Source organism: Bacillus sp. DX3.1 (assembly GCF_030292155.1).
Classification (GTDB): domain Bacteria; phylum Bacillota; class Bacilli; order Bacillales; family Bacillaceae_G; genus Bacillus_A.
Genome location: NZ_CP128153.1, coordinates 148,647 through 260,000 on the forward strand (window position 1 = coordinate 148,647; position 111,354 = coordinate 260,000).

The 111,354-nt window shown below is 37.2% G+C and carries 99 protein-coding genes, 9 tRNA genes, 3 rRNA genes and 7 pseudogenes (2 of these 118 running past the window's edge); 85 read left to right on the forward strand and 33 right to left on the reverse strand.

Going from position 1 to position 111,354, the window contains the following annotated elements; genetic code table 11:
* Positions 1–1,048, forward strand: partial view of an iron-sulfur carrier protein/transcriptional regulator SalA gene (gene salA / locus QRE67_RS00855; protein ID WP_286123134.1) — the 3' portion only. Its footprint begins 20 nt before the window's first position; only the last 1,048 of its 1,068 coding nucleotides appear in the window; the start codon falls outside the window, past its left edge; it ends in the stop codon at positions 1,046–1,048.
* A 179-nt stretch (positions 1,049–1,227) separates the two neighbouring features.
* On the opposite strand, the gene gerD is transcribed toward salA, so the two are convergent.
* Positions 1,228–1,845, reverse strand: a complete 618-nt coding sequence (gene gerD, locus QRE67_RS00860) for a spore germination lipoprotein GerD (protein WP_286123135.1) — start codon at positions 1,843–1,845, stop codon at positions 1,228–1,230.
* Positions 1,846–1,983: 138 nt separating this feature from the next.
* On the opposite strand from gerD, the gene QRE67_RS00865 reads away from it, so the two are divergent.
* Complete coding sequence (locus tag QRE67_RS00865; RefSeq protein WP_286123136.1) at positions 1,984–2,598, forward strand: KinB-signaling pathway activation protein; 615 nt, start codon at positions 1,984–1,986, stop codon at positions 2,596–2,598.
* Positions 2,599–2,787: 189 nt separating this feature from the next.
* Here the strand turns inward: QRE67_RS00865 and pdaB are convergent, their stop codons facing one another.
* Positions 2,788–3,552: a polysaccharide deacetylase family sporulation protein PdaB gene (pdaB, locus tag QRE67_RS00870; RefSeq protein ID WP_286123137.1), complete on the reverse strand. Its 765-nt coding sequence runs from the start codon at positions 3,550–3,552 to the stop codon at positions 2,788–2,790.
* Between the two features lie 309 nt (positions 3,553–3,861).
* On the opposite strand from pdaB, the gene QRE67_RS00875 reads away from it, so the two are divergent.
* From QRE67_RS00875 to QRE67_RS00975, 22 genes and pseudogenes are all read left to right on the forward strand, one after another.
* Positions 3,862–4,080, forward strand: a complete 219-nt coding sequence (locus QRE67_RS00875) for a hypothetical protein (RefSeq protein ID WP_286123138.1) — start codon at positions 3,862–3,864, stop codon at positions 4,078–4,080.
* A gap of 224 nt (positions 4,081–4,304) precedes the next feature.
* Positions 4,305–5,856, forward strand: a 16S ribosomal RNA gene (locus QRE67_RS00880).
* A gap of 142 nt (positions 5,857–5,998) precedes the next feature.
* A 23S ribosomal RNA gene (locus tag QRE67_RS00885) occupies positions 5,999–8,920 on the forward strand.
* Positions 8,921–8,971: 51 nt separating this feature from the next.
* Positions 8,972–9,087 (forward strand): 5S ribosomal RNA (gene rrf / locus QRE67_RS00890).
* Together the 16S, 23S and 5S rRNA genes with 9 tRNA genes alongside form the textbook arrangement of a ribosomal RNA operon.
* 9 nt (positions 9,088–9,096) lie before the next feature.
* A tRNA-Asn gene (locus tag QRE67_RS00895) sits at positions 9,097–9,171 on the forward strand.
* Positions 9,172–9,175: 4 nt separating this feature from the next.
* Positions 9,176–9,248: transfer RNA gene (locus QRE67_RS00900), tRNA-Thr, on the forward strand.
* 23 nt (positions 9,249–9,271) lie between these two features.
* Positions 9,272–9,346: transfer RNA gene (locus QRE67_RS00905), tRNA-Glu, on the forward strand.
* Between the two features lie 5 nt (positions 9,347–9,351).
* Positions 9,352–9,427: transfer RNA gene (locus tag QRE67_RS00910), tRNA-Val, on the forward strand.
* Positions 9,428–9,449: 22 nt separating this feature from the next.
* Positions 9,450–9,533 (forward strand) — tRNA-Tyr (locus QRE67_RS00915).
* A gap of 65 nt (positions 9,534–9,598) precedes the next feature.
* A tRNA-Gln gene (locus QRE67_RS00920) sits at positions 9,599–9,673 on the forward strand.
* A 5-nt stretch (positions 9,674–9,678) separates the two neighbouring features.
* Positions 9,679–9,754, forward strand: a tRNA-Lys gene (locus QRE67_RS00925).
* Between the two features lie 5 nt (positions 9,755–9,759).
* A tRNA-Gly gene (locus QRE67_RS00930) sits at positions 9,760–9,831 on the forward strand.
* 9 nt (positions 9,832–9,840) lie between these two features.
* Positions 9,841–9,913: transfer RNA gene (locus QRE67_RS00935), tRNA-Ala, on the forward strand.
* Positions 9,914–10,066: 153 nt separating this feature from the next.
* Positions 10,067–10,335 (forward strand): annotated as a pseudogene (locus tag QRE67_RS00940) (glycerate kinase); the annotation flags it as partial.
* Between the two features lie 348 nt (positions 10,336–10,683).
* On the forward strand, positions 10,684–11,577 hold the full coding sequence (rocF, locus tag QRE67_RS00945; protein WP_286123139.1) for an arginase: 894 nt from the start codon (positions 10,684–10,686) through the stop codon (positions 11,575–11,577).
* Positions 11,578–11,982: 405 nt separating this feature from the next.
* Positions 11,983–12,804, forward strand: a complete 822-nt coding sequence (gene cdaA, locus QRE67_RS00950; RefSeq protein WP_286123140.1) for a diadenylate cyclase CdaA — start codon at positions 11,983–11,985, stop codon at positions 12,802–12,804.
* Positions 12,797–14,224 carry a CdaR family protein gene (locus QRE67_RS00955; RefSeq protein ID WP_286123141.1) on the forward strand — a complete coding sequence of 476 codons (1,428 nt, stop codon included), beginning with the start codon at positions 12,797–12,799 and terminating at the stop codon, positions 14,222–14,224. Before cdaA ends, QRE67_RS00955 begins: the two co-directional genes overlap by 8 nt.
* Positions 14,217–15,563: a phosphoglucosamine mutase gene (gene glmM / locus QRE67_RS00960; protein WP_286123142.1), complete on the forward strand. Its 1,347-nt coding sequence runs from the start codon at positions 14,217–14,219 to the stop codon at positions 15,561–15,563. Before QRE67_RS00955 ends, glmM begins: the two co-directional genes overlap by 8 nt.
* Positions 15,564–15,848: 285 nt before the next feature.
* A pseudogene (locus tag QRE67_RS28795) lies at positions 15,849–16,028 on the forward strand (hypothetical protein).
* 12 nt (positions 16,029–16,040) lie between these two features.
* Positions 16,041–17,843: a glutamine--fructose-6-phosphate transaminase (isomerizing) gene (gene glmS, locus QRE67_RS00965; RefSeq protein WP_286123143.1), complete on the forward strand. Its 1,803-nt coding sequence runs from the start codon at positions 16,041–16,043 to the stop codon at positions 17,841–17,843.
* Positions 17,844–17,955: 112 nt separating this feature from the next.
* The gene (locus QRE67_RS00970) at positions 17,956–18,633 is read left to right on the forward strand and encodes a TnsA endonuclease N-terminal domain-containing protein (protein ID WP_286123144.1); all 678 of its coding nucleotides are present in this window, start codon (positions 17,956–17,958) and stop codon (positions 18,631–18,633) included.
* A gap of 21 nt (positions 18,634–18,654) precedes the next feature.
* On the forward strand, positions 18,655–20,670 hold the full coding sequence (locus QRE67_RS00975) for a S9 family peptidase (RefSeq protein ID WP_286123145.1): 2,016 nt from the start codon (positions 18,655–18,657) through the stop codon (positions 20,668–20,670).
* A 335-nt stretch (positions 20,671–21,005) separates the two neighbouring features.
* Here QRE67_RS00975 and QRE67_RS00980 read toward each other — a convergent pair whose 3' ends face one another.
* Positions 21,006–22,427 carry an IS4 family transposase gene (locus QRE67_RS00980; protein ID WP_286123146.1) on the reverse strand — a complete coding sequence of 474 codons (1,422 nt, stop codon included), beginning with the start codon at positions 22,425–22,427 and terminating at the stop codon, positions 21,006–21,008.
* 65 nt (positions 22,428–22,492) lie between these two features.
* On the opposite strand from QRE67_RS00980, the gene QRE67_RS00985 reads away from it, so the two are divergent.
* A complete protein-coding gene (locus tag QRE67_RS00985; protein ID WP_286123147.1) occupies positions 22,493–22,753 on the forward strand; it encodes an SEC-C metal-binding domain-containing protein in 261 nt (86 codons plus the stop codon).
* A 903-nt stretch (positions 22,754–23,656) separates the two neighbouring features.
* The gene (locus QRE67_RS00990; protein WP_286123148.1) at positions 23,657–24,112 is read left to right on the forward strand and encodes an AraC family transcriptional regulator; all 456 of its coding nucleotides are present in this window, start codon (positions 23,657–23,659) and stop codon (positions 24,110–24,112) included.
* 540 nt (positions 24,113–24,652) lie between these two features.
* On the opposite strand, the gene QRE67_RS00995 is transcribed toward QRE67_RS00990, so the two are convergent.
* Positions 24,653–25,957, reverse strand: a complete 1,305-nt coding sequence (locus QRE67_RS00995) for a DUF5068 domain-containing protein (protein WP_286123149.1) — start codon at positions 25,955–25,957, stop codon at positions 24,653–24,655.
* Positions 25,958–26,539: 582 nt separating this feature from the next.
* On the opposite strand from QRE67_RS00995, the gene QRE67_RS01000 reads away from it, so the two are divergent.
* Entirely contained in the window at positions 26,540–28,042 is a 1,503-nt protein-coding gene (locus tag QRE67_RS01000; RefSeq protein WP_286123150.1) for a malate:quinone oxidoreductase, read from the forward strand.
* A gap of 386 nt (positions 28,043–28,428) precedes the next feature.
* On the opposite strand, the gene QRE67_RS01005 is transcribed toward QRE67_RS01000, so the two are convergent.
* Positions 28,429–29,319, reverse strand: coding sequence for an endonuclease/exonuclease/phosphatase family protein (locus QRE67_RS01005; RefSeq protein WP_286123151.1), 891 nt, complete (start codon positions 29,317–29,319; stop codon positions 28,429–28,431).
* Between the two features lie 655 nt (positions 29,320–29,974).
* Between QRE67_RS01005 and QRE67_RS01010 the strand changes: the two genes are divergently transcribed.
* Both QRE67_RS01010 and QRE67_RS01015 read left to right on the forward strand, forming a co-directional pair.
* Complete coding sequence (locus QRE67_RS01010) at positions 29,975–31,411, forward strand: FAD-binding oxidoreductase (protein WP_286123152.1); 1,437 nt, start codon at positions 29,975–29,977, stop codon at positions 31,409–31,411.
* The gene (locus QRE67_RS01015) at positions 31,408–31,956 is read left to right on the forward strand and encodes an MFS transporter (RefSeq protein ID WP_286123153.1); all 549 of its coding nucleotides are present in this window, start codon (positions 31,408–31,410) and stop codon (positions 31,954–31,956) included. The genes QRE67_RS01010 and QRE67_RS01015 overlap by 4 nt, the downstream gene beginning before the upstream one ends.
* Positions 31,957–32,208: 252 nt before the next feature.
* Here QRE67_RS01015 and QRE67_RS01020 read toward each other — a convergent pair whose 3' ends face one another.
* Positions 32,209–32,523 (reverse strand): hypothetical protein, encoded by a 315-nt coding sequence (locus QRE67_RS01020; protein ID WP_286123154.1) that lies wholly within the window; start codon positions 32,521–32,523, stop codon positions 32,209–32,211.
* A 136-nt stretch (positions 32,524–32,659) separates the two neighbouring features.
* Here QRE67_RS01020 and QRE67_RS01025 point away from each other — a divergent pair, with 136 nt between their 5' ends.
* The 3 genes from QRE67_RS01025 (at position 32,660) to QRE67_RS01035 (ending at position 37,697) form a co-directional block, all read left to right on the forward strand.
* The gene (locus tag QRE67_RS01025) at positions 32,660–34,378 is read left to right on the forward strand and encodes a DUF3981 domain-containing protein (RefSeq protein ID WP_286125163.1); all 1,719 of its coding nucleotides are present in this window, start codon (positions 32,660–32,662) and stop codon (positions 34,376–34,378) included.
* Between the two features lie 201 nt (positions 34,379–34,579).
* A complete protein-coding gene (locus QRE67_RS01030) occupies positions 34,580–35,776 on the forward strand; it encodes a multidrug effflux MFS transporter (RefSeq protein WP_483298694.1) in 1,197 nt (398 codons plus the stop codon).
* A gap of 340 nt (positions 35,777–36,116) precedes the next feature.
* Positions 36,117–37,697: an LPXTG cell wall anchor domain-containing protein gene (locus tag QRE67_RS01035; RefSeq protein ID WP_286123156.1), complete on the forward strand. Its 1,581-nt coding sequence runs from the start codon at positions 36,117–36,119 to the stop codon at positions 37,695–37,697.
* Positions 37,698–37,773: 76 nt separating this feature from the next.
* Here QRE67_RS01035 and QRE67_RS01040 read toward each other — a convergent pair whose 3' ends face one another.
* Complete coding sequence (locus QRE67_RS01040) at positions 37,774–38,208, reverse strand: hypothetical protein (RefSeq protein WP_286123157.1); 435 nt, start codon at positions 38,206–38,208, stop codon at positions 37,774–37,776.
* A 397-nt stretch (positions 38,209–38,605) separates the two neighbouring features.
* On the opposite strand from QRE67_RS01040, the gene QRE67_RS01045 reads away from it, so the two are divergent.
* Positions 38,606–39,112, forward strand: coding sequence for a hypothetical protein (locus QRE67_RS01045; protein WP_286123158.1), 507 nt, complete (start codon positions 38,606–38,608; stop codon positions 39,110–39,112).
* Positions 39,113–39,299: 187 nt separating this feature from the next.
* Here QRE67_RS01045 and QRE67_RS01050 read toward each other — a convergent pair whose 3' ends face one another.
* The 3 genes from QRE67_RS01050 to proC all read right to left on the reverse strand — a co-directional run bounded on the left by QRE67_RS01050 (position 39,300) and on the right by proC (position 41,691).
* On the reverse strand, positions 39,300–39,767 hold the full coding sequence (locus QRE67_RS01050) for a YusW family protein (RefSeq protein WP_286123159.1): 468 nt from the start codon (positions 39,765–39,767) through the stop codon (positions 39,300–39,302).
* Between the two features lie 285 nt (positions 39,768–40,052).
* On the reverse strand, positions 40,053–40,886 hold the full coding sequence (gene pgoN, locus QRE67_RS01055; RefSeq protein ID WP_286123160.1) for a glyoxal/methylglyoxal reductase: 834 nt from the start codon (positions 40,884–40,886) through the stop codon (positions 40,053–40,055).
* Between the two features lies 1 nt (position 40,887).
* Positions 40,888–41,691 (reverse strand): pyrroline-5-carboxylate reductase, encoded by an 804-nt coding sequence (gene proC / locus QRE67_RS01060; RefSeq protein WP_286123161.1) that lies wholly within the window; start codon positions 41,689–41,691, stop codon positions 40,888–40,890.
* Positions 41,692–41,888: 197 nt separating this feature from the next.
* Here proC and pnuC point away from each other — a divergent pair, with 197 nt between their 5' ends.
* Positions 41,889–42,539 (forward strand): nicotinamide riboside transporter PnuC, encoded by a 651-nt coding sequence (gene pnuC, locus QRE67_RS01065; protein ID WP_286123162.1) that lies wholly within the window; start codon positions 41,889–41,891, stop codon positions 42,537–42,539.
* A 73-nt stretch (positions 42,540–42,612) separates the two neighbouring features.
* On the opposite strand, the gene QRE67_RS01070 is transcribed toward pnuC, so the two are convergent.
* From QRE67_RS01070 to modA, 6 genes are all read right to left on the reverse strand, one after another.
* Positions 42,613–43,464 (reverse strand): GRP family sugar transporter, encoded by an 852-nt coding sequence (locus QRE67_RS01070; protein WP_286123163.1) that lies wholly within the window; start codon positions 43,462–43,464, stop codon positions 42,613–42,615.
* A 376-nt stretch (positions 43,465–43,840) separates the two neighbouring features.
* A complete protein-coding gene (locus QRE67_RS01075) occupies positions 43,841–43,945 on the reverse strand; it encodes a DUF3948 family protein (RefSeq protein ID WP_286123164.1) in 105 nt (34 codons plus the stop codon).
* Between the two features lie 285 nt (positions 43,946–44,230).
* A complete protein-coding gene (locus QRE67_RS01080; protein ID WP_286123165.1) occupies positions 44,231–44,506 on the reverse strand; it encodes an NUDIX hydrolase in 276 nt (91 codons plus the stop codon).
* A 95-nt stretch (positions 44,507–44,601) separates the two neighbouring features.
* On the reverse strand, positions 44,602–44,871 hold the full coding sequence (locus tag QRE67_RS01085; protein WP_286123166.1) for an NUDIX domain-containing protein: 270 nt from the start codon (positions 44,869–44,871) through the stop codon (positions 44,602–44,604).
* A 105-nt stretch (positions 44,872–44,976) separates the two neighbouring features.
* The gene (gene modB, locus QRE67_RS01090; RefSeq protein ID WP_286123167.1) at positions 44,977–45,651 is read right to left on the reverse strand and encodes a molybdate ABC transporter permease subunit; all 675 of its coding nucleotides are present in this window, start codon (positions 45,649–45,651) and stop codon (positions 44,977–44,979) included.
* A gap of 5 nt (positions 45,652–45,656) precedes the next feature.
* The gene (gene modA, locus QRE67_RS01095) at positions 45,657–46,463 is read right to left on the reverse strand and encodes a molybdate ABC transporter substrate-binding protein (protein WP_286123168.1); all 807 of its coding nucleotides are present in this window, start codon (positions 46,461–46,463) and stop codon (positions 45,657–45,659) included.
* 154 nt (positions 46,464–46,617) lie between these two features.
* Between modA and QRE67_RS01100 the strand changes: the two genes are divergently transcribed.
* Complete coding sequence (locus tag QRE67_RS01100) at positions 46,618–47,565, forward strand: helix-turn-helix transcriptional regulator (protein ID WP_286123169.1); 948 nt, start codon at positions 46,618–46,620, stop codon at positions 47,563–47,565.
* Positions 47,566–47,629: 64 nt separating this feature from the next.
* Here QRE67_RS01100 and QRE67_RS01105 read toward each other — a convergent pair whose 3' ends face one another.
* Positions 47,630–47,740 carry a DUF3948 family protein gene (locus QRE67_RS01105; protein ID WP_286123170.1) on the reverse strand — a complete coding sequence of 37 codons (111 nt, stop codon included), beginning with the start codon at positions 47,738–47,740 and terminating at the stop codon, positions 47,630–47,632.
* Between the two features lie 340 nt (positions 47,741–48,080).
* On the opposite strand from QRE67_RS01105, the gene QRE67_RS01110 reads away from it, so the two are divergent.
* Entirely contained in the window at positions 48,081–48,689 is a 609-nt protein-coding gene (locus tag QRE67_RS01110) for a lysophospholipid acyltransferase family protein (RefSeq protein WP_286123171.1), read from the forward strand.
* A 76-nt stretch (positions 48,690–48,765) separates the two neighbouring features.
* Here QRE67_RS01110 and QRE67_RS01115 read toward each other — a convergent pair whose 3' ends face one another.
* Complete coding sequence (locus QRE67_RS01115; RefSeq protein ID WP_286123172.1) at positions 48,766–48,867, reverse strand: DUF3948 family protein; 102 nt, start codon at positions 48,865–48,867, stop codon at positions 48,766–48,768.
* A gap of 302 nt (positions 48,868–49,169) precedes the next feature.
* Here QRE67_RS01115 and QRE67_RS01120 point away from each other — a divergent pair, with 302 nt between their 5' ends.
* The 6 genes and pseudogenes from QRE67_RS01120 (at position 49,170) to QRE67_RS01145 (ending at position 52,903) form a co-directional block, all read left to right on the forward strand.
* Positions 49,170–49,670, forward strand: coding sequence for a hypothetical protein (locus tag QRE67_RS01120; protein WP_286123173.1), 501 nt, complete (start codon positions 49,170–49,172; stop codon positions 49,668–49,670).
* A gap of 308 nt (positions 49,671–49,978) precedes the next feature.
* Positions 49,979–51,055: a hypothetical protein gene (locus QRE67_RS01125; RefSeq protein WP_286123174.1), complete on the forward strand. Its 1,077-nt coding sequence runs from the start codon at positions 49,979–49,981 to the stop codon at positions 51,053–51,055.
* A 63-nt stretch (positions 51,056–51,118) separates the two neighbouring features.
* Positions 51,119–51,217 (forward strand): annotated as a pseudogene (locus QRE67_RS01130) (LacI family DNA-binding transcriptional regulator); the annotation flags it as partial.
* A pseudogene (locus tag QRE67_RS01135) lies at positions 51,204–51,428 on the forward strand (substrate-binding domain-containing protein); the annotation flags it as partial. The pseudogenes QRE67_RS01130 and QRE67_RS01135, both read left to right, overlap by 14 nt.
* Before the next feature lie 191 nt (positions 51,429–51,619).
* Positions 51,620–51,949: a PH domain-containing protein gene (locus QRE67_RS01140; protein ID WP_286123175.1), complete on the forward strand. Its 330-nt coding sequence runs from the start codon at positions 51,620–51,622 to the stop codon at positions 51,947–51,949.
* A gap of 117 nt (positions 51,950–52,066) precedes the next feature.
* Positions 52,067–52,903, forward strand: a complete 837-nt coding sequence (locus QRE67_RS01145) for a YitT family protein (protein ID WP_286123176.1) — start codon at positions 52,067–52,069, stop codon at positions 52,901–52,903.
* Between the two features lie 111 nt (positions 52,904–53,014).
* On the opposite strand, the gene QRE67_RS01150 is transcribed toward QRE67_RS01145, so the two are convergent.
* The 5 genes from QRE67_RS01150 to nirB are packed head-to-tail and all read right to left on the reverse strand — an operon-like array spanning position 53,015 to position 58,408.
* A complete protein-coding gene (locus QRE67_RS01150) occupies positions 53,015–53,488 on the reverse strand; it encodes a precorrin-2 dehydrogenase (RefSeq protein ID WP_286123177.1) in 474 nt (157 codons plus the stop codon).
* A complete protein-coding gene (locus tag QRE67_RS01155) occupies positions 53,481–54,191 on the reverse strand; it encodes a sirohydrochlorin chelatase (protein WP_286123178.1) in 711 nt (236 codons plus the stop codon). The genes QRE67_RS01150 and QRE67_RS01155 overlap by 8 nt, the downstream gene beginning before the upstream one ends.
* The gene (locus tag QRE67_RS01160; protein WP_286123179.1) at positions 54,188–55,612 is read right to left on the reverse strand and encodes a uroporphyrin-III C-methyltransferase; all 1,425 of its coding nucleotides are present in this window, start codon (positions 55,610–55,612) and stop codon (positions 54,188–54,190) included. The genes QRE67_RS01155 and QRE67_RS01160 overlap by 4 nt, the downstream gene beginning before the upstream one ends.
* Before the next feature lie 58 nt (positions 55,613–55,670).
* Positions 55,671–55,988 (reverse strand): nitrite reductase small subunit NirD, encoded by a 318-nt coding sequence (gene nirD, locus QRE67_RS01165; protein ID WP_286123180.1) that lies wholly within the window; start codon positions 55,986–55,988, stop codon positions 55,671–55,673.
* Positions 55,989–56,002: 14 nt separating this feature from the next.
* Complete coding sequence (gene nirB, locus QRE67_RS01170; RefSeq protein WP_286123181.1) at positions 56,003–58,408, reverse strand: nitrite reductase large subunit NirB; 2,406 nt, start codon at positions 58,406–58,408, stop codon at positions 56,003–56,005.
* A gap of 341 nt (positions 58,409–58,749) precedes the next feature.
* Here nirB and QRE67_RS01175 point away from each other — a divergent pair, with 341 nt between their 5' ends.
* A complete protein-coding gene (locus tag QRE67_RS01175; RefSeq protein WP_286125164.1) occupies positions 58,750–59,106 on the forward strand; it encodes a YxeA family protein in 357 nt (118 codons plus the stop codon).
* An 829-nt stretch (positions 59,107–59,935) separates the two neighbouring features.
* The gene (locus QRE67_RS01180; protein ID WP_286123182.1) at positions 59,936–60,469 is read left to right on the forward strand and encodes a transglycosylase SLT domain-containing protein; all 534 of its coding nucleotides are present in this window, start codon (positions 59,936–59,938) and stop codon (positions 60,467–60,469) included.
* A gap of 83 nt (positions 60,470–60,552) precedes the next feature.
* Here the strand turns inward: QRE67_RS01180 and QRE67_RS01185 are convergent, their stop codons facing one another.
* The 4 genes and pseudogenes from QRE67_RS01185 to QRE67_RS01200 form a co-directional block, all read right to left on the reverse strand.
* Positions 60,553–60,942: a GNAT family N-acetyltransferase gene (locus QRE67_RS01185; protein ID WP_286123183.1), complete on the reverse strand. Its 390-nt coding sequence runs from the start codon at positions 60,940–60,942 to the stop codon at positions 60,553–60,555.
* Between the two features lie 16 nt (positions 60,943–60,958).
* Positions 60,959–61,459 (reverse strand): annotated as a pseudogene (locus QRE67_RS01190) (DUF4931 domain-containing protein); the annotation flags it as partial.
* Between the two features lie 88 nt (positions 61,460–61,547).
* Positions 61,548–62,795 (reverse strand): annotated as a pseudogene (gene iscB / locus QRE67_RS01195) (RNA-guided endonuclease IscB).
* Positions 62,796–63,257: 462 nt separating this feature from the next.
* Positions 63,258–63,398, reverse strand: a complete 141-nt coding sequence (locus QRE67_RS01200; protein WP_286125165.1) for a spore coat protein B — start codon at positions 63,396–63,398, stop codon at positions 63,258–63,260.
* Between the two features lie 419 nt (positions 63,399–63,817).
* On the opposite strand from QRE67_RS01200, the gene QRE67_RS01205 reads away from it, so the two are divergent.
* The 7 genes and pseudogenes from QRE67_RS01205 to QRE67_RS01235 all read left to right on the forward strand — a co-directional run bounded on the left by QRE67_RS01205 (position 63,818) and on the right by QRE67_RS01235 (position 71,482).
* Positions 63,818–63,952 carry an RAxF-45 family protein gene (locus QRE67_RS01205; protein WP_286123184.1) on the forward strand — a complete coding sequence of 45 codons (135 nt, stop codon included), beginning with the start codon at positions 63,818–63,820 and terminating at the stop codon, positions 63,950–63,952.
* Between the two features lie 71 nt (positions 63,953–64,023).
* Positions 64,024–65,958, forward strand: a pseudogene (abc-f, locus tag QRE67_RS01210) (ribosomal protection-like ABC-F family protein).
* Between the two features lie 230 nt (positions 65,959–66,188).
* On the forward strand, positions 66,189–67,382 hold the full coding sequence (locus QRE67_RS01215; protein WP_286123186.1) for a sensor histidine kinase: 1,194 nt from the start codon (positions 66,189–66,191) through the stop codon (positions 67,380–67,382).
* Positions 67,379–68,041, forward strand: a complete 663-nt coding sequence (locus QRE67_RS01220) for a response regulator (protein WP_286123187.1) — start codon at positions 67,379–67,381, stop codon at positions 68,039–68,041. The genes QRE67_RS01215 and QRE67_RS01220 overlap by 4 nt, the downstream gene beginning before the upstream one ends.
* 139 nt (positions 68,042–68,180) lie before the next feature.
* Entirely contained in the window at positions 68,181–69,113 is a 933-nt protein-coding gene (locus tag QRE67_RS01225) for an ABC transporter ATP-binding protein (RefSeq protein WP_286123188.1), read from the forward strand.
* Positions 69,114–69,128: 15 nt separating this feature from the next.
* Positions 69,129–70,325, forward strand: a complete 1,197-nt coding sequence (locus QRE67_RS01230; RefSeq protein ID WP_286123189.1) for an ABC transporter permease — start codon at positions 69,129–69,131, stop codon at positions 70,323–70,325.
* Between the two features lie 11 nt (positions 70,326–70,336).
* Positions 70,337–71,482, forward strand: coding sequence for an ABC transporter permease (locus QRE67_RS01235; RefSeq protein WP_286123190.1), 1,146 nt, complete (start codon positions 70,337–70,339; stop codon positions 71,480–71,482).
* A gap of 15 nt (positions 71,483–71,497) precedes the next feature.
* On the opposite strand, the gene QRE67_RS01240 is transcribed toward QRE67_RS01235, so the two are convergent.
* On the reverse strand, positions 71,498–71,695 hold the full coding sequence (locus QRE67_RS01240) for a hypothetical protein (protein WP_286123191.1): 198 nt from the start codon (positions 71,693–71,695) through the stop codon (positions 71,498–71,500).
* A 495-nt stretch (positions 71,696–72,190) separates the two neighbouring features.
* Between QRE67_RS01240 and QRE67_RS01245 the strand changes: the two genes are divergently transcribed.
* The 5 genes from QRE67_RS01245 to QRE67_RS01265 all read left to right on the forward strand — a co-directional run bounded on the left by QRE67_RS01245 (position 72,191) and on the right by QRE67_RS01265 (position 77,875).
* A complete protein-coding gene (locus tag QRE67_RS01245) occupies positions 72,191–73,918 on the forward strand; it encodes an ABC transporter substrate-binding protein (RefSeq protein WP_286123192.1) in 1,728 nt (575 codons plus the stop codon).
* Between the two features lie 108 nt (positions 73,919–74,026).
* Positions 74,027–74,983 carry an ABC transporter permease gene (locus QRE67_RS01250; RefSeq protein WP_286123193.1) on the forward strand — a complete coding sequence of 319 codons (957 nt, stop codon included), beginning with the start codon at positions 74,027–74,029 and terminating at the stop codon, positions 74,981–74,983.
* Positions 74,984–74,998: 15 nt separating this feature from the next.
* Entirely contained in the window at positions 74,999–75,922 is a 924-nt protein-coding gene (gene opp4C / locus QRE67_RS01255) for an oligopeptide ABC transporter permease (protein WP_286123194.1), read from the forward strand.
* A 10-nt stretch (positions 75,923–75,932) separates the two neighbouring features.
* Positions 75,933–76,913, forward strand: coding sequence for an ABC transporter ATP-binding protein (locus QRE67_RS01260; RefSeq protein ID WP_286123195.1), 981 nt, complete (start codon positions 75,933–75,935; stop codon positions 76,911–76,913).
* The gene (locus tag QRE67_RS01265) at positions 76,910–77,875 is read left to right on the forward strand and encodes an ABC transporter ATP-binding protein (RefSeq protein WP_286123196.1); all 966 of its coding nucleotides are present in this window, start codon (positions 76,910–76,912) and stop codon (positions 77,873–77,875) included. The genes QRE67_RS01260 and QRE67_RS01265 overlap by 4 nt, the downstream gene beginning before the upstream one ends.
* Before the next feature lie 212 nt (positions 77,876–78,087).
* On the opposite strand, the gene QRE67_RS01270 is transcribed toward QRE67_RS01265, so the two are convergent.
* Complete coding sequence (locus QRE67_RS01270; protein WP_353507052.1) at positions 78,088–78,960, reverse strand: Cof-type HAD-IIB family hydrolase; 873 nt, start codon at positions 78,958–78,960, stop codon at positions 78,088–78,090.
* Between the two features lie 750 nt (positions 78,961–79,710).
* Here QRE67_RS01270 and QRE67_RS01275 point away from each other — a divergent pair.
* From QRE67_RS01275 to QRE67_RS01290, 4 genes are all read left to right on the forward strand, one after another.
* Entirely contained in the window at positions 79,711–79,821 is a 111-nt protein-coding gene (locus QRE67_RS01275) for a DUF3948 family protein (protein WP_286123198.1), read from the forward strand.
* Positions 79,822–79,906: 85 nt separating this feature from the next.
* Positions 79,907–80,017 (forward strand): DUF3948 family protein, encoded by a 111-nt coding sequence (locus QRE67_RS01280; RefSeq protein WP_286123199.1) that lies wholly within the window; start codon positions 79,907–79,909, stop codon positions 80,015–80,017.
* Between the two features lie 85 nt (positions 80,018–80,102).
* Positions 80,103–80,213, forward strand: a complete 111-nt coding sequence (locus tag QRE67_RS01285) for a DUF3948 family protein (RefSeq protein ID WP_286123200.1) — start codon at positions 80,103–80,105, stop codon at positions 80,211–80,213.
* Positions 80,214–80,298: 85 nt separating this feature from the next.
* Complete coding sequence (locus QRE67_RS01290; RefSeq protein ID WP_286123201.1) at positions 80,299–80,409, forward strand: DUF3948 family protein; 111 nt, start codon at positions 80,299–80,301, stop codon at positions 80,407–80,409.
* Between the two features lie 203 nt (positions 80,410–80,612).
* Here the strand turns inward: QRE67_RS01290 and anmK are convergent, their stop codons facing one another.
* Together anmK and QRE67_RS01300 are read right to left on the reverse strand one after the other, a co-directional pair.
* The gene (gene anmK / locus QRE67_RS01295) at positions 80,613–81,791 is read right to left on the reverse strand and encodes an anhydro-N-acetylmuramic acid kinase AnmK (protein ID WP_286123202.1); all 1,179 of its coding nucleotides are present in this window, start codon (positions 81,789–81,791) and stop codon (positions 80,613–80,615) included.
* Between the two features lie 246 nt (positions 81,792–82,037).
* Positions 82,038–83,612 carry a glycoside hydrolase family 10-like protein gene (locus QRE67_RS01300; protein ID WP_286125166.1) on the reverse strand — a complete coding sequence of 525 codons (1,575 nt, stop codon included), beginning with the start codon at positions 83,610–83,612 and terminating at the stop codon, positions 82,038–82,040.
* A gap of 458 nt (positions 83,613–84,070) precedes the next feature.
* Between QRE67_RS01300 and QRE67_RS28800 the strand changes: the two genes are divergently transcribed.
* From QRE67_RS28800 to cshA, 18 genes are all read left to right on the forward strand, one after another.
* Positions 84,071–84,208: a hypothetical protein gene (locus tag QRE67_RS28800; RefSeq protein ID WP_483298657.1), complete on the forward strand. Its 138-nt coding sequence runs from the start codon at positions 84,071–84,073 to the stop codon at positions 84,206–84,208.
* Positions 84,209–84,233: 25 nt separating this feature from the next.
* The gene (locus tag QRE67_RS28805; RefSeq protein ID WP_483298658.1) at positions 84,234–84,431 is read left to right on the forward strand and encodes a hypothetical protein; all 198 of its coding nucleotides are present in this window, start codon (positions 84,234–84,236) and stop codon (positions 84,429–84,431) included.
* Positions 84,432–84,471: 40 nt separating this feature from the next.
* Positions 84,472–84,780 carry a PTS sugar transporter subunit IIB gene (locus QRE67_RS01310; RefSeq protein ID WP_286123203.1) on the forward strand — a complete coding sequence of 103 codons (309 nt, stop codon included), beginning with the start codon at positions 84,472–84,474 and terminating at the stop codon, positions 84,778–84,780.
* 230 nt (positions 84,781–85,010) lie between these two features.
* Entirely contained in the window at positions 85,011–86,300 is a 1,290-nt protein-coding gene (locus tag QRE67_RS01315) for a PTS sugar transporter subunit IIC (protein ID WP_286123204.1), read from the forward strand.
* 73 nt (positions 86,301–86,373) lie between these two features.
* Positions 86,374–86,658: a hypothetical protein gene (locus QRE67_RS01320; RefSeq protein ID WP_286123205.1), complete on the forward strand. Its 285-nt coding sequence runs from the start codon at positions 86,374–86,376 to the stop codon at positions 86,656–86,658.
* Between the two features lie 43 nt (positions 86,659–86,701).
* Positions 86,702–88,027 (forward strand): 6-phospho-beta-glucosidase, encoded by a 1,326-nt coding sequence (locus QRE67_RS01325; RefSeq protein WP_286123206.1) that lies wholly within the window; start codon positions 86,702–86,704, stop codon positions 88,025–88,027.
* Positions 88,028–88,333: 306 nt separating this feature from the next.
* Positions 88,334–88,663, forward strand: coding sequence for a PTS lactose/cellobiose transporter subunit IIA (locus tag QRE67_RS01330; RefSeq protein ID WP_286123207.1), 330 nt, complete (start codon positions 88,334–88,336; stop codon positions 88,661–88,663).
* Positions 88,664–88,696: 33 nt separating this feature from the next.
* Positions 88,697–89,782, forward strand: coding sequence for a DUF871 domain-containing protein (locus tag QRE67_RS01335; RefSeq protein ID WP_286123208.1), 1,086 nt, complete (start codon positions 88,697–88,699; stop codon positions 89,780–89,782).
* A 209-nt stretch (positions 89,783–89,991) separates the two neighbouring features.
* The gene (locus tag QRE67_RS01340; protein ID WP_286123209.1) at positions 89,992–90,888 is read left to right on the forward strand and encodes a BadF/BadG/BcrA/BcrD ATPase family protein; all 897 of its coding nucleotides are present in this window, start codon (positions 89,992–89,994) and stop codon (positions 90,886–90,888) included.
* Between the two features lie 25 nt (positions 90,889–90,913).
* The gene (locus QRE67_RS01345) at positions 90,914–91,783 is read left to right on the forward strand and encodes a MurR/RpiR family transcriptional regulator (protein WP_286123210.1); all 870 of its coding nucleotides are present in this window, start codon (positions 90,914–90,916) and stop codon (positions 91,781–91,783) included.
* Positions 91,784–92,560: 777 nt separating this feature from the next.
* Positions 92,561–93,679, forward strand: a complete 1,119-nt coding sequence (hppD, locus tag QRE67_RS01350) for a 4-hydroxyphenylpyruvate dioxygenase (RefSeq protein WP_286123211.1) — start codon at positions 92,561–92,563, stop codon at positions 93,677–93,679.
* Positions 93,680–93,874: 195 nt separating this feature from the next.
* Positions 93,875–94,831 (forward strand): fumarylacetoacetate hydrolase family protein, encoded by a 957-nt coding sequence (locus QRE67_RS01355; RefSeq protein WP_286123212.1) that lies wholly within the window; start codon positions 93,875–93,877, stop codon positions 94,829–94,831.
* Complete coding sequence (locus tag QRE67_RS01360; protein ID WP_286123213.1) at positions 94,797–95,969, forward strand: homogentisate 1,2-dioxygenase; 1,173 nt, start codon at positions 94,797–94,799, stop codon at positions 95,967–95,969. Before QRE67_RS01355 ends, QRE67_RS01360 begins: the two co-directional genes overlap by 35 nt.
* A 349-nt stretch (positions 95,970–96,318) precedes the next feature.
* Positions 96,319–97,734, forward strand: coding sequence for a branched-chain amino acid transporter BcaP (gene bcaP, locus QRE67_RS01365; protein WP_286123214.1), 1,416 nt, complete (start codon positions 96,319–96,321; stop codon positions 97,732–97,734).
* 110 nt (positions 97,735–97,844) lie between these two features.
* Positions 97,845–99,119, forward strand: a complete 1,275-nt coding sequence (locus QRE67_RS01370; RefSeq protein WP_286123215.1) for an MDR family MFS transporter — start codon at positions 97,845–97,847, stop codon at positions 99,117–99,119.
* Between the two features lie 282 nt (positions 99,120–99,401).
* A complete protein-coding gene (locus tag QRE67_RS01375) occupies positions 99,402–100,490 on the forward strand; it encodes a D-alanine--D-alanine ligase (RefSeq protein ID WP_286123216.1) in 1,089 nt (362 codons plus the stop codon).
* 59 nt (positions 100,491–100,549) lie between these two features.
* On the forward strand, positions 100,550–101,926 hold the full coding sequence (locus tag QRE67_RS01380; RefSeq protein WP_286123217.1) for a UDP-N-acetylmuramoyl-tripeptide--D-alanyl-D-alanine ligase: 1,377 nt from the start codon (positions 100,550–100,552) through the stop codon (positions 101,924–101,926).
* 306 nt (positions 101,927–102,232) lie between these two features.
* Entirely contained in the window at positions 102,233–103,780 is a 1,548-nt protein-coding gene (gene cshA, locus QRE67_RS01385; RefSeq protein ID WP_286123218.1) for a degradosome RNA helicase CshA, read from the forward strand.
* 162 nt (positions 103,781–103,942) lie between these two features.
* Here cshA and QRE67_RS01390 read toward each other — a convergent pair whose 3' ends face one another.
* On the reverse strand, positions 103,943–104,491 hold the full coding sequence (locus QRE67_RS01390; RefSeq protein WP_286123220.1) for a rhomboid family intramembrane serine protease: 549 nt from the start codon (positions 104,489–104,491) through the stop codon (positions 103,943–103,945).
* Positions 104,492–104,585: 94 nt separating this feature from the next.
* Between QRE67_RS01390 and acpS the strand changes: the two genes are divergently transcribed.
* The 6 genes from acpS to QRE67_RS01420 all read left to right on the forward strand — a co-directional run bounded on the left by acpS (position 104,586) and on the right by QRE67_RS01420 (position 110,602).
* Positions 104,586–104,945: a holo-ACP synthase gene (acpS, locus tag QRE67_RS01395; RefSeq protein WP_286123221.1), complete on the forward strand. Its 360-nt coding sequence runs from the start codon at positions 104,586–104,588 to the stop codon at positions 104,943–104,945.
* A gap of 155 nt (positions 104,946–105,100) precedes the next feature.
* Positions 105,101–106,048: a LolA family protein gene (locus tag QRE67_RS01400; RefSeq protein WP_286125167.1), complete on the forward strand. Its 948-nt coding sequence runs from the start codon at positions 105,101–105,103 to the stop codon at positions 106,046–106,048.
* A 123-nt stretch (positions 106,049–106,171) separates the two neighbouring features.
* On the forward strand, positions 106,172–107,341 hold the full coding sequence (alr, locus tag QRE67_RS01405) for an alanine racemase (protein ID WP_286123222.1): 1,170 nt from the start codon (positions 106,172–106,174) through the stop codon (positions 107,339–107,341).
* Between the two features lie 385 nt (positions 107,342–107,726).
* Positions 107,727–108,014 carry an antitoxin endoai gene (locus QRE67_RS01410; protein ID WP_286123223.1) on the forward strand — a complete coding sequence of 96 codons (288 nt, stop codon included), beginning with the start codon at positions 107,727–107,729 and terminating at the stop codon, positions 108,012–108,014.
* Between the two features lie 4 nt (positions 108,015–108,018).
* Positions 108,019–108,369: a type II toxin-antitoxin system endoribonuclease NdoA gene (gene ndoA / locus QRE67_RS01415; RefSeq protein WP_098338158.1), complete on the forward strand. Its 351-nt coding sequence runs from the start codon at positions 108,019–108,021 to the stop codon at positions 108,367–108,369.
* Between the two features lie 64 nt (positions 108,370–108,433).
* Positions 108,434–110,602 carry a Tex family protein gene (locus QRE67_RS01420; RefSeq protein ID WP_286123225.1) on the forward strand — a complete coding sequence of 723 codons (2,169 nt, stop codon included), beginning with the start codon at positions 108,434–108,436 and terminating at the stop codon, positions 110,600–110,602.
* Between the two features lie 196 nt (positions 110,603–110,798).
* On the opposite strand, the gene cmpA is transcribed toward QRE67_RS01420, so the two are convergent.
* The gene (gene cmpA / locus QRE67_RS01425) at positions 110,799–110,915 is read right to left on the reverse strand and encodes a cortex morphogenetic protein CmpA (protein WP_286123227.1); all 117 of its coding nucleotides are present in this window, start codon (positions 110,913–110,915) and stop codon (positions 110,799–110,801) included.
* 252 nt (positions 110,916–111,167) lie between these two features.
* Here cmpA and QRE67_RS01430 point away from each other — a divergent pair, with 252 nt between their 5' ends.
* Positions 111,168–111,354, forward strand: partial view of a SprT family protein gene (locus tag QRE67_RS01430; protein ID WP_286123229.1) — the start only. It continues 272 nt past the right edge of the window; the window shows 187 of its 459 coding nt (coding positions 1–187); its start codon is at positions 111,168–111,170; its stop codon lies beyond the right edge, outside the window.

Consider the following 111,354-nt stretch of genomic DNA (forward strand, 5'->3'; position numbering starts at 1 on the left):
AGTGGAAGCACTTGAAGGGATTACTGATCCGTTTCTACATAAAACATTAAAAGAAACAAATGCAATTCAAGAGGTGACTGTAAAGCCTGAGAAAGAGCATGTGAGTGTTAAAATTGCGATTGTGAAAACAGGAACTGCTGAACAAATGCAATTGCAGTCAGCTGTTGTTAAACTTGTAAAAGAGCTTGGAGCAGCGACAGTCGGCTTGCGGTTTGCTGAATTTACAGAGGGCGAGCTAGCACAGTTTGCCCCGCAGCAAGAAGAACAAGAAAGTCAGTCTTTGCTATCACCGCATTCTAAAACAATATTTTTAGCAGTAGCAAGCGGAAAAGGTGGGGTTGGTAAATCAACCGTTTCTGTAAACCTTGCCGTTTCATTAGCGCGTTTAGGAAAAAAAGTCGGTATTGTTGATGCTGATATATATGGTTTTAGTGTGCCTGATATGATGGGGATTGAAAAGCGTCCAATCGTAAGGGGTGATAAAATTATTCCAGTGGAGCGTTTAGGGATAAAGGTAATTTCTATGGGCTTCTTTGTAGAGGATAATGCACCCGTTATTTGGAGAGGACCAATGCTTGGTAAAATGTTAAATCATTTCTTTACGGAAGTAGAATGGGGAGATTTAGACTACTTAGTATTAGATTTGCCGCCAGGTACAGGGGATGTAGCATTAGATGTTCATTCTATGCTGCCATCTTGTAAAGAAATTATTGTAACAACGCCACATCCAACGGCAGCTTTTGTAGCAGCTCGTGCTGGTGCAATGGCCTTGCGTACAGAGCATAGTATTCTTGGGGTTGTTGAAAATATGGCTTATTTTGAAAGTAAAGTAACTGGTGAAAAAGAGTATGTCTTTGGAAAAGGTGGAGGAGACAAACTAGCGACAGAGCTAGAAACGGTTGTATTAGGTCGAATTTCGCTTCAACAACCAGACTGGAATAAAGAAGATTTTGCACCATCTGTATATGATAGTGAGCATAGAATTGGCGCGATTTATCGTACAATTGCGCAGCAAGTTATTGAAAGAACAGCAGTAGAACAAAAATAAACCTCTATTACGTGGTAAGATTCCCACCTCTATATGGAGAGGTGGGAATCTTTATCCCGATGGGCCAGGGCTGATAATCAGCGGGGAATGAAGAAAACTTCTGCTGATTAAAATTTCACTTTATGTGTAAAGGTCTAATTCTTGGATGAGATGAAGCGTATACAAATGGGAGTTTCAATTTATTTCTGTTCTTTACCTCCTTCTTGCGAGCCGCCACCGCCTGCTTCTTTTTTCTCAGCTCCACCACCTTTTTCAGCTTTTTTAATACCTTTACTAATAATATCAATCATTTTAGCTTGGAAGAGTGGACTTTCAGCGGCTTCTGTTAATACTTGTTGTAAATATTGACGGTATTCTTTACTTTTCATCGTTTGCAGCATCATTTTTTCTACTTCAGGATTTTTCATAATTTCTATAACGCCAGCTTGGTATTCAGGGTCTTTTAATAAGGTTTTCATTAAGTTTGTTTGTTCTTTGCCCATACTTTTTGCAAACTTTGCTGCAAACTCAGGGTCTTTAAATAATTTTTCCCAAAATTGTTGCCCCTTTTCAGATGCCATTGCATCTTCAATTGTTTTTTTCACTACATTTGCATCCAATATGAGTGCTTGTTTCATTTTTTCGTCTGTTAATACATCTTGAATCGCTTTTTTTCCTTGATCGGTCTTTAAAATATCGACAATCATTTTCTTTGTCTGATCGTAATCTAACTCAGGTTTCGCTTCTTCTCCTTGTGCGCATGCTACAAGTGTAATAGGAAGGATGGAAAAAAACAAAATGAGCAGCATCCGTTTCATTAGCTGGAGCTCCTTTCAAAACAGTTCTCTTTTTTAATATAAATATCTTCAAGGAATTTATACATGTTCATGGCTAGCTTTTTGAAATTGTCATTGTTACAATTTAAGTAGAAATATATAAATAATGGGGGATATGTTGTGAATAGCCGAAAATGGGTACGACTATTTTTAACGACGTTGTTTCTTGGGGGAAGTAGTACAATCTTTATTGGTTTTGTTTTAGGATGGGACAAGTACGATAAATTTTTTCAAAATTTCGACGGTAAGGAAATTTTGATGATTTCATTTTGGTTACTTGGTGTAGGTTTCATTTTTAGTGTCATAAGTCAAATGGGCTTTTTTGCTTATTTAACAATTCATCGTTTCGGGTTAGGGATGTTTCGGTCATCCTCTCTTTGGAACGCAGTGCAGCTCTTTTTCATTGCGTTCGTGCTATTTGATTTTGTGTATTTAAGATCTGTGCTCATTGCAAATGGGAACGCATCGCTTGGAAATAACATTCTTGTAGCTGGGGTGTTGTTTGTATTTGGGACAATTGTGGCTTATATAAAGAGTAAAGAAACAAATAGAAAGGCGTTTGTGCCGGCTTTGTTCTTTATGGTTGTTGTAACAATTCTTGAATGGGTACCCGCGCTCCGTATCAATGATACAGATTGGTTATATTTAATGGTTATACCGTTACTATTATGCAATGCGTACCAGTTACTTGTATTGCATCGTTTAGTGGGACAAAAAAGTGAATCGACGAGTTGATGGAATAGGAATGGAGAATAAAAGGGTACAACACTTTTCGTATGAAAGTGTTGTACCCTTTGTTTTATCCCGCTATTCGTGGGCAGTAATACCCCACCTCAAGATTCTAAGGAAACCAAAGAAGATAGGTGGGGGATGAAGAACCCCCACTGATTAAAGTTTCGCTTTATCTCGCTCTAATGGAAAGTCTTATTTAATATCTTCACTTTTCGCGTTTGTATTCGAAATAAGCTGTGATACAGATACATGTTCATAGCCATCTCCTTTTAATTTCTGTAGGAGCAGCGGTAGTGCTTCATCTGTTTGTAGTGCTGAATCGGAAGCATGCAGTAAAATGATATCCCCGCCTCGTAAATTGTTAGCGACAGTTGTTACGATTTTATCTACACCAGGGTTTTTCCAGTCGTTTGAATTGTTGCTCCAGTGTACAACTGTATATCCAAGAGGTTCAGCTACTTTTAGAACAGTTTTATTAAAGTTCCCACTAGGAGGACGCAAGAGCTTGACTTGCTTTACACCAAGCTTTGTGAATACATCTTGTGCGCGTAAAAGGTCCCTCCGTATCTCAGTTGCTTCTAAAGAAGTGTAATCTTTATAGTTATAGCCCATACTACCAATTTCATGACCATCTTTCATAATACGCTCAACAATATCAGGGTGCCGCTCTGCCCATGCAGCGGAGAGGAAGAAAGTTGCGTTTTTAATTTGTTTTTCTTGTAAAGTTTCAAGTATAGGAATAGCTCTTTTATCCCCCCAACTAATATCAAATGTTAACGAAACTTGTTTTTTGGCTGTATCGCCTTTGTAAATAACTTTTGGACCAGTAGCAGTGGAAAAAGCAGATTGATGAGAATATGTTTTTAAGAAGAGAAGCCAAGCAGTAAATAAGGAAAGTACAATAATTAAACTGATGTGCTTAAATTTACGTTTACTCGTTATAAAAAAGAAAAACATAATGTTCCGCCCCTTTGTCCAATCCTTTTCAGTTACTTATATGCATGAAAAGAGGAAAAGAGAACTGAGCGATTAATATCGTAAGAAATGGATAAAATGAACGATAAAGTGCAAATATCAGGAATGTGTGTTTTTTACAGTTTTGGTGAGTTTATAGTCAAAAGTTGATTTGCAGGAGAAAGTAGCTGTTTAGGTGATTTCAATTGTCTGGTGAATGATGCCTCGCGAATGGATTGAGAGATTATAGCCCCAATACTGATAAAAGTATCACTTTATTTCGTACATACAAGTAATAGCTGAGGTGATCAATTGATCGGAATTATGATTACAAAAGAAGAACAAAAAGAAATAGAGTATATATTGAAAAGGGAACTAGAGGAACTTTTATTTGATTTTGCGGATGAACGTATACATGAGGTTGTGAAGAAGACGATGGAAGAACGTTATAAAATTATCTTTTGTTTGTTTCGAAGAGTAGCAAATGCGGAAGAATGTATACGTTATGTGAGAAAAAGAATTTTTTATTAAAAAGTATTGACTATAGCATTTAGTATATGGTAAATTAATAACCGTCGCTGATGCGAAACGGCAGAAAGCGAAAAAACAAAATGAAAAACTTATTTGACATTGAATAACTGAGATGTTAACATAAGGAAGTCGCAAATGAGCGGCAAACAAGTTCTTTGAAAACTGAACGAAACAAACAACGTGCAACGTCAATTTTTATTTTTATGATGCTAGACAAACTAACTTTATTGGAGAGTTTGATCCTGGCTCAGGATGAACGCTGGCGGCGTGCCTAATACATGCAAGTCGAGCGAATGGATTAAGAGCTTGCTCTTATGAAGTTAGCGGCGGACGGGTGAGTAACACGTGGGTAACCTGCCTACAAGACTGGGATAACTCCGGGAAACCGGGGCTAATACCGGATAACATTTTGCACTGCATGGTGCGAAATTGAAAGGCGGCTTCGGCTGTCACTTGTAGATGGACCTGCGTCGCATTAGCTAGTTGGTGAGGTAACGGCTCACCAAGGCAACGATGCGTAGCCGACCTGAGAGGGTGATCGGCCACACTGGGACTGAGACACGGCCCAGACTCCTACGGGAGGCAGCAGTAGGGAATCTTCCGCAATGGACGAAAGTCTGACGGAGCAACGCCGCGTGAGTGATGAAGGCTTTCGGGTCGTAAAACTCTGTTGTTAGGGAAGAACAAGTGCTAGTTGAATAAGCTGGCACCTTGACGGTACCTAACCAGAAAGCCACGGCTAACTACGTGCCAGCAGCCGCGGTAATACGTAGGTGGCAAGCGTTATCCGGAATTATTGGGCGTAAAGCGCGCGCAGGTGGTTTCTTAAGTCTGATGTGAAAGCCCACGGCTCAACCGTGGAGGGTCATTGGAAACTGGGAGACTTGAGTGCAGAAGAGGAAAGTGGAATTCCATGTGTAGCGGTGAAATGCGTAGAGATATGGAGGAACACCAGTGGCGAAGGCGACTTTCTGGTCTGTAACTGACACTGAGGCGCGAAAGCGTGGGGAGCAAACAGGATTAGATACCCTGGTAGTCCACGCCGTAAACGATGAGTGCTAAGTGTTAGAGGGTTTCCGCCCTTTAGTGCTGAAGTTAACGCATTAAGCACTCCGCCTGGGGAGTACGGCCGCAAGGCTGAAACTCAAAGGAATTGACGGGGGCCCGCACAAGCGGTGGAGCATGTGGTTTAATTCGAAGCAACGCGAAGAACCTTACCAGGTCTTGACATCCTTTGAAAACCCTAGAGATAGGGCTTCCCCTTCGGGGGCAAAGTGACAGGTGGTGCATGGTTGTCGTCAGCTCGTGTCGTGAGATGTTGGGTTAAGTCCCGCAACGAGCGCAACCCTTGATCTTAGTTGCCAGCATTTAGTTGGGCACTCTAAGGTGACTGCCGGTGACAAACCGGAGGAAGGTGGGGATGACGTCAAATCATCATGCCCCTTATGACCTGGGCTACACACGTGCTACAATGGACGGTACAAAGAGCTGCAAGACCGCGAGGTGGAGCTAATCTCATAAAACCGTTCTCAGTTCGGATTGTAGGCTGCAACTCGCCTACATGAAGCTGGAATCGCTAGTAATCGCGGATCAGCATGCCGCGGTGAATACGTTCCCGGGCCTTGTACACACCGCCCGTCACACCACGAGAGTTTGTAACACCCGAAGTCGGTGGGGTAACCTTTATGGAGCCAGCCGCCTAAGGTGGGACAGATGATTGGGGTGAAGTCGTAACAAGGTAGCCGTATCGGAAGGTGCGGCTGGATCACCTCCTTTCTATGGAGAATTGATGAACGCAGTTCATCAATATACGTTGACTTGTTTCGTTTCGTTCAGTTTTGAGAGAACTAAATCTCTCGAAATGTATGTTCTTTGAAAACTAGATAACAGTGTAGCTCATATTTTTTTAATTAATTTTGGTTAAGTTAGAAAGGGCGCACGGTGGATGCCTTGACACTAGGAGTCGATGAAGGACGGGACTAACGCCGATATGCTTCGGGGAGCTGTAAGTAAGCTTTGATCCGAAGATTTCCGAATGGGGAAACCCACTATACGTAATGGTATGGTATCCTTACCTGAATACATAGGGTATGGAAGACAGACCCAGGGAACTGAAACATCTAAGTACCTGGAGGAAGAGAAAGCAAATGCGATTTCCTGAGTAGCGGCGAGCGAAACGGAATCTAGCCCAAACCAAGAGGCTTGCCTCTTGGGGTTGTAGGACATTCTATACGGAGTTACAAAGGAACGGGGTAGACGAAGCAGCCTGGAAAGGCTCGTCATAGAAGGTAACAACCCTGTAGTCGAAACTTCGTTCCCTCTTGAATGTATCCTGAGTACGGCGGAACACGTGAAATTCCGTCGGAATCTGGGAGGACCATCTCCCAAGGCTAAATACTACCTAGTGATCGATAGTGAACCAGTACCGTGAGGGAAAGGTGAAAAGCACCCCGGAAGGGGAGTGAAAGAGATCCTGAAACCGTGTGCCTACAAATAGTCAGAGCCCGTTAATGGGTGATGGCGTGCCTTTTGTAGAATGAACCGGCGAGTTACGATCCCGTGCGAGGTTAAGCTGAAGAGGCGGAGCCGTAGCGAAAGCGAGTCTGAATAGGGCGTTTAGTACGTGGTCGTAGACCCGAAACCAGGTGATCTACCCATGTCCAGGGTGAAGTTCAGGTAACACTGAATGGAGGCCCGAACCCACGCACGTTGAAAAGTGCGGGGATGAGGTGTGGGTAGCGGAGAAATTCCAATCGAACCTGGAGATAGCTGGTTCTCCCCGAAATAGCTTTAGGGCTAGCCTTAAGTGTAAGAGTCTTGGAGGTAGAGCACTGATTGAACTAGGGGTCCTCATCGGATTACCGAATTCAGTCAAACTCCGAATGCCAATGACTTATCCTTAGGAGTCAGACTGCGAGTGATAAGATCCGTAGTCAAAAGGGAAACAGCCCAGACCGCCAGCTAAGGTCCCAAAGTGTGTATTAAGTGGAAAAGGATGTGGAGTTGCTTAGACAACTAGGATGTTGGCTTAGAAGCAGCCACCATTTAAAGAGTGCGTAATAGCTCACTAGTCGAGTGACTCTGCGCCGAAAATGTACCGGGGCTAAATACACCACCGAAGCTGCGGATTGATACCTATGGTATCAGTGGTAGGGGAGCGTTCTAAGGGCAGTGAAGTCAGACCGTAAGGACTGGTGGAGCGCTTAGAAGTGAGAATGCCGGTATGAGTAGCGAAAGACGGGTGAGAATCCCGTCCACCGAATGCCTAAGGTTTCCTGAGGAAGGCTCGTCCGCTCAGGGTTAGTCAGGACCTAAGCCGAGGCCGACAGGCGTAGGCGATGGACAACAGGTTGATATTCCTGTACCACCTCTTTATCGTTTGAGCAATGGAGGGACGCAGAAGGATAGAAGAAGCGTGCGATTGGTTGTGCACGTCCAAGCAGTTAGGCTGATAAGTAGGCAAATCCGCTTATCGTGAAGGCTGAGCTGTGATGGGGAAGCTCCTTATGGAGCGAAGTCTTTGATTCCCCGCTGCCAAGAAAAGCTTCTAGCGAGATAAAAGGTGCCTGTACCGCAAACCGACACAGGTAGGCGAGGAGAGAATCCTAAGGTGTGCGAGAGAACTCTGGTTAAGGAACTCGGCAAAATGACCCCGTAACTTCGGGAGAAGGGGTGCTTTCTTAACGGAAAGCCGCAGTGAATAGGCCCAAGCGACTGTTTAGCAAAAACACAGGTCTCTGCGAAGCCGTAAGGCGAAGTATAGGGGCTGACACCTGCCCGGTGCTGGAAGGTTAAGGAGAGGGGTTAGCGCAAGCGAAGCTCTGAACTGAAGCCCCAGTAAACGGCGGCCGTAACTATAACGGTCCTAAGGTAGCGAAATTCCTTGTCGGGTAAGTTCCGACCCGCACGAAAGGTGTAACGATTTGGGCACTGTCTCAACCAGAGACTCGGTGAAATTATAGTACCTGTGAAGATGCAGGTTACCCGCGACAGGACGGAAAGACCCCGTGGAGCTTTACTGTAGCCTGATATTGAATTTTGGTACAGTTTGTACAGGATAGGCGGGAGCCATTGAAACCGGAGCGCTAGCTTCGGTGGAGGCGCTGGTGGGATACCGCCCTGACTGTATTGAAATTCTAACCTACGGGTCTCATCGACCCGGGAGACAGTGTCAGGTGGGCAGTTTGACTGGGGCGGTCGCCTCCTAAAGTGTAACGGAGGCGCCCAAAGGTTCCCTCAGAATGGTTGGAAATCATTCGTAGAGTGCAAAGGCATAAGGGAGCTTGACTGCGAGACCTACAAGTCGAGCAGGGACGAAAGTCGGGCTTAGTGATCCGGTGGTTCCGCATGGAAGGGCCATCGCTCAACGGATAAAAGCTACCCCGGGGATAACAGGCTTATCTCCCCCAAGAGTCCACATCGACGGGGAGGTTTGGCACCTCGATGTCGGCTCATCGCATCCTGGGGCTGTAGTCGGTCCCAAGGGTTGGGCTGTTCGCCCATTAAAGCGGTACGCGAGCTGGGTTCAGAACGTCGTGAGACAGTTCGGTCCCTATCCGTCGTGGGCGCAGGAAATTTGAGAGGAGCTGTCCTTAGTACGAGAGGACCGGGATGGACGCACCGCTGGTGTACCAGTTGTTCTGCCAAGGGCATAGCTGGGTAGCTATGTGCGGAAGGGATAAGTGCTGAAAGCATCTAAGCATGAAGCCCCCCTCAAGATGAGATTTCCCATAGCGTAAGCTAGTAAGATCCCTGAAAGATGATCAGGTTGATAGGTTCGAGGTGGAAGCATGGTGACATGTGGAGCTGACGAATACTAATAGATCGAGGACTTAACCATATAATATGAACGCTTATGTTATCTAGTTTTGAAGGAATATACCTTCATAAGTCTGGTAATGATGGCAGAGAGGTCACACCCGTTCCCATACCGAACACGGAAGTTAAGCTCTCTAGCGCCGATGGTAGTTGGGACCTTGTCCCTGTGAGAGTAGGACGTTGCCAGGCTTGTATTATTCCGCAGTAGCTCAGTGGTAGAGCTATCGGCTGTTAACCGATCGGTCGTAGGTTCGAGTCCTACCTGCGGAGCCAATATGCTTCCATAGCTCAGCTGGTAGAGCACTTCCATGGTAAGGAAGAGGTCACCGGTTCAAGCCCGGTTGGAAGCTTGCGCACAGTATTACAAATTTTTGGCCCGTTGGTCAAGTGGTTAAGACACCGCCCTTTCACGGCGGTAACACGGGTTCGAATCCCGTACGGGTCACCACTTTTGGAGGATTAGCTCAGCTGGGAGAGCACCTGCCTTACAAGCAGGGGGTCGGCGGTTCGATCCCGTCATCCTCCACCATATTTGTTTAAGTTATAATGTCGGAGGGGTAGCGAAGTGGCTAAACGCGGCGGACTGTAAATCCGCTCCTTCGGGTTCGGCAGTTCGAATCTGCCCCCCTCCACCATTTTTCAAAAATAACCTTATAGAGGTTTATTTTTTTGGTGAGACAAGCATACTAGTAAATATTAATGGGCTATAGCCAAGCGGTAAGGCAACGGACTTTGACTCCGTCATGCGCTGGTTCGAATCCAGCTAGCCCAGCCATTTACGAGCCATTAGCTCAGTTGGTAGAGCATCTGACTTTTAATCAGAGGGTCGAAGGTTCGAATCCTTCATGGCTCACCATTTTTGCGGAAGTAGTTCAGTGGTAGAATACAACCTTGCCAAGGTTGGGGTCGCGGGTTCGAATCCCGTCTTCCGCTTTTCATTTTGGGGCCTTAGCTCAGCTGGGAGAGCGCCTGCCTTGCACGCAGGAGGTCAGCGGTTCGATCCCGCTAGGCTCCATTATAAATAGGAAAAAACCTTACATTCATTTTGGATGTAAGGTTTTTTGTTTATCCCGCTATTTGCGTACAGTAATCCTCCTACCTCAAAGTTCGGTAGGGGATAAACTCTGCCCGTAAAAGCCCAATTGGTGCGGGCTAATGATCAATGGGGATGAAGATTGTCATAGCGTCTGACTCTTATAAAGAAAGCTTAGGGGCATTAGAGGTATGTAACGCGGTTGAAAAAGGATTTTCGGCTATTTTCCCACAGGCAGAGTGTGTAAAGATTCCAATCGCAGATGGAGGGGAAGGAACGGTACAAGCCCTTGTAGATGCTACAGATGGGGATATGATTACAGTTCATGTAACAGGGCTCCTTGGAGAGCCTGTAGAGGGGTTTTAAAAACCGCTTTTATTGAAATGGCTGCAGCATCGGGATTATAGCACGTTCCAATCTATAAAGAGGGAATAGATGCTGTATTTAGTGCTGTATCCAGTCCCGTGACATTGGAAGAAGCATATATAATGGAAAAAGAAAATATTGAAATGACTGCACGAAATGTTGCAGCGGTATGGAAATTAGCATCAAAAAAGCGTCTCTAAATAAAGAGACGCTTTTTGTTTTCATGGTGGTATTTTCGATTTATACATAAAGTAGCTTTGAAATAGGAGTTTTTATATAAATATAAGTGAATAAATTGTATATACATACAAAAAAATGTCGAGTTGAGTCAGACTATATAAAAGATTTAAAATATTTAGTGAAGGCATAAAAGGGGGAGACTATCTATGAAGAAAGAAATTTCGATTGTTGGAGTTCCGATGGATTTAGGACAAATGCGCCGCGGGGTTGATATGGGACCAAGTGCGATTCGTTATGCAGGAGTAATTGAAAGAATCCAACAAATAGGATATGACATTGAAGATATAGGGGATTTATGTATCGAGAGGGAAGAAGAGATAGATGAAAATACAAAGTTAAGAAACCTAAAACAAGTTGCAAAAGTGTGTGATGAGTTGGCAACTAAGGTTGATAATATTATAGAGAAAAATCGTTTTCCACTTGTATTAGGAGGCGATCATAGTATTGCAATTGGAACGCTTGCAGGAGTAACAAGGCATTATAAAAATTTAGGTGTCATTTGGTATGATGCACATGGTGATTTGAATACAGAAGAAACATCACCATCTGGAAATATCCATGGGATGTCACTTGCGGCAAGTTTAGGTTATGGCCATTCTTCGTTAGTGAATTTATATGAGGCGTATCCGAAAGTGAAGAAGGAGAATGTTGTTATTATTGGGGCGCGTGCACTAGATGAAGGAGAAAAAGACTTTATTCGAAATGAAGGCATTAAAGTATTTACAATGCATGAAATTGATCGCATGGGTATGACTGCTGTTATGGAAGAAACGATTGCGTATTTATCGCATACAGATGGTGTTCACTTGTCACTAGATTTAGATGGACTTGATCCACATGATGCTCCAGGAGTTGGGACACCTGTAACTGGGGGATTATCGTATCGAGAAAGTCATTTAGCGATGGAAATGCTTGCAGAGGCAGGTATTATTACATCCGCTGAGTTTGTAGAAGTAAATCCGATTTTAGATGAGAAAAATAGAACAGCAACGACAGCAGTAGCCTTAATGGGTTCTTTATTTGGTGAAAAGTTAAAATAATGTAAAAAAAGTAGCTGAAATGCTACTTTTTTTATTTTACAATAAGTGTATAATAATGAATTAGATTATACCACTTCATAATAAAGGTTCGACATCTTACCAATTTATCACGCTATTTGTGGGCGGTAATACCCCCTACCTCAAAGTTCGGCAGGAAGCGAAGAAGTTAGGTGGGAGATAAACTACCCGTAAAAGCCCGATTGGTTCAACTAGTGATCGGTGGGGAATGAAAAAACCAACCGATTAAAGTTTCACTTTATGTTAAAGGAGAAACGTCGTTTGTAATTGTCGTTTCTTTCATGTATGGTATAATTAACTAGTTGTTGTAAATATATATAGGTGGAGCATAAAACTAGTATTTCAATATATAGATAAATTTGCTCATAAGTAGGAGGAAGGGTTAGCATGCCTTTTGGAGATATGAACTTTTTAAAATATCTCAGTACGATATTAGATATCGCCGTTGTGTGGTTTGTTATATATAAGCTAATTCTTGTAGTCCGAGGTACAAAAGCTGTTCAACTTTTGAAAGGGATTACAGTTATTATTATCGTTCGTATTTTAAGTTATTTATTTGAACTGCATACATTGCAGTGGCTGACGGATCAAGCATTAACGTGGGGCTTTTTGGCGATTATTATCATTTTCCAACCAGAGCTAAGACGAGCACTGGAGCAATTAGGAAGAGGAAGCTTATTCTCACGTGGGATTGGTCAGGAAGAAGATGAACATGAAACGGTTGCAAACGCTGTAGCAAAAGCAACAGAATATATGGGTAAACGACGCATCGGTGCACTGATTACATTATCTAGAGAGACTGGGATGGGCGATTATGTCGAAACAGGAATTCCCTTAAATGCAAATGTGTCATCAGAGCTGCTTATTAATATCTTTATCCCAAATACACCACTTCATGACGGGGCGGTTATTATGCAAGGGAATACGATTAAAGCAGCAGCTTGCTATTTACCATTATCAGAAAGCCCGTTTATATCGAAAGAGTTAGGAACGCGTCACAGAGCAGCAATGGGAGTTAGTGAAGTAACAGATAGTATTACAGTTGTTGTATCAGAAGAAACGGGTCAGATTTCTTTAACGAAAAACGGAGAATTACATCGTGATTTAAAAGTGGAACAATTAAAGGAAATGCTTATGGTAGAATTCAGCGGAAACGTTAAGACAACTTCTTCATCTTTATGGAACTGGAGGAGGAAGCGTCATGGATAAGTTAATGGAGAACCACTGGTTTTTAAAAGGAATCTCATTACTATTGGCGTTAATGCTTTACATGTCAACAAATTTAACAGAAAAAAATACAGTTGGGAATGCAAATTCATCTCCTTTCCCAACAGGTGATATAACAGAAACAATATCTGATGTTGCAGTAACGTTGAATTATGATGAAGACAAATACATTGTAAGTGGTATACCGAAATACGTAAAAATAAAATTAGAAGGCCCGAAGAATGTGATTACTGCAGTGAAGACAAAGCGTGAATTTGGAGTATCTGCCGATTTACGTGGGTATTCTCCAGGAACATACGAGGTTCCTTTGAAATATAGCGGGATGGAAAATAATTTAAAAGCAACGGTGCAGCCAGCAAAAATCAAGGTTACCATTCAAAGTAAAGCGAAAAAGTCGTTTCCTGTAGAAGTAAAATATTCAAATGAAAATCAAATGCAGGGCGGTAGCATGGTTGAGAAACCCACTGTCAAACCAAACACAGTTGAGGTTGTTGGTACAGAAGAGGAATTGGCACAGATTTCTCTTGTTCGAGCATATGTGGATTTAAAAGGTATAAACAAAACAGTAACAAAAGAAGCGGAAATTGTGCTGTATGATGAAGATGGAAGAAGACTAGATTTACAAACGATTCCATCTAAAGTGAGTGTTACAATTTCTGTTCCAAATCAAACTGCGACAAACAATGTCGAAAAAACTGTACCGTTAGCATATGTAAAAAAAGGTAGCTTGTCAGATGGAGTAGTTGTTAAAAACATTCATTTAGAACCAAATGAAGTAACAATATCAGGTCCAAAAGAAGTTTTGGACAATATAAAGTCCTTAGAGGGCGTCGAAGTAGATCTCAGTAAAATTACAGAGTCTACAACATTCGATGCCTCTGTTTTATTACCGAAGGGTGTAACAAAGGTAAATCCGAGTCAAGTGAAGGTGACAGTTGAAGTGCAAAAGCAAGAGCAGACAAAGCATAAGACGATTGACGGGATTTCCATACAAACAAATGGTTTATCAGATGAATTCACTTTACAATTTCTTTCTCCTCAAGGTGGAAAGGTAAGTGTTGATGTTTCAGGAGAGGCAAGTATAGTAGATAAAATAACAGCAGCACAAATAAAGGCGTCAATTAATCTACAAAATGTAGCTTCAGGAACACATGATCTTCCAATCCAATTTAGTGGTCCGAACAATGTTTCAATAGAGGTAAAAGAAAAGAATGCGAAGGTAGAGCTTGTAAAGAAAGAAAAGCCAGATCAAGAAGTACAAGGTAAGCCAGAGCAGCAAGATCCACAGAAAGATAAAGAGAACGATCAAAATCAAGGTCAAGATCAAGGTCAAGATCAAGAGAACAAAGCAGAAAACAAAAATGACAATGAGCAAGAAGAAGGAGCGAATCGTAATGGGTAAATATTTTGGTACTGATGGTGTACGTGGTGTCGCAAATAAGGAATTAACACCGGAATTAGCTTTTAAAATTGGTCGCTTTGGGGGTTATGTATTAACAAAAGATACCGATCGTCCGAAAGTTATTATTGGTCGTGATACACGTGTATCTGGTCATATGTTAGAAGGTGCTCTAGTAGCAGGACTATTATCGACTGGGGCGGAAGTTATGCGCCTTGGCGTTATTTCAACTCCTGGGGTTGCCTATTTAACAAAGGCTTTAGATGCACAAGCAGGTGTTATGATTTCAGCATCTCATAACCCAGTACAAGATAACGGAATTAAATTTTTCGGTTCAGATGGATTTAAATTAACTGATGAGCAAGAAGCAGAAATTGAAGCTTTATTAGATAAAGAAGTAGATGAATTACCACGTCCAACTGGAACAGATCTTGGCCAAGTGAATGACTACTTCGAAGGTGGACAAAAATACTTACAATACATTAAACAAACTGTAGAAGAAGACTTCTCTGGTTTACATATTGCATTAGATTGTGCACACGGTGCAACATCTTCTTTAGCACCGTATTTATTTGCAGATTTAGAAGCGGATATTTCTACAATGGGAACATCACCAAACGGTATGAATATTAACGATGGTGTTGGTTCTACACATCCAGAAGTATTAGCAGAATTAGTAAAAGAAAAAGGCGCAGATATTGGACTTGCTTTTGATGGAGATGGAGATCGTCTAATCGCAGTAGATGAAAAAGGAAACATTGTTGATGGCGATCAAATTATGTACATTTGTGCGAAGTACATGAAAGAAACTGGCCAGCTAAAACACAATACAGTTGTTTCAACTGTTATGAGTAACTTAGGATTCTACAAAGCACTTGAAGCAAACGGTATTACAAGCGACAAAACAGCTGTTGGAGATCGCTACGTAATGGAGGAAATGAAACGCGGCGGTTATAACCTAGGTGGTGAACAATCTGGTCACATTATTTTACTAGATTACATTACAACTGGTGACGGAATGTTAAGTGCACTTCAACTTGTAAATATTATGAAAATGACGAAAAAATCATTATCTGAGCTTGCAAGTGAAATGACAAAATTCCCGCAATTATTGGTAAATGTTCGTGTAACAGATAAAAAATTAGCATTAGAAAACGAAAAAATTCAAGAAATCATTCGTGTGGTAGAAAAAGAGATGAACGGAGACGGTCGTATTCTTGTTCGTCCATCTGGAACAGAGCCACTTATTCGTGTAATGGCAGAAGCACCAACACAAGAGATTTGTGATGGATATGTACACCGCATTGTAGAAGTTGTGAAAGCAGAAGTTGGAGCTGAATAATTTGTTGTTTTTATATGTAAAAGGGGTACATTTCGTGCCTTTTTTACATATATTGTATATACAATGAAAATTTTTCATTGACGGTTTATGGCGTTTGTTATAAGATGGTCTTGTTCTTTTTCTCAAAATAATATATGAAATATGAAAGCGCCAGAACTACATGATACGTAGTTGACGAGGAGGAGTTTTATCGAGATTTCGGCGGATGACTCCCGGTTGTTCATCACAACCGAAAGCTTTTGCTTAAAGCATTGAGGTGACTCAATGGACAAAGGTGAAAGTGTGATGAGGGAAAAAGAACGGATAACACTAGCTGTATAAGTATACGGACTGAAACCAATCGAGAGGAAGGTGAAAGCCGTTACAAACTTACAGGGCTAGCAATATGTAATCCGTTTTTTATATGTAAATAATGGGATCGGACTATGTCGTTACATGTTCGCAGAGCAATGTAAGCATTTGTAGCGGCGACTAAACATGTGTGGAATCGTAGGATTTATTGGAGAGCAAGATGCAAAGGAAATTTTATTAAAAGGGTTAGAAAAGCTAGAATACCGCGGATATGACTCAGCGGGGATTGCAGTACAAGCCGAGAACGGTGTTGTTGTATACAAAGAAAAAGGTCGTATTGCAAAACTTCGTGAAATTGTAGACGCAGACGTAGCTGCAAGTGTAGGAATCGGTCACACACGCTGGGCTACACATGGTGTTCCAAGCAAAACAAACGCGCACCCACATCAAAGTACATCACAACGCTTTACACTTGTTCATAACGGAGTAATTGAAAACTATGAATTAGTGAAAAAAGAATATTTGCAAGATGTGACGTTTGTAAGTGAAACAGATACAGAAGTTATCGTTCAGCTTATGGAACAGCAAGTCAACACAGGATTAAGTGTAGAAGATGCATTCCGTCAAACGTTAACAATTTTACATGGTTCTTATGCGTTAGCATTACTTGATGCTGAAACTCCAAACATGATTTATGTTGCTAAAAACAAAAGCCCGCTATTAGTAGGTGTTGGTAACAACTTTAACGTTGTTGCAAGCGATGCAATGGCAATGTTACAAGTTACAGATCAATTTATCGAGTTAATGGATAAAGAAATGGTGATCGTAACAAAAGAAAGTATTACAATTAAAAACTTACAAGGTGAGACGATTGATCGTGCACCGTTTATAGCGGAATTAGACGCAAGTGATATTGAAAAGGGAACATATCCTCATTTCATGCTAAAAGAAATTGATGAGCAACCACTTGTAATCCGTAATATTATTCAAAAGTATCAAAATGATAATGGTGAAATTGAATTAGATGAAGATATTCGCAGTGCAATTTTAGATAGCGACCGCGTTTATATTATAGCGTGCGGAACAAGCTACCATGCTGGTCTTGTTGGAAAGCAATTTATCGAAGGATTTGCGAAAGTACCTGTAGAGGTACACGTAGCAAGCGAATTTTCTTATAACATGCCATTATTAACAGAAAAGCCATTCTTCATTTACATCTCACAAAGTGGTGAAACAGCAGATAGCCGCGCTGTACTTGTGCAGACAAATGAAATGGGTTATAAAGCATTAACAATTACGAATGCACCAGGCTCTACACTTTCTCGTGAAGCCGACTATACATTACCGTTATATGCTGGACCTGAAATTGCGGTTGCTTCTACAAAGGCGTACACAGCACAACTTGCAGTTCTTTCAATCCTGGCAGCGGATATTGCCAAGGTAAAAGGTGTGAAAATTGATTTCGACTTAACACACGAGCTTGGTCTTGTAGCAAATGCGATGGAAGTACTTTGTGATCAAAAAGACGAAATGGATGCACTTGCAAAAGAATTTTTAGCAACAACACGCAACTGTTTCTTCATCGGACGTAGCGCAGACTTCTACGTAGGATTAGAAGGGGCATTAAAATTAAAAGAAATCTCTTACATCCAAGCGGAAGGCTTTGCCGGAGGAGAATTAAAACACGGTACAATCGCGTTAATCGAAAAAGGTACACCAGTTATCGCACTTGCTACGCAAGAGCACGTAAACCTTGGAATTCGCGGTAACGTAAAAGAAGTAGCAGCACGCGGAGCAAACCCATGCATTATCGCAATGAAAGGTTTAGAAATGGAAGGCGACAGCTTTATCTTACCAGCTGTGCACCAAGCACTAGCACCACTTGTAGCAGTTATTCCATTACAACTAATTGCATACTACGCAGCTCTTCACCGTGAGTGTGATGTAGATAAACCACGTAATTTGGCTAAATCTGTTACAGTTGAGTAATAGGTTAGTAGTTTAATATATATTTGTGTAGATTTAAAATAAAGTCGCGATGTTTATAAAAAAGTTGCGAAGCTTTACCCCTTTGGATATGATTATCTAAAGGGGTGTTTTTGTGTCGAAAAGAAAAAGAACATCTCAAATCGATAAGTGGATTAAAGAGGGTAGAGGAACGGGTAGTGGGGCAGATTATCAGCCTTGGCTTAAAATTCAAGATGTTTCCTCATTAGGGCGGTCAACAAGATTAAAAGGTATAAAGACCGCCAGACAACATGAGTTTTTATCGGATTTGGAACGGAACTACTTTTATTTAACTGAATTTTCTGATGTTATTTTAGATATTCGTGAACAATTTTCTTTATTACCACAAGAAGAGACGATTGTCATTGCTGAAGAGCTTGGGATTAAACACCCAGCTGATCCAAAAACAGGCGATCCAATTGTTATGACAACGGACTTTTTATTAACAGTTGATAAAGGACAAGGTATATTTGAAGTCGCTCATACTATCAAAATGAAAGATAAGCTATTAGAAGAACGTGTGTTAGAGAAGTTTGAAATTGAACGGGAAAATCGCTCTTTGTCGATGTTAATATTATCATCGTTTGAAATTCGTGAATGGAAAACTATTTATGATCGACTGCTTATAAATCTTGTGAATGATAGTGAAACTTGGACAAGTAAGTCATTGAAAAGCATTGAAGGTCAAGGTATTACAGTGGTGAAAGCTAAACACAGTTCTAAAGGGGTTCAGCATAGGGCAGAGGTTTTATTGAACAAATTAGATTACTAGACATTACGAGGGGGTTTATTAATGAAAATGAATGAAAAAACATATCTAAGTATAGAAGAGATTATTTCATTACCAACCTTATCAGGTACAAACATAAGTGATGATGGCAAAAACGTAGCATTTGTCAAGAAGACAGCTAACTGGAAAGACAATAAATATAGGAATCATGTATGGATATATGAAAAAGATAAGGGGCAGAGTTACCCATTAACAACTAGGGATATAGATAGTACATACCCATTATGGTCTCCAGATTCTAGGGATATCGCATACCTTAGCCCAGTTGGTGATGGGGATAATAAGAAAAATCAGATCTTTGTTAAGTCAATAGATGGTTATAGTGGGGTTCAAATTACTGATGAGAAAGAAGGGGTCAGTAAATTCAAATGGGAGTCTACTGGCAAGGGTTTTTATTATGTTGCACAGTCAAAAGAATCTGAGGTGATAAAGAAACGTAAGGAACTATATGGAAATTTCCATCATATAGGGAAGGAATACCAGAATAATTGTTTATATTACATTGAAATAGAAAAAGTGATACAAAATGATAAATATGAACACCTGGAAAATTCTGACAGTGCTGGTAAGGATAAAGAAGAACACGAAAATAGCGTTGTTTATCAACTAACTGATGGGAAGGATTTTCATATCCATGAATTTGATATTTCAAATGATGGGAAAAAGGTTGTATTTATGGCTACACCAAGCCCAAATATGGGAGATTATATTAATGGAGATCTATACATACTAGATATTAAAGCTGGAGAGCTACAAAAGATGAATATAGATAAGTTGTTGGGAGGGAGCGTTTGCTTTTCTCCTGAAGGCAGCAAAATATGTTACTCAGCAAGCATAAGGGAGAAGGATTACTATAAGACCCATATACAAGACAGTACATTAGAGATATATGATATTAATAATGGAGAGCTAATTCAACCTTTAACAGATTTTGATAGTACGGTTATTCCATTACGGTGGACAGCTAAAGGAATTTTAATTAGATGGCAGAATAAAACTAATTATCTTATTGGGTTGCTATCTGAGGATGGCACTGTGGAAATGTTAAGTGAAAAAGTAGATAGCTTTATAATAGATGCTTCTATAACAAGGGATGGAAATCATATATCCTATAATAAGGCTATAACAAATGAAACCTTTGAAATCTATTTAGACGATAAAAAAATAACGAATGAAAATAGCTTTTTCAAAGGAAAGCTTAAAAGTAACAGGGAAATAATCTCATGGCAAAGTAGTGATGGTCTTGAAATAGAGGGTGTTTTATCAACCCCAGTAGAGTTTGACGCAAATAAAAAATATCCCTTATTAGTGGTAATCCATGGTGGTCCGGCTTGGGCATCCTTTCCAATATTTTCAGACTGTTTTAATGAGAAATATCCTATTGAACAGTTTATCGAAAAAGGCTTTATAGTTTTAGAACCAAACTACAGGGGAAGTTCTGGTTATGGTAATGAATTCTTAAAAGCAAACTATAGAAAACTGGGAATTGCTAACTACGATGATGTTATATCTGGAGTGGATAAACTAGTTGACAAAGGGATTGCAGATAAAGATAGAGTAGGGGTTATGGGATGGAGCAACGGGGGATATATATCAGCTTTCTGTTCTACATTTAGTAGTAGATTTAAAGCTATTTCAGTTGGAGGTGGAATTACTAATTGGAGTACCCATTATGTAAATACAGATATACCTTACTTCATTAGGATGTATTTAGGAAATAATCCATGGAATGATCCAGAGATATATACTAAAACATCACCAATGATATATATTAAATCAGCCTGTACTCCCACCTTAATCCAACATGGCGAAAAGGATGCAAGAGTTCCAACTCCAAATGCATATGAGCTATATCAAGGATTAAGGGATATGGAAGTTGATACAGAATTAATTATATTTAAAGGAATGGCATATAGTTCTGACCAGCCAGGAATTAATGTAGCTATTATGAAGCAGAATTTGATGTGGTTTTCACACTATATTCTTGGAGAAAGTATGAAAGATTTTAGGGTTTTATAATGGATATCCTCACAGGATACATAAGGATGAAACAGTCTTCATAAGGAAGCTTTTTTTTCTTATTTAGCCTGTGATTGTAGCTCTATGATTTCCATGTGAATTTCCACTGTATAATACTCTAGCAACTACATTGACTTACAATTGTATAGCAACGTTATGGCATTAAGCTCCCTGTACCTTTGTAGGGGTACGGAAACATCGCCATCAAGCTAAGGAAAACATAATACAGAAATATGTAAAATTTTCTTTGTAACACTTCAGTAAAAAGAGGTATACAGAAAAAATGGTATGCTAAATAACCCTTAAGGGCTAAATTTTTTTAAACTATTTCATTTTTATTTTGATAGATGTTGTACGTATGCAATACCTAAGATATCAAACACCGTTTTCTTTCGATATCGATGTGACTTCTGTCCATTTTTATCAAGTAAATGAAACAAGCGAAGAAAACTTTTTGCTAACTGATTCGATTGATGTTGCATTTGTTGATATAGTACTCGAAAGTAATCATGAATCATATACATGGCTTTCCATTCACTCAGTTCTTTTTGTTTTTTAGCCAGTAGTAATTGTCGCATCTGGAACATCACTGTAGAAGATAATAAGAGCGCAATTAATTTTCCATAGATATGACACTCTAACCGTTCCTTTTTTATATTTGTATTGTGATGAATACGAAAAATCGATTTCCATGTTTTAAAAATGATTTCGATTTGCCAACGAAGGGAGTAGAATTCATGAATCGCTTCTTTTGAAACATATTCCGATGGAATATTAGTCACATACACATTGATTCCTTGCAATTTTTTAATTCGATCGCTAAAAGTTATCCTTTTCTTTTTCTCTTTATATGCACGATCTTTTCTACGTTGTGCTTCTTGCTCAGGAGTTAGCTTGTAAATCACGGCGCGTGCTGGAAGTCCATAATCACGACCAATGTAAACAACAGGAATTTCATAGCATTCACCTGGCTGTAGCTGATCCATAATGGCTTCTAAATCAATCATTGTGTATTGATATTTCTTCTTGATGGATCCGTTTTTAAAAGCAAGGATATGCTCATTTTTTTGAAATAGTTTGGTATTCATTTTTAGTCGAGATAAGTAGTAGGCCCCTTTTTGCTGTATCGCATCTAAATCAATTAAACTAAAATAACCTAAATCTCGTATGCATAGGTCTTGTAAATCAACAGTATGTTGAACTTCTTTTCCATAATTCACATCATTTTGTTTGCCAGGTCCCACTTCAACATGTAAAAACTGTCCACTCAGCAAATCATATTCTAGTTGTATTTTCACACCCGAAGCCTTCCCGCTTCCTCCAGATCCAGGATAGGACGCTGCAAGTTGGTTCGAGACTTGAAATGTGGTAGCATCTAGAATCCGAATACGACGAAAGTATGCTGAAAAAGAAGAAGGAAGAGGCATCGTGGATAACAATTGTTTTTGTAATAACCGTGAGAATAGAGAGCGTAAAAATTCTACTGCTTTTGTATTTAGCCTGAGATTCAGTCCTTCCGGACTGATAAGGACACCTGTTTCTGATTCTAAAATGCCACATAATCGAGCCAGAGAATGACTCGCAGTATCTTGTCCCATCCCAATACATAATGAAGATAGATCTTGTGCCCGAAATTTACTCGTACGTTGAACAAACTGAGTTTGTTTGGCAAGTTCGGTTAATGCTTGTGGTGAAAAGCTACGTTGTAATTCCTCTGCAAGCAGTCGAAACACTTGAGAACTAGAAAATTTTTTCATAGATATTCCTCCACTTTTTCTTAAATTTTATACAATAGAAAGAAAAAGGAAAGAGGGAATCAGACATGTATCCACTAGGTTCGAAAGAACATCCCATCATCGTAAAGGTTTCGTCTCAAACAAGAGCAGAGAAAGTGGCTGCGATTTGTGAGGCATACAATTTTTACTACATAGTTGGGCTAGAATTCAACGAAGATATATCGGATTTAAAAAAAGCAATCAAAGATTGCTCCAGACCAGCAAATATTTATGAGAATTGCCCTTGTAACAGTGGGAAGAAATACAAGTTTTGTTGCATGAACAAAGAAGTTGAGTTGGACATATAAAAAACGAAATACCTTCATTTTTTCGGTTTGGGGGTATCTTGATTTTGTTAACTTGATGGCGATGGGGTACGGAAACGATTCGTGTAAAAACTGCAATAGGATAAAAACGTGGCTCAGATATGGAAAATTACATATTTGCCACGTTTTCTACTTATAAAAGATTAATTAGACCTAGAAGGCAAAGTAGATATAAGAAATGGATACTTCAGTACAACTGATTTATCTACGGGACAAAAAAAGATATATTAAATAAAATGATCAAACTTTTTTAAAAAAAATGAATGTGGGTAAAATGCCAAAGAGCTAAATTTTGATCAAACTTTTTTCAACACCTACAATTTGTGGCTTTGTAAAAAAGATTGATCATTTAAAACAAAGTTTGATAACTTAAAATAAAGATTGATAATTTGTAATAAAGTTTGATAAAAAATAACCTCTTTGGGTATGGTATCCGTAAGAGGTTATTTTTATTATTCAGAAAAAGGATGAGATAAGTATGTTACCCAAATATAATTCTGATAATCCGAGTTTGCTAGAATCGATAGTTTGCTTTACTGATATTTTAGGGTTTTCCAATTTAATTATAAACACACCTAATCGACAGTCTGGATGTCTCCCTGTAACTTTCTTGGTTCCCATGTAATTTCGTTATTCCCTACTGTAACTAAGTTGGTATCCGAGAGAGAAGAGGGGAAGAGGCTGAGCCTAATTTGGGGAGGGAAGGACAAAATAATAGGGGAATATATTAATAGAATTTTAAGGAGACTAACCTATTAGAAAATGATAAATGTAAATATTTGAAATGTATGTCAACAATTTTAAAAAATGCTGTGTATTCTATTTTATATCGTAGTAATCTTGTAATGAACAAGTTAGTTATTCTTTAAAGGAGGCAAACAAATCATGGATATTATGATTGAAAAGATTCCAGCATATCGGATTGCTTACATAAGGCAGATTGGCCCTTATGGAATTAATAATGTGCGAACAATGGAAAAATTAAAAGAATGGGCAAAATCTAACCATTTATTTAATGACGAATCCATAATTCTTGGAATTGCTCAGGATAATCCTGAAACTACTAAACCTGAAAACTGTCGTTATGATACCTGCATAGTTGTTTCAAACGACTATTCAGTAACTGATGGCTATGTAAGAGAAGGTAATATTGTTGGAGGAAAATATGCTGTTTTTAAAATTAATCATACAGCAGAAGCAGTTCAGAAAGCGTGGATTGATATTTTTCCAGAATTATCAAGGCAAGGATATCAATTTGATGAAGCAAGACCAATCATCGAAAGGTATGTAGTCAAAATGGTTAATAATCATCATTGTGAAATTTGTGTACCCGTATATTAAAGTAGTAATTGGATAAATTCCAATTTGTTTGATTGAACAAAACGAGCATAATGTCTGGTTGAGTTAATGCATGTTTTTCATAAAATGTGAATTAAGGGAGATAAAAATAGCTTCCCTTAAAATTTGTAATATTTTCACCGTAACTAAATTCATTTTCCAATTAGGCTATGAGCTAAAAGAATTTGCGGAACAACATATAATTGGGCAACGAATGTTTGGTTTAAGAGATAATATTGAAACATGGAGTAATATTATCTCTGTCTATATTCCTAAATATTAATACTTTTAAAGTTTAAAGTAGAAAAGGGAACATAGAGAAGTTCCCTTTCTTAATGAAAAACAGTCATTTGTCCTTACTCCATATAATCAAGGTCAGTGTATTGAAAAATAGGATTATCAAGATACATCAATTGAGGGAGTAATAAATCTACGGTGTAGCTTAAATAAAAAAATTATAAAATGGAATAAAAAATTCACTTTTATGAATTGCATTGGCTGGGGTGAGGAAACAACCTCACCCCGGCTTCTCTTGCTGCTGCTCTATTTCGATAATGTGAATTTCACTTTTTTCCCTTGTGAAATGTCTTTTACCTCTTTATTTCTCATAGGTCCTAATTCGATCTCAAAGCTTTTGTCTTTCCAAATCTTTTCATACTGCTCCTGATCTAAGGTGTAAACCTGTAATAAATCGCCAGATGTTCCGGCTTTGATCAAATCATTAGAGGTGTAATTCAGCAACATGCCTTCGCTGATTGTATACTGCACGCCATCATTCACTTTTAGTGTAGAACTTATTGGAGACAACGCAATATCTTCAGACCCTTTGTTATCGAGTTTAAATTGGACTGTCAATAAAACAATGCCATTTTTGAAATTTTCAAACCGTGGAGCTTCAACGGAATTTGGCGTGAATTTGGTGAATTGGTATCCATCTAATGTAGCATTGACATCACCTAATTGTTCACTTTTATTAATGTTTGATTTCTCTTTTAGCATGTTCTTCTCGCCCATGTTATTAACGGTTACTTTATCTTGATAAAAAGTTTTATCTGCTGCAACCTTTTCAGTACCTTGTTTATTTAAACTTAACGCAAATTTCCCCGGACTTCCGATTGGAGCGTCAAATTTTCCTTTATTAGCTTGCGCGTTAGGAACGTCGACTGATACCGTTGATAGCTCCAAAATTTTTGTTAAATCATCTTTACCGAATGGATAAGCAACATAACCAGAAACGGTTTCCCCTGCTTTTACTAAATAATCATTGTTTGGAGACAATTTTACAGATAATTGATCTTCATTTGGAATTAAATCTTTATAGTTACTGTAAGCCTTCTGAGCGCCTGTAAATGACATGTCTAAGGTTGGCATATAATAAACATCTTTATTCGAATTATTCTTTACACTATAGTGTGCAAGAATAACCCCACCATCTGTTTGATCGTTAAAAGGAATATTAAAATCGGTATGAAAACCATTCAATTCAACTAATGTATAGCTATCAAGAGATACTGAAACATCGTTTAATTTATGTACTTGCGGTTCTTTGTTTTCATAAAGGACTTTCGTTTTACCTTTTGTTTCTTTCTCCATATATGAGATAAGCTTTGAATAATTGTTTGAGTTAACTGCCGTATCTTCAGTGTTTTTATCTTCAGATTCTTTCTCTTTTGCTGTATCCGTCTCTTCTGCTTTATTTTCTTTTGCTGTATCCGTTTCCTCTGCCTTACTTTCTTTTGTCACATTCTCTTTTTGATCTTTATTTGCTTTGTCACTTTCACCACAGCCAGTTATCATAAAGGCTGCAACCATCACGACAGAAAATAAAGATATTATTTTTTTTGACATTCCTCTTCCCCCTGTTTTTTTCTCTATTAAACTTTTAATCTACACAATCAAATAATTGGTTATATCCCTCCCTATCATTTCTACGTTTCATTATAGAAAAAAGCTTTACCTTTTACCAGCTTTTTCTAGTACCTTGCACCATCCAAGTGGATAAACATATCTCTCAAAAAGCAAACCTTATGACACAGTATAAAATTTCCTTTTTAAACGTTTTACTCTCTATTAAGTGCGGAGAACCATACCACAAGTAACGGCGAAAATTAGAGGGTGCCGGTTCACTGGTAACGGCAAACAAAAGCCTTAACCCTTGCAAGAAGCCTGAGTTAAAGGCTTGGTTTTTGTGTGTTCCTAGGGCCTTGTGGATGGACTTCTCACTTTTTTATCAGCTCTAAATGGTTTATAATTATCAGATAATAGTAGATGTTTTAATTTATAAAAGATTATAATAGATTATGATATGATTATAATTGAGGCAGAAAAGATATGTTTCTAGGTGGGGTCTAGGTGGCGCCTTGCTTTTTGTGACATCTAAGCAGGAGTGCCTACTCTTTTTTGAAAATATAGGGGATGGGGAAGATTATAATGAGCAACATGCAGAAAAAAACAGACGTTATCTTAATTGGTGCCGGAATCATGAGTGCGACTTTGGGATCATTACTGAAAGAGTTAGCACCTGAATGGGAAATCAAAGTGTTTGAGAAACTCGCAAACGCAGGAGAAGAAAGCTCTAACGAATGGAATAATGCGGGTACGGGTCATTCTGCACTGTGCGAGCTTAACTATACATCCGAAAAATCTGACGGATCTATAGATATTAGTAAAGCTGTAAAAATTAATGAACAGTTCCAGCTTTCAAGACAGTTTTGGTCTTATCTTGTAAACAGCAATCTGATTCGTAATCCGCAGGACTTTATCATGCCAATACCTCATATAAGTTTAGTACAAGGGGAGAAAAATGTAACGTTTTTGAAAAAACGTTTTGAAGCGCTTTCAAACAATCGTTTGTTTCAAGGGATGGGATTTTCCGATGACCCTGAAAAACTGAAAGAATGGATTCCACTTATCATGGAAGACCGTACATCGAATGAACCGATAGCGGCAACAAAAATCGACTCTGGAACGGATGTCAACTTTGGTGCTTTAACACGCATGTTGTTTGACCACTTACAGAGTAAAAACGTCGAGATAAACTATAAGCATAGTGTCCAGGATATTAAACGTACTAGTGACGGATCGTGGGAAGTGAAAGTGCATGATATCGATAGCGGTAAAATCGAATACCATACTGCAAAATTCATCTTTATCGGCGGTGGGGGCGGAAGTCTGCCTTTACTACAAAAAACCGGTATTCCTGAGTCAAAACATATTGGAGGGTTCCCGGTAAGCGGACTATTTATGGTATGTAACAATCCGGAAGTTGTAGAGCAGCATCATGCAAAAGTATACGGTAAAGCTAAGGTTGGTGCTCCTCCAATGTCTGTTCCGCATCTTGATACAAGGTATATCGACAACAAAAAAACATTGCTGTTTGGACCGTTTGCCGGATTCTCACCAAAGTTCTTAAAAACTGGTTCGAATTTTGATTTGATAGGTTCCGTAAAACCGAATAATGTCTTCACTATGTTGGCGGCAGGCGTAAAAGAGATGGCATTGACAAAATACCTGATCCAGCAAGTTATGTTATCGAATGAAAAGCGCATGGAAGAATTACGCGAGTTTATTCCGAGCGCCAAAAGTGAGGATTGGGATATAGTGGTAGCGGGCCAACGTGTGCAAGTTATCAAAGATACTGATGCCGGTGGTAAAGGAACACTTCAATTTGGTACGGAAGTTATTAGTGCTACTGATGGCTCGATAGCTGCATTGCTCGGCGCTTCTCCGGGTGCTTCTACTGCCGTTCACGTTATGCTTGAGGTATTAGAAAAATGCTTCCCACAACATATGAAAGAGTGGGAACCGAAAATACAAGAAATGATTCCTTCTTATGGCGTGTCACTAGTGGAAAATCCAGAGCTTTTCCAAGAAATTCATACTTCAACAGCACAGACGCTTGATCTGAGCGAAAAAGAACTGGTCTATAGTTAATTCTTTGGATGTAGAAACAAAGGTATTTAATGAAAAAGTTTAAACAACATTTTTCATCAATGGACAATTGTTTCTATAATGAAGAGATTGAAAAGGCAATGATTGAAAAAACAGAGATAAAATAAAAAATTGGTTTTCTATAAGAGAAATTCATACAATCCGATTATTAGAAACGGGCATACTAAAAGGATCTTCCAGTCGAAGATCCTTTTTTACTACTTATTGATTCCTTTAACTGTGGAAGCAGACGCAGATGAAGCTTTAGTCCCTTTTATGGAAAAAGTCTAGTAATATCTTACGTTCCTCTTCAAATAACATTAATTTGATCAAACTTTATTTAAAAGCTACACATATAATCCGGATTATCGGTAGATACTTATTAGGGGTTAGTTCTTACCTAATCCATTATTAAATGGCGTTTTTTTTGTCAGCATGAGCTCTGCAGTAATTGGTAAATGATCAGATGCAAAAGTGTTTATAACTTCCCCAGTACAAATTTTGACATCTTCAGAAGTGAAAATATAGTCGATGCGACGATTTGGTTTATCTACAGGAATAGTAAAGTCCTCATTTTGATCGAGTTCGGCAAATACGTCTTTATACTGTGCAGTCATCTTCAGAATTTCTGGACTTTCAGGTGTAGCATTGAAGTCTCCTGCAAAGATGCTTGTTCTTTCTTTTTGTTTTGCAATCTCCAGTATTTCCTGGATTTGTAGATCTCTTTGCTCGGCTCTTTTGTTATCAAGGTGAGTATTGTAGAAACGAATATGGTTTCCTTTCACATTAATCACAGTCTCCAAAAGACCACGTTGCTCTGTCGGATTCACTGGATATGGAATATTAGTAAGTAGATGATTTTTGGAAGAAAGGATAGGATATTTACTTAACGCGGCCGTTCCGTATTGCCGACGGTGTTCTTCTCCTGGTAAAGGTTCATAGTCAAGATTTGCAGCATATGTATATTTCATTCCTAAATAATTTGCCAACCATTTCACTTGATCTTCGAAATTACTGCGCTCGGAAAAATGCTTATCTACTTCTTGCAAACCAATGATATCAGCGCCCGATTGTTTAATAATGTCTGCAATTCTTTTCAAATCCAAAATGGCATCTACGCCTTCTCCATGATGAATATTATAAGACATAACTTTAATGTCAGTCTCATTACCTCTTTCAAACATTGGAGGTTCTGCCGCAAGCGTTTTACTGTTGTACGAGAACATAGGAATCATGGATAGCAATAAAATAAAAGCAAAAACAAATGATTTTTTAAACAAGTCTAACACCCTCTCAAAATTTTCTATAAAACTACTTTTAAAGAATAAACTACTTGTATTGTCGAAATATAAAAATCTTGTAAAATTGGTGTAAAGATCTCTTAAATTTGAGAGAATTGAAAAACCCGTATGCAAACAAAAACAATAGTATCCTTTAACAGAACTTTTTATTAAAAATATATAAATACAAATTAAAAAACCGACATAAAACCCTTCTTTTTAGGTGGGAGAGAGCATCCGGCCATGCATAGAAGCGGTCACAGATCCTTTTCCTGCCCAGGCATAGTGAAAACAAAGAGAGAAAACGAGTACAGGTCACCTTTTGTTATCCATAGCCGCGGCTATATGTCGAAAAATCAAAATGGATTTATATAGTTATCGATTCAAAAGAGGTGCCTTTCTAAAAGGCGTCTCTTTTTTATGCCGCTATTTGCGGGCAGTAAAAACCTCACTCAAAAGTTCTGCTAAAAGCAAAAGAAATTAGGTGGGGGATGAAGAAAACCCGCACTGATTAAAGTTTCACTTTATAAGTTCCAGGATATCCCTTCCTATTAGAAAAGGGTACAATACAGACATAAATGAATTTTCAATTCGATATGATGTGATGTGAATAAAGATTCTATATTTTATAACTAATTAAAAAGGGGAGTATGCGTTGAAAAAACGAAAAATAACTATTGCGGTTGTAGTATATACAATTTTACTAGTAGCATCTGTACATACATACACGAAGCAACTATCTCATCCTGTTATTAAAGATGTAGGGAGGTTGCTTCCGACAAAAATTAAACGGGTTGAAAATGTAGAGAACGAACAGGAATTACAAAGATTGGTTCAAGATGCTAATGCGTCAGGTGAAAAGATTTCAATTGCAGGGATGCAGCATAGTCAAGGCGGACATACGTATTATCCGAACGGGACGGTGCTAGATATGAAAGGTTATAATAAGATATTAGCATTTGATTCAAAGCAGAAAACGATACGTGTGCAAAGTGGTGCAACATGGAATGACATTCAAAAGAAGATTAATCCATATGGTCTTGCAGTGCAGGTGATGCAATCCCAAAATATTTTTACCGTTGGCGGTTCTTTAAGTGTCAATGTGCATGGACGTGATATTAGGAATGAAGCACTTATAGATACGGTAGATTCGTTAAGGGTATTAATGGCAGATGGTACAATCCAAAATGTAAGTAGAAAAGAAAATGCAGAGCTATTTCCCTTTATTATGGGAGGATATGGATTATTTGGCGTGATTTTAGATGTGACACTTAAGTTAACAGACGATGAGTTATATCAAATACATACGAAAATGCTAGATTACCAGGAATATACTTCTTATTTTCGGCAACAAGTGAAAAACAATGAGAATGTTCGCATGCATTTAGCACGTATCTCTGTAGCTCCCGATTCGTTTTTAAAAGAGATGTATGTAGCAGATTACGCGTTTGCAGAGAATCAAGACCAGAGAGCGCAGTATAGTGATTTAAAGGAAGAAAAGATTATAGCTGTGCCGAAGTTCTTCCTTGGTTTATCACGATATAGTGAGTGGGGAAAGAACACGTTTTGGAATATACAAAAGAGTTATTTTGAACGCACAGATGGAAACTATGAAACGCGAAATAATGTAATGCGATCGGATAGTGCATTTATGGAATATGAAAATCCGAATCAGACTGAAGTTTTACAAGAATACTTTGTACCTGTCGATAATTTTTCCCCATATATAGATGATTTGCGAAAAGTGCTAGAAAATGAGGAACTAAATCTTCTTAATATTACTGTTCGTTATGTGGAAAAAAACGAGAATGCGGTTTTGTCGTATGCAAAAGATGATATGTTTGCGTTAGTGCTTCTTATTAATCAAGGGCGTTCTAAGACTGAAGTGCAGAAAACAAAAAAAGTCATTCAAAAGATGATAGATGTTACTTTGCAGCATGAGGGAAGTTATTACCTTCCGTATTATTCTTATCCAACAAAGCAGCAATTGCAAAAAGCATATCCACGTATAGATGAATTCTTCCAGAAAAAGAGAGAATATGATCCGCAAGAACGATTTGTGAATCTATTTTATAAGGAGTACGGTGAATGACATATAGAAAGTTTATAGTTTCACAAAGTCTTATTATGATGGCTGGTAGTATGGTATTTCCTTTTTACATATTATTGCTTCGCAATGTAGGAGATAGTTTCTCACAGTTTGGCTGGGCATATGGTTTATTTGCCTTAGCTTCAGCACTTGTTTATCCACTAGTTGGGAAGGTTTCGGATCGATTTGGGGATAGAAAGCTATTAATCTTATATGCTTGGTCCATGGCGATTATGATGCTGTGCTTTCCTGTTGCGACAGAAGTTTGGCATGTTTACATTCTGCAAATTATAATGGGTTGTTTAGGTGCTATACAACGAAATACAGAAAAAACGTCGCTTGCAAGAAAAGTAGAAAGTAAGGAAGCGGGTTACGAAATCGGAAAATATCATGTGTGGACATCGGTCGGAGCTGCAGTGGCCATCATTGCAACAGGATACTTGGTGGATTTCTTAACGATTGGTACTATCTTTTATATTGCTTCTGCTTTATATATGGTGAGTGGTATCGTACTTTGGAGAGAAAATAGTCGAGGAATAAATAACTAATAGCAATAGCTATCAGTTATTTAATATGTAGACATTATTGGTTATATCAATGTTTGATTTATATATTAAAAAATGCCCTCTTAGTAGGGCATTTTTGTTTGTGATTTACATATGAGGTCTTGAAATCTCCTGCATAATCCCACCCATACTCATTAGGGCGATCGTAAATAAAAATAAAATAATAGCGAGTATCACAGTTTTCTTCTTATGTTATCCAAAATGAAATATGTATATTGTTTTATAAAAAAATAATTATTTACGACGTCGTCTCTTTGCTTTCTTACGCTGATCTGTATGACTATATTTTTTTATATGAGTACTTCTGTTCTTCTTATAATTAGGTAACTTAAATATAAGAAAAGTAATTATACAAAAAATGAAAGATATAAGGTTTGCAATCATCCAAAGGTTAATATCATATTCATATAGCTTACTAAAATACTTTTTTTCATGAGTAATATGGCTTACGTTGCTGTCAATTGCTTCAAGAGTGGAAGGGATGACCCAAAAGAAACCAATTAATATAACAATTGTTCCAAGAATGAAGCTGAGTATATGTTTTATCAAGTTCTATTCTCCTTTAGTTATGTTTTATTGTGTGTCGTTCATATATTATATATTGATTTCTCTTTCCATTTTTACCTTATTCATCCTTATTTGGTATACTGAAAGAAAATATAGAATAGAAGGAGCATTGCCCTTGATAAAATTTTTAGTCTTAGCCGTTCTTACTTTATTTTTGATTCCATGGAAAAAAAGAGGTGGAGCGCTTCGTACTGTGAAAGCAGGCGGAGCTGAGAAGGTTGTAAAGAGAAAATCAGCACCAATTCTTGTCATTCCCATTTTATTTTGGGTTGGTATCGCAATCTATGAATATTTCTGGTTAATTGATGATCGTGTAGATTCTATTCTTACGCATTATGCAGTCATTATCGCGGTATTAATTGGAGTTGTCCTATTTTCTCAAGAAAAGAGAGGGAGATTGGAAGTTCAATTGAAAGCAGTTGTGATGCTTGCTTTACTTGTATCTTACGGCTATTTTGGCTATGTACATGATATAGTAATCTCGCAAAAGAAATATGATTCTGTTGTAAGAGAAGAAAAGGATATTTCAGAGCCATTTACAGAAAATGATCAACCATTTACGGTCCCGCCCAAAACAGCAGAAAATAAGATGAAAAAAGTATTTGGTGATATTCCGAAAGTGGCGTATTTTGAATTAGGAGAACTCACACCACAAATGGTGAATGGGGAAGCATTATATGTCGCTCCTATTGAAGTCTCTGGCTTTTTTAAAGCGCGCAAGGCAGAAACAATTCCGGGTTATGTGACGATGTCTGGTACAAATCCTGACGCAGAAGCGAAACTGCATGTTGGTTATAAAATGAAATATGTGCCGAGCATGTTTTTTGGTAACAATTTAGAACGTGTTGTTCGAAAAGCAGAACCCAATTTAATCTTTAAAGGGAAACCGAAGTTTGAGGTAGATGATAAAGGAAAGCCATATTATACGATGACGTATGGTGAATTTATTTCAGGTCGCTCAGGCTTTGAAGTAGAAGGCGTTGTTGTCGTTGATGCACAAACAGGTGAAGTGAAAAGATATGGTAAAGGTCAAGCACCGAAATTTATCGATGGTGTATTGAATCACGAAACGGCCTCTACGTTAAACACGTATTTCGGTAAGTTTATACATGGTTTTTGGAATACGAAGTTTTCGCAAAGTGATGTGAAGCTCCCAACGGAATGGGGAACGAAGGAAGGGGTAACGCCAATCTTTGGGAAGGATGGAAAACTGTATTACTTTACGGATTTCACTTCACCAAAAGAAGGTGTGGATTCGGCCTTAGGTTACTCATTAGTGGATGCACGTACAGGAACATTATTGTATTATAATGGGAAGCAAGTAAAAGGAATTATGGATGGTTCCGCTGCGACAGAAGTGGTGGATAATTCATTTAAGAGAGAGAAATGGCATGGAACAATGCCTGTTATTTATAACGTATATGGCAAACCTTCGTGGATTGTTCCTGTTATTGATGATGGAGGCTTAGTACGTGCTCATACGGTTATCTATGCTTCTAATGCAAAGGTATTTGCGACAGGTTCAACTCAAAAAGAAGCGCTTGAGAAATATAAAAGTGTGCTAACTGGAAGTGGTGATTCATTCCGTCCAACTTCGAGTGGAAAAGAAGCACAAAAAGAAGGCGTTGTACAACGTGTTTATAAAGAGAAATCAGGAGAAAACACAATTGTCTTTGTATTATTAGAAAATGAGCAAAAAGTATTTATGATTTCAGCAAAAGATTTCCCTTATGCGATGTTTACAGAAGTGGGAGATCAAATTCAAATTACTTATTTGGATACTGGCGAAACGATGTCGTCTGTATCTAAATTTACAAATGGTAACTTGAAAAAGTAAAGCGATAGATATTCTATCGCTTTTTTTCTTTTAGTTGTACAGAGAAGTACGATATACTTGACGAAGGAATATGGTTGTAACTATAATTGTTACGACTAAAAAGATAGGTTCACTTTATGAAACTAAGAGAAAGGATGGTTGAGATCGTTGAATGAGATTAATCGCGATGTATATAAGCCTGTAAAAGTAAACAGGTTATGGATGATTCTTGTATTAGGGACGTTAACGGCAATTGGACCATTATCCATTGATATGTATTTACCTTCGTTACCTACATTAACGGACGACTTGCAGACAAGCGCTTCACTTGCTCAGCTTAGTTTAACGGCTTGTTTATTGGGACTTTCAGTTGGACAATTGTTTGTCGGTTCAATTAGTGATATTTATGGAAGACGCAAACCACTTATTATTGCTCTTATCATTTATGTTGCATCTTCTTTACTTTGTGCGGTTGCACCTTCCATTTGGAGTTTAGTCCTCTTGCGTTTCTTGCAAGGAGCTTCAGGATCAGCTGGTATCGTTATTTCACGTGCCATGGTACGTGATCTATACTCAGGTTCAGAGATGACGAAGTTTTTCTCACTATTAATGTTAGTGAATGGTGCGGCACCTATTTTAGCTCCGATTATTGGAGGACAATTGCTGCAAGTCACATCATGGCGCGGTGTGTTTATTGTTCTTGGCATGATAAGTATATTCATGTTGATATCATCTACTTTTGTCTTGCGAGAGACATTGCCACCCGAAGAGAGGGAAACAGGTGGTTTAACAGGAACATTGTCAACGTATGGTAAGCTGCTGAAGGATCGCCTGTTTATGGGTTATGCTTTATCACAAGGTTTAGTAACAGCCGCAATGTTTGCCTATATTTCCGGATCACCATTTGTTTTGCAAAATATATACGGGGCATCTCCCCAAGAATTTAGTCTGTTCTTTGCAATTAATGGCATCGGTATCATTATTGCAAGCCAGGTTACCGGACGCTTAGCAGGGAAAGTGGATGAGAAAACATTATTTATAGCTGGGATTGGTATTGCTGCTGTTGGCGGTATTTCCTTACTCCTTATGATTGTAATAGGGGCAGGACTAATCGGCATTTTATGTTCTTTATTTCTCGTTGTATCGAGTGTGGGAGTTGTATCCACAACCGGATTTTCGTTAGCAATGCGAAATCAAAAACAAGCTGCAGGAACAGCCTCTGCTTTACTCGGCTTGCTTCAGTTTATTTCTGGTGCACTTGTTGCCCCTTTAGTTGGGATTGGAGGTAGCCATACAGCACTGCCTATGGGAATTATTATTGCTCTTTGTGAAGTGGGCGCCATTCTATGCTATATCTTTATGGCAAAACGTAGTGAAAAGCAGGCAGTACTTAGAGAGAATCATGATATAGAGGCATAGATGGAATCTCCTATGCAGTAAAATAAAAAGCCGCAACGATTCTTATAGAATGTTGCGGCTTTTTTATCGTTATATTTTTGGACGGACAAGCTTTTTTATTCACTGAAATGTAATTCTAAGGAAGATCAAAGGAACAGATAAATCTTACTTTTTTGACATATTTATTGTTTTTATCCATTATTTTCCTTGTAATGGATATGAATTCTATCTTGTAGATTTCTAGTTGCCCGAATAAACAATGAATCTATGAAATTAGCAAATGGTATAGAAATGACCGTAGCTAAATATGTAGGGTGGTTGTTATCTGTAAGTTAGAAAAAATGGGAAGAGGAGTGTTTACATGCTTAAGAAAGTAAGTGCTGTGACGCTAATGTCGCTCTTAGCTTTTTCACCTGTCATAGCGATGGCTGCACCTGGAGAAACGGCAAAAGAAACGATAGTTCAGCAGCAAGAAAAGGTACCTGCGAAGCAAAATGACATCAAGAATACAACAACAGTAAGCGAACCAAAAGTAGAGAAAGAACAAGGTAATGTGGAAGTGAAGAAAGAAAATCCTGCAACTGTAGCTAAGGATGAAAAGCAAGAAGAAAAGACGGCTTCAAAAGAACAACAACAGCCTGCTCCAGAAAAGAAAGCAGAACCAGTAAAAAATAATGAAAAAGAACAAAAAGATGAGCCGAAGGTAGAGAGTGGAAAAGAACAATCAAAAGCTACAAATCCTGTAACACAGCCAACAAACCAACCTCCAGTTCATCCTGAGGAAAAATCAAAAGATAGTGCTAACGAAAAAAATGAGATATCTATTGCTGATTTCAGTGGGAATGTTACTGGAAAAGCAACATGGGATGCACAAAAAAATCATTATGTGTTAGATGTGAACGCTACAGTAACGAATAACTCAAAAGAAAAGGTAAGTGGTGTATATCTTGGTGTTTCTATCCCAGAAGGGCTAGGTGGAGACATAGAACTTGAGGATGGTTCTGAAGCTATGTCACTGCCATTGCCAGATATGGAACCGGGAAAAACTGTTACAAAAAATGTAAAAATACCTGTGCTTGGAAATGTAGCTGGAAAAGAAGTAAATAAAGATATCGGACTATATTTACTTAATAAAGGTAGATATGAATCTCTTGGCAAAATTAAAGGAAGTGCGAATCTTGATTTTTCCGAGATGAATAAAGATTTACGTTTTGAAGGGAAGGCAAAAGCTACAACTTGTGTACCGAATTTAAAGGAAAACCAATTTACATTAGATTTCTTATTAACGACTCAAAACTTAACAATGGATGAGTTAAAGGGCTTTGATGTGGAAATTGATGTTCCAAAAGATATTAAATTAACAATTCCAGATCATTATACACAAGGAGAAATTCCGGATTATCTAAAAGATGGTTCTTTGCAAGGTGGAACTGATAAAGGAACAATGAACTTAGATATTAAATGGAATGGAAACACAGCAACAGTTCCAGTTAAAGCAATGAGAGCTGGAGAAGGATCCGTATTATATTTCCAAGTAGTTGGAGAAACTACAAAAGACTTTAAAGATTTATACGTTACGTTAACTGCAAAACGTGGGGATCAAACAATTACAAAAAAATTGCCAATTGAGAAAGTAGAAAAAGCAGATTGTAAGAAGAAAGACGATGAGAATACAGGTGGTGGAAACAACAATGGTGATGGTAAAGGGAACGGAAATAATAATCCTGATACTAACGGAGCGAACCAAAATCAGGTGAAAAATCCACCAGCACCAGTTACACCAACAAACATCAGTACAACGCCTACTAAGGTAAACTATACAAAATCACTTCCGAAAACAGGTACTTCAAGCAGTGATAACCTGTTAACATTGCTTGGCGTTGTGATGCTTGCTGGTGGTGCGTTTGTATATAAGCGTAGTCGTATGGCTGATAGTAAATAATAATACGCGGTAAAGATACATATTGGATTTTTTCCGTTTTATAAAACCCGGTTGTGGAGACATTACCGGGTTTTTTTTATTTCTTTTGAAGTACGTGATACATGTTGTTCATAATGGTGTCGTATAACATCGCTAATTTATCCCATACCCAGCGATTGGAATCGATCTCTTTTTCGCCGCAGTCAATAATATCTGTATGATCCGTAATTTTATAAGCTTTTTCTACGATGATAGGAGTAATTTTCGGTATGCGAGGTATGTTTTTTAATACATTTGCAAAATTGCCAATATATACGTGTCCGATGATTTCAATTGCTAGTGATTCATCAGATATATTTAATACTGTACCGTATTGATTGGTATGTTCTTTCTTTAAGTACTGTGCAAGTTCAAGGGAGGCATTTTTTTTCTTTAGCATTCGATGAAGGCTCGCTGTATTTTCGATGTGGAGAGATTTTTCTCGGAAGAGAACAGAAATGTCCTCTTCCATAAATGTCACTGTAATGTACATATATATTTGTATTCTCCTTTTATAAAGGGTTTGTTGTATTACTGTGTGCATATGTAAATGTAACATAGTGTATTCTGTATGTGTGCTTACAGTTTTGTAAGGTGAAGCCAGGCAGTTATGAAGAAGTTAGTCGTATAAAGTGACGATACTGTGACAAAAATGGTAGTATGTGTACAAAAGTACGTTCATAAGTGCAAAATTTGAAAGGTTCTCGTTATAATAACAAGTGGAGATAGATCGTAGACGTAGATAAAAGTGCGTGTTCAAAAAGGAGGATAAAGAGAGTCGAGCAGTTTGAGGCGCGGAAGCCATGAGTATCGGAGTGGCGACGTAACGAAGGAATGCGACAGCTATCTTAACCAGACTTTTTGAACAACCTATAAAAGGAGAGTATTTGATGAAGAAAGTGTGGAGTATTATGTTGCTTGGAAGTATGCTACTTCTAGCGGGATGTAATGGAGACAAGGATGTAAAGAAAGAGTCCAAAGAAAAAGTAGAACAGTCAACTGATAGTGCAGAAGATATGAAAGTATATCGTGACGTACATAGCAAATATGATAAAAAGATGAATAAAGAATTAAATGCAGCCATGAAACTATGGGAACAAGCAAAAGAAGAAGGTGAAAAGACATTAGAACATCCACAGTTTAAAAAAGATGTGCAAAAAGTAACAACAAGTACGCTAACGGATATTGATCATATTCGTAAAGAAATTCGTGTGCCTAAGTCTAAAGAAAAAGAACACCAGCTATATATGGGGTACTTAAATGAGACAGATCAAGCGTTGAAGAAGTTAGTGAAGTTAGCGAAAGAAGAAGATTTTTCGTTAATTCATGATATAGAAGTTCATTTCTCAACAGCTTCAGAGTACTACAAACGTTTTCAAAAAGAAGTACAAAAATAACCTTGCTTATCACAAGGTTATTTTTTATCCCGCTATTCGTGGGCAGTATGTCTAGGGATGTAATCAATCACTTATTTACAAAAAACACCTGTATCTGGGATTCAATATATTGTTGGATCTAGCCCTGACTTACGATATGTCAAAGTGAAAGCTTAAAAATAAAGAAGTAGGCACCATGCCTACTTCTTTATTTAATTTCCCTTTTATACTCTTTCTTCGTTCCATCTGAAAAGACAACTTCTAAATCGAATTTTTGGTAGTCTTTGTCGAGCTGGAATACGTCTACGACTTGATCAATGACTTCTTGGTCTGGTGTATCTTTATCGAATTTTAATTTTTGTAGAAGTGGACCTAATTTTGCAATAGCTTCGTCGCCTGTTAGTTGTCCATTTGCTTTATGATCTTCAATTTTTGCTTCCAGCGTCTTTTCATCGGCTTTATTTTTGTATTCAGCTTCATAATCTTTCTTTGTATCTTGGTAGTTCGCATCTAATTTAAATTCATTAAAGTTAAGCTTTAAATCTTGAGTTGCTTCCTCTTTTGTTTCTTCAGTCGTCTTCTTATCAGATGTTGTATCTTCCTTTTTCGGGGTAGTACATCCTGTCAGTGTAGGCACAAGCATAAGTGTTAAAAGAATAGAGAGTAAAATTCTCATGATAAATCCCTCCTTATTATATGGTTCCTTCTATACAAGTTTTTCCTAATTTTATCTAATTATGTATAAGTTCAGGGTAATTTATTTACTGTGTATGTTATGAAATGCATAGTTTGCTACGTTGCACATCGCAATTTAAATCAAAAACATTTTGGGTGAATATGGTAAATCGGGGGTGGAAGGAGGGGTCATTCACCAAGTGGTAAGCAACGGTACCTGTGATGGAAGTTTTACTTTATCATAAAAGAAAGGGTCACTGTGTATTTACACAGTGACCCTTTTTTCTTAAAAGTCGAAGTTATCTGGATCTGGACCCACGCGGTGGTTTTCATTTAATGCTTGAATTGCCTTCATGTCTTCCGTACTTAATTCAAAATCAAAGATAGTCGCATTTTCAATAATGCGGTGCTCTTTAATCGATTTAGGAATTGTTACAACACCATTTTGCAGATCCCAGCGTAAAATGACTTGTGCTGTTGATTTACTATATTTTGTAGCAATTTCTTGTAATGTTGGGTGGTCGAGGAGTTGACCTTGCATTAATGGTGACCAAGCTTCTAATTGAATACTATGTTCTTTACAAAAAGTATGAAGTTCTTCTTGTGTTAAGCGTGGATGATATTCCACTTGGTTAATCATTGGTTTAATTTCAGCAATTTCTAACACATCTTGTAGATGGTGAATTTGGAAATTACTTACACCAATTGCGCGGACGCGGCCATCTTTATAAAGTTTCTCTAAGGCTTTCCATGTTTCTGTATATTTTCCTTTTACAGGCCAATGTACTAAGTATAGATCTAAATATTCTAAGCCTAGTTTTTGAAGAGTTGTTTCGAAAGCTTGTAATGTTGATTCATAACCTTGATCACTATTCCATACTTTTGATGTAATGAATAGTTCTTCGCGAGAGACACCAGATTCTTGAATCGCCTGTCCAACGCCATCCTCATTTTTGTATACAGCAGCTGTGTCAATACTACGGTATCCATTTTTAATTGCTGCTTTCACAGAATCAATTACTTCTGTACCATCTTCGACTTTAAAAACACCTAAACCAAACCAAGGCATTTTTACGCCATTATGTAATGTTGTGTAATCTTGCAAGCTTGTAAATTTCATTTTATTTCCCCCTTGCTTTTTTATTTGTTGCTTCAATTGCTTGTTGAATAATCTTTGAAAAATTATACTCATATAAAACTTTTAAACCTTCTGCAGTTGAACCACCTGGTGTTGTTACTTGTTCACGAAGCAGGGCGGGGTCTTGTTCTTGCTGGAGCATAGCAGCAGAGCCAGCGATCATTTGAATGACAAGATGCTTTGCGGTTGCCTCGTCAATCCCGTAGTTTTTCGTTGTTTCAATTAAACTTTCGGCAAAGTGGTAAAGGAAGGCAGGAGCACTTCCAGTAACAGCGGTGAGCTTGCGAATTTCTTCCTCTGTACAGAGCTGTGCCGTACCAATTCCCTTTAATAGCAGTTGCAGTGTTTCTTGCTGCTCGCTATCTACAAATTGTCCCATTGCATATAGAGAAATAGAATTTCCAATTGTGGCAGCTGTGTTTGGCATAATCCAAGCAACAGGTGTACCTTGAGGAAGTTTTTCTTCTAAATACGATGGACCAATTCCAGCAGCAACTGTTACGACAAACTGATGTGTCAGTAGAGGAGATAACTCCGCTAATAACTGTTCGTGTGCAGCTGGTGGAATGGCGAGAACAATTGTATCCACTGCAGTAACATGTTGTTTCCAATCTTTTGTAATCGATACTCCATATGTTTGCTTTAATTGATGGAGTTTTTCTTCATTTCGCTGATTGGATACAATAATTTCTTGGATGTGTTCTTTACTTGTTTTGAGCAGTCCAGCAAAAATAGCTTCTGCCATACGGCCTGCACCAATAAATAGAATTCGTTGTTTCTTCAGCATATCCTGTATTCCTTCCTTTTGAGAATATGTTATAGAAAACGATACCATTTTTGGGCGACCTTTGTAAAAAAAAATGACTTATAGCAAGAGGAATCGATTATAGAGAAGAAATTATATTAGGAAAATGGCGGAAAGTCGGAAGCGCTTTCTTTATACTGTTTATAGAGAAATTATTATACATCTGGGGAGAGAGAAATATGATCAGAAGTCCAATTTTTTTAGTTATCTCTAGTATTATTTGCATATTGGTAGGTATTTATATTCAGTCAAGTTATATAGAAATTTTTGCATCTGTCATGGGTATAATTAATGTTTGGTTACTAGCTAGAGAAAAGGTATGGAATTTTTTGTTTGGGATAATTACAGTTGCATCATTTCTATATATTTTTATCACACAAGGTTTATATGCGATGGCTATATTAGCAGCCTTTCAGTTCATATTTAACGTGTATGGTTGGTATTATTGGGTTGCACGTAGTGGGGAAGAGGATGTGAAACCGACAGTTTGTTTAGATACGAAAGGGTGGATTATTTATACCGCTTTTATTTTAGTTGCTTGGATTGGTTGGGGATATTATCAAATCCGTTATTTAGACTCAACAAGTCCATATTTAGATGCTTTAAATGCAGTATTAGGGCTCGTTGCTCAATTTATGTTAAGTAGAAAGGTTTTAGAGAATTGGCATTTATGGATCTTATATAACGCAGTAAGTATTGTGATTTATATTTCAACGGGCTTATATGTCATGTTAATTCTTGCAGTAATCAATTTATTCTTATGTATTGATGGTTTATTAGAGTGGAAGTCGAATTATGAAAAAAGAGAGCATGTAAATCGTCACGCATAGAAAGAGAGATTATTAATTAATAGGAACCCCCGCAGCAGATATGCCCCGGGGGTTTTATTAATAGATTGTTCAATTATGATTTTGTCATACCAAGAAGAACAGCACCGCCAATAATTAAGACACTACCTAGTGCAATAAATACCAACTGGCGTTTTGTTTTCTTTTCACCTAGGAAGACAATCGCCCCGAATGTAGAAATGACAATACCTGTTTGAGATAGCGGGAAGCTTGTTGCCACCCCAACTCGTGGTAAAGAAAGAAGTAAGAATAAATTTCCTGTTCCCCAAAGTAGACCGGATAAAATGTTGCGAATTGCATATTTGTTAAATGGTTTATGTTTAGATGTCAGTACAACCGCCCCAACAAACATACCGGCTGCTTGTGGTAAAATGGCAGACCAACCATCAATATTGTACCAGCGAATAATAATTACATATACAAGGTACCCGAAAGTAGAAACAATTAAAGTTAAAAGTCCTTTTTTCAATTGTCCTGGTGGCTGAGCATTTTCTTTATCATCTAATGAAGTGAAGACAACTCCAACTACGATTAAAAGGATTGCAATCGTTCCCATAATGATTGTCGTTGTTGTAGTCCATTCGTGAAAAGCGATAACTCCAAAGATAGAAGTAGCAACAAGTTGCATACCTGTTGAAATTGTAACAGTTGTCGAAACACCCATAGATTGTACTGTTTTTAATTGGTTTACTTGTCCTAAAGCCCAGAATAAACCTGAAACAAAACCAACAATTAAGATAGTCAAAGTTAAAGCTGGTTGAGTAAATACATACATGATTGATGCGAAGAATAAGGCCCCGATTGTCATACCTACCGTCTGGCTATATGCACCGCCGCCCATTTTCACACTTACTAATAAAATGTTACCCCATGCAATTGCAGGAAGAAGCGCTAATAAAATGTCCATTACAAGACTCCCTTCATGTTATTATATCGATATAATTTAAAACGTTCTAACGATCGGTAATTTTCCACGCAAGACGTAGAGGATTACCGATCGTTAAAATAGGATAAAGAATTCACGATATAAATGCGTTTTCATTTCTTCATTTTTTCAAACACCTACATATAATAACAGGAAAGTGCCTCTTTTAGAAAGTAAATTCAAATAGAATGTATATTGTTATAAATATTAAGATTCTGTTATTTAACTAGAATAAAAAAGATCCTAGCATTCTATAAGCTAGGATCTTTTTCTATAAAGGGGGTTGGGGGAATTCTTCTAACTCTATTAATTCGACTAGCGAGTAGTGGGGGGACAAGTCACTACTCAAAGTTTCACTTTATGCAAGAACATGAGCGAGTGCATAAACGAAAGCTGTAAGAAGAGCTGCACCACTTGCAAGTCCTGCATAGTCAAATTTGTTAAAAGTAACATTGTTATTCATCGTAATCTCTCCTTACTTATTTAATGTAGTAGCAACTGCTTTAGCGTCGATTAGGGCAGATAGCAACATACCCACCATGTTTACAATTTTGTTTGTTTTCATTTTGTTCATCATGCGTATCTGCTCCTTTTCGAATAGTTGTTATTACCTTGTTGCTGTCTTCATTATATGAGATAGGGGCGTGAGTAACTATCGAATTAGCTTACAGGAGGATTACAGTTTTGTAAGGTTAAAAAGCAGAAATTCTTTCGCTTTTCTATACAAAATAGCCTCATTATATGAGGACTATTTTGTATAGAAAGATAATTTTTTTTCGTATTGCGTAATTTGCTTGTTATCAATAACAGCTGTATGTTCATATATTTGTGGATCATGTAATACGGTATATAGATACTTTTTTGATAATGGAGCAATTCCATGATTTTGTTCAGATAATAGCCAAGAAATTTGCTTCCAATCTAAAATTCCTTCATCAACCTTTTTAGGGGTAGGATAAGGAAAACTTTTCGATAGGGAGGCGGTAAATAAAGTGAAACTTCCATCAGTGGGGGTTTTCTTCATCCCCCACTGATGGTTAGTTGAACCAATCGGGCTTTTACGGGCAGTTATCCCCCGCCTATCTTCCTTGCTTCTCTCTGAATCTTGAGGTGGGGGTCTTACTGCCCGTTAATGCGGGATAAATATAATCCCCCAAACAATGTGCCGTCAATTTGCCAAGATAATGTACCTTTATATGTGATGTTTTGTTCTGTTACTTGTATACCAGTTTCTTCTTCTATTTCTCTTACAATGCAAGCTGTAGGTGCTTCAGATTGTTCCATTTTTCCGCCAACACCATTCCACAAACCTTGCAAGGGTGCTTTTTCGCGATTAAGCATTAAAATGTCGTAATCTCTTCTTATAAAACAAAGTGTTTGGTTATACATCAAAATTCCTCCTTATTCTACAAATCCATTACGTTTCCAATTTATCCAGCATTATATTTTTCGGGAAATAATACGACAAAAAAGCAGCTTTTGTCGAAAGCTGCTTTAGGAAGAAGTGATTCTTTTATTAATAAGCTGTACGCACAGTAAGAATATGAGTGACATACAAACCGTTATTAAAACGAGTGTCCAAGCAAGGGGCATATTACTTGCATCAATTGCCATGTAAATGGCTGTAGGAATCGTTTGTGTTTTTCCCGGAATGTTTCCAGCAAACATAAGCGTCGCTCCGAATTCTCCTAATGCACGAACAAAACTTAAAATCATTCCGCTTAATAGTGAAGGTAAGGCAAGCGGTAAAGTGACATGTAAAAAAACTTGGTATTCACTGGCCCCAAGGTCACGAGCGCCGTCTTCAATCCGTTCATTTGCGATAGAAAACCCTGTTTTTGCTGATTGATACATAAGTGGGAACGAAACAACCGTTGAAGCGATAACAGCCGCCCATGATGTAAACATAATAGATTGTTGAAATAGTGATTCAATCCACCTACCAACAGGGCTGTTATTTCCAAAAATAATAATGAGAAAGAAACCAATAACAGTTGGTGGGAGCACCATTGGTAATAGGAAAATAGTTTCTAATAACACTTTATAACGCCATGTTGAGCGTGCTAGTACTCGTCCAATGATTGTGCCGGAAATCATAACAATAATGGTAGCGAAAGCAGCTACTTGTAAGGAAAGAAAAACAGGCGACCAAAGTGTATCAAATGCCATGGCAGTTAGGAAAGGATTGTAAATCCATATTTTTTAAAGATAGATTGTGCATCTTTTGATTGTAAATATTCATAAAACGAAGTCGCCTCTTTCTTATGCTTTGATTCTTTTATAATCCCTAATGGATAGCGAATCGGTTCATGAGAATTTGCTGGTGCTGTACTTGCAATTTTTACTTTTTCTGAAATGAGAGCATCTGTTTTGTATACAATTCCGGCATCTACATTTCCTGTTTCTACATATGTTAACACTTGCCGAACATCTTTTGTAGGTACTATTTTGTTTTGTAGATCATTCCAAAGATTTTCATGTGTGAGAGAAGCTTTTGCGTATTTCCCAGCTGGAACAGATTCAGGTGTACCAATTGCTAGTTTCTTCACTTTTTCTTCTTTTAATTCTTGAAATGTTTTGATAGAACTTTCTTTTGGAACAACTAAAACAAGCTCATTTCCAAGGAGGTTTTTTCCTTCTTTTTCATCAATGAATCCTTTTTTTACAAGTGTCTGAAATTTATCTTCTGCCGCAGAGAAGAATAAATCAGCAGGAGCACCTTGTTCAATTTGTTGCTGAAGTGCACCTGAACTACCAAAGTTAAAGGAAAGCTTTATGTTTGGTTCTTTCTGCTTATATTGTTTTTCAATTTCTTTGAAAGCATCTTGTAAACTTGCAGCTGCAGATATCGTAAGTTCAACTGTTTTTTCTTCTTTAGAATTTGTTTTTTCCTTCTTTGTATCGTTCGTACAAGCTGCACTTAAAACAAGAAGGAAAGAGAGTACTAGTACCCCAATGTACCGTAATGTAAATTTGTTCATTTGCATAATCCCCTTTCTTTTCACCAGAATTAAATATAACTAATTATATTTAATTATAACTAATTATATTTAATTATAAATATTTATATTTAAAATTAATGTGAAATATATCACTGTATAGAAAAATAGGAGAAATACACTTTTCTTTGTTACAATGAAAAGAGAAAGTGAGGAATCGTCTATGGATCATCATTCCTACACAACGGAAGAAGTAGCAAAACGATTAAAAGTATCAAAGTTAACAGTGTATGATTTAATTAAAAAAGGTGAACTGACTTCTTACAGAGTTGGTAGACAAATGCGCATTGATGCGGTGGACTTAGAGCAATATATTAAGCAAATGAAAACAGGAAAAATGCAGGTTACTTCTATTAAAATGGAAGAGAAAAGTGGAGGAAATACCTGCGTTATTAGTGGACAAGATTTAACATTAGATATATTAGCCAAACATATAGAAGGGCATTTGCCTAGTTCTAATATACTCCGGGCCTATCAAGGAAGTTTAACGAGTTTAATTAAAATGTATCAAGGGCAAGGAAGCGTTGTTAGTTTACATTTGTTTGATGGAGATACAGGGGAATACAATATTCCATATGTGAAACGAATTTTAGTTGGGCAACCATGTATTGTGATAAATTTATTAGCAAGAAATGTTGGTTTTTATGTGCAAAAAGGAAACCCAAAAGGAATGCAAACGTGGGCCGATTTGAGTAACCCTTCCATTCAATTTGTAAATCGCGAAAAAGGATCAGGAATTCGTGTGCTGGTAGATGAACAGGTGCGCATTCAAAACTTAGCGAAAACGAGTATTCGCGGATATGATTGGGAAGAGTCGAATCATATTGGTGTCGCCTCTCGAATTGCTAATGGAAAAGCTGATGTTGGCGTAGGGGCAGAAAAGGTAGCACAAATTGTGAATGTAGACTTTATTCCACTTATGACCGAACGATATGACTTGGTAATCTTAAAAATAGAAGAAAATGAACAGCTCATTGAAACGGTAAAAGAAATACTACAATCTACAGAATTTCAAAATGAACTGCGAGCAATTGGTGGTTATGATATAAGTAAAACCGGTCAAATTATATATGAAACAAATTGAAAAAACTGCTTGTCCATGGACAAGCAGTTTTTTCTATATATAAAGGGGATTGAGAGAAACAAAATTATAAGACGGGACCCTGTGCAAGTGTGTAAACGAAAGCTGTAAGAAGAGCCGCGCCGCTTGTAAGTCCTAGGTAGTCAAATTTGTTGAAAGTAATATTGTTGTTATTCATTGGAATCTCTTCCTACTTGTTCAATGTAGTAGCAACAGCTTTTGCATCGATTAAGGCAGATAGCACCATGCCCACCATGTTTACAATTTTGTTTGTTTTCATTTTGTTCATCATGCGTATCCGCTCCTTTTCGAATGGTTGTTGTTTGTTACTTTCTGACTTTATTGTACGAAGTAAGCGAGGTTTCAACTATCGAATTAGCTTACAGGAGGATTACACTTTTGTAAGAATTAATTTTTAGAAATTGTCACCTAAATTTATTACTAACTATTAGAACTTAGTGTTATAATTCTTGTAAGGAATGAATTCAAATTTAGATGTATAGAAAGGAACGGAGCGAATGTATAAGTTTATTACAGTCTCGTTGAAATATATATTTAAGATTTTTGGGAAGGTAGAGATACACGGAAAGGAAAAGCTACCTCAAGATGGACCATATGTGGTTGCTTGCACACACACAAGCTTTATGGATGTGTTAATGTTAGCGGCAGGGATGGTACCAACACAAATTCATTACATGGCGAAAAAAGAGTTGTTTCAAAGTAAATTTACAAATTGGTTTTTTAAGAACGTAAATGCGTTTCCTGTTGATCGTGAAAATCCGGGGCCAAGTACATTGAAAATCCCATCTCGTTTATTAAAAGATGGGAAAGTAGTAGGGATTTTTCCAAGTGGTACGCGATCTTCGGAAGATGTTTCATTGAAAGCTGGAGCTGTTACAATTGCGATGCGTTCTAATGTTCCATTAGTTCCCGCTGCTTATATCGGGCCATCGAGTGTAAAAGAGTTATTTAGCAGAAAAAGAGCACAATTAATTTTTGGTGATCCAATTCAAGTAGAAGCATCAGAACAGATGAGCCGAAAAGAAGTGATGCAAGCGATGACGGATCAATTGAACAAAACATTTGAAGAACTGACAGAAACGTTGCAAGAAGGACAAACAGCATAATGTGAACGTAAAAAGACGACCGGCATAGACGGTCGTCTTTTTCTTACTATATATAAAGGGGAAAGGGGACACAAGGTTATACAAGACTGAATGCAGCAGCGTAAATGAAAGCTGTAAGAAGAGTTGCACCGCTAGCAAGTCCAATAAAATCTTTTTTGTTAAAACTGATGTTGTTCATAGTCACTCTCTCCTTACTTATTTAATGTAGTAGCAACTGTTTTTGCATCAAATAGGGCAGATAGCACCATGCTCATTGTATTTATGAATTTGTTCGTTTTTATTTTGTTTATCATGCGTATCCGCTCCTATACGAATGCTTGTTGTTACTTTCTGACTTAATTGTACGAAATATAGAAGGTAGTCACTATCGAATTAGCTTACAAAAGGATTACATTTTTGTAAGGAACAATTAATTAGACTAAGTGTTTTATGGTAAAATATACTAGTAGAATATTAAGGGGATTGAAGAGGAGGAACATTATGGGGAAGTTAAGTAATATAAAATGTGGGGTAATAACCTGTATGGTCTTGGCATTAGGGATAAGTGGTTGTGGTGTAGAAAAAAAGAAAGAAGATAAAAGTGCAGCCGCTCAAAAAGAGGTAGAAAAAGTGATTTCAGAACAAGTAAAAGCAATTAATCAGAAAGAAATTGATGATTATATGAAAACATATTCGAAAAAAATAAATGCATATGATGCAATAAAAGAAGAGAACGAGATTTTATTTGATGAGTATGATGTCAAAATTAAGATGGATCGAATGCAAGTTTTATCTATTAATGATAAATATGCAACTATAGAGACGAAAACAACAGCCAAAAACAAAGATAGAAGTACAGATTATACGGATAATGTTGTAAAGATGCGTTATGTATTAGAGAAAGAGAAAAATAAATGGGTTATTACAAGCCAAGGGCTATTAAATGCCGAGACATTGGATGGGAAATCTTTAATAATAGAGAGCTATGGAAAAAAATCTTAAATATCAAAATTAGAAGTAAACAAGAAAAGACCTAGCAATAGTGTGTACTATATAAATCCATTTTGATTTTTCGACATATAGGCCGCGGCTATGGATAACAAAAGGTGACCTGCACTCGTTTTCTCTCTTTGTTTTCACTATGTCTGGGCAGGAAAAGGATTTGACCGCTTCTATGCATGGCCGGATGCTCTCTCCCATCTAAAAAGAAGGGTTTTATGTCGGTTTTTTAATTTGTACTTATATAAACGATTTAAACAAAACTTGTATATGAGGTAACTTTGAATCTATTAACATAAAGGGGATTTAATATGCGAAAAGTAGTACATATAAAATTGGGAATGTCATTGTTAGCGGGTGTCTTATTACTTGGAACTATAGGATGTTCAACAAAAAGTAATACAAAACCTAAAGAAAATAGTGTGGAAAAAGAAGTGAAGCAAGTATTAAAAGAGAATGTAGACGCATTTAACAAAGAAGACTTGGACGGATATTTAGATACACTTTCGAGTAGCGTGGATAGTTATGAGATTTCAGAAGAAACAACAAAACAGATGTTTGAAGTACTTGATTTAAAAGTTAGTTTAAAAAAAGTAAAAGTACTGTCTTATTCAGATAAATATGCAACTGTAGAAGTAAAACAAGAAACGAAGAATAAAAGTAAAAATACGAATTATAAAGACAATGTAACAGAATCTGTACACACGCTTGATAAGGCAGGTGACAAATGGAAAATAAAAAGCACGTCAATAAAATCGATAAAAACATTGGATGGAGAAGAAATTGAATCTCCAGATGAATTATTTTCAGCGGATGGAAATAAAAGTAGTGCAAGTTCTTCATCCCCCCCTACTGCTGAGGATAAAGCAAGGAATAGTTTGAAAGAGAAAGGTAGTTCAAATCAGCCTCCTCAATCCGGTGAAAGTATTAGAGCGAAATATGTAAAGAGTGCCGATATTAAAGGTGGAACAATTATAAATGGAGATAAAATTGAATTCGAAGGATATGGAGTACAAATTGTAGACGGTGAATTTGATTCCCAAAAGCTAACCGGTGATCGAATTACATTAAAAATTAGGGTTGAGAATCGAACTGGACAAAGGATGAATATGTACCCGAACAATACGGTTATTTTGCAAGATGATAAACAAATTTCTCCATTAGATCGTGACAAGCTACCAAGAGGTAATGATATATATGTTCAAGATGGTGAAGCGAAAGAATATATTATTAGTTTCCCAATGATTGAAGCAAAAGAGTTTGCTATTAAATTTGTTGCGGCAGGAGAGGCTGAAGGTGATAAAAAGAGCCGATATGAGGAGCATGTATTTATCTACCAGCCTGAAAAGCAGGAGCAAAATAGCAAAGAGGATGTAAATTCGTTATAAAGGAAGGAGAAGATTATCCTAAGATAATCTTCTTTTTTATAAGATGGGGAAAGAGGTGAGCATATGGCTAATATTAAAGAGATTGCAAAGTTAGCTGGTGTATCAATTACGACTGTTTCTCGTGTTTTGAATCACCATCCATATGTAAGCGGAGAAATTAGGTATTATGGTTCCAGATGATTTAGCGATTATTGGTTTTGATAATCAGCCGATTTCCCAAGTGTTACAAATCACAACGATTGATCAACAGGTGAAAGAAATTGGTCGAAATGCTTTTGAACTCTTTTATAAACAAACAAAAGATCATAATTGGGAGCAAGAAAAAAAGGAGATTCCTTACACACTTGTGGAACGATCGACTGTTAGAAAATAAAATAAAACTTTCTTCATAGGGAGTGTAAGAGATAAATCCGTTGTGCTTGTATTGCACAGCGGATTTTTTTGAAAATGTATTTGACTGGAAACGCGTTTCATACTTTATAACTGAATTACACCGGTTATATAGTAATCCATGGATTCCTTTCTAGCGCTGAGACAATGAATGGAATATGGGAGGAAACGATTATGAATGAACTGTTATTTGCTGTGCAAAAATATGTAAAGTTAGAGGGAAAAATCCTATCTTTTGTGATTGGTGTATTCGAAAAGGAAAATTTTACGTTCTCATATCAATATGGTATTTGTGTTGCTACAAATATGCGCATCATATTTTATGGAAAATTACCATATTATCCGGCAACATTTGAAGAGTATGCATATTTGTATATGGAAGACATAGGTACAATCCCACAGTTGGCATTCACTCATAATGGAGAAACTGTGACAGCTAAGCATATTCAAAAAGGAAATATAGAACAGTTTGCTTATGTTGTTCAAGGACATTTGAATAATTAATCAAACAATTGTTTAAACATAATAATACGGATGCGCTCAAAAAAAGAGTGTAAGAAAAACCACTTCTATACCTCTGTAAGATAGTGATACAATGTCAAATGGGGGGAGGTAAGAACTATGGTTAATCAAAGGATTAAAGAAATCGCATTAATTACAATTGGTTCATTATTATTTGCAATTGGAATTAACTATTTTGCAATTCCAAATCGTTTATCAGAAGGCGGGATTATCGGTTTAACTGTTGTCACCTATTATTTATTTGGATGGTCACCAGGGGTTGTGAACTTTGCCTTTAATGCTGTTTTATTAGCAATTGGTTATAAATTTTTTGATAAAAAAACGATGGTTTACACGATTCTTGGAATTGTGGAAACATCTCTGTTTTTATATATCACAGAAAACATTGGACATCGAGTAAATAGCGATACGTTATTAGCTGCTTTATTTGCAGGGGTGTTTGTCGGTGTTGGTTTAGGATGTATGTTCCGAGCAGGTGGTACATCGGGAGGATCAGCAATTTTAGCACAATTAGCCAATCAACATTTAGGCTGGAGTGTTGGTAAAGGTGTACTTATTATAGATATTGTTGTCATTATTGGTTCCGTGTTTATCATCGGACAAGAAAAAGCAATGTACACACTTGTTGCAGTATTTGTCGGTGCGAAAGTAATCGATTTTATCGTTGAAGGCATTAATACCAAAATCGCGGTTACGATTATATCGAGTCAACCGGATTTAATTCGTGAAACAATTACGAAGCATATGACGCGTGGTGTTACTGTGTTAGAAGGACGCGGCGGTTATACAGGGAAAAATAAAGAAGTACTTTATGTCGTTATTAACAAACAAGAGCTTGTAAAATTAAAACAAGTGATCAGCAAAGTGGATGAAGAAGCGTTTGTCGTCATCCATGATGTACGTGATGTACTTGGCGGTGGATTTAAAGCAAGCTAAAAAGATGAACGAGAGAATTCGTTCATCTTTTTTTATGAAATAAAGAGAAACTTCCATCAGTGGAACCTCCGCCTAACTTTTTTGCTTCTGCTGAACTTTGAGGCGGTGGTCTTACTGCCCGTTAGAGCGGGATAAACGTTCTATGAGTGGTGTGAGGATAGATGCTAGTTCTTGTTTGATTTGTTTTGCAAATGATGGGTTTTTACCTGAAGTTGATATGCTGACAACGTATTCATCATTTCGAATGACACCGGGTGTATGAAAAGATGATACCGTGCCGTCACTGACGACATTGACCCATTGGAAATCATGTGCAACTTGTTTGACCATCATATTTACAGTATGTTGATTTGTTGCAGCATAAATGAGATGGGCATCTTTTATATCATCTTCTGTAAATGTTTTTCGCTTCCATGTAATATAGGGAAGCTTCTTCATTTCTTCGCAAATTTCTGGGCTGACAACAGTGACAGAAGCTCCTGTATTCCTTAATCCAGCCGCTTTTCGATATGCGATTTTTCCTCCACCGATAATGACAACCGTTTTTCCTTGTAGATTAAACATAAGAGGGTATATGTTATACATGCACACATTCCTCCATTCGCTCTAATAAAGCTGACTTCATGTATGCATCAAATTGAAGGCAGTTACAAGTTGTAACGTTAGCATAATTTTTTGTATGCAGCTTAATTTTTTGAAGTAATAATCCGGTAAAGAGAAGGTAGGGCATAACATATATATGTGGAGCAGATGATGTTATGTCCTTGAGCTCATCGGCAAAAGAAGGAGTTCCTTTTGTTAAAAAGGAACAGGATACTGGCATACCGAGCTTTTGTTCGACAGCTGTTCCAATTTGTTGTAATTCATATATGGGCTGAGAATCACTACTACCTCGGCCCACGAGTAGAATTTCACTACCTTGTCTTGGCATGACTTCACGTATCCGTTTTACTACAAGTTCAATCATATGTGGATGCGTACTGAAAGGTGATGTAACTGAAAATGTTATGTGTGGATATTTCTTTTGTATTTGTCTAATTTCAAAAGGAATATCACGTTTATAGTGGGCTGCTGCAAATAATAAAACAGGGACTATTAATATTTCAGTTGCTCCTTCTGTGATTGTTTCTGTAATCGTGTCCTGAATGGTTGGTGTTGTTAGCTCCAAGAACGCTATTTTTTGGATACTTTCGTTACGCTCTTTCATAACGGATTGAATAAAGTGAATGAATTGTTCGTTACCTTTTTGCAGGCGGCTACCGTGTCCAATATAAACAATTGCTTTCATTGTGCCATCATGTCTTTCTTCGTGATAATTGCTTGTAATTGATGATCAACGTTCTGGAATCCGACCTTATTTGCATATTGTAAAGTTGGTTTGTCTGTATAGGAGAATGGTAAGTTGAGAATATGCATGAAGCCAAGACGTTTCGCTTCTGCTAGAAATGTATCAATTGCTGCACGTCCTTCAAATACAATACTATCCCATGTAAATTCAGAAAGCATACGTGTATGAACTTCATCAAACCGATGATCAGTTTGATATTCATGTGTCATCATATAAGAACCAGCGCCGATTTTTTCTTGAATGATAGAAATTCGATTGATATTTCGCCCTAAATAAACGGTTGTCTCGGTGGAAGAACTTGCTGGTTCGCCTAATAAACCATACTGCATGAGTGCTTCTTGAGAAGCGCTATTCATGTACTGCAACGCTGCTCGTAAGGAACGAATATCTTTACGTTGCTGTGCACATGCTCGTAACAAGATTGCTACACTCTCAGCTGAACAGAAAACAAGGCGCTCCGCTTCAAATACTTCATGGAGCTGCTCAGGTGTTAGGGTATATTCATGTTTTTTGAAAGTTGGAATTCGATATATTTCTGCCCCAGCGTCTTGTAATGTTTGTTCTACTATACTTACTTTATTTGTTGCAGAGGCAAACAAAACTTTCTTACCATGCAGTGGTTTACGTTCCTTCCAAGCAATTTGTTTTCGCAAAGAAACGACATCACCAACAATCGTCATCGAGGGATTTGAAATATTTTCGCTTTTGACGTTGTCAACAATTGTTGTTAGTGTCCCTGTGACAACGCGCTGCTTTCCAGTTGTACCCCATTCAATTACTGCTACGGGCGTCTCTTTTTTCTTTCCTGTTTGTAGTAAATTTTCACAAATAGTTGGTAAATTTTTTATGCCCATGTAAAAGGCAACAGTATCACTATTTAAGAGTGAACTGTAGTTGACATTATCGCCAATAGGACCTTTTGTATGCCCAGTTAGTAATGTTACGCTATTACTGTAGTCACGATGGGTGAGAGGGATACCAGCATATGCACTAGCGGCAATGCTAGATGTAATGCCTGGTACAATCTCATATGGAATATTTTCTGTTGCTAAAGCTTCTGCTTCTTCACCAACCCGGCCAAAAATAGATGGATCTCCGCCTTTTAAGCGGACAACCGTTTTGCCTTCTTTTGCAGACTGAAGTAAATGAGCGTTAATCATTTCTTGTCGCATAATATGATTTGTTGGCATTTTTCCGCAATAGACAAGTTCGCATGTTGGTCTCGTATAGCGAAGTAAATTTTGATTCAATAAGCGATCATACAGTACAATATCTGCTTTCTTTAGGCAATCTATCGCCTTTTTTGTAATGAGCCCTTCGTCTCCTGGTCCTGCACCAACTAAATATACGTATCCGTTCATCTCCACACCTCATCTGTTTTACTTGAAAGGAAGCCAAGAGGAGGCTTCCTTGTGCAAGCTACATGTATATATAAATCTCCCCGTCAATAACTTCTACTTCATACGTTTGAATACAACCATCATCAGGTTTTTGTACTTCACCTGTTACTAATGAAATTTTCCAATCATGTAGCGGACAAAAAACGAATTCTCCAGATACAATCCCCTCTGCTAATGGTCCATTTTTATGAGGACAGCGATTTTCTACAGCACGAATATCGCCATTTGAAAGGCGAAACAAGGCGATGGACACATCTTTTATTTGCACCTCTTTACCAATTTGTATAGGAAGGTCTTCTGCACGCATAATTTTTATTTTTTCTTTCGTTTGTAACATATGGATCGCGCTCCTTATTTTACAGTTTCTACTTCATACATCGCTTTTAATGATTGAGTTTCTAGGGCTTGTCCCCATGCTTCTTCATATGTGCTACGAGCTGTTTGGAAACGTTCATTTAGCATAGCAACCATACTTTCATCTTGCAGTAATTGTTTAATGTGATCTAAGCCCATTCGTTCTACCCAAGGAGCTGTACGTTCGCCGTAAATACCGGTTTCACGATAATGTTGTACGTAAGCTGTAGCGATGCGCAGGACATCATCTTCCGTAGGGACAATCATTACAAAATCTGCTTCACGTACTTCTGTGCCGCCATTCCCACCAATATAAAGTTGGAATCCATTTTCAACACAAACGACACCAAAATCTTTCGTAAGCGCTTCCGCGCAGTTGCGTGGGCAACCCGTTACACCCATTTTCATTTTGTGAGGTGTATCCACCATTTCTAATGATTGTTCAAGCAGCATACCAAGACCCAATGAATCTTTTGTACCGAAACGACAGAAGCGAGAACCAACACATGATTTTACATTGCGAAGGGATTTTGAATAGGCATATCCAGAAGTCATATCTAAGTCAGCCCATACTTTTGGTAAATCTGCTTTCTTAACACCGTATAAGCCGATTCGACTTGCACCTGTTATTTTTACGAGCGGTACATCATACTTTTTCGCAACTTCGGCAATTTTCATTAAATCATCTGCTGTTGTAACGCCGCCGTACATACGTGGAATAACAGAAAATGTACCATCGTGCTGAATGTTACCATTCATTCTTTCATTGACGAAGCGAGACGATTTATCATCTGCATATTCTTCTGGAACAGCCATACGTAAATAGTAATTTAATGCAGGACGACATTTTGAACAGCCATCTTCGTGTGTAAAGCCAAGTACGTTTCGTACTTCCCTTGGTGATTTTAAACCTTTCTCATGAATTGCTGCTACGACTTCATCACGAGACAACGTTGTACATCCACACATGCCTGCTGTTTGAGCAGAAGCATCAAAGCTATCTCCAAGCGTATGAGATAAAATTTGTTCAACAACTGGACGACATTTCCCACATGAACCTGCAGCTTTTGTACATCCTTTTACTTCTTCAAATGTTGTTAAATCTTGTTCTAAAATTGCGCGGACAATTGTTCCCTTTGTGACACCGTTACATCCACAAACTGTATCATCGGCACTCATACTTGCAACGTCAAGTCCACTTTCTTCACCAGCTTTGTGAAGAAGAGAAGCTGGTGTATATTCTTGTATATCTTCTTTTTTCTTTAACATGCTAAAGAGACGTGTGCCGTCAGCAGTATCACCATATAAAACAATACCAACGACTTTATTGTCACGGATTAATACCTTTTTATAAGAACGTGTACATTCATCAAAGATTGAGATTGCTTTCGTTGCATCGTCTTCATAAATTTGACCAGCGGAGAATAAATCGCATCCTGCAACTTTTAATTGTGTACCGACAATACTGCCTGTATATCCGTCAGTTTGTGAATTTGTTATATATTTTGCTAATATAGCACCTTGTTCATAGAGAGGGGCAACAAGACCATATGCAATACCGTTATGTTCTGCGCATTCCCCAATTGCATAGATCGATTCATCACTTGTTTGCATATAGTCATTGACTACAATACCGCGATTTACAATTAAATCAGCATTTTTTGCTATTTGTGTATTTGGGCGTATTCCAACAGCCATTACAATTAAATCGCATGTTACAATATCGCCATCTTCAAATTGAATACCCTCGACGTGATCTGTACCAAGAATTTTTACCGTTTTCTTTTCCATAAGAAACTTCATACCTTGTGATTCTAAATCTTCACGTAGTAATGAAGCCGCTTTAGAATCCAGTTGTTGTTCCATTAAGTTCGGCATTAAATGAACAACGTGTACGTCCATCCCTAAGTCAATGAGACCTCGTGCAGCTTCTAAACCAAGTAATCCACCGCCAATGACAACTGCTTTTTTATATTCCTTAGCAGTATTTATCATAAATTGTGTATCTTCAATTGTTCGAAATCCTGTCACACCAGGCAGCTTTGAACCTTCAACAGGTAAGATAAAAGCGCTGGAGCCCGTTGCAATAATGAGTTTGTCGTACATAACAGTGCGGTTCTTTTCTGTTACAATGACTTGTTTTTCCCGATCAATATGTATTACTTCTTCATTTGTGTATAGCGCAATATTGTTTTCTTCGTACCAAGTATATTCGCTTATGGTAATATCTTGAATATTCGTTTTTCTTTGTAGTACGTGTGAGAGCATAATGCGATTATAGTTTGGATGTGGTTCATCTCCAAAAACGGTAATGTCGTACAAATCACAATTTTGTTTTAAAATTTCTTCGATACAGCGTATTCCAGCCATACCATTTCCGATCATTACTAAACGCTTTTTCATATTCATTTCCCCTTTTAGTTGTGAAATGTTGAACAAACTTTTAATACTTATATTATAAAATTTTTAAATAATAGGAGGTGTGATGTTTATCACATTTTTCCGAGGGTTCACAAATTGTTTAAATTTGTATATTCTTTGCCGTAATTATTTTTTGTGTTTGACACATATTTCAACAGCGATGTGAAACGATGAAGAGCTTTGTTGCTTGTTGCTATTCGATCCTTACAAAAATGTAAGAGAAATGTAAGAGGATTCGATAGAATGATTTTTCCTGCATCTTTACAATAGGTCTATAGAACACATATTGTGTGAAGGAGGAATCTACCTTGAGGTGGGCAAGCATAAAGAAACGAGTGCTTTTTACTGCAATTGTGATAACAGCTGTAATTGTATTACTACTACCAACAAAGTTTGGACCAGTAATTGATAAATATAATCCGTTTTACGGTACGAAAGAATATTACACGATTGTGAAAGATATCGGTCAGCATATTGGTGATGACTGGTATGAATATGAGTTTGTCGGATATGATGAGAAGGGAAAAGAACGGAAGATTACAAAAACGGTGAAGCATATGCTAAAAAGAAACGAACCGTTGAAAATTTTCGCAAAAGGGCGTTATGGGGAATCGTTAGTAGAGATAGATACAGATCAAATTCCAATAAAAGCGAGAACTAAGCTTTTGACGATGAGATAATAAAAAAAGGTCACTATTATTTATGAAATGTAGTGATCTTTTTTATTGGAAAATATTATATAGTGGTTTACAAGATAAAGTGAAACCTTAATCGGTGGGGGTTCCTCATCCTTCACTATTTACGAAGAAACAAGAAAAGCAGTAATATCCATTCATTCATGACAATATTGTAAGGTATATGTAAGGTAATTCGATAGTTGTAATCTATCGGTTCCAGTACACTATAAGTAGAAAGATTGGAAAAACAACTTTCTGTTTGAAATGATGAATTTTTAACAACCAACTAACTATTTAATAGGCCTTATCTCTTTATGAGATGAGGCTATTTTTTAAAACCTTACAAGATTGTAAGGTTTACGTAAGTTAATTCGATGGCTCGTTTGTCATATTTTTTGCATAATAAGAAAAGATAAGAAATTAGGGAGACTAGGTGAAGGGAGAAGAATGGGATGCGAAAAGAAGAAGTAGTTAAATTTCAAATAAAGGATTGCTGTAGCTACTTTACTGTTGCGATTGTATGTATTGGACTTTTTGATATAATTTCAAATTTAATTGTTAAATAGATGATAAAGTGAAACTTTAATCGGTGGAGGTTTTCTTCATCCTCCACTGATTATTATATAAATACAAATTAAAAAACTGACATAAAACCCTTCTTTTTAAGCAGGAGAGAGCATCCGACCATGTATAGAAGCGGTCAGATCCTTTTCCTGCCCAGACACAGTGAAAACAAAGAGAGAAATGGAAGGTAATAGAATGATAGAATGCAGGTAATTGTAAAGGGAAGGCTGAAAGGGGACAAATTTCAGCACAGAAAGAGGTAGAGTAAGTGAAAAAATTCTTTGTAGGATTTTTAGTTGTCCTTGGAATGTATTTGTTTTTCAGGGGAGAGTCTGAAGGAATGGAAAAATCGACGAATCAAATGAGCTATGTTGATTCAGAAGAAGCGAAACAGATGAAACAAATTATTATAGAAGAAGCAAAGAAAGTAAATCTTCCAGAATGGATACCTCTTACAATTGCTGAACATGAAAGTCGTTTGAACCCAAGAAGTGTTGGAGATAAGGGGACATCATTTGGATTGTTTCAATTACACCGCGGCGGAGGACTTGCTCCAGATCATTTAACGGACGAGCAATTAAAAGATCCACGTACAAATGCGGGAATTGCAATGCCTCATTTGATGAAAGGATATAAGAGGGGCTTACAAAAAGGATTAACCGATTTAGATTTACTAAAATATATAGCAAATACGTCTGGATGGCCAGGTAATCTTGGAACAGAGTGGACGGATAAAAATATGAAATATAACGTTGGGCTAGAGAACGTGTACTATCGAAATAAAGGGTTAGTGAAAGAGTAGGTAAATACCTACTCTATTTTTCTATTAAAAAAAGTTCCATTTCATTCGACTTATAGGTAAAACCTATTTTTTTGTATAATGGTTCACCATCTGCAGAAGAATGAAGCCATATTCTTTTTACATTCTTCTATACAATGGTGCAAGAGTTGTTTTGCCATGCCGTGACCTCGGTGTTGTGGCAGTGTATACATGTTCAAAATATAAGCTTCTTTTCCTTCTAAGTTTTCAATATAGGGTGGACGGCGGAAAAAAGTAATACCGCTAATACTGACAACCGTTCCGTTTACCTCAACTACATAAGCGACAAATTGCTTTGTTTGCATTTCTGTTTGTAAATATTGCTTTGTGGCTAGTCGGAAAGGATCTTCTTCTTTCTGAGAATACAGTTCGCCTACTTCTTTCAGTAGAGCGACACGTAAATTAATTAGTGACTGTATATCATCTAGAGTTGCTTTACGAATCGTATAATTCATCTTCTTTCACCTCGAATTATTGCATTGTAAGATATTGTTCTAGCTGCTGTTTCACATCTTCTAGTTTTGTAGAGACTTGCGGGATGTTGTATCCAACATATAATGGTGACACAACAAAGCGAGGAACAACTTTACAAATAATTTTTCCATGTAGGTGATAGAAGAATAAATTGTAGCTGCTGCACCCTTTATGAAAATCTGTTAATATGTAACGCACGGTTTGCTGAATATAATTTGCCATCGTATCAATTGCTTCTACATTTTCAATGACAATATTAAACTCGGTAAAGCCGATAATTGGTTGTGTAGAAATATTGAGTTCAATCTGTTTCTCTTTTTTGACGATTACACCTTGGAATTGTTCAGGTGTTACATTTTGACGATAGTCTACATATTTCATCCCAATAATTTGCATATGAGCATGATGAAGGCTCCCGCCTGAAAATGGACCGTGATTTTTATATAAAATAACAGATTCAAATTCATTGCTTTTTTCTAAAGCTAACCAATGTTTAATGTACTTCCCGAAAGAAGTCCCCATCTTCAAGCGCGTGACGGGCGATAGCCAAGCGATAAGGTGGGGATGAATTTCGGTTAGGCATCGCCTAACTGACTTGTAAGAATAACCAATTATGATTGTGGTGCATACATTCAACATCTGATATATTCACTTGTTTATAAGATTTAGCAGGATTTTGTATATAATGGCCGTCCAAATCTTGCACATACACCATCTTTCCTGTAAATCCTGTCACGAATCCTATTTGTCCAAACGCTTTCACCTTATCACCTAGATACATTGTGCCTACATACGGTGTATTTTTATTATTTCTTTTCGCTGTTCTATTTTTCGTTTTTCTTCCTTTTCTTGCAGTTGCTTCATGAAGAGAACGCTTTTTCTTTCTAAATTGCTTGATGCGAAGTTCACCACTTTGCTGATATTCTCGTACCTTTTTCGGATTTGTAATTGCAATGGCATCATTATAGTGTGTTTTTGATAGCCCTAATTCTTTTCGCTTCGGTGTTGTGTAACTGCCATACGTGATCTCACATTCTAAACGCATCATGATTTGAAGCCGCAAAATATTCATAAAGGTGGTCTCTTTATACTGTTTTGGTTTCTTAAAAACGTGCTTAATTTTTCCTTGATGGAATTTTTCATGGCAATCTTCATGTACTGTCACGAGGTTCTCTGCTATATCTGAACCGCCATTACGTCGCTCAATCACATGGTGCGTATGCAAAATACCACCTTTTTTCTTACAGATTTGACATGTATATTGGTCTCTCGCAAACACATAGTATCTTGTATTCCAAAAGCCAAATGTGTCTCCTTGTTGATATTCTTTTCCTTGTATATCAGGGTTCTTAAGCTTTTGTACATCAAACTTGCCAACTTCTACAATGACTGTTGGAGAAGGTAATAACGATTTGAATGTTTCAATCCAATGAATGATGTTATCGGTTCGGCTTTGAATCGATGGGGGAAGCCAGCCTTCTTTCTTTTTTCGATTGAGAAAGCGCGCTTTTCGGTAGCGAGTTTTACGTTGTCTTCTGCTTCTGCGTAGTGTGGCTCTAAGTGTGAGATTTTCTTTCATATCCTGACGTAATTCAATGGTTCCTTTTGCTAGTACTTTTTCCTCTGTTGTAATTGCGATTCCCACATATTTTGCACCGCTATTGACACCAATTATCACAGGTTACACGGTTTCACCAGTGGCATATTGTAATTGAATGGTAAACGGTGTGTAACCTATAATCTTAGCTTTTCCTTGTTTGAGAAGAAGCCGTGCCTTACGAGTACTGCAAGGCATAAGCGGTTCTCCTCGTAAATTCTTGACAAATACACGCATGCTTTGTCCCTCCTAAGAGTTTGTTTCCCTTCGCCAATGTTTGTAGGTGTTGGCAACTTCTTATAAAAGAAGGCTTGTGGTTGACCGTTCCTTCCCAATCAGAACTGTTACAGAGCCACCATAGAGCCAAAAACTAGGGAATCATTCTTGGGTATGCAACCTACGAACGTAGCCCACAAAAGACTGAGGCTAGACAACCAAGGCTCTTTTTACAAGCCCCCACTTCAAAACGCGTTCGCGTTTAAGTGGTGGGTAGTTGACATATGTCCCTTTAAAAATATGTGTGAAATTCCCGTCTACTATATTCGTGAAAAGGAAACAGAAATCCTTTATAGTGAGAAGGGTGAACTAGGATAGAAGAAGGAGATAAGAAATGGAAGAACAAAAAAATTGTGGAACAGCAATTTTTAATAGAAAAAACAAAAGACCAGATATCCTAACATTATAAGGGTATCTGGTCTTTTATTTTTTCGTTAATAATGTGTATGGATAATATAAAGTGTTTTTTGTTGCTGTTTCTTTCTGTTTCTGTATTCTATACTTTACTGTATGTGCGACAAAGATTGTACTTACGAGTGCAATAATGGCTTTCTTCATATTTATTTCCCCTTTTATTTTTCGTTTAATTCTTGGCTAACTGCTTTTGCATCAATTAAAGCGTGGATAATCATTTTTACCATGTTCATCATTTCTTGTTCACTCCTTTTCTTATAATTGATTTAGTTCTTTTACAACTGCTTGTCCGTTTACTAGCACTTCGAAGATTGCTTTTACGATTTCTTTCATCATGATTGGTTCCTCCCTTTGTTCATCTCTTGTTTACATCTTTATTGTATAAGGAGGCGTCATTTCGTACTATCGCTTTCCATTACGGGAACATAACAGTTTTGTAAGGTTGGATGTCATATATTGAAATGTTTCGTCTATCTTCATTATTTTCAGAAAAATGACTATTCAAACGTTAAATTGGAAAGTATAATAAAGAAGTAAGTATAAATTTTCGTACGAAAGGAGTGAATGAGATGAAACGTTCTGTAGCTGTGCGCACACAATTTTTAGATTTTATCTATATTTGTCGTGCGATTTTTCATGGTGTAGTTGCTAACGGGATACGTATGCCCTTTTTTAGCAATTGCATAACAGCTATTGAACGATAGAGATCTCTTCACCCATTTTATAGAGCGTGTGAAAAGGGAGCTATTTGGCTTCCTTTTTCTATGAAAAAACCATGGGGAAAGTTTCTTTCTCCATGGTTTTTTACGTTGAAAGGAGTACGGAAAAGATGACAATTTGCAGTGTAAACAATGTAACGAAATCATTTGGTGGAAACATCATATTTGAAAATATATCACTTGAAATAAAGAATGGTGACCGCATCGGCTTAGTGGGACGAAATGGTAGTGGGAAGACAACAATTTTTCAGTTGTTAACAGGTATGGAGCTTGTAGATAGCGGGGCCATTCATATGAAGAAAGGTACACGTATTGGTCACGTGGCACAGATTCCAAAGTTTGGTGATGAAGTGACTGTGTATGACGTATTAAGCTCTGCGTTTGCAAAAGAGAAAGAGTTAGAACAACAAATACGAAAGTTAGAACAAAGTATGAGTGAGGAACAAGAGCAGAATGCTTTGCAACAATTGATGGAGAGATATGGGGTAGTACAAGAGCAATTTGCATTTTTAGGCGGTTATGAAATAGAAGCAAATATAATGAAGGTTGCCAATGGTTTACAAGTAACAGAACTGTTTTCTCGTATCTTTACAAATTTAAGTGGTGGAGAACAGACGAAGGTTAGCTTGGCGTATATGCTTCTTCAAAAACCAGATTTATTGCTTTTAGATGAACCAACGAATCACTTAGATCTATTTGCGGTGGAATGGCTGGAACAATTTTTAAAAGAGTACGCGGGGACAGTTGTTGTTATTTCACACGATCGTTATTTCCTTGATGAAGTTGTGACGAAGATTTTTGATTTAGAAGATGGTGAACTACATGTATACTACACGAATTATTCGCAGTTTGTGAAGGAAAAGGAAGAAAGATTGTTGCAAGAATTTCAATCGTACCAGGAGCAACAAAAGAAAATCAAAAAAATGAAAGAGGCGATTAAACGTCTGCGAGAATGGGCGAATCAGGCGAATCCTCCGAGTGAAGGACTTCATAAACGAGCGAGAAATATGGAGCGTGCTTTAGAGCGGATAGAGAAATTGAAAAGGCCAATTTTAGAGAGAAAGCAGATGGGGCTTCAGTTTGAAGGACAAGAGAGAAGCGGGAAAGATGTTGTTGTGATGAAGGAAGTCGGTAAGTGTTTTGCTAATCGTACGTTATTTCAGCACGTAAATGTACACATTCGGTTTCAAGAGCATATTGCGATTGTTGGTCGTAACGGTACAGGAAAAACAACATTATTGAAATTGTTACTGGAGGAAATGCAACCTGACGCTGGAGAAGTGCGTATTGGTAGCGGTGTGAAGATTGGTTATTTATCGCAACATGCATATGCGAACGTAAAATATAACGTATTAGAGGCTTTTCGAGAGCATGTTGCTGTAACAGAGGGAGAAGCCCGTCACATATTAGCTCGCTTCTTATTTTACGGTCCAGCAGTCTTTAAAAAAGTGAACCAACTGAGTGGAGGCGAACGGATGAGGCTACGGTTGGCACAGCTGATGTATCAAGATGTTAACTTTCTTGTATTAGATGAGCCGACAAATCATTTGGATATTGAATCAAGAGAAGTACTGGAAGAGGCTCTTGAACAATATAATGGAACGATACTCGCTGTTTCACATGATCGCTATTTCTTAAATAAATTGTTTGAGAAAACGTATTGGATTGATAGGAAAACACTGTTTGAGTTTATCGGGAATTATGCGTGGGCCCGTGAAAAATGGCAAGAAGGAAGAGAGAAAACAGAATCTAAAGAGCAAGAACAAATTGTTCCAAAAACGAAAGTAATAAGTACGAAGAAACAGGAATCTAAAAATATAGAAGAGCTGGAAACGAATCTTATGCATGTAGAAACGAAAATATACACATTAGAATGCGAAATGGAGCATGTACAAGATGCTGAAGTGCTGGCACAATTATATAAAGAAAAAGAAGTGCAAGAGTTGTTGCGTACAGAATTATATCATCAATTAGAAAACATGATGGAATAGACAAATGAAAAACAAGTCGCTTCTCTCACGTATATGAGTGTGGAAGGCTTGTTTTTCTTTATTTATCCCGTATTAACGGGCAGTAAAACCCCCACTGATTAAGGTCTCACTTTATTGAGCGAATGTTTGTATGGGTGTTGTTATAAAATTATTTATACTATAATTCGTGAAGGTGTTTTTTTAAATGTAGGGAAATAAGCATAATAATCAAAGACTGAGAGGTGAAATTAATGCTAGGCTACGCCCGTTTACTTACACTTGTATTTATTTGTGTTATATATGCTCTACATGTTTCACGTGAAACATTAGGATTGCAAATATTTGTTGGTGTAGCATGTTTTGTTTATTTTATAAATCATGTTTTGCTTATGATGTCGTATGAAGGAAAATGGCGTAGTATTTTCATATTGTTATCAAATGGAATTATCACAGCCATATTTGGATTTTTATTTCCGCAGACATCTCTATATTTGATTATATTTGGGATTGAGGCGGTAGGATTATTTATTAATGTTCGTTCGAAAGCAGTGGTATATTTTTTCGTAAGTTTTTTCTTTCTATCCTGGTTTACTATTTTACTATATACATATTTACATATTGGAGAAATAGATATTTGGAACAATGTCATTAATTTTATGTTTGTTGTATTTAGTGCTTTGGCAGGAGGATTAATTAGAAAATTAACTGTAGCCCATCAAATGGTAGATGAACAATATGAAAAATTGACGCTATCTCATGCAGCTCTTCAAGAAGCACATGAACAGTTACAGCTTTACGCCAAGGAAGTGGAAGAACTAACGTCCGTTCGTGAGAGAAATGATATTGCCCGAGAAATTCATGATACAGTCGGTCATAATATGACGGCATTACTTGTTCAACTGCAACTTGCAGAAGCGTTATGGAAGCAAAAATCAGATCAAACAGAAGTGATTTTACATACATGTCATGAACTAGCGAGAAAATCGCTCCAAGAGGTTAGGGCATCAGTTCGAACGCTGAAGGAGGAACAGCATTCAGGGAATATAATTGTGAATATGCGGGAGATGTTAGAGGAGTTTTCAAAGGGAACGGATGTACAAGTAACGTTTCAATTACAAGGTGATCCAATCATAATTCCATTGTCATTACAACCTACTTTACTGCGTATTATGCAAGAGTCGTTAACAAATGCAAAGCGGCATGGAAAAGCCACCATATGTGAATTGGCTTTGTGTTGTTTAGATGAAAGGGTTGTATTATCTATTTCGGATAATGGCATAGGAGTAAATGAAGTAAGTCCTGGTTTTGGACTAATTAATATGAAAGAACGTATAGAAGAGCACGGTGGACTAATTCGATTTGAAAGTGAAAAAGAGAAAGGGTTTCGATTAAAGACCGAGTTCCCACTTAGAGAAAAGATGTGGATAATAGGAGGAACGGTATGATTCGAATTATGATTGTAGATGATCAATCACTTGTTCGGGACGGTTTAGCAATGTTATTAAATTTACGTCCAGAGCTTGAAGTGGTAGGAACTGCTGCCGATGGGAAAGTAGCTGTACAAAAAGCGGAACAATTACGACCGGAAATCATTTTAATGGATATTCGAATGCCACATACAAATGGCGTAGAGGGAACTCGGTTAATAAGAGAAAGATTTTCGGATATAAAAGTACTTATGCTGACTACATTTAATGATAGCGAACTTATTTTTGAGGCATTGGAGCAAGGGGCTAGCGGTTATTTATTGAAAGATATGGAGACCGACGCTATTGTACAGGCGATATTGACGGTTCATGCAGGAGGAGTGGTGCTTCCGCAAGATATAACGGCGCAAATTGTGAAAGAGTTAAAGCGAACAAAAGCAGGCGGTATGTTAGAGCAGGCTCCGCCAAAGCAAATAGAGCAATTAACAGAGCGTGAAGCGGAAGTATTACGAGAACTTGGATTTGGATTAAATAATAAAGAAATTTCCCGGAAATTATTTATTACAGAGGGCACAGTAAAAAATCACGTTTCAAATGTAATTAGTAAGTTAGAGCTGAGAGATCGAACGCAAGCAGCCATTTTTGCTGTACGATACGGTGTAACAGCTTACACATGACTTTTGGCATAGATGAGTATGAAGAAGCGGCAGAGAATGCTGCTTTTTTTATTATGCATTTCTATCTTAAGAGAGATGGAAGGAAGAGGAAATTCTTTTACAATGATGTTGAAGATTACTTTAAAGGGGTTGAATCGACATGTTAGTCGTAGATCATATTACAAAATCATTTGGGAAAAAGGAAGTTGTAAAAAATGTATCTTTTTCGATTGAGAAAGGGGAGACATTTGGTTTACTTGGTCCAAATGGTGCGGGGAAATCGACAACAATCTCGATGATTTGTGGCCTTATTCCTTATGATAGCGGTGATATACAGGTTGGAGGGAAGTCCGTAAAGGGTTATCCACTGGAAGCAAAGCGGAAAATTGGCGTTGTTCCACAAGATATAGCTTTGTATCCTACACTCTCGGCAAAAGAGAATTTAATCTTCTGGGGGAAGATGTATGGATTGAGCGGAGCAGCGGCCAAGAAGCGTGCAGATGAAGTGTTAGCATACGTTGGTTTGCAAGATCGTGCGAAAGATAAGATTGAAACATTTTCTGGTGGAATGAAACGCCGGATAAATATTGGTGCAGCGCTGATGCATGAACCAGAGTTATTAATTATGGATGAGCCGACGGTTGGTATTGATCCGCAATCACGGAATCACATTCTAGAAACAGTGAAGGGGTTAAATGAAAAGGGAATGACGGTGATTTATACGAGCCACTACATGGAAGAAGTGGAGTATTTATGTGAGCGCATTGCCATTGTCGATCATGGAAAGGTTATTGCACTAGGGACGAAAACTGAATTATGTAACCGTCTTGCCGATGGCTTTATGGTGAAGTTACAAGTGAATCGTTACAATCAAGCGTTGCTACAGAAGTTACAGGGAATTCCTACTGTAGAGCGCATTATCGTAGATGAAGACACGAATACACTCGATATTGGATTGAAGAATGGTGAGGCTGTCGGTACGGTTGTTTCGGAAGTTGTGGAAAATCATGTGCAAATTTTAAAGCTTGAAGTACAAGAGCCGAACTTAGAAGCGCTCTTTTTACAGTTAACAGGACGTTCACTTCGTGATTAAGGAGGCGGGTAAATCATGAAAAGTTTTATCATCGCATGGAAAGATTTAAAAATTCGTATTACGGACCGGCGTGGTTTTATGATGATGCTACTTATGCCACTTGTATTAACAGCTATTTTGGGGTCAGCCTTAAGCGGTGTATTAGACAGCGGTGGTTTACCGAAAACGGTAATTGGTTATTATCAAGAAGACACGGATGCATTTGCTGATGTATTTCGAAAGGATATATTAGAATCTAAAGAAATAAAAGATGATGTGAAAGTGGAAGTAGCAGCCTCTCGAAAAGAGTTAGAAGAGATGTTAAAGCAGAAGAAAATTGATGTTGGGATTATCATTCCAGGGAAGTGGAGTGAGCATATACAGGATGGGAGATTGAAAGAAACAAAATTGCTTACGGATCCAGCAAAAGAGATACAGACAAAAATTGCTGAATCATTTGTTCGTTCTTTTTCAGAACATGCCCAAACGGTCGCTTTCTCGACGAAGAGTATTGTGACTGATTTGGAAAAATCACAGCAAGAAAATATAGGGCAGGTTGCAAAAGAGGTGAGTGAGGAGTTACAAAGGATAGCAATTTCAAATGAAGATGGAATTGATAAGGGAACGATTGGCAAGAAAACAGTCGTTGCGATGCAATATTATGCAGCGGCGATGTTAGTTATGTTTTTATTATTTAACATAACCGATGGTGCAAAATCAATTGTGACGGAACAACGTACAGAAACATTAGCAAGATTATTAAGCACACCGACAAGTTCATTTTCAGTTTTATTAGGAAAGTTTTTTGGAACATTATTGTTTGCATGTCTTCAATTCGGTTTGTTTGTTGTTGCGACCCATTATGCGTTTGGGGTGAACTGGGGAGATGATATTATGCAGCTCTCTCTAGTTGGGATCTCTTATGCAATTTGTGTTTCCGGTCTATCAATGTTAATCGCAGCATTCATTCGTGAGGAAAAGACAGCAGATATGATGGGGGGAATTGGGATTCAACTGTTAGCGGTATTAGGAGGATCTATGCTACCAATCTACGCATTCTCAGATACACTGCAAAAAGTTGCAAATATTGCCCCAAATAAATGGGCACTTACAAGTTTTCTAGATATTATGTCAGGAACATCTTGGGATACGTTATTACCAATTATCTTAAGTTTATCTAGTGTGGGAATTATTTCTGTCATCATTGGAACATTCCGGCTACGTACGAGATAGGGGGAGAAGGAATGAGTAAAATGTGGGCTATTTGCTCTTTGGAGCTAAAACAAATATTAATAAAGCCACAAAGCTATTTGCTTATGTTCGGGATGCCAATTATTTTTACACTTATTTTTGGTGGACTTTTAGGTGGCGGTGGGAACGAGAAGGTAAATATTAGCGTAATCGATCAAGATCAATCGAAATTATCAAGTTCCTATTATAAAGAATTAGAGAAAAGCGACTTAATTCATATAGAAAAAGCAACGTATGAGGAAGCGAAGAAGAAGGTTAAAAATAAAAAGGTTTCTGGCATTGTGACGATTCCAAAAGATTTTCAAAAAAATATGGTAGATGGAAAAAAAGATAAGGTTACCTTTCAATCGAGCGCTGACTTTACGGGTGGTGCCTCTGTAGAACAAGTACTACAAAGTGTACTGAAAAAGATGGAAGTAGAAGTGAAAGGATCTCGTATATGGGAGCAAAAGAGTAGCAAGTCTTGGGAAACAATGTATGAAATGATTCATACAAAAGTAGAGCCTATTCCAATTCAAAAGGAGTCCATTGTAACGGGAGAGAAAAAAATTAATAACGTATCAGCTCGAGCGGCAGGGTTTTCGATTTTATTTGTGATGATTGTTACGCTTAGTGCAACAGGAACGATCTTAAAAGCAAGACAATTAGGTGTATGGCATCGTTTGCTAGGAACACCTGTTACAAAGGCACAAATACTTGGCGGATATATTCTTTCATTCTTTTTAATTGGCTGGATTCAATTTGGAATTCTTATGATATTAACGAATAAATTGTTTGAGGTACAATGGGGAGACACATTAGGGATTATTGTTCTTGTTTCAGTGTTGTTACTGGCTGTCATTGGTTTAGCTTTATTATTAGCAAGTATTGTAAAGACAACAGAGCAACAATCAGCTTTAGGTAATATCGTTATCGTTTCAACTTGTATGATTAGTGGGTTATATTGGCCAATTGAAATAGAACCTGAATGGATGCAAAAGGTAGCGGACTTTGTACCACAAACGTGGGCGATGCGTGGTTTTACAGAGTTGATTGCTCGAGGTGGAACACTGACAGATATAGCAGGGTATATTGGGGTCTTACTTCTATTTGCGGGTGCATTTTTTGTCATTGGTTTAACAAGAATACGCTATGATTGAAAAAGAAAGCAGAGTCTACAGCTTCGCACGCTGGACTCTGCTTTCTTTTTGTGTTTCATCTGATTCCATGGAAATAGTAATCGCAATCCCGAGCATGAAGAGAAATGCTAAAAAGAGGACGAACTTCGGGAAGAATGGAAACAGCAGCAATGCCCCAACTATCATAAATGTTAAAGCAATGTAGTGTAAGACATATAGAAATAGTTTGTCCATATTTTCGCCCCCTTTTTGGTAGTTTGTTATTATTCTATGTCTGTCCAAGACATAATAGAATGGTTTTTGAGAAGAATTTTCAAGCAGGTTCTATTGATAAAGTAAAACTTTGATCAGTGAGGATCCGCCCGTTATATTCTTAAATAATAGTAAAGAGGTTTCCGCTCATAATGCGAGAATACAAGGATTACAAGAAGATAACTACAATAGAATATTATTAAGGTTACCAAAACTAAAGATTCAACATTAATTGTATAAAAATTCTAAAAATATTTATATAGAAATAATTGACAAAATATAATGAACGATATAAGCTAATAACCATAAAGTCTACTGGAAAAGTCGGAATAAAACTGTTACCCCTCATAAATGTCTATTTTTTTATAGTTAAAACCGACTTTTCCTATAGGTTATAAAATGTATTGCTATGGGAGGCATACATAAGGCAAGCCGTTCATAAAGTGTAATTATTACAAAAAAGTTAGGGTGGGGACAATGAAGAAAAAGTCAAAAAAATGGGCTGGTGTATTTTCCGTTTTACTGAGTAGTTCGCTCGTGTTATCAGCGTGTGGAGGACAAGAAGAAAAGGCTTCGACAGAACCAGCAAAACAGCAAGATTTGAAAGATTTAAAGATAGAAAAAATTGCAGCTACCGACAAGAAGAAAAGTCCAGAGAAAGCGAATCAGCGAAAAGATACTTTCATTACTGCCATTTCTAAACCAGGGGGCGTTTTCTTACCATACTTTCAAGAAAACGGTTGGGATGGTAACGTAACATCTGTCATGTTTGCTTCTCTTGTATCAAGGGATACACAAGGTAAGCCGATACCAGAGCTTGCAGAGAAATGGAATGTATCTTCTGATCAGTTAACATACACATTCCATTTACGTAAAAACCTAAAGTTCAGTGACGGTTCACCGCTTACAGCAGACGATGTGGCATTCACGTTAACATTACTACATGATAAATCCTACGAAGGTAGTGAGGATATTTCCCAATATGCAATTAAAGGTGGGAAAGATTATAAAGAGGGAAAAACAACTTCTATTGAAGGAATTAAAGTAGTTGATCCGCAAACAATTACAATCACGACAGAAAAGGTAAACTCGCAAGCATTAACGAGTCTGGGAGGACCTGTTTTATCTAAAGCATATTATGGAAAAGATTATAAACAAAATACAAGTTTAGATTATTTAAAAGCATTATACGGTCAGCCAATTGCTGCGGGACCTTATAAATTTGACAAATATGTTCCTGGTCAAGAAGTTCGTTTCGTTGCTAACGAACACTATTATGCAGGGAAACCAAAAATTAAAAACTTTATTTACAAAATTACGTCAGGGGATACTGGTTTCCAATTATTCCAAACGGGAGAACTTGATTATAGTGGATTCAAAGCAGATCCAGATAATATTGAGCAATTGAAAGCACTAGGGTTTGCCAACATCAATATTGAATCATCAAGTGATTTTGCTTATATCTATATGAATAATAAAAAACCATATTTACAAGATAAAAAGGTACGCCAAGCGCTTATTTACGGATTAGATCGTCAAAAATATGTAGATACTGCTCTGCAAGGTTATGGAAGTGTTGCGAATGTACCAATTGCTCCAGTGTCTTGGGCATATACGGAAGAAGGTATTAATAAATACAAATATGATGTGGAAAAAGCAAAAAAATTACTAGATGAAGCGGGATGGAAAGTTGGCTCTGATGGTATCCGTGAAAAAGGCGGTCAAAAATTAAAATTAACGTATTATGCACCAAATACAGGGAAATTTAATGATATCTTTATACCAATTGCAAAGGAAAACTATAAAGCGATTGGGGTTGAATTTAACCCAGAGTTAATGGACTTCAATACAATGCTTTCAAAGGTTGGCAAAGGGGATTATGATTTAGCAGCTGTTTCAACACCAGGGATTAGTGATCCGAGTGAAACAGTGATTGATTACTTATCTACAAATCCTAATAACGATGCAGGTTATAAAAATCCAAAAGTAGATGAGCTAATTCAAAAAGGTTTAGAAACGGTCGATATTGAAAAGCGTAAATCAATTTATAAAGAGTTATATAAAGAGTTAAGTGATGATCCACCTGTTATTTTATTAAACTATCGTAAACTTCTTTATGGTTATAACGATCGCATAAAAGGTATTAATCCAGAAAAATACGACGGTATTAGCTCAAACTTACCAGTATTATCGATTGAACAATAAAGATAAGTGAGTATAATAGAAGACATTTTTTCATCCAGCAAATAACAAAGTGCTGCTCTGAAAAAATGTTCTTCTATTTTTAAGCACATAAGATTGGGGGGACAAAAGGTGAAAACATATATCATTCGTAGATTGTTACAAATGATTCCGACATTGTTTGGTGCATCAATCATTATCTTTCTCTTGTTTGCTCTCCTTCCTGGTGATTACGTGGATTCTAATCCGAAGTTAACACCAGAACGGGCACAAGAGTTAAGAGAAATATATGGATTAAATAAACCAGTTATTGAAAGATACTTTCATTGGCTTGGTAATGCACTAACAGGTGATTTTGGGTTCTCATTGCAATATCAAGAGCCTGTTACATCATTATTGAACAAATTTATTTGGAATACTTTTATTGTTGCTGTTGCCGCTTTATTTTTCACTTGGTTAATTGCACTTATTATCGGTGTTCTTTCGGCAACAAAACAACATTCATTGTTTGATAGACTTGTAACAATTGGTGTCTTTGCGGCAATGTCGTTTCCATCATTCTTTATCGGCCTATTCCTAATTAAAGTGTTAGCTGTTGATTTAAACCTATTACCAATCGGCGGTATGATTGATGTCGGTAGTAATTCGACTGGTTTCACGTACATATTGGAAGTACTGCGGCATATGATTTTACCGGTATTTATTTTAACACTTCTTGGTGTGGGGTCACTAACACGCTATTTCAGAACAAGTATGCTTGAAGTGGTACGACAAGATTATATTCGAACTGCACGTGCGAAGGGATTGAAAGAAAAAGTAGTCATTTATAAACATGCATTAAAAAATGCGATTTTACCAGCGATCACTTTAATTGCTTTTGAATTACCAGGATTGTTTTCTGGTGCAATCATCATTGAACAAATTTTTAACTGGCCAGGTATTGGCAGCATCCAATTGGAGGCATTGAATTTTCGTGATTATACAGTGTTAATGGCATTTACAATGTTTCTTTCCTGTTTAACAATCATCGCAAACTTTTTGGCAGATATATTATATGCGGTTGTTGATCCGCGCATTCGATTGAAGTAAGGAGGGAAGAACGAGATGGAAACTGTTACAACGATAACTCCAAAAAAGAAAAAGCAGAAAAAGGGAAATGCAGCATCACCATGGCGTCAAGCGTATAACAGAGTGAAGAAAAATAAATTGGCACTGTTTGGTCTTTATATTTTAATTTTTATGTTTTTATTTTGTTTTATTGGACCATTCTTTTCGCCGTATGCTTCAGGAACAGTACAAGTCACACAAATTAATAAGCCACCCAATTTTTCTCACTGGCTTGGTACAGATCAGCTTGGACGAGATATTTTAACGCGATTGATGCAAGCGGGACGGATTTCATTAACAATTGGTCTAGCCTCTATGGTGTTATCTGTTATACTCGGCGCACTATTAGGAGCTATTTCTGGTTTCTATCGTGGTGTTGTTGATCATATTATTATGCGTATTGCCGACGTTTTAATGTCTATTCCAGGATTACCGTTACTCATTATTATGGGTGCCATTTTATCAGAATGGAAACTCCCGTCTGAATATCGTCTTTATGTTGTTATGATTATTTTAAGTTTAGTTAGCTGGCCAGGGCTTGCGCGTCTTGTACGTGGACAAATTTTGACGCTTCGTGAACAGGCGTTTATGCAAGCAGCTGATGTATTGGGGCTAAAAGATTATCGGAAAATATTACATCATTTAATTCCAAATGTATTTCCACTATTAATAGTTGTAGCAACGTTAGGTGTGGCAGGATCCATTTTAAGTGAATCTGCATTAAGTTATTTAGGCCTCGGAGTTGTTCCGCCTACGCCATCATGGGGGAATATGATTAGTGCGGCAAACTCATTGATTGATTTCCAAAAACGTCCATGGTTATGGATACCGCCTGGTTTTGCGATTTTTATAACAGTTGTATCAATTAATTTACTTGGGGATGCACTTCGAGATGCATTGGATCCAAAATTGAAGCGGTAGGTGAGAAGTCATGAGTAAAACATTAGTAGAACTGAAGGATTTACAGACCCATTTTCACACGGAAGAAGGTACAGTAAAAGCGGTGAATCATGTTAGCTTTTCTGTACGAGAAGGTGAAACGGTTTGTGTAGTAGGTGAATCAGGTTGCGGGAAAAGTGTAACAGCTTTGTCTATTATGGGGCTCATTGCTGAATCTGGAGAGGTTGTTGGAGGCGAGATCTTATATGAAGGTAAAAGTCTCCTGCAAATGAAAGAAAAAGAGATTCGGAAGTTAAGAGGGAATGATATTGCGATGATTTTCCAAGAGCCAATGACATCTCTTAATCCTGTTTTTACTGTTGGTGAACAAATTGTCGAAACATTGATGGAGCATGAGCTTCTTAGTAAAAATGAAGCGTATAAAAAAGCAATCGAATTAATTCGTAAAGTCGGCATTGCCCGCGCTGATGAAATTGTTCATTCGTATCCGCATGAGTTAAGTGGTGGTATGTTACAACGGATCATGATTGCCATTGCACTGAGTTGTAATCCAAAGCTATTAATTGCTGATGAACCAACAACAGCTCTGGATGTTACGATTCAGGCACAAATTTTAGATTTACTAAGACAGGTGAAAGAGGAATTTAACACATCTATTCTATTAATTACGCATAATTTAGGCGTCGTGGCAGAAATGGCGGATTATGTTGTTGTGATGTACGGCGGTAAAGTAATTGAAGAAGCACCTGTATTAGAATTATTTAAAAACCCAAAGCATCCATATACAAAAGGTTTGTTAAAATCAAAACCAGTTATGGGACAGCGAATCGATCGGCTCTATTCCATTCCAGGTCAAGTTCCAAACTTAGTTGGCTTAGATGAGTTTTGCTACTTTAGTGACCGCTGTGAACATTGTATGGATATATGCCGAAAAGAAACACCGCAGCTTCAAGTGCATGAAGATGCTCATAAAGTAGCTTGCTGGTTATATGAGGAGCGTGCTGGGCAATGAGTGAACCGTTATTAGAAGTGAAAAATTTAAAAACTCATTTTCCCATTAAAGGCGGTGTGTTTGGGAGAACGATTGGTCATGTGAAAGCGGTAGATGGGGTAAGCTTTACGATTGATAAAGGTGAAGTATTTGGTCTTGTTGGTGAATCTGGGAGTGGAAAAACGACAATTGGTAAAACAATTCTTCGCCTCGTTCAAAAAACAGAAGGTGAAGTGAAATTTAAAGGCCGAGATGTTCATTCATTATCGAAAGAAGAATTGCGGAAGCATCGTCCCAATATGCAGCTTGTGTTCCAAGATCCATTTAGTTCATTGAATCCGCGCATGCGAATTGGGGAAGCACTCGGAGAACCAATGTTGGCACATGGCTTAGCGACAAAAGAAAATGTCCGTGAAAAAGTATTAGAAGTACTGGAGCTGTGTGGGTTAGCGTCATATCATATCGATCGCTACCCGCATGAATTTTCCGGGGGACAACGCCAGCGTATTGTGATTGCAAGAGCGATGGTACTGAATCCAGAATTCGTTGTCGCGGATGAACCAGTTGCGGCATTAGATGTATCGATTCAAGCGCAAATTATTAACTTGTTTAGTGAGTTGCAGCAGAAAAAGGGATTATCGTATTTATTTATTTCACATGATTTAAGTGTTGTGGAGCATTTATGTACAAAAATCGGGATTATGTATTTAGGGATGATTGTGGAAACGGCCTCTCGTGATGAATTGTTTGCAAATCCACTTCATCCGTATACGAAGGCACTTTTATCAGCTGTACCAATTCCAGATCCAACTGTGAAGCGTGAACGAATTATTTTACAAGGGGATATCCCAAGTCCGGCGAATCCTCCGTCCGGTTGCCGTTTTCATACACGTTGCCCATTTGCAACGGATATTTGTAAGCAAACCGTACCGGAATTCCGGGATATTGGGGAAGATCACTTTGTTGCTTGTCATCATGTATAAAGAAAAGGACTCTTTCAAATTTGAAAGAGTCCTTTTTCTATGGTTCTTTTACCAAGCATGAACTGTCCGTAAAAGCCCAATTGGTTCAACTATATATATCCATTTTGATTTTTCGACATATATATGGATAACAAAAGGTGACGTGTACTCGTTTTCTCTCCCACCTAAAAAGAAGGGTTTTATGTCGGTTTTTTAATTTGTATTTATATAATTTATTTATTCGATGATGTTTGTTTTAACACATACTGTTTAATGGCATGAGCAACGCCATGTTCATCATTTGTTAATGTGACAACATCACATAATTTCTTTACATCTTCCTCAGCATTACCCATAGCGACAGATAATCCAGCTACTTCTAGCATCGGTACATCATTAAAGTTGTCTCCGATAGCAATTGTATCTTGCATTGGAATATCGAAATAAGAAGCCATTTCTTGTAATCCATTGCCTTTATGCCCATGTTGATCCATAATTTCTAAATTCGTTGGGGCAGATGCTGTGACCATAATTGCTTGATCTTTTTGTAAAGATTGCAGTACTTGTGAGCGATGCTCAGCATCGAATGTCAAAATAAAGAATTTCGAGATTTCTAAAGTTGGATCATTGACAACATCTTCAATATTTTTAAATGAAGTAATTAAATTTGATTTTTGTTGTTTTTCTGTAATTCTTTCTATTTCTTCAATTGTAACATCAAGAGAATGCTTATTAAGTTCAAAGGCATGTAGCACTTGTTCTTTCCAATTGTGCGGAGCATATACACCTTTGTTTGTATAAAGCTTATATGGGAATCCTTCAGATTCTAGTAACTTAGCAAGCCCGTATACTTTATCTTTTTGTAAACAACGTGCATTAATTACGTTTCCGTCTACATATACAATTGCCCCATTGCTTGCTCCGACTGGAAGTGATAATTGATATTCTTCCAATAGTTTTAAAGCATCTTCTTTTGCACGACCAGAACAAATCATCACAATATGACCTTCTTCTTTGGCATTGCGAATGGCTTGTAAATTTTCTTTGGAGATTTCAAGCTTAGATGATAGTAGTGTACCATCCATATCTAGTGCGATTAATTTCAAACTGATCACCTCTTTGTTTTTATTATACATAGTTAACTGGAGGAAACATACAAACTTATCTTAGGAGGGGATGATAATTTTTCCATTACGACTAGCATTTCTATTATTTCAAAGTTAGTTTATTAATAGTTTTGTACAGTCAGGGATTAAATAGAGTGAAACTGTTGTATATAAATCCATTTTGATTTTTCGACATATAAGCCGCGGCTATGGATGACAAAAGGTGACCTGCACTCGTTTTCTCTCTTTGTTTTCACTATGTCTGGGCAGGAAAAGGATCTGACCGCTTCTATGCATAGCCGGATGCTCTCTCCTGCCTAAAAAGAAAGGTTTTATGTCGGTTTTTTAATTTGTATTTATATAGTAGAGAGTTATTACCTGTTAGGGAGGGGATAAAATCATATATTATATTGAAATAAAAGTAGTAGGAGAGACTGTAATGACTCTTCCTACTACTTTTTATTTCCTTTTGTAACCTTAATGTTACATTAATATTACAAAGACAGATTTATTGGAAATGCTATTATATAAGGGTTTTTAGACTTATAAGAATAATATCGTAAAAAAAATGTAATAAATTTATCTATTTTTATTGCAGGATAAAAAAACTTATGTTACATTAATGTTACAAACGTTACACAAGTTAATTAAATGTAACGTTGAGATGAAATCTATGAATAAAACATTTCTTAAAAATTACACATAAATTGAAATTACATATAAATATCTATCAATAAGGAGAGAGCAAATATGAAAAACGAACAAGTATTAAAACTAACAAAAATGGACTTATTAGGATCAGCAGGAGTAGCAACAGCAGTGACAGCATTAATCGTATTTCTTTCAAGCGCTTTAGTATAATAAACCACGATTTTGTGCATGAAGTAGAACGGAACGAATGTTACAAAATAAAAAATAGATACAAATTGAAGGGAGAATGGGGAATATGAAAAACGAACAAGTATTACAAGTAACAAAGATGGACCTTTTAGGATCTGCAAGCGGAGCAGCGGTATTAACAGCACTAATTGTATTTCTTTCAAACGTTTTAGTATAATAAACCACAATTTTGTGCATGAAGTGGAACGGAACGAATGTCACAAAATAAAAAATAGATACAAATTGAAAGGAGAATGGGGAATATGGAAAACGAACAAGTGTTACAACTAACAAAGATGGACCTTTTAGGATCTGCAAGCGGAGCAGCAGTATTAACGGCATTAATCGTATTTCTTTCAAACGTTTTAGTATAATAAACCACAATTTTGTGCATGAAGTAGAACGGAACGAATGTCACAAAATAAAAAATAGATACAAATTGAAAGGAGAATGGGGAATATGGAAAACGAACAAGTGTTACAAGTAACGAAAATGGATTTTTTGGGATCTGCAAGCGGAGCAGCGGTATTAACAGCACTAATTGTATTTCTTGCAAATGTATTAGTTTAATGAAGATAGATGAAAAGAGTGTCTCATATATTATCAAGACTCAAATTTTAAAAATGCTTAAAGAATAAAGACCCTAACATATAGGATTAATATGTTAGGGTCTTTTTGTGCAATAATATATAGAAATAAAATATACTTTAGGTTGATGGATGTGGGGTGCTACCTCAATATCCATCACTAATCAAAGTTTCACTTTATCTGCTTTATTCTAAAGAATTTCTCTTCTTAATCCAATGATCTGACGTAGGAAAGGTCACGTTTCCAAGAACGACAGCATTTTTAGCACCTGTAGCATTTGGGACGTTACTTGCATTACCATGGTAGGTTTCATTTGCAAGAAGAGCGAACGCTACAGCTTCTTTGGCTTCCGAAGAATATCCTAACTCCTCTTGAGTGTAAACTTGAATCGATTCCCCGAGTAGTGACTGAATCATTTTTAGTAAAGTTTTATTGTAGCTGCCACCGCCTCCAATAATTACTTCATCGATTTTAACTTGTGGGAAGATGAATTTGCGATAGTTCTCTACAATAGATTTTGCTGTAAACATCGTTACAGTCGCTACTATATCATGGCTTGAAATCGAATTAAATTTCTTTAATAGTATTTCAACATATTGTTTACCAAACAATTCTCTACCCGTTGACTTTGGGGGAGGGCTCATAATATAAGGATGATTTATACAGTATGATAAGAGCTGTTCATTTATTTTTCCTTGTTTAGCTAAATTACCACCTTCATCGTATCCAATGTTAAACAATTGGCGACATACCTCATCAATAATCATATTTCCAGGTCCTGTATCAAAGGCATACATGTCATTTAGTGAAGCTTGCTTGGGTAAAACTGTTACATTCCCAATGCCTCCTATGTTTTGTAGCAATCTTCCCTGTGTTTCACTTCGATAAAGAACATATTCAGTATAAGGTACCAGAGGAGCTCCCTGTCCACCTGCCGCCATGTCCATAGTACGAAAATTAGATATTACGGTTGTGTTTGTTTCGTAAGCAATTACCGAAGGTTCTCCAATCTGTAGCGTTGAGGGTACCCAGTTTTGTTCTTGCAAAGGCTGATGGTAAATAGTTTGTCCGTGGGATCCTATAAGATCCAACTGTTCTAAAGGAAGTCCGGCTTTCTCGCAAACTTCCTTTGTTGCATCTGCAAATAATTTTCCTAGCTTAAAATTTAAACTACAAATTAACTGTACGTTTGATGTATCTACAGACAAAGACTGTATAATTTCTTTTTCAACATCCTTTGGAAAAGGATATGTTACAAACTCAATCATTTCTATTTCAGTCTGTAGGCCACTATTATTCATACGAACAAGTGCGGCATCAATACCATCCAATGATGTTCCAGACATTAACCCAACAATGTACATTGTCATTACACCTACTTTACAAAAATTAATCTCGCTGATTAGAATAAAACTTTTTGAAATAATTTGAAGATAGAAAGTCACGAACGAGAAAAGAACCATCATGTTAAAGGTTTACAATTTTTAACGTGACGGCTCTTCATTAGTTTACTTCTTTGTAAACATTGATTCACAATCAAATTATCATAAACGCTTTTCTTTAATTACTTACACTATATATTTTATTGATGAACGGTAAAACGTATAAGATTATTTCACTTGCACTTTAATCTGACTTGTTTGTTTACTTTCATTATGTGTACGGTCTAAGGCAGTCACCATATATGTGTAAGTCTTCCCTTTCTGTACAGTGCTATCAATATACAATTGACTATGAGTGTCTTTACGAACCGTAGTTAGTAAGTTAGTTGAATCTTCAATATTTCCGTTGTTCTTTCCTTCAAAACGATAAATTGCATAATAAGATGCATCTCCGTGTTTATGATCTTGGATTTCAAATTGTACTCCTTCCTTTGTTTGTGTTGTTTTCTTAAGCTTTGGTGCCTTTGGAGCATCATTATCAATCCAAGGCATAGGTGGAACCAATGCGGGATGCTTGTAAATATCGTTGCTTAAACGATCTGCAATTCCAAGGGGATTTGCCCTTAAATCTTTTGCGCTAAAATGTATGCTGCCATCAAATTCTTTATAGGTGCGATTTAACTTTAATTGGTTTGGCATTTCTTCTGGATTAAACCAGTTTTGTACACCATTGGAAGCTGTATTAATTTTATAGTCTGCTTGTCCAATATAAAGCTGAACATTTTTACCTTTGACTTCCTTTGTCCACCAATCGAGAAGTTTTGCATAATCTGCTACAGGGAGACCAATATTCCAGTATAGTTGAGGTGCTATATAATCAATGTATCCATTATTAATCCATGTTCTCGTATCAGCATACAAATCATCATAGTTCGTTTGTCCAGCAGCAGTATCAGAACCCGTTGGATCTGCTGCTTTATTGCGCCATACACCAAACGGACTGATACCGAATTTTACATAAGACTTTTCCGTTTTAATGGCTTGATTAATATGCTTAACAAGATTATTTACATTGTCACGGCGCCAGTCTTCTATATTTGTAAATTTACCCTCTCCGTATTTTTTATATGTAGCTTCATCCGGGAAAGGTACTCCAGCAATCTTGTAAGGGTAGAAATAATCATCCATATGCACTGCATCGATATCATAATTCTTAACAACTTCCATAATACCGTCAATCACAAATTGCTGTACTTCTGGAATGCCTGGATTAAAGTACAATTGTTCTCCATAAGGTATTACCCAATCTGGATGTTTTCTGGCAGGATGAGACTCTGGTAGTTCATTAAGATCCGAAAGTTCAGCTGGTTTTCCTAAAGGCATTGTAATACGATACGGATTAAACCACGCATGAAATTCCATATTGCGTTTGTGTGCTTCTTCAACCATGAATGCAAGTGGATTGTAGCCTGGATCTTTTCCTTGAACTCCAGTTAAATACTGTGACCAAAGACCATACTCAGAAGGATAAAAGGCATCGGCAGTTGGTTTAATTTGCATAACGACAGCATTCATACCCATTGTTTTTTGTTTATCTAAATATTTTGTGAATTCTGTTTTTTGTTCAGAGACTGGTAAACCTGGTTTTGATGGCCAGTCCATGTTTAACACACTTGCAATCCAAGTTGCGCGTAGCTCGTGTTTTAAAAGGGTCGTTTCTTTGGGAATAGCCGCAGACGAAGTTTCCGCACTGGCAACTAGATTAGTTGGAAGTAGTAGTGACCCCCCTACAAAAATTGCCATTGCCAATGTACCTATTTTTCTTTTAGAAACTCTTTCTTTGCTCAATAGTATGCATCCCTTTCTTATCTTTTTAGTTTACAAGAATAATTGTAAGCGCTGACAATTGCATATTATACTCGCTAGTGTTCTAGTTGTATAGATATCTTTTTAAAATAATCACTTTAGAAAGCTAAAAACGAGAAAGATTTTAATGAAAAATCGTCATACAAATATACAAATTTTTAGAGTGAAAGCTTTAGGGGGCAACACTACTAAGCTTTATTAAGCAGAAAAAAGTACTTTAATTAATTTTATTTTTAGGAAATCATAACTTTTTTATTTCTTAAAATTCGGATTCTGAAATTTCTTTTTAAAATTATAATTTTATAATTGAAATTTATTTTTACTGGTGTTATAGTTTTTATTAAGAAAACGATTTCAAAACTGTTAGATTGCTGAATGATACAAGGATGATTTGTATGCTAGAGCATTTAAAAAAGGAATGTCGTAATGAAAAGGCTATGCGTTTAGATGAAATGAAACCGCTTAATTTTTTGGGGGTGATGAACGAAGAAGATATAAAAGTTGCTTACTGTGTTCAAAAAGAACTTTCATAAATTGCAAAAGCTGTAGAGGTGATTGTTGCATGCTGTAGAATGCCCGCCAACGTTTAACACTGATCCTAGTAAAGTAGTAGGTCTAATCGTAGGTGGAGAAAGCGTATTCATTAAGGCGGTTGAACGTACAAAACGTATTATTATGGATGCTACTGAATGCAGTTATGAAGAAGCAGTACATCGCTTAAAAGCAATAGAAGGATTTATAAGAAAAGCGATTTAAAATTTATTAAATAAAAAAAGAAATAGTAGGAGGAACAAAGATGAAAGTATTATTCGTATGTTCAGGTGGAATGTCAAGTGCAATTGTTGTAAACGCTTTAAAAAAAGAGGGAGAAAAACAAGGGTTAGATTTAGAAGTATTAGCAGTTGGTACTCAAGAATTTGATTCAGAGGTTCGTAACGGTTGGGATGTTGCTATGGTAGCTCCACAAGTAAAACATCGTTTTGATAGTTTTAAAGATTCTGCAGATGGAGCTGGAGTACCATGTCAAGTAATCCCAGCCCAAGCATACAGTCCTCTTGGTGGACCTACTCTATTAAAACTAGTAAGCGAACTTGTAAAGCAATAATCTATATAAATACAAATTAAAAACCCGACATAAAACCCTCCTTTTTAGGTGGGAGAGAGCATCCGTTTATGCATAGAAGCGGCCTGCCCCATACATAGTGAAAACAAAGAGAGAAAACGAGTGCAGGCCACCTTTTGTTATCCATGGCCGCGGCTTATATGTCGAAAAATCAAAATGGATTTATATAATAAGTAGGTTTAACTATTAAATAAATAAAGGGGAAAACACGAATGGACAAGTTTGTCGCTTTTTTAGAAAATAATCTTTCAACACCCATGGCTAAATTGTCTGAGCAAAAACATTTACGTGCAATACGTGATGGTGTGGTTTCTGCTTTACCATTTATCATCTTTGGGAGTCTATTTCTTATCATTGCGTTCCCACCTGTAGCAGCAGATTCCACAATAGGTGAATGGTCAGCAAAACATGTCGCAGATATTTTAATACCTTATCGATTAACGATGTTTATTATGACCTTATATATTACTTTTGGAATAGGCTATAGTTTGTCTCAAAGCTATAAGTTGGATCCTCTATCAGGAGGATTACTATCGGTAGCTGCCTTCTTGTTCACAATAGGCGTAAAAATGATGGATGGTGTAGGTTTCGTGCTACCGATGTCAAATCTTGGTGGGCATGGACTCTTTGTAGGGATGATTGTTTCCATATTTGCAGTTGAAATTTTACGTTTATGTAAGACTAAAAATATTACAATAAAAATGCCAGATTCCGTTCCAACTTCTGTAGCCCGTTCATTTGAAGCGTTAATACCGGTTACAATGGTACTGGCTATCATGACATTAATTACAGTAGTCTTGGGTATTGATCTACATTCACTTGTTGATAAAGCTGTTGCACCACTTATTAAAGCAGGAGATACATTACCGGGCGTATTAATCCCTGTCTTTTTAATAACATTCTTCTGGTCATTCGGTATTCATGGTGTATCAGTTGTAGGTGCCGTTGCTCGTCCAGTTTGGGAAGTTTACTTAGCTAATAACTCAGCAGCGGTCGCAGCTGGAAAGGCAATCCCTCACGTAGCTCCTGAAACATTCTTCCAATGGTTTATTTGGATTGGTGGTTCTGGTGCAACATTAGGATTAGTAATTGCTATGTTATTAACAGCAAAATCTAGTTATGGTAAGACGATGGCGAAAGCAACAATTGTTCCAAGTATATTTAACATCAATGAACCTGTTATTTTTGGGATGCCAATTGTGCTAAACCCAATCTTAATCATTCCATTTATCGTGACACCATTAATTGGTGCGACACTTGCGTACATCGCAACGTCAATTGGATTAGTAAGCCCAACGTATGTCATGGTTCCATGGACATTACCAGCTCCAATAGGTGCCTACCTTTCAACAGGCGGTGATTGGAGAGCAATTATTCTTGTATTAGTCAATCTTGCGATCTCAATTCTTATTTATCTACCATTCTTTAAAATGTATGATCAAAAGCTTTTAGCACAAGAAAGTACAACAGAAACAACAGAGAACACGAACGTAGCCTTATAAAAATATATGAAAGGGAGTTTGGGACTAATTGCTCCAAACTTCCTTTCATATAAAAGAGAGAAGGGAGATAAAAATGAATCCAACATCCAGAATTCACTTTTTTAGTTACAAAAGTGCATTTCTATTTTTTAGTTTTATTCTTGCTTTTAATCTTATCTTTAATCCTTTAATGAATGCAGTTGGGATAGATAAACAATTGTCAATGTACCTAGGTAATACCTTTGCCATCAGCGCAGGGTTAACTATTGTTATTACTTTGGTTGAAGGTAAGTTTAAAAACAAGAAACAAGCGTTAAATTTGTTCTTGTCTTTATTAGTAGTGAGTGCACTGATTTGTTATTTTATTGTCTATGCGTAAGTTAAAAGAAAAAGCTCGTTATCTAAAATGGGGTGTTAATGAAATGGAAAAGCAAAAAGGAATAAAAATTGCTACAATTGGTGGCGGATCTAGTTACACGCCAGAATTAATTGAAGGTTTCATTAAACGTTATGATGAGTTACCAGTTAGAGAACTTTGGTTAGTGGATATTGAGGCAGGAAGAGAAAAACTTGAGATTGTAGGGAACTTAGCACGAAGAATGGTTGAAAAAGCAGGAGTTCCAATGGAAATCCATTTAACGCTAGACCGTCGTCAAGCTTTACAAGGTGCTGATTTTGTGACAACGCAAATGAGAGTTGGTTTACTAGGTGCCCGAGTTCAAGACGAACGTATTCCTTTGCAACTAGGATTAATTGGCCAAGAAACAAATGGTGCAGGTGGGCTATTTAAAGCATTACGAACAATCCCTGTTATTCTAGAGATCGCAGAAGAAATGCAAGAACTTTGCCCGAATGCATGGTTAATTAATTTTACAAACCCGGCTGGAATGGTAACGGAAGCCCTTCTTCGTTACAGCAAGCATAAAAAAGTCATTGGTGTATGTAATGTGCCATTTAATATGCACATGTCTATTTCAAAAATGTTAGGTGTTGAAATGGAGAGAGTACACATTGATTTCGCTGGATTAAACCATATGGTATTTGGGACACACGTGTACGTTGATGATCAAGAAGTAACAGAGAAAGTACTTGAAATGCTAGGAAATCCAGAAATCCAAATGACAATGAAGAACATTGCACCTCTTCCTTGGAATCCAAGATTTTTGAAATCATTAGGTGTAGTACCTTGCCCATATCATCGTTATTATTACAAAACAAAAAATATTTTAGATGAAGAATTAGAAGCATTTAAATCAGGGAAAACTCGTGCTGAAATTGTCAAAAAACTAGAGGAAGACCTGTTTGATTTGTACAAAGATGAAAAACTAGACATTAAACCTCCACAATTAGAACAACGGGGTGGTGCGTACTATAGTGACGCAGCGTGTAATGTTATTTCTTCTATTTATAATGATAAAAAAGACATTCAAGTATTAAATGTGCAGAACAAAGGCTCCATTACCGAAATTGATTATGATTCAGCAGTTGAAGTAAGTTGTATTGTGACAAAAAATGGCCCAGTCCCTATGACAATGGGTAAATTGCCCGTTCAAGTTCAAGGATTAATTCAACAAATCAAGTCATTTGAAAGAGTAGGTGCTGAGGCAGCTGTAACTGGTTCTTATGACAAGGCCTTATTAGCTTTAACTATTAACCCACTTATTCCAAGTGACGATTTAGCTGAAGCTGTATTACAGAAACTATTAGAAGCGCATAAAGAGTACTTACCTCATTTTTTAGATAATTAGGATAATAAAAAAATTATATAAATACAAATTAAAAGACCGACATAGAACCCTTCTTTTTAGGTGGGAGAGAGCATCCAGACATGCATAGAAGCGGTCAGATCCTTTTCCTGCCCAGACATAGTGAAAACAAAGAGAGAAAACGAGTGCAGGTCACCTTTTGTTATCCATAGCCGTGGCTTATATGTCGAAAAATCAAAATGGATTTATATAATATTAAGGACCAATTAAGACTTGATATTCTCTGAAACATTGATTCTTTCAGAGAATACTGTGTCTATACTTTACTACAATTAGGAGTGTTACGATATGACAATGGAAATCAATAATAACGAAATGGAAATTTTTGAAATTATTTCTCATGGTGGAAATGCGAGAGGATTAGCCTATGAAGCATTAACGGCTGCAGAAGAATTCAACTTTGAAAGAGCAACAGATCTTATTAACCGAGCTGGAGAAGAACTTAGCTTGGCTCATAAGACACAAACAAAGTTAATTCAAGCTGAACTGAACGGAGTTCCAAGTGAAAAAACATTGCTAATGATCCATGCTCAAGATCACTTAATGACAGCGATGAGTGAACAAAAACTAATTGAACATATGATTCGTATCATAAAAAAGCTAGCACCACAACAATAATCAAAAATGTAGAAAGGTAAAGGTGATTTAACGATGAGAAAATTGGGTATTTCCATTTATCCAGAACATTCAACAGTAGAAAAAGACATGGAATACATTGCACTTGCACATAAATATGGGTTTAAAAAAATCTTTACTTGCCTGCTTTCAGTAGAAGGTGATAAAGAAAAAATTATGAGAGAATTTAAAGAAACAATTGCATTTGCAAATCAATTAGGCATGGAAGTAATGGTCGATATCTCTCCTCGTGTATTTGGGGCTTTGGATATTTCCTATAATGATTTATCATTCTTTGCTGATTTAGGAGCGTATGGGATTCGCCTAGACATGGGGTTTACAGGGAATGAAGAGTCCATCATGACACATAATTCCTATAATTTAAAAATTGAAATTAACATGAGCAATGCAACGAATTATTTAGATAATATCATTGCTTACAAGCCTAATAAAGAAAATTTAGTAGGTTCACATAACTTCTATCCTCATCGTTATGCAGGATTAAGCTATGCTCATTTTCTAAAATGCTGTGAGCAATTTAAACATCATAATATTCGTACGGCAGCTTTCGTTAGTTCACACGCAGCAACTTACGGACCTTGGCCAGTAACTGAGGGATTATGTACACTAGAAATGCATCGTGAATTACCAATTGTAACGCAAGCAAAACACTTATTTGCAACTGGAGTAATTGATGATGTGATTATTGCCAACGCATATGCATCAGATGTTGAACTAGAAGCCCTGAGTACACTAAACAGTGAGCTGCTTACGTTTAATATAGAACTACATGACACGATTACAGAGTTAGAGAAAAAGATTGTGTTAGAAGAATTTCATTTTTATCGTGGAGACGTTTCAGACTATCTTATTCGCTCGACTCAATCACGTGTAAAATATAAACAAGAAGAATTTAAACCAACGTATACTCCTGATATTAGACGAGGAGACATTTTAATTGAGAATGAGCTCTACGGACAATATAAAGGTGAATTACAGATTGCGTTGCAAGACATGGAAAACTCAGGGAAAACGAATGTAGTTGGCCGGATCGTTGAAGAAGAAAGTTTTCTCCTTGATTACCTAGAACCTTGGGAGAAATTCCAATTTTCAATCAAGTAATTTCATCCCGCTATTCGCGGGCAGTAATACCCCACCTCAAAGTTCAGCCAAAAGCAAAGAAGTTAGGTGGGAGCTAATGATCAGTGGGGGATGAAGAAAAACCCCACTGATCCAAGTTTCATTTTATAGAGAAAAATCTCAAAGTAAGGAAAAGGGAAGGAATAGCAGTACTCCTTCCTTTTTTTATTTCTGAACGAGGAGGAATCTACATGAGTTATATTATTGGAGTAGACGGCGGAGGCACTAAAACGGAAGCGGTGGCTTATGATTTAAACGGAAAAAAAATAAGTGAAGGTAAAGCAGGATACGGAAACTTACTTATAAATGAAAAACAAGCTATTATTAACATTATTGATGCGATCGAACAATGCTTAGTTACTTTAAAAAATGAAGAATGCCAGTATATATGCATAGGGTTAGCCGGGTATGGAGGCGTTAAAAATACAGAAGGTATAAAAAATGCTCTTTATGCGACGTTTAATATTCCGTTTACGATTGTAAATGATGGAGTTATCGCACATGCTGCTTTACTAAAAGGAAAAGATGGCATCTTAACAATTTCAGGAACTGGTTCTGTTAGTATTGGAGTTCATAATGGGATTGAAAAATTAGCAGGTGGCTGGGGACATATTCTTGGGGATGAAGGAAGTGGCTATTGGATTGCTATGCAGATTTTTATTAAAATGACGCAAGAAGAAGATGAGGGATTAAATTATAGCAACCTAACTAAGTTAATACTAACAAAACTTGGTTATCACAGTGTACTAGAATTAAAAAAATTTATTTATTCCTCAACTAAAGCAGAGATTGCTTCATTTGTTCCAATAATCGTCCAACAAGCAGAAGCAGGTGATGGTTTTTCGCAGAATATTCTCAGACAAGCAGGCTATCACCTTGCCAAGACTACGCTTGCTGTTTGCAAGAAGTTAAATTTTGATAACAATGTTACAATTGCTATTAAAGGGAGCATATTAACGAATATACCATTCGTACAAACCGCATTTATTGAAAATATTAAACAAGAAAAACCGGAAGTACAACTTGTTTTAGAAGATGTATCATCCACATTGGGTTGTTATTACTTAGCTCTGAAATATATGGGTTAATTAAAAGTTAAGGGAGAAATTCAATATGCATGTTGTAAATGTATTGTTAAAAATTGAAAGTTTATTACATCAATTACCGAAATCTGAAAAGAAAATAGCACAATATATTTTAAATAATCCTCAAGAAGTTATTAGAATGACTATACATGAATTAGCTACTCATGCTAATGCTAGTAGTTCTGCGGTTACTAGACTTTGTCGTTCTATTGAAATTGCTAGTTTTTCAGAGTTAAAAGTGTCTTTATCATCGCATATCTCACGACCAGAGAAGAAAGGTTTTTATGACATTGAACCAAATGAAACAATAACAGCCATTAAAGACAAAATAGTTTCCAACTCTGTACAAGTGATACAAGAAACAGCACTTTATTTGGATGAAGTCGTTCTTGACCAAATAGTTGAAACTATGAGAAATGCGGATATTATTTATGTCTATGGATTAGGAGCTTCATGGCTCGTTGCAGAAGATATTACTCATAAATGGTTACGTTTAGGAAAGATTGTGAGTGCAAATCAAGATGCACATATCACGGCTACAGCACTTGCTGCATCAACAAAAAATTGTGTTTTTATCGGTATATCCAATAGTGGAGAAACCGAAGAAGTACTGCGACTTGTTGATATTGCTAAAGTATCTGGTATTCAAACAATTGGATTATCGCGATTTGGGAACAATAGATTAACTAACAAAGTCGATATGTCTTTACAGCATGTTCGTGCACCAGAGGCTAAATTTCGTAGTGCAGCAACAAGTTCACTATTTGCACAATTTCTGACTATTAACATTATCTTCTATGCATATGCATCAAAATATTACGATGAAAATATAAAGGAAATTGAACGTTCAAGAGAATCTGTATTAAGATTCACGGGAAGAAATTCATCTAAGACATAAAGCATAATAAATCTCAGTACAAAGTAATCATCTGTGATTTTCGCCTTTTAGTTATTGAATCACTGCTTAAAGAGCCTATATCTACTTAAGATAAGGCTTCTTTGCTTTGTGTAACTTTTACTACTAAGGGGGTCACAACATCGTCATCAAGCCAAGATTTTGAAGTGCCCCCAAAACAATAAATTTCTTAAGTTGATGGATGTGGGAAGTAACCTACATATACCCCAAACGGCAATTAGTAATATCCAGCGAGGAATGATACGACCCCATGGATGAATTGTTGCACCGACAATACACAACGCAATGATCTCACATTCGATAACGATCCTCGGATAAACGATATATAGAACTTTATAGAACTTTATAGAACTTTATAGCACTGAACATTCTTTTTTAGTTACTTATCATATTTCAATTATACTTTCTCATAAATTTGAGTATAAAACATTTTCATCTGTTCTCGTATTTCTTTCCCTTTCCTTTGAACATTTCTATAAGTGCGGCATTGTTATTGTCATTCCTTTTTTGTTTTTTTTTTCGTAATATTTTGACGGTCACGTTGTTTACACGCCTCAATTAATTGGGACGTTGTTCTAAATAGAAAAAAGTCGAATTTTATATAGAAGAAAAAAGAGGAATTTGACAGAAAAGATAGAAAATTTTAAAGGTCAGAAAATAGTTAGCTCGCTAACTAATTTTTTTGTTGGTGACTGGAAGTGTTTTTTGTTAATCCGAAGTATATAACATTTAATTTATTTACAGGGGGATGAAGAAATTATGAAACAAAAATCTATGGATACGTTAGCTGCACAAATGGAGGATTTTTTTCCGGTACGTGATGTCGACCATCTAGAATTCTATGTTGGAAATGCAAAGCAATCCAGTTATTATCTTGCAAGAGCTTTTGGATTTAAAATTGTTGCATATTCTGGGCTAGAAACAGGGAACCGCGAAAAAGTATCCTATGTTCTTGTGCAAAAAAACATGCGTTTTGTTGTGTCAGGAACTTTAAATAGTGAGAGCCGCATTGCGGAGTTTGTAAAGCTTCATGGCGATGGTATTAAAGATGTGGCGCTACTTGTCGAGGATGTTGAAAAAGCATATTCAGAAGCTATAAAACGTGGTGCGATTGCAATTGCTCCACCAGAAGAGTTGACTGATGAGCATGGGACATTGAAAAAGGCAGTCATTGGTACGTACGGCGATACAATCCATACACTTGTCGAGCGTAAAAATTACAAAGGTACATTTATGCCTGGTTATGAGAAAGCTGAATTTGAAATTCCAAGTGAAGAATCAGGTTTAATCGCTGTTGATCATGTTGTTGGTAACGTTGAAAAAATGGAAGAGTGGGTAAGTTATTACGAAAATGTAATGGGCTTTAAACAAATGATTCATTTTGACGATGATGATATTAGCACAGAATATTCCGCGTTAATGTCAAAAGTAATGACAAATGGAAGCCGCATTAAGTTCCCGATTAATGAGCCGGCAGATGGAAAGCGTAAATCACAAATTCAAGAGTACTTAGAATTTTATAATGGTGCAGGTGTGCAGCATCTTGCATTGTTGACAAGTGATATTGTGAAAACTGTTAAAGCACTTCGTGAAAATGGAGTTGAGTTTTTAGATACACCAGCTACGTATTATGATGAGTTAACAGCGCGTGTCGGTGAAATTGATGAAGAAATTGAAAAACTAAAAGAGCTTAAAATTCTCGTAGACCGCGATGAAGAGGGTTATTTATTACAAATTTTCACGAAGCCAATCGTGGATCGTCCAACGTTATTTATTGAAATTATTCAACGTAAAGGTTCTCGTGGATTTGGAGAAGGAAACTTCAAAGCTCTATTTGAATCGATTGAGAGAGAGCAAGCGCGTCGCGGAAATCTATAAAAATAAAGCATTATTTTATCCCGCATTAACGGGCGGTAATACCCCCACCTCAAAATTAAGCGGAAGCAAAGAAGTTAGGTGGGGGATAAACTGCCCGTAAAAGCCCGATTGGTGAGGGCTAATAATCAGTGGGGGATGGAGAAAACCCCCACCGATTAAAGTTTCACTTTAGATGAACAGTGAGGAGGAAAATTGATGAAATTTGTTACATTTCGTCTTCCTTCACAAGAAATGCGAGCTGGTTGGCTTGAAGGTGACAAAGTAATTGATATGAGCATTGCAAGTAAAGGAGTGCTTCCTTCGTCCATGCTCGCTTTTTTAGAGAAAGCAGATGAGTATATAGAAGTAGCGCGTAATATGCAAAGTCCAGAAAATGGCGTATATCATGTGGAAGATGTGCAGCTTTGTGCAGCCATTCCAAACCCAGGTAGCATTCGGGATTTTTACGCATTTGAACAACATGTAAAAACAGCTCGTGGACGCCGCGGGTTAGATGTTGTATCAGAGTGGTATGATATTCCCGTTTTTTATTTCACAAATCATCGTGCTGTAATCGGACCAGAGGATATTGTTTCTCGTCCGAAGTTATCACAAAAGCTTGACTATGAATTAGAAATTGCTTGTGTCATTGGGAGAGAAGGAAGAAATATTTCCCGTGAACAAGCGGAAGAATATATTTTTGGTTATTGCATTATGAATGACTGGAGTGCAAGAGATTTACAGGCACAGGAGATGAAAGTAGGACTTGGTCCAGCGAAAGGAAAGGACTTTTCTACTTCATTAGGGGCTTATCTTGTCACGAAAGAGGAGTTAGATGTTTATCGTACGGATGAACAGTATGATTTAGAGATGACCGCTCGTGTGAATGGAGAACTTTTGTCAAAAGGAAATTTCAAAGATATTTATTATACGTTTGCAGAAATGATAGAGCGTGCTTCACAAGATGTTACGTTATATCCGGGAGATGTAATTGGTTCTGGTACGGTTGGTACTGGTTGTATTTTAGAGCTTGGCACAGAAAACTGGCTGCAAGATGGCGATGTTGTAGAGCTTACGATTACCGGGCTAGGAACGCTGCGTAATACAGTGAAAAAAGAAATGAAAGCGGGGGATGGGCATGTATTATCGTCGCATGGGGGAACTTCCTCGTAAACGACATGTACAGTTTCGCAAGGAAGATGGATCACTTTATCGTGAACAAGTAATGGGAACAAAAGGCTTCTCGGGAACGCAATCTATTTTATATCATCATTATATGCCAACCGAAGTAGGTCATGCGTCGGTAGCAAATTCTTGTAAATTGCAGTATGAAGAAGATGTGGCGCTTGCTCATCGCCATTTTCGCACGAAAGAATGCAGAAAAACAGGAGATGCCGTGAACGGAAGGAATTTTCTATTAGGAAATGAAGACTTACTAATCGGTGTTGTAAATCCAACGGAGAAAATGGATTATTTCTATCGTAATGGTGATGGAGATGAAATGTTATTCATTCATTATGGATCTGGGAAAATTGAGACGATGTTTGGTACAATTCATTATCGAAAAGGCGATTATGTTACAATCCCAATCGGGACCATTTATCGGGTTATTCCAGATGAAGGAGAATCGAAATTTCTTGTTGTAGAAGCAAATAGTCAAATTACAACGCCGCGTCGCTATCGAAATGAATACGGTCAATTGTTAGAACATAGTCCGTTTTGCGAGAGGGATCTGCGGGGACCAGAGAAGCTAGAAACATATGATGAAAAAGGCGAGTTTGTCGTGATGACAAAGTCGAGGGGCTATATGCATAAATATGTCATGCAACATCATCCGTTAGATGTTGTCGGTTGGGATGGCTATTTATACCCTTGGGTCTTTAATGTGGAGGATTTTGAACCAATTACAGGGCGTATTCATCAGCCGCCTCCAGTTCACCAAACGTTTGAAGGACATAACTTTGTTATTTGTTCCTTTGTTCCGCGGTTATATGATTATCATCCGGAAGCAATCCCAGCACCTTATTATCATAGCAACGTGAATAGCGATGAAGTTCTTTATTATGTAGAGGGTAATTTTATGAGTAGAAAAGGTGTCGAAGAAGGTTCGATTACACTTCATCCGAGTGGTATTCCCCATGGACCACACCCTGGGAAAACGGAAGCAAGTTTAGGGAAAAAGGAAACGATTGAGCTTGCAGTGATGATTGACACATTCCGCCCGCTTCGTATTGTGAAGCAAGCGCATGAAACGGAAGATGAGAAGTATATGTATAGCTGGCTTGAAGAAGGCACGCATACTGTGAAATAGAAGAAATAAAAGAAAGAGGCATGCTCATGAAATGAGTGTACCTCTTTCTTTTATTTGGAATCGACAGTTTATAGAATATCAAAAACATCTATAAAAAGATATAGAAATATAGCTATATACATTATTTGTATATTCGTTGTGTTGTTACATGTCGATTCGCTAAATATTTAACCTGGTGAATAAACGTGATAACACCAAGTGTTGAGTAGTATGTAGATCCTTTTAATTTATTATGAAATGGTATTTTTCTTTTTATTTCGACAAATGTATTGACTAAAAAATATGTTCCAAGTAAAATAAAAACACAAATTAAAAATTTTCAGAAAATTAAAACTAAGAGGTGCATGCTATGAAGCAAATCTTTCAAAAAAAACCGATCACACAATTGATGCAAGAAAGTAAGCAAAAAACATTGGCGCGAACGTTAGGGGCGCTAGATTTAACGATGCTAGGGATAGGTGCTATTGTAGGAACTGGAATTTTTGTTCTCACTGGTGTTGTAGCAGCGAAGCATTCTGGACCAGCTATTATTCTATCTTTTGCTATAGCAGCATTAGCTTGTGCCTTTGCCGCATTTTGTTATGCTGAGTTTGCATCGTCTGTTCCTGTTTCGGGAAGTGTTTACACGTACACGTATGCGACGATGGGAGAGGTATTTGCGTTTCTAATTGGATGGGATTTAATGCTTGAATACTTGCTAGCCACATCAGCTGTAGCGAACGGTTGGTCTGCTTATTTCCAATCGTTACTAAAAGGGTTTGGTATTCATCTCCCAACTGTTTTATCGTCTGCCCCCGGAACGGGGAAAGGCGGTCTCATTGATTTACCAGCTGTTATTATTATTTTAATTATGACTGCGCTTTTATCCAGAGGTGTTCGTGAAAGTGCTCGCGTAAATAATATTATGGTATTTATTAAGTTGGCAGTCGTGCTCATATTTATCTTTGCTGGTTTTAATTATGTAAAACCTGAAAACTGGACACCTTTCATGCCATTTGGTCTTGATGGTGTTATGGCGGGAGCAGCAACGGTGTTCTTTGCTTTCATTGGCTTTGATGCCGTATCGACAGCGGCGGAAGAGGTTAAGCGACCGCAGCGTGACTTGCCAATTGGTATTATTGCATCATTACTCATTTGTACAATTCTTTATATTGTTGTTTCACTTATTTTGACAGGAATTGTTCCTTATGGGCAGTTGAATATTTCTGATCCAGTAGCATTTGCTCTTCAATTTATTGGACAAGATAGCTTAGCTGGCGTTATTTCGGTAGGTGCTATCACAGGGATTACGACAGTTATGTTAGTAATGATGTATGGTCAAGTTCGCGTATCGTATGCAATGAGCCGTGATGGGTTATTACCGAAACGTCTTGCAAAAGTTCATCCGAAATTTAAAACACCATTTTTCAATACGTGGACAACAGGTATTGTTGCAGCATTAATTTCAGGTCTCATTGATTTAAATGTATTAGCACACCTTGTAAATATGGGGACATTATCCGCCTTTGCACTTGTAGCAATTGCTGTTATTGTAATGAGAAAAACACATCCAGATTTACCGCGTGCGTTTAAAGCGCCGCTTGTACCATTTTTGCCTGCATTAACAGTCATCTTCTGTCTGTACCTAATGTTACAATTGTCAGGAGTGGCTTGGATGAGTTTTGGTATTTGGCTGGCGATTGGTGTAGTGGTTTACTTCTTCTATAGCCGGAAACATAGCGTTCTGGGTAATAAAAAAGATAATAAAGATGTAGCGAATTTATAAGAGAAAGCGCCGTTCTTAGTAGGAAAGAACGGTGTTTTTATTTTGAAAATTTACATTTTTCTAAAAATATTATAAGATGAGGAGTGGTCGATTAAAGGGGGGTGGGACAGATGAAACAAACATGGCGCGAGTTACAAGCGATGGATCGTAACGTATGGATTCGTTTTATTGGAGAAACTTTAAATGGAATTGCGATGATGATGCTAATGCCATTTTTTGCATTGTATTTAAAAGATAAAGTAGATTCCTTATTAGAAGTAGGAATTATTATGGCACTTTCTCCAATTGCCGCAAGCTTTGGTTCTCTTATAGGGGGAAGAATTGCTGATATATATGGTAGGAAGCCGATTATGGTATTTTCGATGGTGAGTAATGCGATTTTAATGCTCGGTTTCTTATTTATAGATGGGTTTATCCCGTATGCGATTTTGTCCATTTTTTTAGGTTTAAGTAATTCGCTGTTTCATCCAGCTGCATCTGCGATGGTGGCAGATGTGACAGCGCCTGAGAAGAGAACGGAAGCTTACGGTTTATTACGAATGGGACATAATATCGGTGCAGCGATTGGACCGATTATGGGGGCTTCGGTAGTTGTCCTTTCTAAAAATCTTATTTTTATTATTGCGTCATCCACGATGCTATTTTATGCTCTTCTTGTACTCATACTCATTCAAGAAACGATGCCGAAAATTGAAGGAAATCAGAAAGATAATAAGGAAAAAGAATCAGGATCTGTTTGGAAAGTTGTGTTGCGAGATAAGGTACTACTGATTTATTTGTTAGCCGGTATTATTATTTCGATGGGTTTTTCCCAAACGGAGGGCATGCTACCGCTCCATTTTGATAACGAAATGAAAGAGATATTTGGTAAAAATAATCCGTATCCATATTTAATGGCTTTAAATGGTTTATTGGTTGTTCTTTTTCAATTTCAAATTTCTAAATGGGCAACAGATAAGCCGGTTGGCAGGACGATGTTATATGGAGCTTGGTTATTTGGGATTGGATTGTTTTTCATTGGATGGCTGCCAAAATGGTTTGGGGAATTAGGAACAAATGGGACTGTTATTCTGATTACGTTACTGATTGTTTATGCAGTGTATACGTTAGGTGAAATGATTATGTCGCCCGTACAAATGACGTTTGTAGCGAATTTGGCACCAGAGCATTTGCGAGGTACGTATATGGGAGCAGCTAGCTTGCAGTGGATTACAGGGAGTGCATTTGGTCCGCTTCTTGGGGGATTGTTGCTCGATCGCTTGCTAGGGCACCTGTTATTTACGATTTTAGGAGTGGGATGTGTAGTGGCAGGTCTTGTATATATTTCGTTAGATCGTCTTGTAGAACAAAAACAAAAGGGAGATGTGGTGAAACAGTCATCCTAATTGGTGGGTGACATACACAAAAAGAAGTATTTTTTCATATATTTTAGGTACATAACTAGAAAAAATGAAGAGGCAATGTAGTTATCTTACTTCGACGAATCAAAATAAGGACGTTACAGGGGGATAAATATTAAGTAGAGTTCGATTGGCGGAGCTTTCCGCCATGGGGTGATGAAGAAAACCCCAATGATAGAAGTTTCATTTTATTTCAAATAGGAACTACCTATTTTCATAAAAAGTGCTAAAATAGAAAAATGAAAACAATTGGTTAGGGTGATTTCATTGACGAAAATTAAATTAGGTTTATTATATGGTGGAAAATCAGCAGAGCATCAAGTTTCATTACAAACAGCTCTTGCTGCTATTAAAGCGTTAGATCAAGAAAAATTCGAGATTCATCCAATTTATATTACAGAGCAAGGCCAATGGATGCGCGGTGAACGCATTGAAGGGGAAGTAACAAACGTGCAAGCGTTGCAAATGAATGGAGAAGAAAATGTGATTTCTCCAGTAGCATTAAGTACAGAAATTATTCCAGCTGCATCTTCTAATCAAGAAGATTCAATTGATGTTATTTTCCCACTGTTACACGGTCCGAATGGTGAAGATGGAACAGTACAAGGATTATTAGAATTAATGAACATTCCATACGTTGGTAACGGTGTATTGGCATCAGCGGCAGGTATGGATAAAGTTGTTATGAAAAATATCTTTGCTGAAGCAGGATTGAAGCAAGCAAAATATGCATCTTTCATTCGCAGTGTATGGGAGAAAAATCGTCAGGAAGCTTATGAAAAAGTAGAAGAAGTATTAGGGTATCCATGTTTTGTAAAACCGGCAAACCTTGGTTCAAGTGTTGGTATTAATAAATGTAAAGATCGTGAAGAGTTAGAACATGCATTTGAAGAAGCGTTCCAATTTGACCGCAAAATTATCGTAGAAGAAAATATTGTTGGTCGTGAAGTGGAAGTTGGTGTTTTAGGTAATGATGAGCCAAAATGTTCTGTTGTTGGTGAAATTGTACCGAAGAAAGAGTTTTACGATTATAAATCAAAATACATTGATGGCGATACGGCATTAATTATTCCAGCTGAAATTACAGAAGAAGAGTCGGCAACGATTCAAAGAGATGCAATCAGTGCATTCCAATCTTTAGATGGTGCGGGATTAACAAGAGCAGATTTCTTTTTAACAAAAGACGGCGAAGTATACATTAATGAAGTAAATACGATGCCTGGCTTTACTCCATTTAGTATGTTCCCGCTGTTATGGCAACATACAGGCTTACCGTATCCGCAGTTAATTGAAGAATTGATTCGTTTGGCGATTGAGCGTCACGAAGAAAAACAAAAAATTAAATATACAATCTAACTAAAAGGGGGAGCACTATTCAAGAGAATAGTGTTTCTTCTATGTAAGGAGTGTTTTTTATGATGAAACGCACGTTAAAACAAGTGGAACAAATGACGGGTGGTACAGGTTTAGTAGAAGAGTATGTTCATACCGTTGTACAAGGTGTATCAATTGATACGCGAAAGATTGAACAAGGGAATTTATATATTCCTATTCAAGGTGATCGTTTTGATGGGCATTCTTTTGTGGATAAAGCGATTGAAAATGGTGCTGCGGCAACATTTTGGAAAAAGGATGTACCGAATCCACCTGCGCATTTACCTGTCATTTTCGTTGAAGATACGTTAGAAGCATTACAAACATTAGCAAAAAGTTATCGTGATCAGTTAGATGTAAAAGTTGTAGGTGTAACAGGGAGTAACGGTAAGACGTCTACAAAAGATATCGTGACAAGCTTGCTTGCAACAAAGTTTAAAGTCCAAAAGACAGAAGGAAACTTTAATAATCATATTGGTCTGCCTCTTACAATTTTAAGCTTAGAGGAAGATACAGAAATGGCTGTATTAGAGATGGGAATGTCTAGCCGAGGTGAAATTGAATTTTTATCTAAGTTAGCTCGTCCAAACGCTGCAATCATTACAAATATTGGAGAAGCTCATTTGATGGATTTAGGATCTCGTGATGCAATTGCTGAGGCAAAATTAGAAATTGTAACAGGGCTACAAGACGGCGGAGTATTTGTATATAATGGAGATGAACCCCTATTAACAAATCGTGTTCCAAACATGAACCTGCTTGCTGAGACAATTACATTTGGTGATGCAAGAGCAAATGACTATTATCCGACTTCTGTAACGCTACAGGCAACAGGGACGTATTTTAAGATGAATCAAGATGAAAATGTTGTATTTTATCTTCCCGTTCTTGGGAAACATAATGTATACAACGCATTAGCATCAATGGCGATTGCTAAATTTTTCGGTGTAACATCAGAAGAGATGAAACAAGGTTTAGTGACGCTAAAAATGACAGGTATGCGCATGGAAATTGTAAAAACAGATGCAGGATTAACAATCATTAATGACGCATATAATGCAAGTCCAACGGCGATGGAAGCTGCATTTCATTTAATGAATGGGCTAGATGGATTTTCTAAGAAAATCGTTGTTCTTGGTGATATGTTAGAGCTTGGCAATCAAGAAGTACAATTTCATTATGAAGTTGGAAAATTAATTGATCCAGCACGAATCTCCTACGTGTTTACATATGGTACACTAGGGGCACAAATTGCAGAAGGTGCAAAAATTAATTTTTCAAGTGAACGTGTAAAAGCGTATGATAATAAAGAAAAACTTGTAAAAGATTTACAGGCAGTCGTTGATGTAAAAGACGTTGTATTAGTAAAAGCATCTCGCGGGATGAAGTTAGAAGAAGTCATTACGTTGTTGAAATAATTGGAGTATGTAAATGGGATTATAAATGCAAAAAGAGAAGAAACTAATAATAAGCGCTTACAGTTACACATTTGAAAAGGTAAAGTGAAGAAAAAAGCTCTTTATGTGAAATAAGGTAACAGTTGGGGTTTGCTTTTTGCACATACAAAACTTATAATTGATAAAGTGTGATAACGTTTAGAAGTATTTTCATGAAGAATATACGCCCGTTTATATACGTGAGCATTCAGGAAAAGGGCTTTTCCGCATATACGGAAAACGCCTTTTTTTAAATGATAAGTATAGGATAGAAAAGGAGAAGTAACATTGACAACATTTCGAGAATTAGGATTAAGTGATTCTTTACTGCAATCGGTTGAAAGTATGGGCTTTGAAGAGGCTACGCCAATTCAAGCTGAAACAATTCCACATGCATTGCAAGGTAAAGATATTATTGGGCAAGCGCAAACAGGTACAGGGAAAACAGCTGCATTCGGATTACCACTATTAGATAAAGTGGATACAAATAAAGAAACAATTCAAGGGATTGTTATCGCTCCAACGCGAGAATTAGCAATTCAAGTTGGTGAAGAACTTTACAAAATTGGTAAGCATAAGCGTGTTCGTATTCTACCAATTTATGGTGGTCAAGATATTAACCGCCAAATCCGTGCTCTAAAAAAACACCCACACATTATTGTTGGTACGCCGGGACGTATTTTAGATCACATCAACCGTAAAACACTTCGTCTACAAAACGTAGAAACAGTGGTTCTTGATGAAGCGGATGAAATGTTAAACATGGGCTTCATTGAAGATATTGAAGCAATTTTAACAGATGTGCCAGAAACACATCAAACATTATTATTCTCAGCAACAATGCCAGACCCGATCCGTCGTATTGCTGAGCGTTTCATGACTGAACCTCAACATATTAAAGTAAAAGCAAAAGAAGTAACAATGCCAAACATTCAGCAGTTCTATGTAGAAGTGCAAGAAAAGAAAAAGTTTGACGTGTTAACACGCTTACTAGATATTCAATCTCCAGAACTTGCAATCGTGTTCGGTCGTACAAAGCGTCGTGTTGATGAATTATCTGAAGCATTGAACTTACGTGGTTATGCAGCAGAAGGTATTCATGGTGATTTAACACAAGCAAAACGTATGTCAGTATTACGTAAATTTAAAGAAGGTTCTATTGAAGTTCTTGTTGCAACAGACGTAGCAGCACGTGGTCTTGATATTTCAGGCGTAACACACGTATACAACTTTGATATTCCACAAGATCCAGAATCATACGTTCACCGCATTGGTCGTACGGGCCGTGCTGGTAAAAAAGGAATGGCGATGTTATTCGTAACACCTCGTGAGTCTGGACAATTAAAAAATATCGAGCGTACAACAAAACGTAAAATTGATCGTATGACTCCTCCGACATTAGATGAGGCATTAGAAGGTCAACAACGTTTAATCGCAGAAAAACTACAAAGCACAATTGAAAGTGAAAACTTATCATACTACAAGCGTATTGCAGAAGAAATGTTAGAAGAGCATGATTCTGTAGCGATTGTAGCAGCTGCTTTAAAAATGATGACAAAAGAGCCGGATACAACACCGATTGCTTTAACATCAGAACCACCTGTTGTTTCAAGAGGTGCTAAAAACCGTGGCGGTAACGGAAGTGGATATCGTGATGGTAACCGTAACCGTAGTCGTGATGGTCGTGGCGATGGCCGCAATCGTGATGGTCGTGGTGATGGTCGTAATCGCGATGGTAACCGTAATCGTGGTCGCAAAGGTGAAGGTCAAGGTCGTCCAGGATCTTCTAATGGACGCGGCGAAAGAAAAAGTCATAGCCGTAAACCACAAGCTTAATAAAAAAGAGGATGTCCAACAGGGCATCCTCTTTTTTATGAAATGTAAGGTGTATGGATTCGTTTGAGAGTTATTATTGGGCAGTAATACCCCTACCTTAAAGTTTGGCAGAAAGCAAAAAAATTAGGTGGGGAGTGAAGAAAAAATCCACTAATCAAAGTTTCACTTTATTAAAAATGGAGTAAGGATACCACCGATTAATAATCCAGTTAAATGGCTGATGGGGTTAGCGGAATGATCGAAGAATGTAAAGCTAAGTAAAATAATTATAATTGAAGAAAATAGAAATACTTCTTTTGTTTTTGGGGACCGATAGCGACTGTATAAAATAAAGAGCTGTGCGCCAAGTAATCCGAAAATCCCGCCCGATGCACCGGCATGTACGTACCCGAGGGGCATGATGAAATAAGAGAAAATATTACCGCTAATGCCAGCAATAAAAAATAAAATGGCAAAAGAGATGCTACCTAGCTGTTTTTCGATAGATTGACCGAGAAAAAAGAGACAAATGCTATTGGAGAAAAAGTGCCCTAAGTCTATATGTATAAATAGAGAAGTTATAAACCGCCACCATTCTCCTTTGGCAATATATTCGTTATAGGCAGCTGTAGTAGAAAAGAAAAAATCGCCTAATACAACCATGATGAATTGCAAGCAGAGTAAAGAGAGAATAACGGGTGATAAGGTAATCCGTATATGTGGGATTGGCATATTTATATATTCACTCCTTTTGCAGCAGAAAGATTCTCTGTTATTCTTACAATATGAATGAAGGAGAACAAATAGAAGAAAGGAAATTTGTGAAATGATTATAGGGATTGGAATCGATATTATCGAACTGGAGAGAATTGAAAAAATGCTAGATGGAAAACTTAAATTTATGGAGCGTATTTTAACAGAGCGAGAACGAAACGTTGCTGCTGAATTAAAAGGACATCGTCTTGTGGAATTTGTAGCTGGAAGATTTGCAGCGAAAGAAGCGTATTCTAAAGCAGTTGGAACTGGTATTGGAAAAGAAGTGAGCTTTTTAGATATTGAAATACGAAATGATGATAGAGGTAAGCCGATTGTCTTTGCGAATACAGAGCATCTTGTTCATCTATCTATTAGTCATAGTCGAGAGTTCGCTGTGGCGCAAGTTGTTTTAGAAAGCTCGTCACGCTAGTCTGCATATTTTACATCTTTGTCTCATATATTTGAGTAGCGATAAGGAAGGATTTTCTTCCATTCATTTATAGGGGCAAAGGGGCTGAAAGTATGAAAAGGCGGCTATTTTTGTTTATTGTCGGTTTATTGACCGTTTTTGTATTAGCGGGCTGTATGGAAAAGAAACAAGAAGATGTAGTGCGAGATTTAGATGCGAAAGTTAAGAATATGAAGAGTTATCAAGCGGAAGCAAAATTATCTATTAAAACGGGCAATGAACCACAGGAATATAACGTGGAAGTTTGGTATAAAGAACCTACTTATTATCGTGTGAATTTAAAGAATGCGAAAAAGGATCAAAGTCAAATTATTTTACGAAATAATGAAGGAGTATTCGTTTTAACGCCATCTCTTAATAAAAGTTTTCGATTTCAAAGTGATTGGCCGCAAAATAGCAGCCAAGCGTATTTGTATGAGTCACTTGTAAGAGATATTTTAAAAGATAAGAGTCTTTCGTTTAAGAAAACAGATAAACATTATATTTTTAAAACAAAAACGAATTATCACCATCAAAATATGTTACCGAAGCAAGAAATCACGTTTAATAAAAGTGATTTAGCGCCTGTTTCAGTGAAATTAATGGATGGTGACCAAAATGTTCTCGTACAAGTGGAATTTTCAAAAGTGAAGTTTGGTGCGAAGTTTGATAAAGGTGCATTTGATACGAAACAAAATATGTCTCGTGCACAAGTGGACATACAAACAACAGCAAAGGAAGAAAAGCCATTTGCTATTTTATATCCACGTGATACACCGCAAGGTATGGAATTAAAAGAGGAGAAAGAGTTAAAGACAGATAGTGGCAAGCGTGCGATACTCACATACATTGGAAATAAGAAGTCTTTTACATTAATACAAGAGAAGGAGAAGGTTGCAGTGACTGCAACTCCAATAGGTGTAAGTGGAGAGTTAGTCGATCTTGGTTTCACGATTGGTGCATTAACAAAAGATTCCCTTACGTGGTCGCATAACGGAGTGGAATATATGCTCGTGTCTAAAGGTTTAGAACCAAATGAGTTGTTAATGGTAGCTCGTTCTGTTGCAGAAAAGCAGGTGAAATAAACTTCTTAGACGTGGTGACTTGCGTGCGCCACGTTCTTTTCTTGTTTTGTGGGATAGATTTCATAAAAAAACGGATATAAAAGAATAAGCTTTGCATATCGTATAAAGGAAGTGTTTTTTTATATGGAAGAATCACCGTTTTACCGTGATACGTGGGTGGAAGTAGATTTGGATGCAATTTATAACAATGTAACTCACATCAAAGAAATCATCCCAGAAGATGTAGAGATTTTCGCTGTGGTAAAAGCGAACGCATATGGACATGACTATGTTCCAGTCGCAAGAACCGCATTGGAGGCAGGAGCAACAAGATTAGCGGTTGCCTTTTTAGATGAGGCATTAGTGCTTCGCCGAGCGGGGATTACCGCACCAATTTTAGTGATAGGCCCATCACCACCACGTGATGTCAATGTAGCTGCTGAAAATGATGTGGCATTAACTGTTTTTCAAAAGGGATGGATCGAAGAGGCGATAGAAATTTGGGAGAGCTCGGTGCCGCTACGTTTTCATATTAATTTCGATAGTGGTATGGGGAGAATTGGAATTCGGAAACGCGAAGAATTAAAAGGTTTTTTACGAAGCTTAGAAGATGCTCCGTTTTTTGAACTAGAAGGAGTGTATACGCATTTTTCAACTGCGGACGAAGTGGAGACTTCTTACTTTGATAAGCAATATAATACGTTTTTGGAACAGCTTAGTTGGTTAAAGGAATTTGGAGTGGATCCAGAGTTTATTCATACAGCTAATAGTGCAGCGACCATGCGGTTTCATGGTATTACGTTTAATGCTGTGCGGCTTGGAATCGCAATGTATGGACTAACGCCGTCTGTAGAAATACGTCCGTTCTTGCCTATTAAATTAGAACCGGCACTTTCATTTCATACAACGGTAGCGCATATTAAAGAGGTAATCAAAGGTGATGGGATTAGTTATAATGTCACTTATCGAACGAGAACAGAAGAGTGGATTGCTACGGTTCCTGTTGGATATGCGGATGGATGGCTCAGGAGATTACAAGGTTTTAAGGTGCTTGTGAACGGGAAAAGAGTTCCGATTGTAGGTAGGATTACAATGGATCAATTCATGTTGCATCTTCCTTGTGAAGTCCCGCTTGGAACGAAGGTTACGCTTATTGGAAAACAGGGGGATGAATACATTAGTGCAACTGAGGTTGCGGAGTATTCTGGAACGATTAACTATGAAATTATCGCGACAATCAGTTTTCGTGTTCCTCGTGTATTTATTAGAGATGGTAAAGTGGTAGAAGTCATAAATTATTTGAATGATATATAAATATCCTTTTTACCCCATTATTCGCGGGCAGTAATACCCCTACTTCAAAATTCGGTAAGAAGCAAAGAAGTTAGGTAGGGGATAAACTGCCCGCAAAAGCTCGATTGGTGAGGGTTAATAATCAGTGGGGGATGAAGAAAACCCCGCTGATCAAAGTTTCACTTTATATTTGTCATCATGGTTGATGGCCTTCGATTAGAGCTATAGAGAGGGTATTTCCTGTTTAAATGAGATAAAAAGTACGAGAGAGTGAATGTTTTGTTTGTGAATTGGAAAACATAAACAGGGAATAAGGAAGTCTTTGCAACAGGCTCCATACAATGGTATTATTACAATAGGTGTCATATATATTTGGGTGTGTAGTTGACGGTGGAGGTGTATTTTTGTGTCCGAATCAAGTGTAACTACTGAAATCGTGATTCGGTTGCCAAAGCAGATGGTAACAGAATTGGACGTAATTGGAAAACTAGAGAATAAGAATCGCCATGAACTAATTTGCCAGGCAACAAAACTGTTATTGCGTCAACATAAGACAAAGAAACGCTACCAACATGAATCAATGCGACGTGGGTATATTGAAATGGGAAAAATTAATCTTGGTATTGCATCTGAAGCTTTCTTAGCAGAGTATGAAGCAGCTCATACAGTAGAACGCTTAGTTAGCGGGGGGTAATATTTTGATTGTAAAACGCGGCGACGTGTATTTTGCAGACCTTTCCCCAGTTGTTGGTTCTGAGCAAGGAGGCGTTCGTCCGGTTCTTGTCATTCAAAATGACATCGGAAATCGTTTTAGTCCGACTGTAATTGTAGCGGCTATTACTGCGCAGATTCAAAAAGCAAAATTACCCACACATGTGGAAATTGATGCGAAAAAGTACGGATTTGAGAGGGATTCTGTTATTTTGCTCGAACAGATTCGAACAATCGATAAGCAACGCTTAACGGACAAAATCACTCACTTAGATGAGCTGATGATGAGTCGTGTAGATGAAGCTTTACAAATTAGTTTAGGACTAATAGATTTTTAAATCGGCAGTTTAAGTTGCTCTCTTTTAAGGGCAACTTTTTTTATTAGGGAGGTTTCAGTTGTATATGGAAATGGTAGATAATCGACAAGCGTTAATGAAGATGTTAGTGAAAGAATTAGGGTTTACAGAAAAGCAAGTTCGCAATGTTATTCAATTAACAGAAGAAGGTAACACAGTTCCATTTATTGCTCGTTACCGAAAAGAATGGACAGGTTCTTTAGATGAAGTGCAAATTCGTGAGATTTTAGAAAGATGGCAATATATGATGCAGCTTGAGGGCCGGAAAGAAGAAGTGCTCCGTCTTATTGATGAAAAAGGAAAGTTAACAGAAGAGCTGCGTCGTAATATTGTATCCGCGACTAAGTTGCAGGAATTGGAAGACTTGTATCGTCCTTATAAAGAAAAAAGAAGAACAAAAGCAACAATTGCGAAGGAAAAAGGATTAGAGCCGTTAGCGGAGTGGTTACTTCTGTTTACAAAAGAAAATCCGGTAGATAAGGCAAAGTTATTTATTGACGCTGGAAAAGAAGTTCAATCCTCTGAAGAGGCGTTGCAAGGTGCGCAAGATATTATTGCTGAAATCGTATCGGATGATGCAGCGTGTCGTAGCTGGGTTCGTAATGTTACCTTTAAAAAAGGGATGATTTCTTCTTCTGTAAAAGATGAAGAGAAGGATGAAAAAAATATATATGAAATGTATTATAGCTATGAAGAACCGTTGCAAAAAATTGTGCCGCATCGTGTGCTGGCGATGAACCGTGGTGAAAAAGAGGATATTCTAAAAGTTTCTATTGTCCTGCCGGTAGAAGAAATCGTTCGTTTTTTACATAAAAAAGTGATTCGTGATTTTCATTCCCAAAGCGCATCTTATGTACAATTTGCAGTTGAAGATGGATATAAGCGATTAATTCAACCGTCAATTGAACGAGAAATTCGAAAAGAATTGACTGAAACGGCAGAAGAACAAGCTATTCATATCTTCTCTGAGAATTTACGTAATTTGTTGTTGCAGCCGCCAATGAAAGGCAAAGTTGTATTAGCGGTTGATCCAGCATACCGAACAGGGTGTAAGTTAGCAGTGGTGGATGATACAGGGAAGGTTCTTTATATTGATGTAATTTATCCTCATCCTCCTGTTAGAAAATATGAAGATGCAAAAGCGAAGGTCACTTCCATTTTAGAAAAATATCAAGTTGAGATGATTGCGATTGGAAATGGTACAGCTTCTCGAGAAACAGAAGAATTTATTGTAGATGTATTGCAAACAGTTACGCGAGATGTATTCTATATTATCGTCAATGAAGCTGGTGCTAGTGTATATTCAGCTTCTGATTTGGCCCGTGAGGAATTTCCGGATTTCCAAGTTGAGGAAAGAAGTGCGGTTTCCATTGGACGACGTTTGCAAGATCCACTGGCTGAGCTTGTGAAGATTGATCCGAAGTCAGTTGGAGTAGGGCAATATCAACATGATGTATCACAAAAGAGATTAAATGAATCATTAACATTTGTTGTGGAAACAGCTGTTAACCAAGTTGGAGTAAATGTGAATACAGCTTCAGTTGCTCTATTACAATATGTTTCCGGTTTGTCAAAGACGGTTGCGAAAAATATTGTAAATAAACGTGAGGAAGATGGGAAGTTTACAAAACGGGCAGAACTAAAGAAAATACCGCGTTTAGGTGCGAAAACGTACGAACAATGTATTGGTTTCTTACGTATACTAGAAGGTGAAAATCCACTGGATCGAACAAGTATTCATCCAGAGCAGTATAAAAATGTAGAATTACTATTAAAAAGCTTAGGATTATCTTTTGATGATGTAGGGCAACCGCATTTGCAGAAATGTTTAGAGGATGTAGAGCTTTCTAAATTATCTCAAGAAACGAATATTGGAGAGCCAACATTAGTGGATATTATAGATGCTTTGATTAGTCCGGAACGGGATATGCGTGATGAGTTACCAAAGCCACTTTTGAAAAAGGGAATTTTGAAATTAGAAGACTTAAAACGTGGTATGGAATTAGAAGGAACAGTTCGTAATGTTGTTGACTTTGGTGCATTTGTGGATATAGGTGTAAAACAAGATGGTTTAGTTCATATTTCGAAATTGAGTAAGCGATTTGTAAAACATCCGTTAGATATTGTATCGGTCGGACAAATTGTAAAGGTATGGGTAGATGACGTTGATATGAAAAAAGGTCGCGTTGCATTATCTATGTTACCAATCGAGTAATAAAAAGAAGGGAGTAGGGATGAGACTGCTCCCTTCTTTTTATCCTGCTATTCGCGTGCAGTAATACCTCCACTTCAAAATTCAGCAAAAAGCAAAGAAGTTAGGTGGGGGATAAACTGCCTGTAAAAGTCAGATTGGTGAAACTAATAATCAGTAGAGGGATGAAGAAAGCCCTCACTGATTAAAGTTTCACTTATTAGGAGTTCTGATGTGTTTTGTTATAATAAAACCAGCATTCGTTCAGCAATCTAATTTGATACCGGTTTTTTTCATAATAGGCACGTCGCATTTGCTTGCGAAGCCATACGGGCATATGAATCCCTCCTTGTTTTATCCCGCTCTAACAGGCAGTAAAACCACACCCCGAAATGCAGAGGAAACAAAGCGAGTGGTAACTGCTCATAAGAGTCTGATTGATGAGGGTTTGCTCTATCAGTGGGGATGAAGAAAGTGTCCGCTGATAGAAGTTTCACGTTATGACTGAGTATGGGTATATGTACTATTTAATATATGTGCAGGAAGAGAGAAAAGTGTAAGTTTATTTTTTTAGTTAGGGGAAATAAAGATGGATGAAATAGAGGTTCAAAGACTTGTAGAAGAAATATCGTTGAAGTACTTTGGGAAGGTTTTCTTACATAAAGCAACGTTCAATAAACGATTACGCACAACTGGTGGGAGATATTTATTACAAAGTCATAATATAGAATTGAATTATCGTTATTATGAAATGTACGGGAAAGAAGAATTGATTG

Excerpts from the sequence above, each read along its gene's own strand:
- QRE67_RS01070 (WP_286123163.1), bottom strand. The coding sequence starts at position 43,464 with ATGGACATTTTATTAGCGCTTCTTCCTGCAATTGCATGGGGTAACATT.
- QRE67_RS01080 (WP_286123165.1), bottom strand. The coding sequence starts at position 44,506 with ATGAAGAAAACCCCCACTGATGGAAGTTTCACTTTATTTACCGCCTCC.
- proC (WP_286123161.1), bottom strand. The coding sequence starts at position 41,691 with ATGCTGAAGAAACAACGAATTCTATTTATTGGTGCAGGCCGTATGGCA.
- QRE67_RS01300 (WP_286125166.1), bottom strand. The coding sequence starts at position 83,612 with ATGGCAATTTTTGTAGGGGGGTCACTACTACTTCCAACTAATCTAGTT.
- QRE67_RS01355 (WP_286123212.1), top strand. The coding sequence starts at position 93,875 with ATGAAATTTGTTACATTTCGTCTTCCTTCACAAGAAATGCGAGCTGGT.
- QRE67_RS01340 (WP_286123209.1), top strand. The coding sequence starts at position 89,992 with ATGAGTTATATTATTGGAGTAGACGGCGGAGGCACTAAAACGGAAGCG.
- hppD (WP_286123211.1), top strand. The coding sequence starts at position 92,561 with ATGAAACAAAAATCTATGGATACGTTAGCTGCACAAATGGAGGATTTT.
- QRE67_RS01185 (WP_286123183.1), bottom strand. The coding sequence starts at position 60,942 with ATGAATTATACGATTCGTAAAGCAACTCTAGATGATATACAGTCACTA.
- QRE67_RS01360 (WP_286123213.1), top strand. The coding sequence starts at position 94,797 with ATGTATTATCGTCGCATGGGGGAACTTCCTCGTAAACGACATGTACAG.
- nirB (WP_286123181.1), bottom strand. The coding sequence starts at position 58,408 with ATGAAAAAGCGTTTAGTAATGATCGGAAATGGTATGGCTGGAATACGC.
- glmS (WP_286123143.1), top strand. The coding sequence starts at position 16,041 with ATGTGTGGAATCGTAGGATTTATTGGAGAGCAAGATGCAAAGGAAATT.
- QRE67_RS00975 (WP_286123145.1), top strand. The coding sequence starts at position 18,655 with ATGAAAATGAATGAAAAAACATATCTAAGTATAGAAGAGATTATTTCA.
- QRE67_RS01040 (WP_286123157.1), bottom strand. The coding sequence starts at position 38,208 with ATGTACATTACAGTGACATTTATGGAAGAGGACATTTCTGTTCTCTTC.
- QRE67_RS01205 (WP_286123184.1), top strand. The coding sequence starts at position 63,818 with ATGAAACGTTCTGTAGCTGTGCGCACACAATTTTTAGATTTTATCTAT.
- QRE67_RS01335 (WP_286123208.1), top strand. The coding sequence starts at position 88,697 with ATGAGAAAATTGGGTATTTCCATTTATCCAGAACATTCAACAGTAGAA.
- rocF (WP_286123139.1), top strand. The coding sequence starts at position 10,684 with ATGAAGAAAGAAATTTCGATTGTTGGAGTTCCGATGGATTTAGGACAA.
- QRE67_RS01085 (WP_286123166.1), bottom strand. The coding sequence starts at position 44,871 with ATGTATAACCAAACACTTTGTTTTATAAGAAGAGATTACGACATTTTA.
- cdaA (WP_286123140.1), top strand. The coding sequence starts at position 11,983 with ATGCCTTTTGGAGATATGAACTTTTTAAAATATCTCAGTACGATATTA.
- QRE67_RS01115 (WP_286123172.1), bottom strand. The coding sequence starts at position 48,867 with ATGAACAACATCAGTTTTAACAAAAAAGATTTTATTGGACTTGCTAGC.
- QRE67_RS01245 (WP_286123192.1), top strand. The coding sequence starts at position 72,191 with ATGAAGAAAAAGTCAAAAAAATGGGCTGGTGTATTTTCCGTTTTACTG.
- QRE67_RS01120 (WP_286123173.1), top strand. The coding sequence starts at position 49,170 with ATGGGGAAGTTAAGTAATATAAAATGTGGGGTAATAACCTGTATGGTC.
- QRE67_RS01290 (WP_286123201.1), top strand. The coding sequence starts at position 80,299 with ATGGAAAACGAACAAGTGTTACAAGTAACGAAAATGGATTTTTTGGGA.
- QRE67_RS01045 (WP_286123158.1), top strand. The coding sequence starts at position 38,606 with ATGAAGAAAGTGTGGAGTATTATGTTGCTTGGAAGTATGCTACTTCTA.
- pnuC (WP_286123162.1), top strand. The coding sequence starts at position 41,889 with ATGATCAGAAGTCCAATTTTTTTAGTTATCTCTAGTATTATTTGCATA.
- QRE67_RS01235 (WP_286123190.1), top strand. The coding sequence starts at position 70,337 with ATGAGTAAAATGTGGGCTATTTGCTCTTTGGAGCTAAAACAAATATTA.
- QRE67_RS01225 (WP_286123188.1), top strand. The coding sequence starts at position 68,181 with ATGTTAGTCGTAGATCATATTACAAAATCATTTGGGAAAAAGGAAGTT.
- QRE67_RS01280 (WP_286123199.1), top strand. The coding sequence starts at position 79,907 with ATGAAAAACGAACAAGTATTACAAGTAACAAAGATGGACCTTTTAGGA.
- gerD (WP_286123135.1), bottom strand. The coding sequence starts at position 1,845 with ATGAAACGGATGCTGCTCATTTTGTTTTTTTCCATCCTTCCTATTACA.
- QRE67_RS01315 (WP_286123204.1), top strand. The coding sequence starts at position 85,011 with ATGGACAAGTTTGTCGCTTTTTTAGAAAATAATCTTTCAACACCCATG.
- QRE67_RS01110 (WP_286123171.1), top strand. The coding sequence starts at position 48,081 with ATGTATAAGTTTATTACAGTCTCGTTGAAATATATATTTAAGATTTTT.
- anmK (WP_286123202.1), bottom strand. The coding sequence starts at position 81,791 with ATGTACATTGTTGGGTTAATGTCTGGAACATCATTGGATGGTATTGAT.
- QRE67_RS01000 (WP_286123150.1), top strand. The coding sequence starts at position 26,540 with ATGAGCAACATGCAGAAAAAAACAGACGTTATCTTAATTGGTGCCGGA.
- QRE67_RS01380 (WP_286123217.1), top strand. The coding sequence starts at position 100,550 with ATGATGAAACGCACGTTAAAACAAGTGGAACAAATGACGGGTGGTACA.
- QRE67_RS00990 (WP_286123148.1), top strand. The coding sequence starts at position 23,657 with ATGGATATTATGATTGAAAAGATTCCAGCATATCGGATTGCTTACATA.
- opp4C (WP_286123194.1), top strand. The coding sequence starts at position 74,999 with ATGGAAACTGTTACAACGATAACTCCAAAAAAGAAAAAGCAGAAAAAG.
- QRE67_RS01400 (WP_286125167.1), top strand. The coding sequence starts at position 105,101 with ATGGAAAAGAAACAAGAAGATGTAGTGCGAGATTTAGATGCGAAAGTT.
- QRE67_RS01105 (WP_286123170.1), bottom strand. The coding sequence starts at position 47,740 with ATGAATAACAACAATATTACTTTCAACAAATTTGACTACCTAGGACTT.
- QRE67_RS01330 (WP_286123207.1), top strand. The coding sequence starts at position 88,334 with ATGACAATGGAAATCAATAATAACGAAATGGAAATTTTTGAAATTATT.
- modB (WP_286123167.1), bottom strand. The coding sequence starts at position 45,651 with ATGGCATTTGATACACTTTGGTCGCCTGTTTTTCTTTCCTTACAAGTA.
- QRE67_RS01275 (WP_286123198.1), top strand. The coding sequence starts at position 79,711 with ATGAAAAACGAACAAGTATTAAAACTAACAAAAATGGACTTATTAGGA.
- QRE67_RS00980 (WP_286123146.1), bottom strand. The coding sequence starts at position 22,427 with ATGAAAAAATTTTCTAGTTCTCAAGTGTTTCGACTGCTTGCAGAGGAA.
- QRE67_RS00995 (WP_286123149.1), bottom strand. The coding sequence starts at position 25,957 with ATGTCAAAAAAAATAATATCTTTATTTTCTGTCGTGATGGTTGCAGCC.
- acpS (WP_286123221.1), top strand. The coding sequence starts at position 104,586 with ATGATTATAGGGATTGGAATCGATATTATCGAACTGGAGAGAATTGAA.
- QRE67_RS01150 (WP_286123177.1), bottom strand. The coding sequence starts at position 53,488 with ATGTATAACATATACCCTCTTATGTTTAATCTACAAGGAAAAACGGTT.
- alr (WP_286123222.1), top strand. The coding sequence starts at position 106,172 with ATGGAAGAATCACCGTTTTACCGTGATACGTGGGTGGAAGTAGATTTG.
- QRE67_RS01100 (WP_286123169.1), top strand. The coding sequence starts at position 46,618 with ATGAAAAGAGAAAGTGAGGAATCGTCTATGGATCATCATTCCTACACA.
- QRE67_RS01310 (WP_286123203.1), top strand. The coding sequence starts at position 84,472 with ATGAAAGTATTATTCGTATGTTCAGGTGGAATGTCAAGTGCAATTGTT.
- nirD (WP_286123180.1), bottom strand. The coding sequence starts at position 55,988 with ATGTTACAAACGAAAGAAAAAATAAAAATTATGCGTGCAGAAGACCTT.
- QRE67_RS00955 (WP_286123141.1), top strand. The coding sequence starts at position 12,797 with ATGGATAAGTTAATGGAGAACCACTGGTTTTTAAAAGGAATCTCATTA.
- QRE67_RS28800 (WP_483298657.1), top strand. The coding sequence starts at position 84,071 with ATGCTAGAGCATTTAAAAAAGGAATGTCGTAATGAAAAGGCTATGCGT.
- QRE67_RS01015 (WP_286123153.1), top strand. The coding sequence starts at position 31,408 with ATGACATATAGAAAGTTTATAGTTTCACAAAGTCTTATTATGATGGCT.
- QRE67_RS01325 (WP_286123206.1), top strand. The coding sequence starts at position 86,702 with ATGGAAAAGCAAAAAGGAATAAAAATTGCTACAATTGGTGGCGGATCT.
- QRE67_RS01160 (WP_286123179.1), bottom strand. The coding sequence starts at position 55,612 with ATGAACGGATACGTATATTTAGTTGGTGCAGGACCAGGAGACGAAGGG.
- modA (WP_286123168.1), bottom strand. The coding sequence starts at position 46,463 with ATGAACAAATTTACATTACGGTACATTGGGGTACTAGTACTCTCTTTC.
- QRE67_RS01320 (WP_286123205.1), top strand. The coding sequence starts at position 86,374 with ATGAATCCAACATCCAGAATTCACTTTTTTAGTTACAAAAGTGCATTT.
- QRE67_RS01155 (WP_286123178.1), bottom strand. The coding sequence starts at position 54,191 with ATGAAAGCAATTGTTTATATTGGACACGGTAGCCGCCTGCAAAAAGGT.
- QRE67_RS01030 (WP_483298694.1), top strand. The coding sequence starts at position 34,580 with ATGATTCTTGTATTAGGGACGTTAACGGCAATTGGACCATTATCCATT.
- QRE67_RS01240 (WP_286123191.1), bottom strand. The coding sequence starts at position 71,695 with ATGGACAAACTATTTCTATATGTCTTACACTACATTGCTTTAACATTT.
- QRE67_RS01370 (WP_286123215.1), top strand. The coding sequence starts at position 97,845 with ATGAAACAAACATGGCGCGAGTTACAAGCGATGGATCGTAACGTATGG.
- QRE67_RS01215 (WP_286123186.1), top strand. The coding sequence starts at position 66,189 with ATGCTAGGCTACGCCCGTTTACTTACACTTGTATTTATTTGTGTTATA.
- QRE67_RS01140 (WP_286123175.1), top strand. The coding sequence starts at position 51,620 with ATGAATGAACTGTTATTTGCTGTGCAAAAATATGTAAAGTTAGAGGGA.
- pgoN (WP_286123160.1), bottom strand. The coding sequence starts at position 40,886 with ATGAAATTTACAAGCTTGCAAGATTACACAACATTACATAATGGCGTA.
- QRE67_RS00985 (WP_286123147.1), top strand. The coding sequence starts at position 22,493 with ATGTATCCACTAGGTTCGAAAGAACATCCCATCATCGTAAAGGTTTCG.
- QRE67_RS01260 (WP_286123195.1), top strand. The coding sequence starts at position 75,933 with ATGAGTAAAACATTAGTAGAACTGAAGGATTTACAGACCCATTTTCAC.
- QRE67_RS01390 (WP_286123220.1), bottom strand. The coding sequence starts at position 104,491 with ATGCCAATCCCACATATACGGATTACCTTATCACCCGTTATTCTCTCT.
- QRE67_RS01345 (WP_286123210.1), top strand. The coding sequence starts at position 90,914 with ATGCATGTTGTAAATGTATTGTTAAAAATTGAAAGTTTATTACATCAA.
- QRE67_RS01125 (WP_286123174.1), top strand. The coding sequence starts at position 49,979 with ATGCGAAAAGTAGTACATATAAAATTGGGAATGTCATTGTTAGCGGGT.
- QRE67_RS01420 (WP_286123225.1), top strand. The coding sequence starts at position 108,434 with ATGGAAATGGTAGATAATCGACAAGCGTTAATGAAGATGTTAGTGAAA.
- pdaB (WP_286123137.1), bottom strand. The coding sequence starts at position 3,552 with ATGTTTTTCTTTTTTATAACGAGTAAACGTAAATTTAAGCACATCAGT.
- cmpA (WP_286123227.1), bottom strand. The coding sequence starts at position 110,915 with ATGCCCGTATGGCTTCGCAAGCAAATGCGACGTGCCTATTATGAAAAA.
- QRE67_RS01285 (WP_286123200.1), top strand. The coding sequence starts at position 80,103 with ATGGAAAACGAACAAGTGTTACAACTAACAAAGATGGACCTTTTAGGA.
- QRE67_RS01265 (WP_286123196.1), top strand. The coding sequence starts at position 76,910 with ATGAGTGAACCGTTATTAGAAGTGAAAAATTTAAAAACTCATTTTCCC.
- QRE67_RS01050 (WP_286123159.1), bottom strand. The coding sequence starts at position 39,767 with ATGAGAATTTTACTCTCTATTCTTTTAACACTTATGCTTGTGCCTACA.
- QRE67_RS01075 (WP_286123164.1), bottom strand. The coding sequence starts at position 43,945 with ATGAATAACAATGTTACTTTTAACAAATTTGACTATGCAGGACTTGCA.
- QRE67_RS01220 (WP_286123187.1), top strand. The coding sequence starts at position 67,379 with ATGATTCGAATTATGATTGTAGATGATCAATCACTTGTTCGGGACGGT.
- QRE67_RS01035 (WP_286123156.1), top strand. The coding sequence starts at position 36,117 with ATGCTTAAGAAAGTAAGTGCTGTGACGCTAATGTCGCTCTTAGCTTTT.
- glmM (WP_286123142.1), top strand. The coding sequence starts at position 14,217 with ATGGGTAAATATTTTGGTACTGATGGTGTACGTGGTGTCGCAAATAAG.
- bcaP (WP_286123214.1), top strand. The coding sequence starts at position 96,319 with ATGAAGCAAATCTTTCAAAAAAAACCGATCACACAATTGATGCAAGAA.
- QRE67_RS01230 (WP_286123189.1), top strand. The coding sequence starts at position 69,129 with ATGAAAAGTTTTATCATCGCATGGAAAGATTTAAAAATTCGTATTACG.
- QRE67_RS01145 (WP_286123176.1), top strand. The coding sequence starts at position 52,067 with ATGGTTAATCAAAGGATTAAAGAAATCGCATTAATTACAATTGGTTCA.